Source organism: Parvibaculum sp. (genome assembly GCF_019635935.1).
Lineage (GTDB): Bacteria > Pseudomonadota > Alphaproteobacteria > Parvibaculales > Parvibaculaceae > Parvibaculum.
Genome location: NZ_JAHBYN010000001.1, coordinates 1,455,116 through 1,540,000, shown reverse-complemented (window position 1 = coordinate 1,540,000; position 84,885 = coordinate 1,455,116). Strand labels below are relative to the sequence as shown.

Genomic DNA, 84,885 nt, shown 5'->3' with positions numbered 1-84,885 from the left:
ATCCGCCGAGGCGGCCGTCAGCCGGTTCAGCAGAGGCCGATATTTTTCGAACTCCGCTCTTACCGGCATGAAGTCGAACTCCCGCTCCGATTTTCGTTCCGTGCGCACCCGCGGCCGGATCAGTTCGTCTGCGCGCTCCAGTAGGAGACGCAGGGAATTCTCGCCGTGTCGCAACGATGGGCGTATTTCCGGGCGATCTCGGTCACCTCTTCCATCAGCCCCTCCGCGAGGGTGATGGGGTTGAGGCCGAGGCCGAGGAAGCGGTCGTTGGCGACATGCAGGTCGTTCTCCGCCGCTTCGTTTCGCGGGTTCTCGACAAAGGCGATTTCGGCGCCGGTCATCTGGGCGATCATCTGGGCCAGGTCGCGAACACGATGGGTCTCGGTCATCTGGTTCAGGATGCTGACGCGCTCACCGTTCTGCGGCGGGTTCTCGATCGCCAGTTCGATGCACTTGCAGGTGTCCTTGATGTGGATGAAGGCGCGCGTCTGCCCGCCCGTTCCGTGCACGGTCAATGGATAGTTGACCGCGGCCTGCATCAGGAAGCGGTTGAGCACCGTGCCGTAGTCGCCGTCGTAGTCGAAGCGGTTGATGAGACGCTCGTCCATCGACGTCTCCTCGGTCTGCGTTCCCCAGACGATCCCCTGATGAAGGTCGGTAATCCGCACACCGTCGTTCTTGTTGTAGAAATGGAAGAAGAGCTGATCCTGCGTCTTCGTCATGTGGTAGATCGAGCCCGGATTGGCCGGATAGAGAATTTCCTGTTCGTGGTCGCCGTTCTCGGTCTCGATCTTTACCTTGAGGTAGCCTTCGGGAATCTTCATGCCCGCGGTGCCGTAGCCATAGACGCCCATGGTGCCGAGATGCACCAGATGAACGTTGACGCCGGACTCGACGATCGCCGCCAGAACATCGTTCGTGGAATTCAGATTGTTGTTGACCGTGTAGCGCTTGTGCCGCGACGATTTCATCGAATAGGGCGCGGCGCGCTGTTCGGCGAAGTGAATGATCGCGTCGGGCTGTTCTTCGCGGATCAATGTCAGCAGGCGATGGTAGTTCTCGCCAACGGTAAAATTCAGAAACTGAATATCCTTGCCGGTCAATTCCTTCCATGCCGCGAGCCGGACGCCCAGCGGGCGAATTGGCGTCAATGAATCGACCTCGAGCTCGACGTCGATATTTCTGCGCGACAGGTTGTCGACGATAATCACGTCGTGACCACGTTGGGACAAATGCAGGCTAACGGGCCAACCGCAAAATCCATCGCCCCCCAACACAACGATTTTCATTACAAATTCCTCTTCACTGAAAACACCCGGCTACCACACCCCTGTGGTTCGATTTGCGATCCGGTCCGGCATCCCGCAGGCGCGCCCGGCTCAGCGGGCGTTGAACCATGCCCATGTGCGCTCCAGCCCGTCGCTCAGCGACGTTGCCGGATCGAAGCCGAAGGCCGCGCGTGCCCTCGAAATTTCGCACCATGTTCTGTGTATTTCGCCGGCACGAAATCCTTCGAATTTGATCGGAAGGTCTGTCCGGCCCACCACGCTGCCCATGACACCCAGCAGCTCGTTAACCGTCGTCGGATAACCGCTGCCGAGTTGATAAACCCCCACCGCGGTACTTTCCATTGCCCGGCGTACCCCGTCAACCAAATCTTCTATATACAAAAAGTCGCGGGCCTGTGACCCGTCTCCATAAACAATCAGTTCTTTTCCGGCCAGTATTTGCTTGAAAAAATGCGCGACGACGCTGCCCTTGTGAAAAGACCGAGGGCCATAAATATTGGAGAAGCGCAGCGCGCAACATCCGATACCGTAAGCGCCGGTATAGGCCGACATATAGCCTTCCATGGCGAGCTTTGACGCGCCGTAGGGCGCGAGCGGTCTTGCGACCATGTCTTCATGGACTGGCGGCTCGGCCTCGCCGATGATGGCGCCGCCGGTCGATGCCGCGATCATGCGCGGCGTGTTCCGCTTGCGGCAGGCTTCGAGCACCTTCAGGCTGCCGACGGCGTTGACCTCGAAATTGAAAACAGGATTGTCGATCGAATCCATGACGCGCGTATCGGCGGCCAGATGGACGACGACCTCCTGACCGTCCAGCGCCGCCGCGAGCGCGGCATCGTCGCAGATGTCGCCGTGAATGAAGCGTACGCCGAAGGGTTCGAGATGCCGCCGGTCGCCCATGCTCTCATTGTCGAGAACCGTAATGGCGTAGCCGCCATGCGCGGCGAGATGCGCGGTGAGATTGACACCGATAAATCCCGCGCCGCCCGTGATCAACACATTCTTCATTCTCAATTCGCCTTTCGCTCGGATTTTCCAAGATCTCGAACCCGATCGATCGCCATCGGTTCAATGGCGCGGATGATCGATTGCCGGTTTCTGCTTTCAGTAACGAGAGAATCGTCCCGGCGTCTCTTGAAAATGATCGTGTCGTGCGCGGTTACGTGCTTCCACCCGGCAGCCATGGTCTCGATATTCCACTGCCAGTCCTGAAACGAAAGGCCGTTGGGAATGTCGCGGTGAATGTATGGAATTTCCAGGTGCGCCTCCTTCGGCGCCATGCAAAGCGAGTCGTAGTAGTTGCTGCGGTAGAAGAAATAGGGGGTGAAAATCGGATCGTCCTGATCCGGCTTGACGAAAATCGAATGTCCCCTGTCGAATATCCAGTTGAACTCCGGATGGACAATAATGCGTTCTCCGCGGGCTTCCGCCCCGGCCAGCCGTCTTGCGCCTTCGATCAGCCAGTTTTCGCTGAAAAGATCGTCGGCATCGAGAAAGGCAATCCACCGTCCCTTTACCGTCGACATGATGGCGTTTCGGGTCCGTCCGAGGTCGCGCTGGTCGAGCGACACCTTCGTCCAGTTGTCGAAGGCGGGCTGGGTGAAAAATTCGCGGCAGGCATCCGTTGCGGCGTCGAGCGCAATCAGACGTTCGACGCCGAAGCCGCCGGCTTCCGCGGCGCGGCAGGCCGCTTCGGCGCTCAATACGGTCGGGCCGGCAACGATGGTCTCGTTGTGCGCGGTGACGACTACGGAGATGTCAACGTCCGACATTGTCATTCATGCTTTTCGAGATTGCGGAAATCGTGTTTTCGAGCGTCGAGATTTTGTGAACCTGGCCGGGTGGAACGCTGTACCTCGAAACCAGCTCGTCGATCAGGGCGTCATCTTCGGCGACGACGCCGGCGAGAATATCGAAAGTCCGATAGAATCTTTCGAGCGCAAAACCCCGCCACAGACCTTGCGCGTCCTGCTCGTTGTGGAAAAGACAACCATATAGCCGGATGCTCGACGCGAGCGCCTTGCCATAGGTGCGCATCGAATTCCAGAAGAGCCGGCTTTCCAGATTGAATGCCATATCGGCGCGCAACGATCGCAGGAACTCGACAAAAACGCGTTCACGCGTTCCGGACGGCAGTCCGTTCACGACGGAGGCGAAGCCGATTTGCCGGCAACCGGCGGGCAGGCCGTTCAGTGTGTCCCGGTCTGCAGCGTCGGTGCACAGCACGACAAGTTCTTCTGGCCCATAGATGCCGGCAAGCGCGTTTGCGAGACGGCGGGCCGCCGCGACGGCTTGCGGCCGGTCGCCGCGCGGCAGGACGATCGCGGCGCGCGCCCTGCGGAATTGCGCCGCCTCGTGCAGCCGATGCATCGCAACGATCTGCGGCACCGCCGGGTTCGCGTAAAAAGGAGGCAGATTGACCGCAAGCGTATTTTGCTGTGCATGGGAGATGAGCGGTTCGAAAGCCGCAGCCTTGGCCACCATCTCGCCCAGAACACCGGTCTCGAATCTCTCGCGTATACTGCGGCGGCGTTCGTTCAGCAGGTTTTGCGTGTCCGAGGGAAGCATGCCAAGCATGCCGCTGAGGGCCTCGAAGTCGGGCGACGATTTCGGGCTCCGCCCTTCCCGCGCACCGTATTGCACGTAGTGACGCAACGGGTTCATGCCCGATGCGGCAACGTCCGGGTTTGCGGTGATATACCATTTTGCGTCGAAACGGCCCGGCCGCTTCATCGATATCATTCCGCCCAGCACACGCAGCGGCGTGGGAAGAAACGAGCGACGCCGCCGCTTCCTTCCGCCGCCAATGCCGTGTTCGCCCACACCGGCATTGGGCGCCCGGCCTTCGGCGAAGCCGTATCTGACGTAGTGACGCAGCGGGTCCATGCCGGAAGCGCCGACGTCGCTGTATTTGCTTTTGTACCAGTCGGCATCGAAAATTCCGGCGCGGCGAATTCGGGCCATCTGACGCCATGTCCGCAACACGGGCGGCAGCAGCGACAACGCCGGCGCATCGAGCAAGGCCTCGGCAATGCCGCGACTGCGCGCGGCAGCTTCCTTTTCGCGCGTCAACCGGATCAGGTTCGCGACCTCTCCGTTGCGCTCTTTCAGCCGCGCTTGCAGGCGTTCCCGTTCGGCTTTTTCCCTCGCCGCGTTGTCGCGCGCCTTCTTCAATGCCGCTTTACGTTGTGCCTGCTCTTCTTCAAGCTGCGCGATCTTCCGTTCCCGGGCGGTCGCCGACGCCGTGCGTTTGACAAAGGCGAATGCCGGGGCCGCTTCGTCGAATGCCGCCCTGATCCGGTCGAGCGTTACAAAATCCTCCGGATTCTCGCCTTCGGCCGCCCAGCGGTCGAAAATCGCGAAGGTGTCGCGCAGCCAGCCCGACAGCGACTTGTCTTCGATGACGCGCCGCGGTTCCTCGCGATGATGGCGCAGCTCGCCGCTCAGAAAGGCGTCGATTTCCGGACGGGCGCTTTCGTCCGGCTCCGGGCAGGAAAGCTTCAGCACATCCGCCGCCCGCGCGACAAGTTGCGGCCAGCCGGTCAACAGTTCGTCGTAGCTGCAATGAAAGCGCGGCAGGCCGCGCGACGCCGATTCCGCCTCCAGCACATGACGCAGCCAGAGGAGGCAGCCGAATTCCGGCGCCAGATTGTCGCGTTTCTCGAGCGAGGCCGCCACTTCGAGCGGATTGCGCAAGGGAAGGACGATCAGCGGCCTTACGCCAACCCGGCCGAACACGTCGAGCCAGAACGGCGCGAGGCGGCAAATGCGCGGATCCTTCAGCACAAACAGCGATGCGTTGCCAAACTCCGCGTTCAAGGCTTCGAGCGCGCGCGCCCTGAATTCGGCGGCGGCGGGCGAGGAGTGCCAGTCGGGATCGAAGGCCTGCCAGTCGTCCCAGGACGAGCCGGCAGCGCCCAGAATCGCCTGATTCAAGCGGACAATCGTCTCCGGCTCCCAGAATCCCGCCGGATTGCTTGCCGCCGCCTCCACCAGATTTTCCGGGAGGCCGACGCCCAACATGCTTAATACGCGCGCCAGCGCGCTGGTGCCCGAACGGTGCATGCCCAGAACAAGGACACAGCGGCGTTCGGGAGACACGGCACTATCCGGGCGTACCTGATTTTCGGGGAGATTTTCACTTCCCGTTGGCGTGTCCAGATTGTCCGTCATGGCGTCCCGGTATTTTCATCGAGGTACGTAAATAGAGCCTTCGAGCAGGCCGGGCAAGCATATCGTACCCTGGCGGAAAATCCGGTGCCGGCGGAAGGGCAGCCAAACGACGCGCAGGCTGCCCGATGCTGTGTTGCGATCCGGTGAACGGCGGACTAGCCTCCGAACTCTTCCCCCAACAGGATCAGGGAGCGGAGATGGAAGCCCGGTTGCCGGCCGCTGAAATATGCAAGATCGTCCATATTTCGGCGCGGAAAAAGCTGCTCTACGTGGCTGTACCGAAAGTTGCCTGCACGTCCATCAAGATCGCGCTTTCGCGCGCCGAGAGAGACAACCCGGATTTCAACCCGGAGAAGCCGCACAACCGGAAAGAGAATCTGCTGCAATCGGTATCCTGCAAGGGCGGTTACGAGGCCGCCATAGAGAGGATCAATGCACCGGCGTTCTTCCGATTTACCTTCGTTCGCAATCCGTTCGTCCGTGTGTTGTCGGCCTATCTGGACAAGTTCGCCGAGCGGCAAGGCCCAATCAGGCGTGCCCGCGTCAACCGGCGCGCAAAGCTAGGCTTCGACGCCAGCACGCCGGTATCGTTTACGATGTTTGTCGATGCCCTTGCACAACAAAGAGCGGCCGATATGGACGTGCACTGGAGGGTGCAGACGGAGCAGACGTTGTTCGGTGATATTCGCTATGATCTTGTCGGCAGGATGGAGAGTTTTTCCAGCGACATGGCGCGTCTGGCCGAAAGTACAGGGGTCGACCTTCGCGCCTTGATGCCGCCGCCGCACAATCGTACCGATGCAAAATGCCGCCTGACGGATTTTTACACGCCCGGTATTGTCGACATCGTCCGGCGGGTTTACGCGCCGGACTTCGATGCGTTCGGTTATACCGACACACTTCCCGACCAAACGGTCTGAATGTTCGAGGTTGCGGCACGCCACCGCGAATGTCCGGCGGTCAGATATATTGTCCGCCCGTTGCGGTCGCGCCGGCGCTGTCGCCGGGGAAATAGGTGGCGCCTCCGGCGACCGTGTTGATGACGCCGTTCTGCGCGGTGTGGTATCGCTGGCCCGTGGCGGCGCCGGCATAGGTATTGCCGCCAATCGTCATCGTGCCGCAGGTGCGCGCGTAGGCGAAGGCCGTGCCAAAGGCCGGTGTGCCGGTCAGCGTTATCGTTCGCGATTGCACGAGCACGCCGCCGCCATTGGCCACCCAGTAGTGACGTCCGCCGCCGCCGGAGATCGTGTAGTTGCCGGTTGCCTCGATGGTGCCACCCAATGCCAGTATGTGAGGCGCGGCGCTTCCGATCGTGCCGAAGTCGACATTTCTGAAGCGAAGTGCCGTGCCGTGTCCGGCGATCATCGCAGCGACGTCGTACTGGCCGCTGCCGGTGGTCTGCAAGCGGACGCCGGCGATCGTCCAGGCGCTGCCGATGGCCAGCGATCCGTCGATCGCGCGCGCCGCGCTTCCGGCGATGACAACATTGGAGGGTGTGGCCTCGTCGCCGACGATCTCGACGAAACCGCCGGCCACGGGCTTCAGGACGGCGGCTGCGTGGGTGCCCGCGCCGAGCTGGATGGTGACGGTGAAGCCGCCGAGATCCAGCTCTCCGGCGACGATATCGACGGCGTGCTGGAGCGTCAGGAAGGCGCCGGCGGATGTATCGGAGAGCCCGTCATTGCCGTCGTCGCCGTCGGTGCGGACGTGGAAGGTGCGTGGCGCCGCCAGACGTTCGCGGTAGACCGAGCCTGCGGGAAAGGCGACGCGGGCCGTCGCGCGGTCGATGACGATGGCGTTTTTCCAGACGGTTCCGTCGGCGCTGACCTTGAAGGTCAGATCGTTGCTGCCGGTCAGGCCAAACTCGGCGCGGCCGGACCAGTCGTCCTGGAACAGGAAAGAAGCCGTTCGCTCGGCCGCCGCCTTGTTGACGACAAGGCGCATGTCGCCGGTGCCCGGCATCACGTCGTCGTGAGAGAAGAGCGCGGCGTCGGATTTGACGGCAAGGCGGTTCGTTTCGTCGGCATCGGTGTTGACGCCGAGCATGCTGCCGCCGGTTGCGGCGGCGGCAGCGGGCGCGAAATCGATCCAGCCGGCGGTGGCAAATACGAGCAATGTTTCCTCTGCCTCGACCCAGGCAAGCCAGCCGGTGTTGGGCGCGAGAAAGTGCCAGTGGCCGTCGAGCCAGGCGGCGACCTGTCCGTCCTTGCCGGTCCATGCGCCGGTGGCGTCTGCGGCGACGATGTGGCGCTGGCCCGGCGCGGGTTCGGCGGGTGGTGCGGCGAGATCGCGGCTTTTCACGGCAAGCTGGACAAGCGCATCCAATGTGCGGATCGCTTCATTGTGAGAGACATGCTTTTGCGCCTGGCTCGGCACAATGTAGGGCAGGCCCAGAAGTTCGGTCGTTTCGGCAGACATGATCGTCCCCTTTGCTTCCTCGGATGCGGGGATCGTAGGGTTGGGGGAATGGGGCGGGGATAAGTTTGCCGAACTTCGCAGTAATTGTAGCGCCGCCGTGCCGTCCGGTTGCGCGATCTCCGGCGATGGCTTATCGAGTTTTGGCGCTTTGCGTCCCGATCCGGGGCCGGGCGACGGGAGAACAACGGGCGTGGGAAGCGGCTTCATGGGCCTTGCGACCGGATGGCGTTTCGGCCGGAGAACGTCCCTGTACGCGGCGGCGGGCGAGGGGCCGGATGGGCGTGCATCTGTCCGCCTGACGGCCGCGCATGGCGGACCGCTGGCGGCCGGGCGCTATCTTCTGGACGTGGAGACGCGCGCGCAGGACGTCCCTGTGCTGACGATCGATGTCGACACCGCGCGCGAGGAGGTCGTTCACGCGGTCGATCTCGACTTCGGAAATGCGGACCGCGGCGGGAGAGTGAAAGCCCTTGCGCCCATTGTGCTGACGCAGGACGCGCCGTCGCTGATCGTTTCGCCGGCCCGGCATGGCGACGCTCTTTCAGACGCGCAGTGGCGCCTTCGGGAACGCAGCTATGCGACCTTCTATGGCGGCCTGTCGTTGAGGTTCGCGTGGCGCCTCCTTGCCGGGCGGGCGAGCTATCCGATGTTGCGCGAGGCGATCCGCCGAAACGGGGTCAAGGGCTTCGGCGGCGCGGTGCGCGGCGATTGGGAAGCGGCGCTGGCATTGCCCCGCTCGCGCTTCAGCAAGCGCATGCTCGAATATCCGGAGCGGGTGGGCACAATGGCGCGGGCGGCGGCGATTGCTCCATCATTGCGCGTAATCGGCGACTTGTCGCGCGGTGCAGCGGTGCCGGAAATCGATGCGGCGCTGGTGGCGCGGGCGCGGCTGGCTGGCTTGTCGGCGATATGCCTGCCATGTGCGTGGAGCGACGGGAAACTCCGGCTTGACGATGCCGTGCGGCGCTTTCTCGACAATGCGAATGTAGACGCGGACTTTCCCTTCTTTCTTCGCCGGATCGACGCGCCGCGCGCGGAACGGTTCGACAGAGACAGCGAGATTGCTTTCGTCGAGGCGATTGCGCCTTTTCTGCGTGACCGGCGGGCCTTACGTGTCGATACGAAGCTTGCGCTGGGCACGCCGCCGCTCGCGCAGACGCCGGACGCCGAGGAATGCGCTGCATTGTGGCGCGGTGCCGCGCGCGCGGCCGGCCTTGACGAGATTTTTGTTGTTGGCGCAGATGTGCGCGATGCGGCGGTTCCCGCGTGGGTTCGAGAAGACGAAACAGCGCGCCTGCCGGACACGCCCCCGTCGTGTTTCGGCCGCGCCGTTCATGCGGCGATGGAAGCAGCAAGCCGCGATGCGCGCGACGGGGAACCGGCGCCTTTCGTCGTCGACCTTGCCGCCGGCCCGGACGGAGGTGGATTGCGCCTCGAAGACGACAGCCGCTACGGATATGCCTGGATCGAAGCGCTGCGGGTGGCGCAGGCGCGCTGCGCGGTGGCTACACCCGCGCCGCGCCCGCTCAGCGCCGCGCTTGTCGTTCATGCGTATTATCCCGACGTTCTCGAGGAAATTCTCGCGACACTGCGCAACACGGCGACGCCACACAGGCTGTACGTCACCACGACGACGGAACGCCGGGCCGATATCGAACGGCTGCTTGTGGCGTCGGGACGGGATTATGCGCTGCGCGTGTTCGACAATCGCGGGCGCGACGTTCTGCCGTTCCTCAAGCTTTTTGACGAACTGCGCGGCGAGGGGCTCGACCTTGTCGCAAAAATCCACACCAAGCGGTCGCTGCATCGAAAGGACGGCGCGAAATGGCGGCGTGCGCTGGTCGAACCCCTGTTCGGGCGCGACAACTTCGAGCGGATCGTCACCGCATTCGAGCAGGACGTTGCGCTCGGCATGATCGGGCCGGACGAACATCTGACCGGGTTGCGAAACAACATCCTTGCAAACGAGGCGCGGGTATTCGGGCTTGCGCGCCGTCTGGGGCTGACGTCGCGCGATGTAACGCAGGGGAGCTTCCTCGAGGGCTCGATGTTCGTCGTGCGGGTGCAGGCGCTCGCGCCGCTGATGAGCCTCGCGATCGGCGAGGACGATTTCGAACCCGAGGCCGGTCAACTCGACGGCACGCTTGCCCATGCGATCGAACGCGGACTGGCGCTCAGTGTCGTTGCCAGCGGGATGCGCGTGGCGGGCGTCGAGGATGTGCTGCGGCGGCGGTCTGTCCTCTGGAACATGTCGGGCTGATGCCGTCCGCCGCTCACGCCTTTTTCAGCATGCCCCGACGTTCATCCGGCAAGGCGCCGCGGATGTTTTCGATGTAAGCCATCATGCGCGAAAAGCCGTCCTCCGTCAGTTCGACGAAAACGCGGCGTCCGTCGTTTTCGTCGCGGATGCGCGTGACCAGCCCCTCGTTCACGAGATCGCCGATCCGCCGCAGGGCGGTGGTGGCGGGTACGCGCGCGGCGATGCAGAGGCTCGACACCGAGATGCGCTTTTCCGAAAGGCGGGCATGGGTCAGGTCGAGCAGCATGTCCCAGGCCGGGTCCGAGAAAAGTCCGTCGGGAAAGAAATGCTGGCGCGCCGAACAGAGGCCGATCAGGCTGCGGGTCCAGTGGCGGCCGCTGTCGTCGGGCGAGAGGCCGTGGAGCGGCGCGGCGTGGCCGGCCGTCGAGGGGCTTGCCTCGATGCGGCGGGCTTGCGGTGTGCCATCGCTCTCGGTCATGCGGTCGGCAAGGCGAACGAGATTGCCGAGTGCCGCCGGCACTTCGCAGTCGCGCAGTGCGCCGACGATGTTGCGGGTTCGGGTCAGGATGTCCTCGGCCTCGGCGCGGATTGCGGCGGAGAGCATCGCGAGGCGGTGCTGCTCGGCGGATCTGGCGGTGGCTTCCCGCAGTGCTTCGCGAATTTCGCCGGCGTCGCAGGGTGTGGTGAGAACCGACCAGGATTTGAACTGGCGGAGCTGGCGCAGCAACTCCGGGGTGACGCTTGCGGTCAGCGCGATGAAATGCAGCCAGGGGCGCTCGGCGAACTGGGCCGTGTTGCGGGAGAGGTCGCGCAGCAGGGGGTCGGTCTCGGTGTCGGCATCGACGATGACAATGCGGATCGCGGCGTCGCGCAGCAGGCGGTCGCGCACCGCGCCGCGCGAGCTGGCGATCTGCCAGGCGATGTCGGTGCCGAGTTCTGAGGGCTGGACACCCATGGCGCGCAGGCGCTCGGCGCCCTCCGGGTCGACAAGGGCGGCAACGGGCTGGGCCGCGGAAGGTTGTTTCTCATTCGGCTGCGAAATCGGGCGCATGATGTAAACCTTTTTGATTAGTCGAATCGGATTGTACTCAACCACAATGACACACATAAAAAGGTTTATGCAACTTTAAATATGGGCACCCTTGCCGTCCCGTGTACTGGTCCGTTTCGCGATCCAAAATGAACGGAAGGCTGCCCGCGAGGCGGGAGGCGGGCCGTTGCGCCGATGGGTTCCATCGTCATGCGAATGCACTATGGTGGCGCCGATTTTCCACGTCTCCGGAGACCGCGCCGCCGATGTCCGCCACGAAACAGAGTTTTGACGAAGCCGCGCAGGGCGTCGTCGCCATGGCGCGATTTGCCGGGGCGCGCGGCTGGGTGCCGGCGACCAGCGGCAATTTTTCGGTGCGGATCGACGCGGCGCGTGCTGCGCTGACGGCGACGGGCGGCGACAAGGCGGCGCTCGACGCGAGCGGCGTGATCGAGGTCGAGATCGCGGGACCGCCGCATCCGCGCGCCTCGGCCGAAGGGCCGCTGCATCTGGTGCGCTATGCGGCGGCGCCCGAAATCGGCGCCATCGCGCATGTGCATGGCGTTGCGGCGACGGTGCTGTCGCGGCGGCACGCGCGCGCGGGTGTGCTCCGTCTCGAAGGGTGGGAATTGCTGAAGGCTTTTTCCGGCGTGACGACGCATGACGTGGCGCTCGACATTCCGATCGTCGCCAACGACCAGGATACGGTGCGGCTGGCGGCGCTGGTCGAGACGCGGCTGCAAGACAGCGCGGCGCCAGGCTACCTTATCGCCGGGCACGGCCTATATGTTTGGGGTGCGACGGTGACGGAAACGATCCGTCACATGGAAGCTTTCGATTTTCTGCTCACCGCCCAGATGCATGAGGAGGGCGCAAGATGACACAGCTCACGGTCTATCCGGATACGAACCCCGGCGAAGTGTTGCTCGACACGCACGATGCGGCGGAGATCGCGGCGGCGCTTGGCGGCATCGGCGTGACGTTCGAGCGATGGGACGCACCGCACAAGTTGCCGGACGAGGCCGACCAAGCGGCCGTGCTCGACGCCTATGGGCCGCAGGTGAAGCGGCTGATGGATGAGGGCGGATACAAAAGCGCCGACGTGGTGCGCGTCAAACCGGACAATCCCGATCGCGAAGCGCTGCGCCAGAAATTTCTCGCCGAGCACACGCATGACGACGACGAGGTGCGGTTTTTCGTCGAAGGCGCGGGCGCGTTCTATCTGCGCAAGGGCGGCCGCGTCTATCGCGTCGTCTGCGAGCGCGACGATCTGATTTCGGTTCCGGCGGGTACGACGCACTGGTTCGATACCGGTCCCGCCCCGCATTTCTGCGCCATTCGCATTTTCACGTCGCCCGAAGGCTGGGTCGGTCGCTTCACCGGCGACGACATCGCGACGCGCTTTCCGAAGTTCGAAGGCACGGCAGCGTGAGCCGCATTCGCGCGGTCGTTACCGACATCGAAGGCACGACGACGCCGATCTCCTTTGTGCATGAGGTGCTGTTTCCTTACGCGCGGGCGCGGCTGGCGGAATTCGTGGCCAAGCGTGGCGACGACGCCGAGGTCGCGGCGGCGCTGGCCGAGGCGCGGGCGCTGGGCGGCGTGCCCGATGCGTCGCGCGACGAAACGGTGGCGCTGCTTCTTTCATGGATCGACGAAGACCGGAAAGCGGGACCGCTGAAATTCCTGCAAGGGTTGATCTGGCGGCAGGGCTACGAGGACGGCGTGCTAAACGGGCCTGTATATGCCGATGCCGCGGCGATGCTGAAGCGCTGGCGCGACAGGGGATTGCGTTTGTTCGTTTATTCGTCGGGTTCGGAGGAAGCGCAGCGGCTGATTTTCGGCTATTCCGATCAAGGCGATCTGACGCCGCTGTTCGAGAATTATTTCGACACGCGGACTGGCGGCAAGCTCGATGCGGCTTCCTATGAGGCGATTGCGCGGGCGGCAAAGCTCGCAGCGGGCGAGATGCTCTTTCTGTCGGACCACGCCGGCGAGATCGAGGCGGCGCTCAAGGCGGGGATGCATTGTGTACGGATCGACCGCGAACTCAGCCTCAACGTGTGGCACGCAGAGGGCGCCGCGCCGGTCGCGGGTTCGTTCGACGCGGTCGAGGAACAGCTTGCGCCCGGCGCATGAAAAAAGCCCGGCGAATGCTTTCCGCCGGGCTCTTCGATCTGAATTGGACGATATGCGTCAGCACTTCTCGTCCTTCTTGCAGCCGGAATAAGCACCCGCCGCCGCACCGACCGCGCCGCCGACGATCATGCCGGCGGCAATGCTCGATCCGGCGATTGCGGTTGCCGCGGCACCGACACCGGCGCCGATGGCGCCGCCCGAAAGCGCGCCCTGTTCGGTTTTGCTCAGGTTGGTGCAGCCTGTCGTCAACAGAAAGGCAGCCATGACCAGAATTGCCGGGGTCTTCTTCATCTCCGCCTCCATCATCAATGAATCGACGGCAAGCAGGTTCGATCCGGACGGAGGCCAAAGCAGGGCAGGAATGAGGCAATTCGTGGCCGATTGCTTGACGGCGGGCCTTGTGTGAACACGCTTACTTGCGGATGATCGCCGGCGATGACACAGGACATCAGACCCGAAGGACCAAGCGGCGACAGGCTGCGCGAGGAGGCGGCCGAGCGCCGGAAGGAGGCCGCGCGGCGCATTGCCGGACAGGGGGGGCTTGCCGTTGCGCGCGCCGTGCTGATCGTGTTTTTCCTGCCTGCGTTTGTCATTCTTCTCTATGCGGTGGTGCCGCCGCCAGCGACGCCGCTGATGATTATTCGCGCGGCGGACGGACACGGGATTTCGAAAGACTGGGTGCCGCTGACACAGATTTCGCCGCATCTGCAACGCGCGGTCATTGCGGCGGAAGATGCGAAATTCTGTCTGCATGGCGGCTTCGACTGGGCGGCGGTCGACAGTGCGCTGACGCGGCGTCGCGAGGGCGGGCGGCTTGTCGGCGCGTCGACGATCAGTATGCAGACGGCCAAGAATCTCTTTCTGTGGCCGGCCCGCACCTACTTTCGCAAAAGCGGCGAGGCGTACATAACCGTCTGGCTGGAAACGATTTTGAGCAAGCGGCGCATCCTCGAACTCTATCTCAACATCGTCGAACTCGGCCCCGGCATTTACGGCGCGGAGGCGGCGGCGCGGCATTATTTCAACGTCAGCGCGGCCGATCTTTCACCGTCGCAGGCAGCGCAGCTTGTGGCCGTGCTGCCGAGCCCGTTGCGCTGGACGCCGACGCCGGGCGCGCGGTCGCGGACCATCGAGGTGCGGGCGCGGTCGGTGACGCTCGGGCAAAACGGACCCTGCGCGGGCTGACTGTCACCGATCTGTCAAAAAACTGTCACGAAGATGCGGGGCGCGACTTATCCCGCAACTTGTCCCGCAACTTGTGCCCGGGTTTGTCCCCGCTTTGCGGGACAAGTCAGACGGGGTGCTCTTGCGCGCGCACGACCAGCGCGGCGAGCGCGCAGAGGTCGGCTTCGGTTTCGGAGAGATGCCATTTCTCGATCGCAACCATGCGGTCGCCGAGATAGTCGGCGCGGACGGACGCGGCGAGGGCGCGGCGCGCCAGCTCCGGCGAGGCGGCGGGCGACCAGCCATGCGCGCGAAGGCGGCGGGCGAGGCGCGTTTCGTAGACGGCGCGGGTGAGGCCGGGCTTGCTTTCGGCGAAGCGGATTTCGCCGAGCTTCGCGGCGGCGGCCGGATCGGCCAGCAGGCGCATGAAGACATCGGTGTCGAGGGCGAGACCCTTCGGCTTGCGGTGGAAGAGGGCGGCCGGCACGGCGGCGGCGACAAGCGCAGTGCCGCCGAGAATAACGACGTTGCGCCTCGAGACCGGCGGATGCTCCGTGTGCTCCATATCCTTTTCCATCAGGCGAAGGCCCCTTCCTCGAAACGGGATTTCAGATGGTCGGTGAGGCGCAGCGCCAATGCGACCAGCGTCAGTGTCGGGTTGACGGTGCCGCCGGTCGGGTAGAGCGAGGAGCCGGCGATGTAGAGGTTCGACATGCCGTGGACGCGGCAATCGGCATCGGTGACGCCTTTTTTCGGATCGGATGCCATGCGCGTCGTGCCCATGTGATGGTTGCCCCAGCCTTCGGCGACCGTCCATTCGTCGCGTTCGGGGAAGAGCACGCGGACGCGGCCCTCGCCCCAGGCGCCGAAGGCGCGGGCCAGCGCTTCGAGATTGCCGCGCAGGCTCGCGGCATCGGATTTGCGCAAGCGCCAGGCGAGGCGCGTGCGGGCGAGGCCGAGGGCATCTTTTTCGTTCGACAGCGTGATGCGGCTTGCCGGGTTCGGCTCCTGTTCGCTCGCGCAGCCGACACCGATGCGCCAGCCATATTCCGTATTCGGCGCGGCGGCCGAGGTTGTGTCGCGGGCGAGCTTCAGCACCAAAGGCTGGATCCAGGCGGCGGGGTCGCGGTTGTCCGGCTCGGTGCCGGTCGTTTCCGTCACGGCGTAGCTCATGCCGAAGGTCAGCACGGTGCCCATGCGGCGCGTGCGGCGCAGATATTCCGGCGAGAAGAGGAAGCAGCCGCGCACCACCGAATTCTGGAGCTTCGTGTAGGTGCGGTAGAAGCGCGCCACATGATCCGGATCGGTGACGAGGAAGGTCGCGGGCGAGGGGATGTGCGGATGCTCCATGAAGAAGCGGCCGACAAGCCCGTTGCGGTTGCCGAGGCCGTCGCGCTCGACGCTGTTGGACAAGAGCAGGATGCGCGCGTTTTCGATGGCGCCGGCGGCGAGGATGCAGACTTTCGGTTTCACCTCGAAGCGGACGCCGGACAATGTGCCGATGCGCAAGGTTTCGACGCGGGCGCCGTTTTCCGTGGGCACGATCTCCATGACATTGCTGTTGAGATAGCAGGTGACGTTTTTCGCAGCTTCGATGTCGGGCCGGTATTTCTTTCCGAAGCGCGTCGGCGGGCTGTAGATGAAAAAGCGCGTCATCACCTCGTCGCCGGCGAGGGGCAGCGGCTCGCCGCCCTCGGCCCAGGCCGACGCGTCGTCGAAGGCGGTGGAGCGGAGCTGGCAGAGATCGGCGGCGCGCTCGTAATACGGGTCAAGGATGGCGCGGGTGATCGGCCAGCCGGAATGGGGCACCCAGTCGCGCTCCTCGAAGTCGATGGGTTCGAGCGGCCGCGTCCAGCCGCCCCAGTGATTGGTGGTGCCGCCGAAATAGCGCAGGCGCGAACTTGTGAGCGGATATTCGACGCCCGCCATCTCGCCTTCATAGAGGTCTTGCGTGTCGGCATCGAATTCGAAGCCGCCGCTTTCGATCAGCGCCACCGAAATGCCGGAACCGGCGAGCTCGCGGGCAATCGAAATGCCCGCCGCGCCGGCGCCGACAATCGCGAGGTCGGTTTCTATCGTGGCGCCGTCGGGGACGTTGCGTCCGTCAATGAACATGATGGTTTGCCGGTCCTCTTGTTTCGTCGGCACGAGGAAGGCCCATTGCGGCCTGCCGCGCCCTTGTCGCCCCGGATCGTGACCGAATCGCGGCGATGCCGGGCCCTGATCATATGCCGGCCGCGAATTTACGCGCCGTTGCGGTGGATTTCGAGGGTGTTTTCGCGGGCGCGGTCCCGGCGACCATGTGCGGACGATCGCCGGGGACGGCGTCATTCGATCGTGTAGCTGCCCGTCTCGCAGAGGTCCGTCGTGTCTTCCAGCACGTCGCCATCGGCAAAGACCATGCGAAGGTCGTAGGTACATTGTTCGCGACCATCCGCGATGATGACGCGCAGGGCATCGCCACTGCGCAGAATGTCCTGCCCCAGAATGTCCTCCTCCCAGTCGTTGATATCGACGGGCGAGGCATAGAACTCGACCAGATCGTAGCCGCTTTCGTTCGCCAGCATGAAGGCAAGGTCCTGGGCGGCGGCGGGCGCGGCAAAGCCGATGGTGGCGACCGCGGCGATGGCGGCGAGCCTGTGTATTTTCATGATCTCCCCCCTTGAGAAAGTGCCGTTTGGGCATGGTCCATCGAGGCTACAGGCCGGCCGCGCCGCGTCCAGCGCAATTTCGCGCCGCGGCGGCGCGGCAGCGGATGCCTGCCGCACGATCCGGCGGAAAAGGAGGGTGTTTTTGGCTGGACCGGGCAAGGGTGCCCATGCGAGGTTTCATGCCAACAGGAATCCCCTCTCCGGCACCGGGGCGGCGCCCGAAAAAGGCCCGGCCCGGACCCCGAAAAAGCCCCGACCGCCCGCAAAAGACGGGCGGGGGCGGGCCGGCCGAGGGACGGCATCAAACAAGGAGGACTGCCCCCATGAAGGACTATCTGAAATTCTATATCGACGGCCAGTGGGTCGACCCGGCGGCGCCGAAGACGCTCGACGTCATCAACCCGGCCACCGAGGAGCCTTTCGCCCGCATCAGCATGGGTTCGGCCAAGGATGTCGACAAGGCGGTGGCCGCCGCGAAGGCCGCCTTCCCGAAATTCTCGACGACGACGAAACAGGAGCGCATCGACCTCCTGCAGTCGATCATGGCGGTCTATCAGAAGCGCTATGCCGAAATCGCCGCCGCGATCACCGAGGAGATGGGCGCGCCGCAGAAGCTGTCGCAGAACGCGCAGGCCGCCATGGGCATCGCGCATCTGAACACCAATCTCGAAATCCTGAAGAAGTACGAATTCGAGGAAGACAAAGGCCCGACGCGGATCGTGCGCGAGCCTGTGGGCGTGTGCGCCTTCATCACGCCGTGGAACTGGCCGATCAACCAGATCGCCTGCAAGGTGGCGCCGGCGCTGGCCGTTGGTTGCACCATGGTGCTGAAGCCTTCGGAAGTGGCGCCGATCAACGCCTATATCTTCGCCGAAGTGCTGCATGAGGCGGGCGTGCCGAAAGGCGTGTTCAACCTCGTCAACGGCGACGGGCCGGGCGTCGGCGCGCCGCTGTCGGCGCATCCGGATGTCGACATGGTGTCGTTCACCGGCTCGACGCGGGCCGGCATTCTCGTTTCGAAGGCGGCCGCCGACACGGTCAAGCGCGTCGCGCTCGAACTCGGCGGCAAGTCGGCCAACATCGTGCTCGACGACGCCGACTTCAAGAAGGCGGTGACGGGATCGGTGTTCGGCATGATGTCGAACTCGGGCCAGAGCTGCAACGCGCCGTCGCGCATGCTGGTGCCGGCCGCGCGCCAGGACGAGGTGATCCAGATCGCGAAGGCCGCCGCCGAGCAGGTGAAGGCCGGTGATCCGAACGCCGAAGGCACGGTGATCGGGCCGGTGGTTTCGGAAGTGCAGTTCAACAAGATCCAGGGCCTGATCCAGAAGGGCATCGAGGAGGGCGCAACGCTCGTCACCGGCGGTCCGGGACGGCCGGAAGGCGTCAACAAGGGCTACTACGTGCGCCCGACCGTCTTTGCGAACGTCACCAACGACATGACCATCGCGCGCGAGGAAATCTTCGGGCCGGTGATGGCGATCCTTCCCTACAAGGACGAGGAAGACGCGGTTTCGATCGCCAACGACACGGTCTACGGGTTGTCGGGCTATGTGCAGGGCGAGCCGGAACATGCGCGGAAAGTCGCGGCGCGTCTGCGCACCGGCAATGTGCATCTCAACCTCGCCGGGCCCGACCTCAACGCGCCCTTCGGCGGCTACAAGCAGTCGGGCAACGGCCGCGAATGGGGCGAGTTCGGCTTCGAGGAGTTCCTCGAAGTGAAGGCGGTGCTGGGGTATAACGCCGCTTGATGCGAATTCCGGATTGATCCGGGCAAGGAAGAAGCCGGTCCCGAAAGGGGCCGGCTTTTTTTGTTTGGGGGAATTACTGCTCTTGTCCCTTGCGAGGTGATGCTAGTCTTCGGGGGTCGCTGCCCTCCAGCCAACGTTCGTTTTCACCAGCACGACCGTATCAGAAGTGTCCTGCGCCGTCGAAGATTGAGGAAGCACAATGCTGCGGTCATGAGCAGCCAATCGCCGCCCGGCCTCAGGGAACGCATTGATCACTTCTAATGTGGTCGCCCATTCCGGTATATCAACTAGACGATACTGATAGCGGACTTGCGTGACCGTTTTCCCCCTTATCTGCGATGGGGCGGTGTATTCATCAATGCTTGCGAGTTCGCGCCGTCCGACACATATAGCACCCCTCATTCTTTGCCATGTTGGCTGTTGTACATCAGGGAAGTAGTAGCGCTGACCAAATTCCGTGAGATTTCCCACTTGGCTTGACGGAAGAATACCCATGCGCTCCTCAGAAAAAGTAGCAATTCCAGATTTCTCAAGTACTTCAACTTTTTCACGTGGCATAAAATAGCCGAATGAGCGCCTTAGCGGCCCGTAGACCAAGCATTCCCCAGGACCCGTGCGTAAATGATCTTCTAGGCCTCTACGTATTTGGTTCTCTTCGTTGTCGAAGAACGAATACACGTACTCAATTATCCCATCTAACGCCGAGGCATTGGCGGGCGTAGTCAAGCCAATCGAAGCAATTGTCCAGAGTACAAATGCAGCGACAATGCAAACGCATTGAGTGGGCAATGTCCTTTCGGTTTTCGGTTTCGTCATGTGTTACGCTCCTTCATAGTGTATGGTTTGTACACAGACCATCGTAGCTTCAAGTCTAGAAGAATACGTGACAGTACAACAGCGCGATGTCCCTGCGAAGAAAATCATCAAACTTAATCCTGTTTGATGGTCCGAGATCCCCACAAAGGCTAATGGTAGTTGTTCGAGGTGAGTACCATGGCTGCGGCGGTCGAGCGGCGGGGGTGACGGCAAGACAGACCAAGTTTTTCCGGATCGTTCCGAGTACGAAAGAAAACAGGCTCCGCGTGGAGTTGGCTTAGAATCCCAAGGATGCCGTCGTAATTGACGGGTCTGATTAGGCTGTCTTGCTCACGACGTTTCTGAGCGGCCCCCGGGTTTCTTGCGAAGAGAGGCTCCTTGGGGGGGCTACTGGATGCCCGGATCAAGTCCGGCAAAGACGATGTGGGGAGGCGAGGAAGCGCGGCATTGATTGCTGCGGCAAGAGGTGCTGCGACCTGCCTTCGCAACGCTGGCGCGGCGCTACGGCGGGCAGGGTGGGCCCCGGCTTTCGCCGGGGGGACACCTTTGGGTAGGGTTGACGTTTCAACCCAAGTTGTCTTGCCCGGGCTTGACCCGGGCATCCAGGTGCCGCTGCAAGCGGCGTCTCTCTTCGCAAGAATCCGATGCTGAAACGGCGGTCGATGCTCAAGGCACATTTTTGTGAAGAGGGACGGCGCGCATTGCGCGCGCCTTCTGAATTGCCGGATCAAGTCCGGCAATGACGAGTGTGGGGGTGAGGAATTGCCAAACCCATGGGTGTCATCCCGGGGCTTGTCCCCGGGACCCATTCGCCGTTCGGCTTGCCGCAGCGGTTGTTAGAGGGTGCGGTGTTTCGGCGCCGGTCGCGGCGCGCAATCGCTCTTGCTGAGGGAACCAATGGGCCCCGGCTTTCGCCGGGGTGACATTTGTGGGTGGGGTTGATGCCGTGTGTCGGCGTTCGCCGTCAGTTCACGGCGCAGCAGCGGTGCGTGCGGCGCCGCAGGTGCTCTGCAGTTGCTCGGCGTAGAAGCCGTGGATGTCGCGGGCATCGCGGGCGGCGCGCGATTTGAGCACTTCATGCGCGGTGCGGCATTTGGCGGCGGCGTCGGCGACAAGGTCGGGCGGCAGCGCGCCGGCGGTCGCGGCATTGGCGAAATTGATGTAGCGGAGCGCACTTGCCTTCAGCGATGCCGCGCCCGGCTCGCTGGAAAGGATGCTGGCGGCCAGCGCCTGGCAGAGTTCGCCGTCGCGCTCGCAGATGCGGTCATAGGCAATGGCGTTCCAGTAGAGCGCTTCGCTGTAGAGCGGTGCGGCCGGCCTTTCGGCGGCTTCGGGCGCGCGGGCGATGACGCCGAAGACCGAGCCGGCGAAGACGGGTTCCTTGTCGAGCCAGCGGCGGCCGAGCGCCATTCCCTCTTCCAGCGCGGCGACGGTGGCGGCGCCGGCGATCAGGTCTTTCTGCAGCATGTTGAAGCGATAGAGGTCGCCGGTGCCGACCTTGCGGTAGGCGGCCGTGGTGCGTTCGGCGATCAGTTTGTCGGCCGATGCCGTGCCGAAGAAGGACGCCGCCTGCGCGGGCGGGAGCGCCGGGAGGACAAACAGCGTGGCGAGAATGGCGGCGGCGAAAGGACGAAACATGCGAAGAGCCCCGGCGGGTGCGCGGTTTGCGCGTCAGCCGGAGTATGGCGGGGGAATGCTAATGAAAGCTTGTTGCGGGGGAAGGGGGGAAGGGAAGGGGTTTCGCGCGGAGACGCGGAGGTGCGGAGAAGAGAAGAAGATAGGCTTTGCACGCGAAGACGCGAAGACGCGAAGTAAGCACTTACGCAGAGGCGCAGAGACGCAGAGGGGCTGCGGGTGAGGGCGTTTGCTTGCGGTCGATTGCCCGCCGCTGGCGCGTCGGGCGGAACAGGAAGAAGGCGCGCTAGAGGGACTTCCGCCGTTTGCGCGGTTCGTCGACGAGGAAGAACATCGTCAGGACGGCGGCGGTGAGGACGGCGATCGAGAGGGCGAAGAGGGCGTCGAAGGAAATCGCATAGGCGACGACGCCGCCGAGCAAGGGGCCGGCCGCATGCATCAGCGAGGTCGCGGTGTTCAGGACCGCGATGCGCATGGGCAGGTCGTCGCGGGCGCCGAATTCGACGATGATGTTCTGGTTGGAATTCTGGAAGCCGCCCTGGCCTGCGCCGAGGCCGGCAAAGGCGATGGCAAGCGGCCAGAGCGTGTCGACGGCGAGCAGCAGCACGGTGGCCGCGCCCCATGTGCCGACCGAGAGGATGAAGACCAGGCGGTTGCCGAAGCGGTCGGCGAGCCAGCCCCAGAAAAGATTGGTCGTGGTCTGGCTGAGCAGGAAGGCGGTGGAGAGGATGCCGATGGTGGCGCCCGAGAGGCCGATGCGCTCGCCCGCATAGAGAATGTAGAAGGGGACCGCCATGGTGCCGAGCGCGGCGAGGCCGGCGGCGACATAGAAGCGGCCGAGCGCGGGGTCGGCCTTGAGCATCATCGGGATGTCGCGCAAGCGGCCGCCCAGCGTGGCGCGGGCGCGAATGGTCGGCGGCTCGGGCTCGCGCACCAGCATCAAGAGCGACAGGCCGATGGAAGTCAGGATGAAGGCCATCAGGAAGGTCGAGGCATAGCCGTTGCCGAAGAGATTGCCCTCGACGAAATAATGGCCGCCCATCCAGGAGACGCCGGCGGCGGTGAGGCCGGCGGCGAAATTGCGGAAGCCGGTGAGGCGGCCGCGCAGGCGCAGCGGGATCACCTTGGCCATCAGCGTGTTGAAGATCACCGCCTGCATGCCGTTGAACAGGCCGAAGAGGCAGAGAAAGCCGATGGCGGTGACGAGCGCCCAGCGGTCGGGCAGGAAGAAGCCGCCAAGCGCGAGGCCCAGCACGCCGGCGCGCATGCCCCAGCCGATCAGCAGGCCCATCGGCAGCACGCGCTTGCGGTGTTCGATCAGCGTTGCGCCGAAGATCGAGGAGGCCGACGCGCCGAGCCATTGCGCGGCGAGCGCGAGGCCGACCAGAAATTCCGAGCCCGAGAGCAGGTAGATATAGGCGGGCACGAATGTCGGCGCGTTGACGAGGCGGAAGCCGGTTTGCCCGAGCAGGCCGTGGGCGAGATTGGCCGCGTAGTTGCGGCGGAGATTGCCCTCGATCTCGGCCTCATAGGCGGTTTCGGCCGCGGCGAGGCGCGCCGCGCGTTCGTCTTCGTCTGTCGGGGGGCCTTCCCGGTCCACGCGGCTTGTCCTTGTTGCTTTTCTGACTGTTTGTCAGCTGTGGCGCCGGCGCCTTTATAGACTGGAAAGCGCGTTCCGGTCATTCGATTCGTTGGGGGCGATTCGTTTCGGCGTCAGGGCCGCAGCCATTCCTCGCGGGCGCGGGCGCCGGGGGCTTGCGCCAGCGTTCGGGCCAGCCAGTCGAGCAGGTCGCGCGCGGTGCCGGCGAGTGTCCAGGGCGGGTTGACGACGACGAGGCCGCAGCCGGTCATGCGGGCGGGATCGGCGGCCATGACGTGGAGTTCGAGGCAGAGCGATTTCGGCGGGCCGTCCTCGGCGAGGCGTTCGAGAAAGGCGCCGGAGACCGACGGGTCCTTGACCGGGTACCACATGATGTAAGTGCCGGTGGCGAAGCGGGCGGTCGCATCCGTCAGCGCATCGAAGAGGCGGGCGAATTCATCGCGGGATTCAAACGGCGGGTCGATCAGCACCACGCCGCGGCGCTCCTTCGGCGGCAGCATGGATTTCAGCGCCGCGTAACCGTCCATCGCATGGGTCTTGACGCGGGCGTCACGGGCGAAGTTTTGCTTCAGCGCCGCGGCGTCGTCGGGGTGCAGTTCGCAAAAGGCGAGGCGGTCGGTCTCGCGCATCAGCCGCGCGGCGATCAGCGGCGAGCCCGGATATTGCATCAGCGGTTCGTCGCCGAGCGCGGCGATCCAGGGCGCAAGCGCGGGGTGCGGATCTTCTTCGGCGAGCACGCGGGCGATGCCGTTGCGGAATTCGCCGGTCTTCTGCGCCTCGACGCCCGAGAGATCGGTTTCGCCGGTGCCGGCATGGGTGTCGAGCAGGAAGAAGGGTTTGTCCTTCAGCTTCATGTGCTCGACGACGAGGGCGAGGATGCTGTGTTTCATCACATCGGCGAAATTGCCGGCGTGATAGGCGTGGCGGTAGTTCATGGTGCGATGACGCCGGATTTCAGTTGCGCCGGATCGAAGGCGAAGACGATCTTGCGATCGGGCACGGCGATTTTGGCGTTCTTGCCGCGATAGTCGACGCGCGACAGCAGATCGCGGATGACATTGAGGCGTGCGGCGCGCTTGTCGTCGGCACGGACGATGTTCCACGGCGCCGAGAGCGTGTGGGTGCGGGCCAGCATTTCGTCGCGGGCGCGGCTGTAGTCGTGCCAGTGCTTCAGCGCCACATGGTCGATCGGCGAAATCTTCCACTGCTTCAGCGGATCCTTCGCGCGGGCGGCAAGGCGCTCTTTCTGCTCGGGCTTCGTGATGTCGAGATAATATTTCACCAGCTGGATGCCCGATCCCGTCAGCATGTTTTCGTAGAGCGGCACGGAGGCCATGAAGCGTTCGTATTCCTCGCCCGTGCAGAAACCCATCACGCGCTCGACGCCGGCGCGGTTGTACCAGCTGCGGTTGAAGAGCACGAGTTCCTGGGCGGCCGGCAGATGTTCGGTGAAGCGCTGGAAATACCACTGGCTGCGTTCGCGGTCCGACGGCTTGCCGAGCGCGACGGTGCGGGTTTCGCGCGGGCTCAGATGCTGGACGATGCGTTTGATGACGCCGTCCTTGCCGGCGGCGTCGCGGCCCTCGAAGATCACCAGCAGGCGGCGGTTGTTGGCGATGATGTCGCGCTGCAGCTTCACCAGCTCGACCTGAAGATCGTAGAGCGCCTTGCGATAGGGCCCGTCGCCGGACGATTTCGTGGGCTTTGCCTTCGTTGCCTTTGCCTTCGTTGGCTTGGCCTTCGTTGCCTTTGCCGCCTTTGCCATTGCCGCTCCTTCCGCCCGGGCGCTCTGTCGCCCGCCGCCAGCCTAGCTCCATGGCGGGCGGGGCGGAATGGCGGCGGCGATTTTGACGCAGCCCACCGTTTCGGGGGGTTGACCGCCAAGGCCGCTGGCTTTACAGGAATTGATACATTATAACATCACATGTCCGGGTTGTTCAGCTTAAGGGGGCTTTCCATGAAACATCTGTCTTCGCCGCTCTATGCGGCGGTTTCCGTCATCGCGCTCACCGCCGCCTTGCCGGCTTTGGCCGATGAGGCTGTGGCGCCGCCGCTGTTCATCACCGCCTCGCCGCTCGCCTCATCGCTCGACGAACTGGCGGCGCCGGTGACTGTCGTCGAACGGGACGAAATTCTCGGCTCGTCGGCTGCCAGCATCGGCGCGCTGCTCGGCAACAAGCCCGGCATCGCCGAAAGCTCCTTCGCTGCGGGCGCCAGCCGGCCGATCATTCGCGGCCTCGACAACACGCGGGTGCGGGTGCAGGAAAACGGCATCGGCGCCGGCGACGTCTCGACGGTCAGCGAGGATCACGGGGTGCCGATCGACCCCCTGTCGGCAAAGCGCGTCGAGGTTGTGCGCGGGCCGGCGGTGCTGCGTTACGGCAGCGAGGCGATCGGCGGCGTCGTCAACATCATCAACAACCGCATTCCGACCGCGCGACCGAAGGGCGGCTTCGAGGGCGAAGTTTCGACCGCCTACGACCATGTCAATTACGGCCGGCAGGGTTATGCCGATCTCAATGTCGCGACCGGGAACGTGGTCTGGCATGTCGACACATTTGCGCGCAAAACCGGCAGCTACGAGATTCCCAATCAGCCGACCAAGCGGCAGCACCACACATGGACCGAGAGCGCGGGCGTTGCCGGCGGCGCCTCGGTGTTGCTGGAGAACGGTTATATCGGCGGTTCGATCAGCCATTACGACAGCCAGTACGGGATTCCGGCGCCCGACGATCCCACCGATCCGCTGCGCATCGAACTCTGGCAGACGCGGCTTCAGGGTGCGGCCGAGTTCGAATTCTCCGGTGGCCCGTTCAGCGGGTTCAAGGTGGATGCGGGCTACAGCGAGTATTCGCATGGCGAACTCGATGCGGGCGACAGCACGGAATCGCGCTTCGACAATCGCGAGGGTGAAATCAGGGCGGAGCTGCTGCATCGCGCCGTCGGGCCTTTCACCGGCGCCGTGGGCGTTCATTTCCGCAAGCGCGAGGTCAAGGCCGCGGGCGAGGGCGGCGAACTTCTGGCGCCGGCGCATAGCGAGGCGCTGGCCGGTTTCATCTTCGAGGAAATGCCAGTCACCGACAGTCTCAAGCTGCAGCTCGGCGGTCGCATCGAACGCGTCGAGGTCAAGGGTACGGCGCTCGACATCACCAATCCGCTCAACCCCTTCGACTTCGCCGTGTCGCGCAGCTTCACGCCGGTCAGCGGCTCGCTGGGTCTCGTCCAGAGCCTCGGCGGCGGCTGGGTTGTCGGTGCGACGGCGCAGCATACCGAGCGGGCGCCCGACCTGCAGGAACTCTTTTCCAAAGGCCCGCACGAGGCGACCGAGACGTTCGAAATCGGCGATCCAACCTTCGGCAAGGAGAAGGCGCGGTCGTTCGAGATCAATGCCCGGCGCGAGGGCGAGGACTTCTCGTTCGAGGCCGCTGTCTTCCACACGTCGTTCGACGACTTCATCTACAAGCATCTGACCGGCGAAGAATGCGACGATGACGGTTTCGACACCTGTACGCCGCACGGTGCCGGCGACGAGCTCGACCAGGTGTTCTTCCGGCAGCAGGACGCGACCTTCCGCGGTTTCGAGACGGCGGCCAGCGCGACGGTGCTGCGCTGGGCGACGGGACGCGCAGGCGTCACCGGTCAATTCGACATGGTGCGCGCGAAACTAGACGCGGGCGGCAATGTGCCCCGTATTCCGCCGATGCGGGCCGGCGCCGGTGTGTTCTTCGAGGAGGACCGGATTTCGGGACGGCTCGGCTTTCTGCATGCCTTCAAGCAGGACCGGATCGAGGCGAACGAAACGGAGACCGGCAGCTACACCAATGTGAGGGCGGAACTGCGCTACAAGATCGTGCCGCCCAACGATTTCAACCACAATGTCGGTATCGAGCTCGCGGTCGTCGGCGAAAATCTGCTTAATGAGGAAATACGCAATCACAGCTCGTTCAAGAAGAACGACGTGCTGCAACCGGGGCGGAATGTGCGCCTCGCGGTGACGGCGCGGTTCTGAACGCCGACCGATCGTCCGGCCTGTAGGAGGCCCCTCCCCCCGTCTTCTACAGGCCGATGAAGGGCTGGATCGCCCTCGCAATCCAGCTTTCGAAGCGGATCGGTCCTTCGGTGAGGGCGAGGCAGATACATTCCTCGCCCTCATCGATATCGAGGGCATGCATGCGGGCGCCGTCGCTTTCCTCGACATCGCCGGGGCGGAAGCCGCCATGCGGATCGCTGAAGCTGCCTTTCAGCACCAGCACAAGCTCGGTGCCGCGATGGCCGTGTTTGGGGATCTTGACGCCGGGCTGCGCGCGCAGCATCCACAGACGCTGATCGTTCGGGCCGCCGCGCCAGAGCTTGACCTTCTTCATGCCGGGGCCGAGGAAACCCCATTTCAATTCATCGACGCCGCGCCCCAGCCAGTCGCGCAAGGGAACGGGGAGAGGATCTTCGCCTGTGGCGGGCCGGGCGGCAGACGCCACCGCCGGTTCCGCCATATCGAGCCGCGCCAGCGTTTGCGCGAGCGCGTCGGGCGCCATCAGGTCGGGCGCGAGGTCGTCGATCAGCGCGCCGCCGGCCGCTTCGGCGGTGGCGAGCCGCGCCGGCGCATCGCCGAGGAAACTCAGATGCGAGGCGACAAGCAGCGACTGGCCTTCCGACAGGGCGCCCGCCGCATAGGCCATCAGCCATTCGTCGCCGAGACGGTGGGTAACGGGCGCGGAATTGTTCAGGGCGACACTCATTGCAGGTCCTCCAGCACCGCCCGCAGGCGGCCGAACGCAAGTCTCAGTCTCGATTTGACGGTGCCGAGCGGAATGTCGAGCCGTTCGGCGATGGCGGAATGCGGCAATCCTTCGAGGAAGGAGAGCGCGACGACTTCGGCCTGATCGGGCGGCAGGGCCGACATGGCCTGATGGACGCGCGCGCCGATCTGACCGGCGGCCATGCTGTCGTCGGCGGGGCGCGGCGCTTCGGGCAGCAGCATCGGCTCGTCGGGATCGAGGGCCGGCCGGCGCTCGCGGCGCACCGTGTCGATGAAGCGGTTGCGCGCGATGGTGAAAATCCAGGTGCCGGCCGAGGCCTTGGCCGGATCGAACTGACCGGCCTTGCGCCAGACGGTCAGCATCACGTCCTGCGCGATGTCCTCGGCCTGACGTTCCTCGACATGCAGGCGGCGCAGATAGGACTTCACGCGCGGCGCATAGTGACCGAAGAGGCGGGCAAAGGCCGTGCGGTCGCCATCGCGCGCGATCGCGGCCAGCAGCGCCGCCATTTCTTCCGCCAGTTCCGCCGACGCCGCCGCGGACGTCTTGTCCCGATCCATCAAGCCCAGCTTTCTCAGATTCGGCCGCCAATATGTGCGGCCGGCGCGGGCCGGGACGATCTGCGATATGCCGGTTGCGGTCATATGGCGGATACGCGCCCGGACGGCCCGCGGATCACCCCGCGCACCGATACGCGTGGTCGAGTCTAGGGAAAGCCGCGGCGCGGCGAAAGGCGGGTGATCCGGCGGCCATGGCGGCGCGTAGGGAAGATTGTGATTTCTCCCTCAGAGACCCCGGCAAAGGCAACAAATGACACCCTTCGACGACCGCGCGCTTCCGTTCCCCGGCCGGCGCGACCCGGCTTCGCCGCGGCTCCGAATCGCCGTTGTCGGGACCGGCATATCCGGATTGTCCGCGGCCTGGCTGCTGTCGCGCGGCCACGATGTGACGGTTTACGAAAAGGCGCCGCGCATCGGCGGCCATTCGAACACGGTGACGGTGGCGCTGCCGGAGGGGCCGGTGCCGGTCGATACCGGTTTCATCGTCTATAACGAGCGCAACTATCCGAACCTGACGGCTATGTTCGATGTGCTCGGCGTCAAGACCAGCGCCAGCAACATGTCGTTTGCCGCCTCGCTCGAAACGGGCGGCGGCCGGCGCTTTGAATATTCGGGATCGGGGCTCAACGGCATTTTCGCCGACCGGCGCAATATCCTCAGTCCGCGGCTCTGGCGGATGCTTGGCGATATCGCGCGGCTCTACCGGACGGCACCGGGGCTTGTCGGGCAGGCGGGGCTCGATGCCAAGCCGCTCGGCGATTTCCTGCGCGAGCAGGGCTATTCGGCGTCGCTGCGCGAGGATCATCTGCTGCCGATGTGCGCGGCGATCTGGTCGCTGCCGATCGAGCGCGTCGAGCAGTTTCCGGCGCTCGCTTTCCTGCGCTTTTTCGACAATCACGGATTGATGCGGCTGAGCGGACGCCCGGCATGGCGCACCGTGACCGGCGGCTCGCGCGAATATGTGAAGACGCTGGCCGCGCCGCTCGGGCCGTGCATCCGGATGGGCACCGGCGTTGCGGAAATCCAGCGCGATGCGGCGGGTGTCACGCTTCGCGACATGGGCGGCGGCGTCGCGCGCTACGATCATGTCGTCGTGGCGGCGCATAGCGACGAGGCGCTGGCGATGCTCGGCGACGCGGACGGGCGCGAACGGGCGCTGCTCGGCGCGATATCCTATCAGCGCAATGTCGCCTGGCTGCATGCCGATCCGGCCTTCATGCCGCGCAACCGGCGCGTCTGGTCGAGCTGGAACTATATGGGCGGCGGCGCGGGCTCGCCGGTCTGTGTCAGTTACTGGATGAACAAACTGCAGCCGCTGCCCACCGCGCGCGATCTCTTCGTGACGCTCAACCCGTCGCACGACCCGGCGCCCGAAAGCGTGTTTGCGCGCATCGAATACGATCATCCGGTGTTCGATGCCGGCGCCTTTGCCGCGCAACGCCAGCTCTGGGATTTGCAGGGTGTCCGGCGGACATGGTTTTGCGGCGCCTATTTCGGCTCGGGGTTCCACGAAGACGGGTTGCAGGCCGGACTTGCAGTCGCCGAGCAACTGGGCGGGATCGCCCGGCCGTGGAGTGTCGCCGATCCGTCGGGCCGCATATCGCTGACTGCGGATCGCGCCGCAATGGCGGAGGTTGCGTGAGCGGCGCCCTGCAATCGCGGCTCTACACCGGCACGGTGTTTCACCGGCGGTTGCGGCCGCGCGTTCATGCGCTTTCCTACGGCGTCTTCTATATGCTGCTCGATCTCGACGAGGTGCCGGCGCTGGCGCGAGGCTCGCGGCTCTTCGCGCATAACCGCCTTTCGCTTTTCAGCTTCTACGACAGCGATCATGGCGACGGATCGGGGCGGCCGCTTCGAGGCTGGGTCGAGGCGCAGCTGGCGCGAGCCGGTATCGAAACGGGGGGCGGGCGCATCGAGGCGCTGTGTTTTCCGCGTGTGCTCGGCCATGTGTTCAATCCGCTGACGGTCTATTTCTGCCACCGCGCCGATGGCGGGCTCGCGGCGATGCTTTATGAGGTCAACAACACATTCGGCGATCGGCACAGCTATCTCGTGCCGGTGGCGGCGCCGCATGCCGCGACGGTGGCGCAGACCTGCGACAAGGCCTTTTATGTGTCACCGTTCCTGCCGGTTGCCGGCCGTTATCACTTCAAGGTGTTGCGGCCCGGCGCGCGCCTGACCTTGACCATCCGCGAAAGCGACGGCGCGGGCGCGCTGCTGACGGCCTCGTTCGCGGGCGCGGCGCGGGCCTTCACCGACGGGCAGCTTGCGGCCGCCTTTCTGCGCTACCCGCTGCTGACGCTGAAAGTCGTCGGCGGCATTCATTGGGAGGCGCTCAGGCTGTGGCTTAAAGGCATCAGGCCGGCCGCGCGTCCGGCGGCGCCGTCGAGCCCGGTGACGATTGTTCCGTTTCAGGACGGTCGTCCATCCGGAATGCCTGGCGCGTAACGCAATCTTAGTTCCCCGACACCTATAAATGCTTGAGTTTCCCGACAAATCCGGCGCGTGCCGGGTTTCGAAGCGAGGACCCAGGTGTCGGTCGAGTGTGAAGGCGAAGCGCCGGAGGCCCGAGACGCGCCGTCCGGCAAGGACGGTGCGCCGGCGCGTGCGCGCGCCTTCGTGGCGGAACTGCGCCGCGGCGTCGCGACGCATTTCACCTCATTGCGATCCAAGGTTGTCGGCCTGCTGACGTCGATCGGCGTCGTTCTGGTGGCGATGAGCGGCATTTATGTCTTCACGACGTTCAACCAGAACCTCGCACATGAAGCGAATCTGCGCGCAGGCGCGGCAAGAGATGTGCTGATCCATGCCGCGGCGCGCGTGCAGGCGTCCGGCGAACTGGAGCCGATCCTGTCGGCGATCGGCAATGCGCCTTACATCGCCGAAGCCGCGATCGCCGGACGCGACGGCCGGATCGTTGCGTCGTCGCATGCGGCATGGAATGGACGGAGCATTGCGCCGGTCGCTTCGGCGTTTGCGGACATGGACGCCGATACGCGCCGTCCGATCGCCATCGACACGCAGCGGCAGCTGACGGGCGCCGGCGCTTACGGAGGCGACTATGCGATTTGGCTCGACCTGCCGCAGGCCGGCGAGCAGGCCGTCGCCATCATTCGCGTCGACATGGAACGGCTGGCCGCGCGACTGACCACCAAGGCGTGGAACACCATGACCTGGCTGACGATCACCGCGATCCTCGCCATTCTGACGATTTCGATGCTGGTGCACCGCATCGTCGTCGCGCCGATCGAGGCGCTGCGCGATTTTGCGCGGGACTACCGGCGCGGCGCGGCGGAAACGGCGCAGCATGGCGACGAAATCGGCATTGTCGCGCAGGCGTTGGCCGCCTCGGTCCAGGCGGCGGCGGACAGCGAGGCGCGGCTCACCAATATCGCCTCGACAGACGGGCTGACGGGGCTCGGCAATCGCAGTTCCTTCAAGGTGCAGTTTGCCGGCGCGCTGGCCGAAGCCGAACGGCGCGGCGGGCTTGTCGGCATGATGATCCTCAATCTCGGCGGCTTCAAGGACGTCAACGATACGCTGGGCCACGATGCGGGCGATCTCGTGCTGCAGCGGACGGCCGATATTCTGATGGGCTGCCGGCGCGAGGGCGACATCGTGGCGCGCATTGGCGGCGACGAATTCGGCGTCGTGTTCAACGGCATCAAGAGCGCCGACGAGGCACTCGAAATGGCGAGCCGTCTTGTGCGCGCGGTGGGGGCGCCGTTCCGTCTCGGCGCGCAGGAGCTGCAACAGGCGTCTTGCGTCGGCATGACGCTGTTTCCGCAGGACGGCCGCGACGCCGACGTGCTGATCAAGAATGCCGACCTGGCGCTGTCGCGCGCCAAGCAGGAAGGCGCCGGCGCTTGCGTGCTCTATCGCCACGAGCTGCATCTGCGCGCCATCGAACGCAACCAGATCGAACGCGACCTGCGCGCCGCCGTGGCGCGGCAGGAGCTGAAGCTCTATTACCAGCCGAAAGTCGATGTCGCGACCGGGAAGATCACCGGCGCGGAGGCGCTGATCCGCTGGCCGCATGAGGAGCGCGGTTTCATTCCGCCTTCGGTCTTCATTCCGGTGGCCGAGCGCAGCGGTCTTGTCGTCGATCTGACCCGATGGGTGCTCGACGAAGCCTGCCGGCAGAACCGCCAATGGCAGGACGACGGATTGCCGCGCATCACGGTTGCCGTCAACGTGTCGGCGATCGACCTCCGGCGCGCCGACCTTACCGATACGATCGCCAATACGCTGATCGCGCGCGGGCTGTCGCCGCAATATCTCGAACTTGAAGTTACCGAAAGCATGGTGATGGAGGATGTCGACACGGTGATCGGGACGCTTCGGCGGCTGCGGAGCCTCGGCATCGGCATCGGCATCGACGATTTCGGCACCGGCTATTCGTCGCTGGCCTATCTGAAACGTTTCCCGGTCAAGCGGCTGAAGATCGACCGCAGCTTCGTCAGCGACATTGCCGACGGGCGCGAGGGGCACATCATTCCGAAGGTCATCATCGACCTGGCGCATGCGCTGGGCGTGTCGGTGGTGGCGGAGGGCGTCGAAAGCGCCGACCAGTTCGACAAGCTGCGCGAGCTCGGCTGCGACGAGGTGCAGGGCTATTTCATGGGCCGGCCGATGCCGCCCGCCGAGTTCGAGGTCTTCCTGCGCAATTCGCCGGCCGGCGCGCGGCGCATCGCCGCTTCCGGCACCGCCGCCTGAATCACGCCTCCCGTTCCCGTTGACGCAGCGGGCGCCTTGCGCAAGCCGGCGGCGCTTTACGCGCGCGCGCCGCGCGCTACACTCCCGCGTCGCACCACCAACAATGAGCGCCGGCGCCCGAAGGGCCGCAGGCGCCGCGCCGGGAGACGTCTTTCATGGATCTCGCCTATGGGCCCGAATACGAAGCCTTTCGCGCGGAGGTTCGCGCCTTCATCGCCAAGCATGGCGCAAAGGCGCCGCGCCGCTTCGGCGTGTCGCGTCCTTCCGAGGAAACGCAGAACTGGCAGCGCCTGCTGATCGAGCACGGCCTCACCGCGCGGACGATCCCGAAGGAATATGGCGGCTATGGCGCCGAGCCCGACATTCTGAAGTCGCGGATCATCGCCGAAGAGTTCACCGCAGCCGGCCTGCCGATGGGGATTGCCAATCAGGGTATCTCGATGCTGGTGCCGACGCTGCTGGAACTCGGTACCGAAGAGCAGAAGAAGAAATGGATTGCGCCGACGCTCCGCGGCGAGGTCGTCTGGTGTCAGGGTTATTCGGAGCCGGGCTCGGGCTCCGATCTCGCTTCGCTGCAAACGAAGGCGGTGGAAGACGGGGACGATTTCATCATCAACGGACAGAAGATCTGGACCTCGACCGCGCATGCAGCCGACATGATTTTCTGCCTCGTGCGGACGGAGCCCGAGGCGAAGAAGCATGAAGGCATTTCCTACCTGATCTTCTCGATGCAGACGCCGGGCATCGAAGTGCGTCCGCTGAAGACGATGACAGGACATGCCGAATTCAACGAGGTGTTCTTCACCGATGTGCGGGTGCCCAAGAAGGACATCGTGGCGGGGCGCGGCCAGGGCTGGTTCGTCGCCAACGCGACGCTGAAACACGAGCGCGGCATGCTCGGCGATCCGAACCAGGCAGGGACGCGGCTGAAGGAAATCACCGACCTGATGCACAAGGAGACGATGGACGGGACGCGGCTGATCGACCATCCGGTCTATCGCGACCGTCTCGTTGCGTTGCAGGCCCGGGTTTTCGCGATGCAGTTTCACGGGCTCCGGCTGCTGACGGCGGCGGCAAAGGGCGAGGATCCCGGCATTGCGCGGCTCATCGTGAAGCTGCAGGGTTGCGAACTCAACCACCAGCTTGCGGCGCTCGCCATCGACGCGCTGGGCGAGATCGGCGTGCTTTACGAGGACAGTCCGCATTTGCGCGCGCAAGGCGCGTGGCAGCACCGCTACATGTTCGATCTCGGGTTGATCATCGGCGGCGGCACGGCGCAGATCCAGAAGAACATCATTTCGGAACGCGGGCTCGGGATGCCGCGCGAACCGAAACCGGCGAAAGCGTGAGGAGCGGAACATGGAATTCGGATTGTCGGAAGACCAGAAGCTGCTCCAGGAAAGCATCGGACGGACGCTCGAAAAGGTGTCGCCGCTGGAGCGCGTGCGCCAGGCGGCCGAGGAACACGCGGCCTATGCCGGCGATGTGTGGCAGGCGCTTGCCGGGCTTGGCGTCGCGGGCATGCTGATCGCCGAGGAACATGGCGGCATGGGGATGGGGCTGCTCGATGCGGCGCTGGCGTCGGAGATGCTTGGCCGGCATGTCGCGCCGGCGCCTTTCGTTGCGACCGCCGTCATGGCGCCGCTCGCGCTTGCCGGTGCAGGCTCGAAGGCGCAGCAGGCGGCATGGCTGCCGAAGCTCGCAAGCGGCGAGGCGATTGCCGGTGTCGCGGTGTCGGAGCGCGCGGCGGGCGCGCGCGAGGGCGCGGGCGTTGCGGCGTCCAGCGACAGGCTCACCGGCACGGCGCTGTTTGCGCTCGATGCGGCGGGCGCCGATGTTTTCATCGTCGCCGACAAGACGGGCGGGCTCCATCTCGTGAAAGGCGATGCGAAGGGGCTGACGCGGATTGCGCTCACCAGCATCGATCTCACACGGCCGCTCGGCGAATTGCGCTTCGACAATGTCGAGGCGGAGCCGCTGAGCGCGGGCGATGCGGGCGCGGCGCTGAAACGCATGGTCGATGCCGGCCGCGTGATGCTCGCCGCCGACACGCTGGGCGCGGGTTGGGCGATGATCGAGAAGGCCGTGGCTTACGCGGGCGAGCGCAAGCAGTTCGGCCGCGTCATCGGCTCGTTCCAGGCGGTGAAGCATATGTGCGCCGAGATGGCGGCCGAGCTCGAGCCCTGCCGGTCGCTGGTCTGGTATGCCGCGCATGCCTTCGACACGATGCCGGACGAGGCGAGCCTGATGGCGGCGCATGCCAAGGCGCTGACGTCGGAAACCGGGCGCTTCGTCGCGCGCACCGCGACGGAGGTTCACGGCGGCATGGGCTTTACTGATCTCGTCGGGCTGCACTACTGGTTCAAGCGCATCGGCCTCAACCGGCAATTGCTGGGTTCGCCGGAACGGGTGCGCCACGAGGCCGCGGTCCTGCAGGGCTGGGCGGCGGATTGAGGGCACTTGCCTTCCCGCACGCGCGGGCGTCATATGCGGCGCGTCCACAACCTTTTTGTCCGGTGCCTCATGGGTGAACTCGGCTATATCGCGGCCTTCCTGACCACGCTCGCCTTCGTGCCGCAGGCGGTGAAGACGATCCGCAGCCGCGATACGTCGGGCCTTTCGCTCGGCATGTACGGGCTGCTGACCGTCGGCATCTTTCTGTGGCTGCTGCATGGCATCAACCGGCAGGATTATGCGCTGATCGGCGCCAATGGCGTGACGCTGATGCTGGCGCTGCCGATTTTCCTGATCATTCTCGGCAATGAACGGGCAGCGCGGCGGGCCGCTTCAAGGAAATAGACCAAGGTCTATTTTAGGGCTTGCCTCGGCCGTTGCCGCCTGCTTGCATGTCGCCAACAAGAAATCAGACCGGGAGGAACACCCATGCGCGCGGCCGTTTTCCGCAATGGCGATCTCGTCGCCGACACGATCCCCGAACCGACACCGCAAGCGGGCCAGGTGCTGGTCAAGACGCTGGCCTGCGGCATTTGCGGCTCGGACCTGCATGCGTTTCACCATGCCGACAAGATGGTCGAGACGGCGCAGCGTTCGGGCTCGAGCTTCACGATGGACCTCAAGCGCGACATCGTGTTCGGACATGAGTTCTGCGCCGAGATTCTCGATCACGGACCGGGCACCGAGAAGAAGCTGAAGCCGGGCACGCGCGTCTGCTCGATGCCGATCGCGATCACGATGAACGGCGAGAAAGCCAAGATCGATCCGGTCGGTTATTCCAACAACATGCCCGGCGGCTTTGCCGAGCAGATGGTGCTGAACGAGCTGATGCTGCTCGAAGTGCCGAACGGGTTGCCGACCGAACAGGCGGCGCTGACCGAGCCGATGGCGGTCGGCTGGCATGCGGTCGAGAAAGCCAATCTGACCGAGGACGACATTCCGCTCGTCATCGGCTGCGGGCCTGTCGGCCTTGCGGTCATTGCCGGTCTCAAGATCAGGGGCGTGCATCCGATCATCGCGGCCGATTTCAGCCCGGCGCGGCGCAAGCTTGCCGAGAAGATGGGCGCCGACATCGTGCTCGATCCGAAAGTCGAGGCGCCTTATGCGCGCTGGACGAAGGAGGCGACACCGGAAGGCTACAACCCCGAGAACATCATGACGCTGCTCGGCATGGGGCCGAAGCTCCGGCCGGGCGTCATCTTCGAATGCGTCGGCGTGCCGGGCGTCATCCAGCAGATATTCGAGGGCGCGCCGCGTTTTGCCCGCGTGGTCGTGGTCGGCGTCTGCATGGAGCAGGACCGCTTCGAGCCGTTCTTCGGCATCAACAAGGAACTCAACGTGCAATTCGTGCTCGGCTACACGCCGGAGGAATTCGCGCTGACGCTCAATCATCTCGCCGAAGGCAAGATCGACGGTTCGCCGCTGGTGACGGCCAAGGTCGGTGTCGAGGGTGTGAAAGAGGCGTTCAGCGAACTCGGCAATCCCGAGAAGCACGCCAAGATTCTGGTTGAGCCCTGGCGGTAGGCGTTCAGGCGGGCGGCGCGGTTTCGGCGAAAGAAGGACGCTTCGCCATGTCGCGCCACCAGCCGGCGAGTTCGGGCGCCTGCGTCTGCCAGTTCATGGCGGCGTGGCGGAAGTCGAGATAGCCAAGCGCCGCGCCCGTCGCGATGCCGCCAATGTCGAGCGGTGCGTCGAGAAGGCTCACTTCCTGTTCCAAAAGATCGAGGCTGCGCGCAACGGCGCGGCGCCAGCGGGCCATCCACATTTCCGAACGTTCGGCTTCCGGCCGGTTCGTCTCGAAGACCAGCGACACGGCGGCGTCCATGATGCCGTCGGCCAGCGCCTGAAAGCGCAAGGCGCGCCAGCGCTCCGCGCCCGCCGCCGGAAAGAGCGCGGGGCCGTCGAGCGTCGCGTCCAGATATTCGCAGATCAAAGGACTGTCGAAGAAAGACGTGCCGTCCTTCAGGGCGAGCGCCGGTACCTTGCCGAGTGGGTTGGCCGCGATCAGCGATTGCGGGTCGCTCATTGCCGAAGCCGTCTCCTCGGTCACCTGCGCCAGCGCGCCCTTCTCGCGGATCAGCACGCGGACCTTGCGCGCGAAAGGCGAGGTCGGGGAGTGATAGAGCTTCATCGAAATTCCTTGCCGGGAAATGTCAGAGACAGGCGGTGCCGCTGGTGTGGCCGTTCATGGCGCGGATGGTGCGCCATTCGACGAATTCGCGGCAGGTGCGGCCGCGCTCGTCGGTGAATTCGCGGGTCGGCGTGATCTTGCCGCTCGCCTTGTCCTGCGCGGTGAACCAGGTGACGGGTTCGCGCAGCGGTACGGTCATCATTTTGGCGATGGCTTCTTCCCTTGCGCGGGCGGGCATGCCCGTCAGTTTCGGCCCTTCGGAACCGCCGACCATATAGCCCGCCGCGACGCCGGCGGCGACTGCCCATTCGGTGCCGCTGCCCGAGCCGATTGCCATGCCGAGCAGCGCGCCGCCGGCCGGGCCGACGAGGCCGGTGCCGCGGTCATCGACGGGAACGCCGCCGACCGGCGCTTCGGGTTTTCTCATCGTCACCTCGGGCTGCGGCAACTGCGTCTGCGCACAGGCGGAGACGGCAAGGGCCGCAAGCACGGCCAATGCGACACTCCATCTGGCGCCGGAATGCAACATGTTCATTCCTTTCGCAGATAGGGCATCAGGAAACGGCGCAGCACCGGGCTCATCGCGGCGAGTGCGCCGACGATAATTGTGATGAGCGGCAGGCTGCCGGTCGATCCCTTGACGATGCCGAGAAGACCGAGGCTGAGCTCGTTGAGCGTGCGTTCGATCGTGTCGAAGTCGCGCTTCACTTCGGCGCGCGCCTGCAGAATGGTGGCGTTGGCGAGCTCCATTTCGAGGCGGTCGGCGCGGCCGGGCTTTTTGGCAGCGGAGACGAGCGCGATGAATGCCAGTGCCGCCAGCACGCCGCCGGTGATGAGCGCGCCAAGCGGATAGCCGTAGATTTCGGAGAGCGCCAGGAAGCCGGCGATCACCAGCATGGTCAGCGCGAAAAGCGCGATGAAAACCGCGATGCCGACCAGCGAGAGTTTGCGCGCAAGACGGCGCGCTTCGAGCTCGGCACGGAAAAGTTCGGCTTCGGCGAGTTTGCGGATTTGCGGCGTCGGATCGATCATGTCCGTTTCCTATCTCGCCAGCAGGCGGCCGATGAGGAAACCCAGGCCGAAGGCCAGCAAGGCGCTCGGCACCGGATGTGCGTCGATCTGTTTCTGGATGTCGCCGAGACCTTCCTGCAAACGCTCGCCGATTGCCTCGGCATCGTCGATGCCGAAGGGCGTCTCGCCGCGCGCTTCCTCCAGGGCTTTCTTCAGCGCCTCGACTTCAGCCTGAAGCTCCTCGACGGTCGGTTTCGGGTCCGGTTTCTTGTCGGTCATTGGCGTCGCCTTCCGGTTCTGGCCGGTTATCCCCCGCCCGATCAGCATAGCCCCCTTGCGGGCACATTCAAGGCGGCGCGGGCTGCTGCCCGATGCCGCAGCACGCTCAGAGATAGGGCGAGGCGAGGCGGAAAAAGGCGTCGCGGATGCGCCCCGGGTAGGAACGGGCGGCAAGTTCCTCGAGCGAGACCGGATGGGCGTCGGAGATTTTCCGCTCGACGATGTCGTCGAGCGTGCGGGCGAAGCTTGCGCCGTAGCATTCGAGGTTGAACTCGAAATTGAGGCGCAGACTGCGATCGTCCCAGTTGGCCGAGCCGATCATCGACCACATGCCATCCACCGTCATGATCTTGGTGTGGTCGAAGGGGCCGGCGGTTTTCCAGATGCGGCAGCCGGCGCGGGCCAGCCATTCGAGTTGCGGCGTCGTCGCCCAGTCGACGAAGGGCAGGTTGCTGGCGCGCGGCAGGACGATGTCGACGATGACGCCGCGCATGGCGGCAACCGAGATCGCGGTCCGGAGCGTTGCGTCGGGCAGGAAGTAAGGCGTGACGACGCGAATGCTGTGGCGCGCTTCGGCAAGCGCGCCGAGCAGCGTCCAGCGGATCGGATTGAGGCCCATGTCGGGACCGGCCGGCAGGCCGCGCGCCACGATGTCGCCGGTTTCATCGAGCGGCGGAAACCAGTCCGGCCCGTCCAGCAGTTCGCCGGTGGTGAAATTCCACTCATAGGCGAAAGTGTGCATCAGATGCGCGACCACCGGGCCCCCGAGGCGAAAATGATGGTCGAGGATCGGCTTGCGCGGCCGGGCGGCGAGCACGTTGCCTTCGGCGATGTTCATGCCGCCGGTGAAACCGTGGCGGCCGTCGACGACCATGATCTTCTGGTGGTTGCGCATGTTGAGATAGGGCATGCGCCACGGCATGAACGAATGCAGGAAACGGGCATAGTCGAGGCCGTGCTCTTCCAGCAGCGGCACGAGAGAGGGGCGCGAATACCACGAGCCGACGCCGTCGATCAGCAGGCGGACGCGGACGCCGCGCCGGCTTGCCGCCGAGAGGGCTTCGACGAAGCGGCGGCCGGCCGGATCGTTGTTGAAGATGTAGGTCGACAGCGCGATCGAGCGTTCGGCGCTTTCGATGGCGGCGATCATCGCGGGATAGGCTTCGTCGCCATTTCGCAGCACGCCCAGCGAATTGCCGGGCTCGAAACTCTCGGGCAGCACTTTCTGGCCGAAGCGGGCGAGGCTTTCCAGCGCCTTGAGCCGCGGCCCCTCGTCGGCCGTCACGCGACCGCCGCTGCGGGCCGGCAAGGGCGCCAGCAGCAGCGTTTCGTTCTTCTGGCCGCGCAGTTCGCGGGCGCGGCGCTGGATGCGGTTGACGCCGAAAAGCAGGTAAACGATCCAGCCGACAAAGGGCACCAGCACGATGAAGCCGACCCAGCCGGCGGCCGCGCGCTCGTCGCTCTTGATCAGCATGGCGTGGATCGCGGCGCCGATCGCGCCGCCAAACTGGATGACGGCCAGAAGGATCGGCCAGAGATCTGAGAATCCGGTCTGCATGGCCGTCCAGACTAGAGCAAGCGGCCTGTCCGGTCGCGCCTCATCTCGCGGCCGGCGGCATCAGAAGCGCACCGTGCCGCCAAGGATCAGGCCACGGTCCTCGCCGGGGAAATAGCGTTCGGTGCCGAAGCCGAAATCCGCACGGTCGGCGTAGCGCCGGTCCAGAATGTTGGTGAGCTTGCCGAAAAGCGCAAGATTTTCCGTCGCCTGATAGTCGAGACGCAGGTTGAATATGTCATGGCCGTCATATTTGACCGTATTGGCCGCGTCCATCCAGTACGACCCCATATGAACCCATTCAAGCTCGGCGCGGGCCGCGCCTTCGTGAAAATTGTAACCTAGGCGCAGGCCGGCGATGGTGCGCGGCGCGGTGTCCACATCGTCGCCGTCGCGGATGGTTTCGGTGGCGTTGATGCCGGGGCCGATGATGTTGTCGAAGGCATAGGTGTGGCGCGCCCATGTCGCGGCGCCGGCGATGTCGAAGCCGGCACCGAGCGGCGCGGAGAATTCGCCCTCGACGCCGAAATGATTTGTCTTGCCGTTCGAGACGTTGAAGCCGTTGGCGTCGCGGAAGTAGAAATTCTTCTTCTTCATGTAATAGACATTCGTCTCGTAGCGCAGGACGCCGACCTGCCCACGCGCGCCGATTTCGATGCTGTCGAGCACTTCGGATTTCGCTTCGCCGGGCACCTGCAGCGATTGCAGGCGGTAGAGATCGGTCGTCTGCGGTGCGCGGCTGCCGCGCGCGACATTGACGTAACCGGTCAGGCTGTCGTTGAAGATGTGCAACAGGCCGAGTTTCGGCGTTGCGTCGGTGAATTCGTCGACCGTGTCGGGGATGCGCAGGAAGCGGCCGGTGATGCCGTTGGCGGTCCGGTTCGCGTAGTCGTAGCGCGTATATTCGAGGCGCAGGCCGGCGCTCAGCAGCGTGGCGGGCGAAAGTTTCCATTCGCTGTGAATATAAGGCGCCAGCACCAGCGCCTTCACCGTGTAGTCGTAATGCGTGCCCTGCGGCATGGTGCCGACGGTCGGCAGGTCCTGAATTTCCTTCAGGTAGCCGTCGCTGTATTCGGTGTCGAAACCGAGGATCAGGCGGTGTCCGCCATCGAGATCGGCGACGAGGCTGGCGAGAAGGCCGCCGCTCCAATGGCCGTTTTCCTCGCGCGGTTTCCCCGGCGGCAGGAAGTGCATCAGGAAATCCATGTCGTTCTTGCGCGCATAGGGCGTCAGCACCAGCATGCGTCCGTCGGCAATGTCATGTTCGAGGCGCAGCGCGGCGCGCACCGCCCAGGCGTCGCGATAGGCTTCCGGGTTCGGGTTGGTGCGGTAGAGCGCGGGGTCCTTGTAGGCCTTCGGGCCGACGACGAAGCCAGCGGTCTCCTGATTGACGTTGACGGCGGTCAGCGTGGCGACGGCGCGTGTGCCGGGCGTCGCGAAATCGTAGCGCAGGCGCGCCTTCTGCTGGTCGAGGCCGGAGGCGTCGCGGAAGCCGCCATCGCTATAGGCCGAGAAGCTGCCGCGAAATCCGTGCGTCGTCAGGCCGTCGCCGCGCAGCGTGCGGCTTGCGGTGCCGATCGTCTTCCAGCGGTCATAGGGGCCGGCCCATGCGGTCAGTTCGGCGTCGGCGTCGGGCGCGGGCGGGCGGCTCAGGAAGTTGATCAGCCCGTGTTCGGCGTTGGAGCCGTAGCGCGCGCTGCCCGGACCGCGCACCACCTCGATGCCGCCCGAGACCTCGTCCATCGCCTCCATCAGCGCGTTGACATTGGCAAAGCCCGCCGCGCGCATCGGCACGCCGTCTTCGAGATAGAGGAAGGAGCCGGCGCCGGCGCCGGCCGTCAGCACCGGCGAGCGGATGGCCGTCAGGTGTTCGGCGCCGCTGCCCTGCTGGATGCCGAGGCCGGGCAGGCGGTTCAGCGCCTCGGCCGGCTGGAGCGGCAGAACGAAATCGGCCTCGTCGCCGCCGATCCTCGATATGTTGCCGATATGGGTCGCGCGCGGGGTGCCGAAGCCGGTGGTCGTGACGATCAGATCGTCCAGTACCGGCGGCTCATCTTGGGCAGCCGCGCCGGCCGCCAGCGCCATCGACAATGCGAGCGCCGCGGCGCCCCCCTTCAACGCAACCCGAAATTCCGGCACCTGCACCCCCGTTTCGCTCCCCCTTCCGGCTCTGGCGGCCGGTTTCACGCCCATTGTTACCATGCCGGGCCCGCAGGTCCATTCCCCGGCGCGGCCATCTGCCGCGTCATCCGCGCGGCCGCTATTTCTTGCCCGGGCAGGGTGCCGGAATTAGGGTGTGTCCCATGAAAATATTCGGACAAAACCTGCCGCCGCTGGCGCTTTCCGGGGCCATTCTTGCCGTGATGACGACGGCGGTCGTCTATTCGCCGACGCTTTACGAAATGTTCTGCGCGGCAACGGGCTATGGCGGGACCGTCAACACCACCCGTCCGCTCAGCGCCGATCTCAACGAGGCGGGGCCGCCCGTCACCGTGCGCTTCGACGCCAATGTCTCGCCGGGGCTCCCTTGGGACTTCCGGCCCGCCCAGCGCGAGGTCCAGACGCGGATCGGGTTGCCGACGACGGTATATTACCACGCGACCAACATGAGCGACGAGACGCTGGTCGGCCGCGCGACCTTCAACGTGACGCCCGAGGCGACCGGCTATTTCTTCAGCAAAACCGAATGTTTCTGCTTCGTCGAGCAGAAGCTCGCGCCCGGCGAGAGCGCCGAAATGCCGATCGTCTTCTTTGTCGACCCGGAGATGCTCGACGATATCGAGACGCGCAACGTGCGGACGATCACGCTTTCCTACACCTTCTTCCGCCAGGCCTCCGACGAGGCGGCCGTTGCCTCGGCGCGGTCGCTGCGCGAGGGGTCGGAGCGGCAAAAGCAGGATCTCGCCACGGCCGAAAGCGCCGATTTTTCGGTCCGTGCCCCGCATGTTCGCTAGAGCGCTTCTCGGAAAAGTGGAATCCGGTTTTCCGAAAAGAAGCGCGACCAAGCAACAACCTAGAGTCTTTCAGTGTTTCTACGAAACACTGAAAGACTCTAGGCGGCGCGGCGAAACCCTGTAGGCTCGGGCGACCGATCGCCACCAGCCGGACAGAACCATGTTCCCCATTTCCGACGACAATGCCGAGCCGGGTACACCCATTGTGACCTGGGCGCTGATCGCGGCCTGCGTCGCGGTCTTTTTCTGGCAGGCGTCGCTGCCACCGGGCGCGGACGAGCTTGCCTTCTATCAATTCGGCCTGATACCGGGGGTGTTGTTCGGGTCGGTCACGGTCGCCGATGCGCCGCTGCCGGCCTGGGGCACAATCATCAGTTCGATGTTCATGCATGGCGGCTTCGCGCATCTCGCCGGCAACATGCTCTATCTCTGGATCTTCGGCGACAATGTCGAACTGGCGATGGGGCGCGTGCGCTTCCTCGTCTTCTACATTGTCTGCGGCATTGCGGCGACGCTGACGCATGCGTTCCTCGTTCCGGGCTCGACCATTCCGCTGGTCGGCGCCAGCGGCGCGATTTCGGGCGTGCTCGGCGCCTATCTGCTGCTTTACCCCCGTGCGCGGGTGCGCGTGCTCTTCATTCCGTTTCCGTTGATCCTGCTTCGCACCTTCTACATCCCGGCGCTGATCGTGCTCGGGCTGTGGTTCGTCATTCAGGTGCTGAGCGGGCTCGGCAGCGATATCGAGGAAGCGGGCGTCGCCTTCTGGGCGCATGTCGGCGGGTTTGTCGCCGGCGGTTTGCTGATCGGCTTTTTCAAGCGTCCCGATGTGCCGTTCTTCCACAAGCCGGCGCCGCGCGTTTTCGACGGGCGTAGCGAGCGGGGGCCCTGGCGCTGATCCTCAGCGCGGCTCGACGGCGAAGCGGCAGGTCAGTTGCATCGTTTCGCCGGGCGCCAACGCAACGAGGCCGGTGACGCTTTCGGGCTCCGGCCGGTTGACGGCATCGGGCGCATGGCTCACCGGCTCGGCGCAGAAAAAATCCTCGCCCGGCGGCGCGAAGACGATGGCGTGGGGCGCGCCCGCCGCCTCGATCCGCAGCGCGAAGGGCCGGTCTTCCCAGTCGATGCGGAAATTTCCATCGCTACCCGAAAAACAATGATCGACCTCGACATCGCGCATGGCGCGGGGTTCGTCGAAACGCCATTTCTCGGGTGTCGCGGCGATGCCGGTCGGGATTTCGTCGGGCCCGCTTTCCCAGACGCGCGGCAGGTGCGCCTTGAGGCGGGCGGTTGCGCGGCCTTCGAAAAACGGGTGGAGGCCGAGGCCTCCCGGCATCGCTTCGGTGGCGCAGTTGGTCAGGCGCATCGTCACCGTGAGGCCCGCCTCGTCGAGCGCGAAATGCTGTTCGGCGTCGAAGCTCCAGGGCCATGTCCAGCGCCGGTCGCCGCCGTCATGGCGGTAGCGCAGCCGCGCCGCGCCGCTATCGGCGTCGATCACCTCCCATGACGATTGCCAGCCGCGGCCGTGGATCGCATGCGGCGGGCAGATGTCGTCGGGCGGCAATTGCACCGTGCGGCCGGCAAAGGCGAAGCGGCCGTTGGTGATGCGGCCCGAAAAGGGCACCAGCGGATAGCAGGCCATGTCGAGTGGGCCCGGCGCGGCGATGCCGGCGGGCAGGGGCCGCAGCATCTGCTGAACGCCGCCATCATGCGCGGCAGCGAAGCGGGCAATGCAGCCGCCCGCCTCGGGCATCAACGCCACTTCGAGATTTCCCCGCGCCAGTACCGGCATCCTCGTCCCTTCCCGCCATTTGGCGCGTCGTGCTCAAACTTGAGGCAGGCCGCATCGCGGTCTGCATGATTTCTGAGCCTGCACCGGCGCTCCGCCGCCGCCAAGTCCCTTGAAGCGCCAATTCGCGGTGCATTCGCGTCTGGCACGGCGCTTGCGATACCGATAGCGGCAGCGGCTAGGGTTCCGGCTTCGTGCGTGGCGTTTCGCGAAGTGCTGGTCCGAGAGCCGCAACCTGCCCGGTGAACAGCGGGCAGGTACACGGCGGGACAAAAGCCCGGGAGACGGATGTAATGCGAGGATTGGCATTGCAAGACCGCCGTGACGCCGATCCTCCGCTTTTGAAACGCGATCACTCGTTCCGGAGGACTGGATTATGACTTCATTCAAACTCTCTTCGATACGCGCCATGGCGGCAGCGCTTGCCGTGCTGGCGCTGGTGTTCGCCCCGCTCTCGCAAGCCGAGGCGCAGGCGAAAAAGGAATTCAAGGTGGCGTGGTCGATCTATGTCGGCTGGATGCCCTGGGGCTATGCGGCTGATAACGGCATCGTCAAGAAATGGGCCGACAAATACGGCATCGAGATCGAGATGGTGCAGTTCAACGACTACATCGAATCGATCAACCAGTACACGGCGGGCGCCTTCGACGGCGTGATGTCGACCAACATGGATGCGCTGGCCATTCCGTCGGCCGGCGGCGTCGACTCGACCATTGTGGTGATCTGCGATTATTCCAACGGCAACGACGTCATCATCCTGAAGGACAAGACCGAACTTGCCGACATCAAGGGCCAGAACGTCAACCTGGTCGAGCTGTCGGTGTCGCACTACACGCTTGCCCGTGCGCTCGAGACCGTCGGCATGACCGAGAAGGACGTGACGGTGGTCAATACGTCGGATGCCGACATGATTGCCGCCTACAAGACGCGCGACATCACGGCGGTCGTCACCTGGAATCCGATGGCGGCCGAAATTCTCGGCGGCCCCAATGCCAACAACGTGTTCGACTCGTCGAGCATTCCCGGCGAGATCCAGGATTCGCTGGTCATCAACACGGCGACGCTGAAGGCCAACCCGGCGCTCGGCAAGGCGCTTACCGGCGCCTGGTACGAGACCATGGCCATCATGTCGGCCGACACGCCCGAAGGCGCCGCGGCGCGCGAGGCTATGGGCGTTGCGTCCGGCACCGACCTTGCGGGCTATGAGGCGCAGCTCGCGGCGACGGCGATGTTCTACACGCCGGCCGACTATATCGGTTTCGGCGAGGCAGAGCTCGCGGCGGCAACCGAGAAGGTCACGGCCTTCCTGTTCGAGCACGGGCTTCTCGGCGATGAGGCGACGTCGCCCGGCTATATCGGCATCGAGATGCCGGACGGTTCGGTTGTCGGCGATGCGGACAATGTGTTGCTCCGCTTCACGACCGAATACGCACAGATGCTCGAAGCCGGCATGCTCTGACCGCCGGCCCGGAACCCGCCATGCGCAGACTGATCAACCGGAAGCCCGATGGCGTGGCGCGGCTCGCGCTGATGCTCCTGCCGTTCCTCCTCGTGCTTCTCGCCTATATGGCCGCCTCCGAGGCGCGGCTTGCCGTCAATCCCAACGACAAGCTGCTTCCCGGCTGGGCGTCCATATCGGCGGCGGTCGAGCGCATGGCGTTTCTGCCGGACAGCCGGACCGGCAACTACCTGATGCTCAACGACACGCTGGCGAGCCTGACACGGCTCGGCATGGGCGTCGTCATTGCCACCGCGATCGGCGGCGTCTTCGGCATCCTGCAAGGGCTGATCCCCTATTTCCGCGCGACCTTCAATTCCTTCACCAATGTGTTGTCGATGATCCCGCCTTTGTCGGTATTGCCGATCCTCTTCATCATGTTCGGGCTCGGCGAGCCGGCCAAGGTGCTGCTGATCGTTGTCGGCATTACGCCTTTCATCATTCGCGATCTGGCGCTCAGGACATCCGAGATTCCGCATGAGGAAATCATCAAGGCGCAGACGCTGGGCGCCTCGACCTGGCAGATCATCCTGCGCGTCGTCGTACCGCAAATGTTGCCGCGCCTGATCGACGCGGTGCGCCTGTCGCTCGGCGCGGCGTGGCTCTTTCTGATCGCGGCGGAGGCCATCGCCTCCAATGCCGGCCTCGGCTATCGCATTTTCCTGATGCGGCGCTATCTCGCGATGGATGTGATCCTGCCTTATGTCGCCTGGATCACGCTGCTCGCCTTCGCGCTCGACCTGGCGTTGCGTCTCGTCCAGCGCGCGGCGTTCCGCTGGATGTATCGGGGGAACGGCAATTGACGCAGGTGACCGTCGAGAAATTGTGGAAGGTCTATGGCGACCAGACGGTGCTGGAAAACATTTCCTTCGATGTCGCGCCGCGCTCCTTCGTTGCGCTGGTGGGTCCTTCGGGCTGCGGCAAGTCGACCTTTCTGCGCATGATGCTGGGCGACGAGGCGCCGACCAAGGGCCGCATTCTTGTCGACGGCGTCCCGCTCGAAGCCGAGCCGTCGCCGGACCGCGGCGTCGTCTTTCAGAAATATTCGGTGTTTCCGCATCTGACGGCGCTGCAAAACGTGATGCTCGGGCTCGAATTTGCCGGCAGTCCCTTTGCGGCGCGGCTCTTCGGGCGGGCGCGGCGCGAGGCGCGAAACTGTGCGCTCGACATGCTGAAATGCGTCGGCCTCGAACAGGCGGTGCGCAAATACCCGTCCGAGCTTTCCGGCGGCATGCAACAGCGGCTCGCCATTGCGCAGGCGCTGGTCAAGAAGCCGAAAATCCTGCTGCTCGACGAACCCTTCGGGGCGCTCGATCCGGGCATCCGCGCCGAAGTGCATGAAATCCTGCTCAGCCTGTGGCGCGAAGAGGGCATGACCGTCTTCATGGTGACGCATGATCTTTCGGAGGCTTTCAAGCTTGCGACGCGCGTTATCGCTTTCGACCGCCGCCGCACGCGCCCTGAGGAGCTCAAGGCTTATGGCGCCACCGTGACCTTCGACATCAAGGTCGACGGCAAGACGGTGCCGCCGACGAACTCCGTGCCGGCGCCCGCGCTGGCGGCGCAGTGATTTTCCGGGCGGGACGACCCGCCCGGCTTCGACGATCCGCCTGGACGGCCAGGCTTCGGCCCGGAGCGAGGCTCCGGCGCGCAAGAGGAGACGCGCGATGGCGGAAGCATCCCGCAGCGAAAAATATTCAGGCCCCTATGCCGCGCAGAAAGAGCGCTACGACCGGCTCTTCAGCGGCGCGAAGACGAAGAGCCGCGATTTCAGCGAGGCGACGGGCAATCCGGCGACGATAGCCGGCGATCTGGTGCGATTGACGGAGACGGTGCCCGGCGGCTGGGGCTGGTCGGGCAATGTCGCGCGCGGCGACACGCTGCGCATCGTCAATCGGGGTGCGACGCCGGGCGTCTCGGTGCTGCTTTACAACGCGGCCGACCCGACGGAGCGCTTCAACGCCGGCGATACGATGAAGGTGCAGTGGAATGCGCGGCTTGGCCGCGGGCGCGTGCTGCTGTCCGATATGGGACGCGTGCTCGCCTCGATCACCGACGACACCCATGGCCGCAACGACGCGCTGGCCGGCGGATCGACGGCGGCGACCAATGCCGAAAAATACGGCGCGGGCGCGCTGCGCAACACGCGCGACAATTTCATCCTGCTGGCGGCAAAGCACGGGCTGACCAGCCGCGACATCCCGCCCTGCCTGACATTGTTTGCGCCGGTCGGCGTGGACGGCGAAGGCAGGCTGCGATGGGAGGGCGGCGGCGCCCCCGCCGGTGCCTATGCCGATCTGCGCGCCGAGCTCGACCTTCTGGTCTTCGTCTCCAACTGCCCGCATCCGCTGTCGCCCGGCGCTTATGCGCCGCGAGATGTCGACCTCATCGTCTGGGCGTCGCCACCTCCGGCTGCCGACGATTTCTGCCGGACGGCCACCGAGGAGGCGAAGCGCGGCTTCGAAAACAATGCGCGCTATCTCGGCCAGCAGGGGAGGGTTGCGTGATGAGCATTTCCAATCGCCACGAAGAACATGCGTTCTACGATTTCACCGTGCCGGCGCTTCGTCCCTGGTCGCAGCGGATCGCGACAGGTCAGGTGCTGCGCATTGTCGATCTTGAGGGCCAGCAGGCCGTCGACACGCTGTTCTACAACGCCGTCGATCCGGCCGAGCGCTACAGCGCGCAGGACACGGTGCGCGCGCAAGGCTCGCCTTACGTGACGGCGGGCACGAAGCTGATGTCGAATGAAGGTCGTGTCATGGCGGTCGTCGTTGCCGACACGGCCGGCGGCCACGACACGTCGGCGGGCGCCTGTTCGGCCGAAGCCAACACGGTGCGCTTCGGCCACGAGACGAAATACATGCATAGCTGCCGCGACAATTTCATCATGGAGCTGTCGCGCCACGGGCTCGGAAAGCGCGACATCGTGTCGAACATCAACTTCTTCATGAATGTGCCGGTCGAGGCGGACGGCACGCTTGCGATCGTCGATGGCATGTCGAAGCCGGGCGACTATGTGGAAATCCGGGCGGAGATGGACCTCATCTGCGTCATCTCCAATTGTCCGCAGGTCAACAATCCCTGCAACGGCTTCAACCCGACGCCGGTTCGCACCCTGATCTGGGACGCTTGAGGCCATGTTTGCGAAAGTCCTGATTGCCAATCGCGGCGAGATCGCGCTGCGCATCATCCGCACCTTGAAGCAGATGGGCGTGGCGTCGGTCGCCGTCTGGTCGGATGCCGACCGTTTCGCGCCGCATGTCCGCGCCGCCGACGAGGCGGTGCGCATCGGTCCGGCCGCCGTCGCCGAAAGCTATCTCGATGCCGATGCGATCATCGAGGCGGTGCGGGCGACGGGCGCAGACGCCGTGCATCCGGGTTACGGATTTCTGAGCGAGAATCCCGGCTTTGCCGAAGCGCTGCGGCGCGAGGGTGTCGCCTTTATCGGGCCCGGACCGGAACATATGCGCGCCTTCGCGCTGAAGCACACGGCGCGCGACCTTGCCGAAAAGAGCGGCGTACCGCTGTTGCCCGGTTCGCCGCTGATCGTCGATCTCGAGGATGCGCTGATGCGCGCCGAGGCGATTTTCTATCCGGTGATGCTGAAGAGCACGGCGGGCGGCGGCGGCATCGGATTGCAGCTTTGCCGCTCGGCCGACGAGCTGCCGCGTCTTTACGAAACGGTCCGGCGGCTGGCGCTTGCCAATTTTCGCGATAGCGGGCTCTTTCTCGAAAAATATGTCGCGGCCGCGCGTCATATCGAGGTGCAGATTTTCGGCGACGGCAAGGGCGGCGTCATCGCGCTTGGCGAGCGCGACTGCTCGGCGCAGCGCCGCAACCAGAAAGTGATCGAGGAGACGCCGGCGCCCAACCTGCCCGACGATGCGCGTGCCGAACTTCACGCGGCGGCGATCCGGCTCGGCGAAAGCGTCAACTATGCGTCGGCCGGCACCGTCGAGTTCATCTATGACGAGGCGGAGAAGAAATTCTATTTCCTTGAAGTCAATACGCGCCTGCAGGTCGAGCATCCGGTAACGGAGGAAGTAACCGGCCTCGATCTCGTCGAGATGATGGTCCGGCAGGCTGCGGGCGAGCTTGGCGATCTCGCGCAATATGCGCGGCGCCCGCGCGGCCATGCCATGGAGGCGCGGCTTTATGCCGAGGATCCGGGGCGCAATTTCCAACCCTCGTCGGGGCTGCTGACCGAGGTTTCGTTTCCGGCGGATGCGCGCATCGACGGCTGGATCGCGACCGGCACCGAGGTAACGCCCTTTTACGATCCGATGCTGGCCAAGATCATCGTCCATGGCGAGACGCGCGACGAGGCGGCCGCGAAACTTGCCGCCGCGCTCGATGCGTCGTCGGTTCACGGCGTCGAGACCAATCTCGCATATTTGCGGGCGCTTGCCCGCGCGCCGGAATTTCTCGAAGGCCGGATGCTGACCTCGACGCTGGCGGGCTTTACGCCCGAAAGCCTTGCTGTCGATGTCATCGCGCCCGGCGCGCAATCGAGCCTGCAGGACTGGCCGGGCCGTGTCGGCTACTGGAATGTCGGCGTGCCGCCCTCGGGGCCGATGGACCCGTTGTCGCATCGCCTCGCCAACCGCCTTGTCGGCAATCCGGGCGATGCGGCGACGCTCGAAATGACCTTGAACGGGCCGACGCTGCGCTTCCGCAGCGACACCGTCATTGCGCTTGGCGGCGCGGAGATGCCGGCGACGCTTGACGATGTGCCGGTGCCGTTCTGGCGGGCGGTTGCGGTTGCGGCCGGGCAGGTGCTGACGCTCGGCGCGGTTTCGGACGCCGGTCAGCGCGCCTATCTCGCCGTGCGCCACGGTTTCGATGCGCCGCTCTATCTCGGCTCGCGCGCCGCCTTCACGCTGGGGCGCTTCGGCGGTCATGCGCCCGGCGCCCTGAAGACGGGCGATGTGCTGCGGCTCAACCGCGAAGGCGCCATCGACGCTCCGCATCCCGAACCGCTCGCCGCATCCGTGCGCCCGGCTCTCTCGCGCGAATGGGAGATCGCGGCGCTTTACGGGCCGCATGGCGCGCCGGACTTCTTCGCCGATGACGACATCGATACGCTTTTTTCTGCGACTTACGAGGTTCACTACAATTCGGCGCGCAGCGGCGTGCGCCTTGTCGGGCCGAAGCCGCAATGGGCGCGGGCCGATGGCGGCGAGGCGGGGCTTCATCCCTCCAACATCCACGACAATGCCTATGCGGTCGGGACGATCGACTTCACCGGCGACATGCCGATCATCCTCGGGCCCGACGGGCCGAGCCTTGGCGGCTTCGTCTGCCCGGCGACGCTGGCCCAGGCCGAGCTCTGGAAAATCGGTCAGTTGAAGCCGGGCGACAGGTTGCGCTTCCGCCGCATCGGCGAGGACGAAGCCGAGGCGCTGCGCCGCGCGCAGGAGGCATGGATCGAAACGCTGTCGCGGCCTGCCGCGCCCGCCGTCGTCGCCGCGCCGGCCGAAGATGCCGTGCTGGGGCGGATTTCCGATCTCGAAACGGAAGTTGTTTATCGCCGCGCCGGCGACGATTATCTGCTGGTCGAGTATGGCGATCCGGTGCTCGATTTCGCCCTGCGTTTCCGCGCCCATGCGGCGATGACGGCGCTCGAGGCGCGCGCGCTTCCCGGCATCGTCGAAATGACGCCGGGCATCCGCTCGCTGCAAATCCATTTCGATCCGGACCGTCTGCCGCTGCGCAAGCTCATAGCGGCGCTGGAGGAAACGGAGCGCGCGCTGCCGGCCAGCGCCGACATCGAGGTACAAAGCCGCATCGTCTATCTGCCGCTGTCGTGGGACGACGAGGCGGCGCGCGAAGCGGTGCGCAAATACCAGACGCTTGTCCGGCCCGATGCGCCCTGGGCGCCGTCCAATATCGAGTTCATTCGCCGTATCAACGGTCTCGATCATATCGACGATGTCAGGCGCATCGTCTTCGACGCCGACTACATGGTGTTCGGTCTTGGCGACGTCTATCTCGGCGCGCCGGTCGCCACGCCGCTCGATCCGCGGCACAGGCTTGTCACCACCAAATACAATCCGGCCCGCACATGGACGCCGGAAAACGCGGTCGGCATCGGCGGCGCCTATCTTTGCGTCTACGGCATGGAAGGCCCGGGCGGTTACCAGCTTGTCGGCCGAACGGTGCAGATGTGGAACGGCTGGCGGCAAACAGCCGATTTCAAGAAGCCGTGGCTGTTGCGCTTTTTCGACCGGCTGCGTTTCTTTCCCGTTTCGGCGGCGGAGCTGGCGGAAGCGCGCGAGGCTTTTCCGCATGGCGACTATCGGCTGCGCATCGAGGACGACACGTTTCGCCTGAGCGACCATCTCTCCTTTCTCGATGCCAATGCCGATGGCATCGCGCTTTTCCGTGCGAGGCAACGCCGCGCCTTCGAGGAAGAGCGGCAGCGCTGGGAAGCGCAAGGCATCGCGATGGCGGCGATGGAGCCCGAGGCGCCGCCGGTGGAGGAGGTGGCGGCGCTGCCGCCGGGCGGGCGGCTGGTCGAGGCGGGCGTCCCCGGCAATGTCTGGTCGGTCGGCGTCGCGCCGGGCGACGAGGTCGCCGAAGGTCATGCGCTGGTCGTTCTGGAATCGATGAAAATGGAAATCGAGGTCAGGGCGCCCGTCGCCGCGCGTGTCCACGAAGTGCATTGCGTGCCCGGCCGCATGGTTCAGGCGGGTCAGGCGCTCGTCACGCTGGTGCCGATCGGGGAAGCGTCGCTTCCCAAGCTGGAGGTTGCATCGTGAATGTCCTGCCGTTTTCGTTTACTGCGTTGCGCGAGGCGCGCGCGCGCGGTGTTCGCGCCGAGGACATCGCTGCCGAGGCGCTGCGGCGCATTGCAGCGCATGGCGATCCCGCCGTCTGGATCGCACGGTTTCCGGACGAGGATGTTCTCGCCCGCGCGCGCGCGCTCGACGCCTTGCCGCGCGAGGAACGCGCGCGTCTGCCGCTTTTCGGTCTGCCTTTCGCAGTGAAAGACAATATCGACGTTGCGGGCCTGCCGACCAGTGCCGGCTGCCCGGCCTATGCCCATATGCCGAAGGAAAGCGCGCCGGTCGTCGCGCGGCTCGTCGCGGCGGGTGCGATCCCCGTCGGCAAGACCAATCTCGACCAGTTCGCGACCGGTCTCGTCGGCACGCGCTCGCCGCATGGTGCCCCGCGTTCGGTATTCAATTCCGAATACATTTCGGGCGGCTCGTCTTCCGGCTCGGCGGTGGCGGTGGCGGCGGGGCTCGTTTCCTTCGCGCTCGGCACCGACACGGCGGGTTCGGGCCGTGTGCCGGCCGCCTTCAACAACATTGTCGGGTTGAAGCCGTCGCGCGGTCTTCTTTCGACGCGCGGCGTCGTGCCGGCCTGCCGCTCGCTCGATTGCGTGTCGATCTTCGCGTTGACAGCCGAAGATGCGGCGGAAGTCTTCGACGTCGCGGCGGCTTTCGATGCCGCCGACCCTTACGCGCGGGCGCGGATGCCCGAAACGCCGGCCGCGCCCGGCGCCGGCTTCACCTTTGCCGTGCCGCGCGCCGCCGACCTGACATTTTTCGGCGACGACGAGGCGGCGCGGCTTTTCGCTGCGGCGGTCGCGCGTCTCGAAGCGATGGGCGGGCAGACGCGGCGCATCGACTTCGCGTTGTTCGCCGAAACCGCGGCGCTGCTTTACGAGGGCCCCTGGGTCGCCGAACGCATGGCGGCGGTCGGCGGTTTCATCGAAGCGCATCCGTCGGACGCCGATCTGGTCGTGCGGGAAATCGTGCTCGGCGGAAAGAAGAAGACAGCGGTCGAGACTTTCGAGGCGCTTTACCGGCTCGAAGCGCTGAAGCGCCGCGTCGCCGCGCTTTTCGCCGATGTCGACATGCTGGCCGTGCCGACCGCGCCGACGATCTACCGCGTCGATCAGGTGGTGGCGGAACCCGTCAAGCTCAACAGCCGCCTCGGCACCTATACCAATTTCATGAACCTGCTCGACATGGCCGGCATCGCCGTGCCGGCGGGCATTGGCGGCAAGGGACTTCCCTTCGGCATCACGCTTTGCGCCCCGGCGTTTTCGGAAGCGCGGCTCGTTGCGCTCGCGTCGCGCTTTGCCGCCGCACAAGGGCTCGTACCCGGCGCACCATTATTGACGCAACCGGAGGATGAAGGTTTCATCGAGCTCGCGGTTGTCGGCGCGCATATGTCCGGCCTGCCGCTCAATCACGAACTCACGTCGCGCGGCGCGATGTTCGTCGAGCGCACAAAGACCGCGCCCTGCTACCGCTTTCATGCGCTGGCGGGCGGGCCGCCCTTCCGGCCCGGCATGGTGCGCGTTCCGCGAGATGGCGCGGCGATCGAACTCGAAGTCTGGCGGCTGCCGCGCGCCGCCTTCGGTTCCTTCATCGCCGGTGTGCCGCAGCCCTTGTGCATCGGCACGCTCGAACTTTCCGGCGGGCGCAAGGTGAAGGGATTTCTCTGCGAGGAAAGCGGCCTCGATGGCGCCGAAGACATCACCGCGCTTGGCGGTTGGCGCGCCTATGTCGCACGAAAAACGCAGAAAGCGGGCTAAAACGCCTCATTGAGCACTGCCTGCGCGTCCGTCAGACGGTCGGCGGCGATGACTTCGAAGGTGTTGTCGCGGAGCGCCATCGCCGCCTCACGCTCTTGCGCGCCGTAGCCGGTTGCGACGGTCACCGCGCCCTTGAGCCCTGCGCGTTTTGCCGCTTCGATGTCGCTTGCCTTGTCGCCGATGAGCCAGCTTGCGGCGAGATCGAGGTCCATCCGCAGCGCCGCTTCCTCGATCATGCGAGGGCCGGGCTTGCGCCAGACATCCTCGGCGGCGCCGTAGCCGGGCGTGAAATCGGGATGGAAGGGGCAGGCGACGACGAGGTCGAGCGCCACGCCGGCCGCTGCAAGCTGGCGGGCGATTTCGGCCTCCACTGCCTCGAAATCGGCCCAGCTCACAATGCCCCGCGCGATGCCCGACTGATTGGTGATCGCGGCAACGCCGAAATCCCGCGCTCGCGCCCAGCGGATAATCCCGGCGGCGCCGGCCTCAAGAGCCACATCTTCCTTGCTTTTCAGATAGTTAACCTCCCTGATCAAAACTCCGTCGCGGTCGAGGAACAGTCCCGGCCGGCCTTCGCGGCGCGGCGGCGTTTCGGTCGAGAGCCAGATGCCTTGGTCGGTCAGCATGGGGAGCCTTGGGCGGTCGGGAACGGGCCGGGGCGGGGAAGCGAAAACTCTGAGGCTTTTTACGCTATCTTGAGCGCCATTTCGCCACTATCCCGAAAGGGAAATTTCCGAAGGCTTCGCGATGACTGGCCCGCAGACCGAAAATACCGAGACTCTCCAGACGCTGGCCGCCCGGCTTGCCGGCGTGCGCGTGCTGGTTGTGGGCGACGCGATGCTCGACCGCTTCGTCTATGGCCGGGTCGAGCGCATCTCGCCGGAGGCGCCGATCCCGGTTCTCAGCGTCGAGGCCGAGCGCGCCATGCCGGGCGGCGCGGGCAATGTGGCGCGCAATCTGGCGGCGCTCGGCGCCGGGGTCGTCTTTCTATCGGTCGTTGGCGACGACGAGGCGGGCGCGGCGCTCGCCCGCGCCTTCGACGAACATCCGGGCATCGAGGCGCGGCTGGCGCGCGCGGCAAACCGCATCACCACGGTCAAGACGCGTTTCGTCGCGATGAGCCAGCAGGTGCTGCGCGCCGATAGCGAAACGACGGCGGTGCTCGACGCGGCCGAGGGCGCGGCGCTCGTTGCGTCGCTCGGGGCGGCGCTCAAGTCGTGCGACGTGCTGGTGCTGTCCGACTACGGCAAGGGCGTGCTAACGCCGGCCGTGACCGCTGCCGCCATCGCGGCGGCGCGGGATGCGAAAATTCCCGTCATTGTGGATCCCAAGGGCCTCGACTATGCGCGTTATGCCGGGGCTTCCGTCGTCACGCCCAACCGCAAGGAACTGGCCGAGGCAAGCGGAACGCCTGCCTCGAACGACAGCGAAATCGTTGCCGCCGCGCGCGGTCTTGTCGCGGCGCACGGGCTCGGCGCCGTTGTCGTCACGCGGGCGCAGGACGGGATGAGCGTCATCACGAAAGACGACGTGCATCACCTCGCGGCCGAGGCGCGCGAGGTGTTCGACGTATCGGGCGCCGGCGACACGGTTGTTGCGACGCTTGCCTGTGCGCTCGGCGCGGGGGCATCGCTTGCCGATGCCGCACGGCTGGCGAACTCGGCGGCCGGCATCGTCGTCGGCAAGGTCGGTACCGCCGTCGTGCATCGCGACGAACTCGCATCGGCGTTGCGCGAACATGAATTGTCGGCAATCGAGGCGAAACTGGCGGGGCGCGAACGCGCCGCCGAAATCGTCGATATCTGGCGGGCGCGCGGGCTCAAGGTCGGGTTCACCAACGGGTGTTTCGATCTGTTGCATCCGGGCCATGTCGCGCTTCTTGCGCGCGCACGCGCGCTTTGCGACCGGCTGGTCGTCGGTCTCAACGGGGATGCGTCGGTGCGCCGCCTCAAGGGCGAGGGCCGTCCCGTGCAACCCGACATCGCGCGCGCCACCGTGCTCGCCGCGCTCGGCACCGTCGATCTCGTGACGATTTTCGAGGAAGACACGCCGCAAGCGCTGATCGAGGCGCTGAAGCCCGATCTGCTGGTCAAGGGCGGCGACTACAAGGTTGCCGACATTGTCGGTGCGGATTTCGTGCAGGCCCATGGCGGTCGCGTCGAGATTGTCGACATCGTTCCGGGTTTCAGCACGACGGGCACGATCGCGAAGCTCGGGCCGAAAGCCGCTCAGACGTAGCCGAGATGCTTCTCGATGCCGGCGCAGAGCATGTGACCGATGACGATGTGCATTTCCTGAATGCGTGCGGTCGTTTTCGACGGCACACAGATCAGGTGATCGGCGACATCCTTCATCGCGTTCGGTTCGGCGCCGGTGAGGGCGGCGGTGACGAGGCCCTGTTTTCGCGCGGCCGCCAGCGCCAGCACCACGTTGGGGCTTTTGCCGGATGTTGAAATGCCGATGGCAAGGTCGCCGCGCCGCCCGAGCGCTTCCACCTGCCGCTCGAACACATGCGCGTAGCCCATGTCGTTGGCGGCCGCCGTCAGCACCGAGGTGTCGGTGGTTAGGGCCAAAGCGGCGATTGCCGGGCGGTCCTTGACGAAACGCACCGAAAGTTCGGCGGCGATGTGCTGGGCATCGGCGGCGCTGCCGCCATTGCCGAAGAAAATCAGCTTGCCGCCGCCCGCCACGGCTTCGGCGCATGCGGCGGCGAGGCTGGAAAAATCCTTCTCCAGCAGCTTTGCCGTTTCATGCGCGACTTTCAGGTGTTCGTCGAAAGTGGCGTGAAAAATCTCGCTCGTACCCAAGGCATTTCCTCGTTGCCGGGGCCGTGGCCGGCCCCTCTCGATCCGGATTACTTATAGGCCTTTGCCCGCGATCCCGCCAGCGCGCGGACCCAGCTCTTCCTTCAGCCGGATCAGCCGCATGATGTCGCGCAGGGCGACGATGCCGGCGAGTTTACCGTCCCGCAGGACCAGCAGCCGCGCATTTCCGCTTTCGCGCATCAGCTTGAGTGCCGCCTCGCCGCTTTCGGTTGTGTGGATGCTGTTGAGGGATGAGACCGGGTGCATGACCTCGCGCACCTGCAGGCGCTCCCAATTGTCGCGCGCGATGTCGCGCAAGTCGGCGACGCCGATCGAACCGACCAGCCTGTCGCCCTCCATCACGGGGAATGTCTCGTGGAATGAGCCGTAGATGTGATCGTCGACGAGTTTTCGCAGCGTGATGCCGGCCGGAACGGTCAGCGGGTTTGCCGTCATGAAGCGCGACACGGGCTCGGCCTTCAGCAGTTGATGGGTCTGCAACTGCGTATAGGAGGCGCGCGAGGCGGTGTTAAGAAAAAGACCGATCAGTCCCCACCAGATGCCGGCGATCAGGTTGCCCGAAAAGAGGCTGAAAACGCCAAGCGCGATCAGGCCGAGGCCGAAGGCCTGGCCGACGCGCGAGGCGCGCCGCGTCGCCTCGTTCATGTCGCCGGTGCGGCCCCAGAGCCAGGCGCGATAGACGCGGCCGCCGTCGAGCGGAAAGGCCGGCACCATGTTGAAGGTCGCGAGGATCAGGTTGATCAGGGCCAGATAGCGCGCGACACCGGAAACGGTTTCAGGCAGACCGGCGGCGAGCGCCGCCGCACCGATGAGATAAAAGCCGCCGGCCAGCACATAGCTCGCAATCGGTCCGGCGATCGCCATCATGAATTCGGCGCGCGGCGTCGGCGGTTCCTTTTCGAGTTGCGCGACGCCGCCGAAAATGAAGAGCGTGATGCCCGAGATCGGAATGTCGAAGCGCCGGGCGACGATGGAATGCGACAGCTCGTGCAGGACGATCGAGAGAAAAAGCCCCATCGCGCCGACAATGCCCATCGACCAGTAGGTCGCGGCATCGAGGTCCGGATAGAAGGTGGGGAAATAGCCGGTCGCCAGCGTCCACGAGATCAGCAAGGCGATGAATATCCAGCTCACATCGAGATTCACATTGAATCCCGCAAGGCGGAAAAGCCTGATCTGCGCTCCGAACATCCTGTTTCCCTCACGATTGCGGTTTTAAATCATTCTATACCGAAAGCCCGCGCCGCCGGGGCGGCAAACGGTCGCCGTCCCGGCTCTTGTCCGGTGGGTCTGCTGGTCCATACTGGTCCCGCCGGACAAGCCGGGGAGGATATCATGGCGCTCTGGACTAGATGGCTGATCACGCTCGGCGCGATGCTGCTGGCGAGCATTCTTGCCGGTCTTTTGTGGAACTGGCTGTTCAATGCCGACATCCCGTCCTATGTCAGCGGCCTTGTCGGCGGTGCGGCGGCGGTGCCAGTTTGGGAAATGCTGCGGCGGATCGGCGGCACGCCCACGCCATGAGCCGTTGGTCGGGATCGGAAGGCGGATGACCGGACGCTCGATCGACAGGGTTTTGCCACACCCCGGCCGGCACCGGCAGGCCCGTGCCGTCGTCGTTGCGCTTGCGACCGCGCTGGCCGCGTCAGCGGCGCAGGCCGAAGAGACGGGCTGGCGTTTCAGCGGCGACATCCGCGCCGGCTATTTCGACAGTGAACGCAAGGCCCGCAACGGTACGCAGAGCGACAGCCGCGCGCTGCGCGGGCGGTTGCGTCTGGCTGCCGAGCGCGATCTCGGCGACCATCTGCATTTCCGTACGCGTTTCGCCGGTCGCTACGGGCAGCACCAGACCGGGCACGGATTCCAGTTGCATGGCTATGCCACGACCTCGACCGGCATGGAACTGGGTGAGAGCACGCTCGACGAATTCTATCTCGACTATGCCGACAAGGCGCGGCCCTGGTCGCTGCGGCTTGGCCGCTTCCAGACGCAGTTCGCGCTTCAGGGCGTCGCCTCCAAGGGGCTCGACCGCAACGACAGCCCCAATATCGACATCACCTGGACCGACGGGCTGCATTACCGCCACCAGCTGCCCGGCTGGCGTGCTCATCTGGTGCTCGAACACAATCATCGCGAGGGGCCGGGCTCGGCGGTGCGCACGCCGCTCGATTTTTCCGAAGATGCCAGCCGCGTCACGATCTTTGCCGGACTTGAGGCGACCGAACCACTCGGACCCGTCGTGCAGCGCATGATCGGCGTCACCTGGATGCCGGCGGCGCTGGCGTCGGACGGCACGGCGTTTTCGCGGCGTGAGGACTACATCACGCTGGTCGGCCGCATGGCCGCGAGCTGGCGCCTCACCGAGGCGGGGTTGCGGCTGGTGCCCGGCTTCGAGATCGGCTATGCGCCCAACACGCCGCGCGCCACCGTCACCGGTTCGGGCAATACGGGCGATGCCGGCGGGCTGGCCTGGCAGGCGGCGCTCAGCCTTTACGACATCGCGCCGGGCCACAATCTCGGCCTTGTCCATGCGCGCATCGATGCCGGCTGGCTGCTCTCGGGCGATTTTCGCGGTAATGACGCCTTGTCGGAGATACGCTACCAGTGGCGTTTCACGCCGCAATGGTCGATGGAAGCGCGCTATCGGCTGCGCGAGGAGATCGACATTCCGGCCGGCGTGCTGCGGCCGCGCGAGGATCGCGACTTCTATATCCGGATCTCCGGCCGGTTCTGAACGTGACGGATCGGTTTGCGCGGCCGCCCGCTTACGCCGCTCAGAAATAGCGGGCGATGCGCAGTTGCAGGAAGCTGTCGTCGCTATAGGAGAAGAGCGGGTCGGTGCGCGGCACGTTGGCGAAGAAGCGGCCTTCGAGCGACACGAAAAAGTCGTCGCCGAAGCGGCGTTCCGCCTCGATGGAAAAGCCGAGCGCCTGCGTGTCGAGATCGACCGTCGTTCCCGCCAGCACCGCTGTCGAGGCCGCGTCGTTGGGCGTCCAGCGCAGCGCCAGAAAGGCGTCGTTGGCGAAAGGGTTCTGCGGATTGGCGCCGCGATCGTCCCAGACATATTCGGCGACGAGGCCGACATCGGAGGGCGTGTCGAAAATCCCGTAGAACGTATATTCGATGCCGCCGGTCGCCTGCAGGTGCTGCGCGTTCAACTGCTCCTGCCAGAAGCCCTCGAATTTGTAGAGCCAGGCGCCCGACGTCGCCTGCACATCGGTCGAAACGCGCCTGGCCTGTGCGTAGAAGGGCACCAGCACCGGATTGCCGCCCCCATCGAGGCCCGGCAGCAGCAGCGGGTTGCGGTTGGTGCCCTGGAAGTAGCCCACGCCGACATCCCAGATGTCGAACGTGTTGGCGTAGCGCAGCGCGAAGTCGACATGGCGCTCCTCGGCGCCGCTCTCATACAGCGTCTGCTTGTCGTCGACGGGTATGTCGAAGGCGGGACGGCCCTTCCGGCCCGGAAAGGTGCGTTCGCGAAAGAACGGCAACAGATAGCCGGTCAAGGTACCGAATTCCTGCACGGTCGAAACCATCACCATCGGCTGGCCGAGCTTTTCCTCGCCGTCGATGCTCTCCACGAAATCGGACTGGTTGATGATATCGACGAGATGCACCGCCTCCGTCACGCCCCAGAACACCTTGTCGATGCCGATGCGGAATTCCCAATTGTCGATGGCGCGGGCATATTTCGCCTCGCGCATGTCGGCATGGCTGCGGTTGCCGTCGCGCAGGTCGAGCCGCGCGAAGGGTTTGACGACGATCCACTGGTTCGAATTGTCCCAGAAACTCTCGAAGCTGACTTCCGTCGCGACGGAGGCGTTCCAGCGCCGCTGTCCCGAGACGTTGCCGCTTTCGATGAAGGCCTGCAGCTCCGGTTCCACATAGCCGCGGACCCTTATATCGAGCGGATCGGCCGCCGCCGCGGTCGCCAGCGCCGCAAAAGCGGCGGCGCCGGCCAGCATGTGTGTCGAACGCATATCGAACCCCCCGGAAATCTCTGCCGCGTCAGCGCGCGCGTTGCAGCGCGTTGGTGCTGAAATCGTTCTGCGTCAGCCCGGTGCCGAACTCGAAGCTTTCCCAGGTCAGGCGCGTCGATTTGCCGGTGACGACGTTCTGCATGTAGAGGTCGTGCGCCCGCCAGAACTTTCCCTGATGGAGATTGTAGTCGGTCATCGACAGCGTTTTCAGCAGCTCGTCCTTGCGGTCGTAATATTCGATCTTGCGCGGCTGATAGTCGGTCGTGTCGGTCCAGGCGATCTGGCGCGTATAGCCCGAATGTTCATACAGCGGCGTGCGTTCGGTCACATGGCAGGTGCGGTCGGCCACCGGCTCCGGGCAGGCTTCGTCGCGCAGCCATTTGTAGCCGTATTTGTCGATTTCGGTGGAGGAGAAATCCTCGAAGGCGAATTCGCTGCCCATGAAGGGGCCCGACTTGTTGACCGAGGAAATGCGCTTCACGCGCTTCACCGCCGGCAGATACATCCACTGGTCGTCCGGGTCGAGAATGCGCGCATGAGTCAAGAGCGCCGTGCCGTCGACATCGCGGGGCTTGTCGAAGACGTTCAGCGTCCAGTCACCTTCGTTCGGGTTCGGCTTTTCCAGCGTCATCGAGCGCAGCTCGCGCGTACTGGTTTCGCCATAGGCATTTTCGAGGATCATGTGCATCGAGGCGCGGCTGTCGCCGAAGCCCTTGTTGCGGCGGTCCGTTTCCTCGGCGATGGCGCGGCCCTTGGCCTCGGGGTCGTCGGGCAGCGACACGGGCTCGGCGCTTAAGGGGAGCGCCAGCATCGCGGCGAGCGCGAAGCCCACACTGCCTGAAAGAATCCGGATCGGCATGACTTACCTCCATGTTGTCGTCGTCGGACCGGCGAAAAATGCCGCCGGCTTTCGTTCGGTCCGCGGTCAGTCCGCGGTTGCCGCCGCGGGGGCGGGCGCCGCGCGCTTGCGCCGGTCGATCGCGATCAGCAGCGCCGGCAGCAGCAGGAAGTCGATAACGAGCGCCACCGCGACCGTCAATGCCACCATGATGCCCAGCATCGCGTTAACCTTGAAGGGCGAGAGCGCCAGGATCGCAAAGCCGATCACCAGCACGAAGGTCGAGACCCAGAGCGCGGTGCCCACCGTCGAGAAGGCGTAGCGCACGCTGTCCTCCGGCGATTTGCCCTGTTCGATGCTGGCGCGGCGGTATTTCGACAGGAAATGCACCGTCGCGTCGACAATCAGCCCCAGCGCCGTCGCGATCACGAAGGTCGACCAGAAGCCGACCTCGGTGGTGAAGAGCGCCAGAATGCCGAAGGCGGCGATCGGCGGCGTCAGGTTCGGGATCAGGCTGACGATGCCGAGGCGGAGATTGCGGAGCGCCAGCATCAGACAGGCCGAGATCAGCACCAGCGCGATCGCCGTGCCGGTCGTCATCGCGTTGAAGTTGTTGCGGCCGATAAAGGCAAACATCACCGCCTGTCCCGCCGGATAGGAATACATATGTTCCGGCGCGTTCGTCCTCAGCCAGTCGTCGGCGCGGTTGATCAGCCCCTGCATCTCGACGGTCGAAATGTCGGTCAGCGTCAGCGTCAGCTTGGTCGCCGACTTGTCGACATTGATCTGGTCATTGAGATCGAGGCCGTAGGGCAGCGACATTTCGTAGAGCAGCAGGAATTGCGCCGCCATGTCGCGGTCGTCGGGCACGCGGTAATAGCTTTCGTTGTCGCCATGCATGCTCTTGTTGATGCGCTTCATCACGTCGGAGAAGGTCGAGACGTGGACGACTTCCGGCTGGGTGCGGAACCAGTTGGCGAAGTCCTCGAGCTTTTCCACATATTCGGGGTTCGACACGCCGCCCGTCTCGCCCGATCCCAGCGAATAGCTGATCTGGTAGATGCCGGTCAGGTTGTCGGCCGCCCAGTCGGAGGCGACGCGAAACTCCATGCGTTCGTCGAAATAGGTGACGAAGCGGTCGTTGAAGGTGAAGCGCGGCAGGAGCGTCGCAAGGCCGGCGATCACCACCACCATGCCGACCAGCAGCACGCGGCGATTGGCGATCACCACTTCGGCGATGCGGCCCATGAATTCGCTCTGCCGGACCAGCGTGTCCTTGGCCTTCATCGGCAGGATGGCGGCAAGCGCCGGCAGGAGCGTCACCGACAGGAACCAGGCGATCAGCGCGCCGACGGCGGCCGTGTTGCCGAGGTCGCGGAAGGGCGGCGCGTCGGAGAAGTTGAGGCTCGCAAAACCGATGGCGGTGGTCACGCTGGTCAGGAACACCGGCCCCCAGTTGACGCGCAGGCTCTCGACAATGGCGTCGTGTTTGCTCAAGCCGCGCCGCATCTCGATCAGCATGGTGACCAGAATATGGATCGAATCGGCGACCGCGATGGTCAGGATGATGGTCGGGGCGCCCGACGAAGGCGGCGTCAGCTTGACGCCGAACCAGCCCATCACGAGGCCCATGGCGGCGGCCGCCGACAGCGTGACGACCAGGATCGTCGCGATGGTGCCGGGGATCGAGCGCGTCAGGAAGAAGACCGTCAGCGCCAGCACCAGATACATCGCCGGCGTCAGCGTCGAGAGGTCGCGCTGGGCGGCTTCGGCAAATGAATTGCCGAGCGCCACCGAGCCCGTCAGCTCGAAGCGGATGTCGGGATGTTTGGCGCGCATGTCGGCCAGCAGCGCGCGGGCGGACGCCATCGCTTCCGCCGTCGCCTGCTGGTCGTCGCGCGGCATACGCAATGTGGCGACGATGGCGGTCGTCGTTTCGTCCTCGGAGATCAGGCGGTTGGCGATCACCGGTTCGCCGAGCGCGATGGCGCCCACCGCTGCCGCACCGGCGGCGTCGAGGCTTGCCGGGTCTTCCACAAGGTCGCGCACCGTCAGGTCGTCGTTCTCGGCTTTCGTGTGCTGGTAGTTGGTCAGGCTGTCGATGCGGGTCGAGAAGGGCGTCTGCCAGGCGCGTTCGGTGATTTCCTTGATGATGGCCAGCCGTTCCGGCGTCGTCACCTTGCCTTCATGGGGCTTCAGCACCCAGAGCAGCGTGTCGGGGCTCGTATAGGTCCGCTCCAGCCGCTCGAAGGCCTGAAGGTTCGGGTTCTGGTCGGTGAAGAAATAGCGGTAGTCGTTCGAGAACTCGATGAAGCGCCCGCCGCTTGCCAGATAAAGCACGCCCGCGACCGACATCAGCACCACCAGCCAGCGGAACTTCACAATCGCCCTGCCATAGGCGACGACCCAATCGTTCATGGTCCCTCACTTGCCCCGCCGGCCGGTCTACGGCCTGAGGCTTTCCAGATAGCCGAAAAATGCCGTTGCGGCCGCATGACCCACATCGAGGTCCTGCGTCGCCTTGATCATGCTGACGACGCCCTGATGGCTGGCGACGATCAGCGTCGCCACGCATTGGGGGTCGATGTCGCGGCGCACCGCGCCCGCCGTCTGGCCTCGCGTCAGCGCGTCCGCCACGGCGTCGCGCCAGCGTTCGAAAAGGCCGGTGAAAATTTCCTGGAAGCCGGCATCGATGCCGGAAAGCTCCTGGCTGAGATTCTGGTAGGGGCAGCCGAAGCGCGGGTCGACGCCGACGCCGCCCTCGGCATGGCGCTCGATGATGGCGCGGATCGCGGCCAGCGGGTCGGCGGCTTTGCCGAGCGGCTCAATCCAGACCTCTCTTATATATGTGCCGATGAACTCCGCCGCTGCCGCGATGCCCAGCGCATGTTTGTCGGGGAAGTGGTGATAGAGCGAGCCCTTGGTGCAGCCGGCCCGGGCGACGATCTCGTTGAGGCGCGCCGACCGGAAGCCCTGTTCGTAGATTTCCGAGAAGGCCGCTTCGAGCAAGGCCTGCCGCGTCCGGTCGCCGCGGACATGGCGTCCGTCGGTTTCGGCCTGCGCTTCGGCCTTCGGGGCCTCGGTGCTGAGAACGTCGCTTGTCATGATTTTTAAACAAACCGACCGGTTGGTATGTTTGAAACATGCCCGCCCCGGCCGCGGCTGTCAACAGGGGTCGTGCGCCGGACCGAAGGCATATCGGGGCGCATGTCCATCGGCTCAATGACGGATGACGGCACGATTTCGTGACAGGTTCGACCGTTGGATGAAATGATGAACTCGGTTTTCCCGAGCTGAACGCCTCTCCGGAATTTTGCCAGCCACGAAAAGCGTCGGTGGTTTTCGAATCCGACTTGCCATTGTGGCAAAGGACGCATTCCGCCAACGCAGCAGCGTGCGGAACCGGTCGAGGCCGCGGTCGCTTCCGAAATGCGTGTGACAGATTTTTGACAGATCGATGACAGTTGTCGATGCGACGGGTGAGGGCCGGGCGCTATTGCACTGCCCGGGCGGGAAGATTCGCCGCCGGCGGTGGTTTGTGACAGCCGGGTGACAGGCGGGTCCGGGCCGGGCTGTCAGACGACGCCGATTTTCAGGAAGTCGTGGATATGGACGACGCCGACGGGCTTGCCGTTCTCGACCACGAAGAGATTGGTTTTCTTCTTTTCATTCAATATCTTGACCGCCTCGGAGGCGAGCATTTCCGGGCCGACCGTGATCGGTTTCGCGGTCATGATCTCGGCCGTGCGGCGCTGCAGGAAGCCGTCGCCCGCGTGGCGGCGGATGTCGCCGTCGGTGATCATGCCGAGCAGGCGCCCCGCCTCGTCGATAACGCCAACGCAGCCAAGGCTTTTTTGCGACATCACCAGCAGCGCCTCCGACATCGGCATGTCGGGGTCGGCCAGCGGCAGTTCGTCGCCGCTATGCATGATCTCGCCGACATGGGTCAGCATGGCGCCGAGCTTGCCGCCGGGGTGGAAGACCTTGAAATCCTTGGCAGAAAAGCCCTTGCGCTCGATCAGCGCCATGGCGATCGCGTCGCCCAGCGCGAGCTGCATGGTGGTCGAAGTGGTCGGCGCCAGCTTGTTGGGGCAGGCCTCCTCGGCCTTGGGCAGCAGAAGCGCGATGTCGGCGGCGCGGCCGAGTGCGCTGGTCCGCTCCTGGGTGATCGCGATGAGGGGGATCGCGAACCGTTTCGCATGCGATATGATGCTGTAAAGCTCTGAAACTTCACCGGATTTCGAGATCGCAAGGATCGCGTCGCCATTGACGATCATGCCGAGATCGCCATGGCTCGCCTCGCCGGGATGGACGAACTGAGCCGGGGTGCCGGTGGAGGCGAGGGTGGCGGCGATCTTGCGCGCGACATGGCCGGACTTGCCCATGCCGGTGACGATGACGCGGCCGGCGACCGTGCCGAGCGCTTCGACCGCCTCGGTGAAGGGGCCGTCGAGCGAGGCCATCAGGGCCTTAAGTCCTTCTATTTCAAGGGAAAGCGTGCGGCGCGCGGAGGCGAGGTGGTCGGGTTTGAGGTCTTGCGGCAAGGCGTCGTCTCCTGATTTCCGGCCCTCTATATATCATGGGCACCGGCGCGCCTATGCGGTGGAATGCGGGATCAGGCGGGATTATGCGGTATCTCGCGGGATTTCGGGTAGTGTCGGGCCGAATTGAAACGAGGTGACAGGTGCCGGGCGGGTTTTTCGATCGGTTGCGGGAGAGGTTCGGGGCGGCGCCGACGCGCGCGCCGCGGGCGCCCGACGGCATGCGGCTTTATGCGGTCGGCGACATTCACGGCCGCGACGACCTGCTGGAAGCCCTGATGGCGCTTGTCGAGGCCGATGCCGCCCGCGCGCCGGACCTGCACAAGGTATTGATTTTCCTCGGCGATTACGTCGATCGCGGGCTGCAATCCAAGGCCGTGCTCGACCGGCTGACCGGCGATTTCGCGCCCGGCTTCGAGCGCGTCTTCCTTAAGGGCAATCACGAGCTGGCGCTGCGGCAGTTCATGGAGGACGCCGCCTTCGGCCGCAGCTGGAAATATTATGGCGGGCTCGAGACGCTGCATTCCTATGGCATCACGGAGCTGACGCTTTCCGACGATCCGGCGGATTTCGAGCGCGCGCGGCAGCACTTCAACGAGACGATTCCCGACAAGCATCGGGAATTCCTCGACAATCTGCAGCTCACCGCCGAATTCGGCGACTATTTCTTCGTCCATGCCGGCGTGCGCCCCGGCATCGCGCTGCACCGCCAGATCGAGGAGGATCTGTTGTGGATCCGCGAGGAATTCCTCGATTCCTCAAGCACTTACGGCAAGGTCGTCGTGCATGGCCACACGCCGCGCGAGACGGTCGAGTTCCGCCCCAACCGCATCGGCCTCGACACCGGCGCCTACATGACCGGCGTGCTGACCGCGCTGGTGCTGGAGGGTGAGGAGCGGCGGCTGATTCAGACGGGCTGATCGGGCGGGCCGATCCAAGTGGAGGCCCGCGACAAATTAACCAGCGGCGCCGAAAAGCGCCCCATTTTGCGTCAACCAGACTCCCTTGCGGTCGGAATAATGCTAGAAACGCAGCACAGACTGGCTGGGAGACGACCGCATGGGTGGACCGACAAGGGCGCGACGCTGGGTGCTGGCAGCCGCCGCGCTGCTGGGCGCACTGGCGCTTTCCGCCTGTGCCGATGGCCCGCGCCCCAATATACAGGGGCCCGTGCCGAGTTCAGCTACAACATCTGGTGCCAATTTACCGACCGATGCCAACCTCGATTATCGCCTCGGCTCCGGCGACAAGCTCAGGGTCATCGTTTATGGCGAGCCGGATCTGTCCGGTGAGTTCGATGTATCGGGCACCGGCCGGGTTGCACTTCCGCTGATCGGGCAGATCAACGCCACCAGCTTGACGCTGCACGATTTCGAGCGGGCGGTGGAAGCCAAGCTTCGCGAGGGCTATCTGACCGATCCGCGGGTCAGCGCCGAGGTGCTCAACTACAGACCTTTCTACATCATGGGCGAAGTCATGAAGCCCGGTGAATATCCCTATACAAGCGGAATGACGGTGCTCAACGCCATCGCGGTCGCGGGCGGCTATACCTACCGGGCGGACAATTCTCGGGTTTTCGTCGCGCGTGAGCGAAGCCTGGGCGAACAACAGGTTCGTCAACTTGAGACGGCGCCGGTTCAGCCCGGGGATGTCATCCGAATTCCGGAACGGTTTTTCTGACCGGGCGTCGGAATTTCGCCGGTTGCCAGGGAAACGTGTGTGGGTGGCGCGGCAGGTGGTTGTTCGCGATACCGCGCGATCAGGGACAGCCGATGCGGTGCGGGCATGGTTAACGCGAATACCTGACGTTACCGCGAAGACACGCCGTGCTGCGATTCGTAGGGTGAAATGGTCGCAACGTCCGGTATTCTCTGCGTTTCGCCTTGGGACAAATTAGGCACCGTGGTAGGTTTCTCAAGTAATTACGGCGTTTGGACGCGCCTGTCGACATATGTGCGCGTCGCGCCAACCGGGAGTGGATCGACATGATCAGACAAATTTTTGCACCCGTTCTTGCGCCCGTCTTCGCCATTGCCCTTATGGTGTTTGCGCCGGTCGTTATGACCGCGACGCCCGTTATGGCGGACGTTGCGGAAGATATCGATGCCCTGTTGGCAGACACGACGATGACGGATGAAGAGTTCGCCGAGGCGATTGCCGCTATCGTTCTCGGCGCCGAGGATCCGGTCGCGGCCGCGCAGCTCATCGCCGACAAGATCGCGGCGCTGTCGCCTCCCCTGAGCGATGCGCGGCTGGCCGCGGTGGGTAAAGGGCTCGGCATGGCGGTCGCGGCGCTCAACGAAACCAATCCGACCGTGGCAAGCCAGATCGCAGCGATCGTGACGACGATGCCCGAGGCCGTCGAACTGGCTTTTGCCGACACCGTTGGTATGACCGCGTCGGTGATTGCCGCGCGTGACAACAATCTTTTTGAGGAAAGCACGGGCGACAAGAGCGCCAACTGACATTGAGGCAACTACTCGCGCCGCATTTCCTTGCCTGACGGCATGGATTTTCAATGCGGCCGTCGGATGCTTCATTGGTGGAGCGCGCGCCGTACCGGAGGGATCGCATCCGGTTGCGTGTCGTCGAATAACAGGGGGTTTGAAGTATGCCTATGAGGAAATCCAGTCCATTTTTTGTGGCCATGGCTCTCGGTGGGTCGATCGTGTCCGCCAGTGCGCAGGATGCAAGTCCGGCGGCAGGGTATGAGCCTCTGGGCGTCCGGGCCGGCAGTTTCATCGTTCTGCCGTCGCTGACCACGAGCGCCACATACAGCGACAACATCTATCGGACCCAGAACAACAAGGAAGACGACCTTATTCTGACGGTACAGCCGCAGGTGCTGGTCGAGTCAACATGGAGCCGCCATGCGCTGAACCTCCATGCAGGGGTGCAGAGCCGTTTTTACGACAGCAACAGCAGCGAAGACCATACAAATTGGCGGATCGGCGCCGACGGGCGGCTCGATATCACGCGCGATACGAATGTCGTCGCCGAGATCGAATATGCCGAATCGCATGAGGAGCGCGGCCAACCGCTGGCGCTCGCTCTGGCCGCCGAGCCGACGCCTTTTTCGATGCTGAGCGGTAAGGTCGAGCTCAACCAGCGTTTCAACCGGATGACCGGCACCTTGGGGGCGTCTTATCTGGATATCGACTTCGACAACGTGCCGGCGTTCGGCGGCGGAATAATCAATAGTGACGACCGCGACCGTGAGATATTCGGGCAGCGGTTGCGGCTCGGCTACGATGTCTCGCCGGACATGAATGTGTTTGTTGAGGGCCGTCTCAACCAGGTGCGTTACGATCTGCAGCCGCCCGCTGTTCCCAATAGCCGCGATTCCGAGGGTTATGCGGTTCAGGGCGGTGTGACTTTTGCGATCACCCGGCTCGTCAGCGGTGAGGTTGCCGTTGGCTATCTCGAGCAGGAATACGACTCGCCCGCATTTCCGGATGTGAGCGGGCTTGCCTACAATGCCGATATTTCCTGGTCGATGACTCCGTTGACGACGGTCACCTTCGGCGCCGGGTCGAGCGTCGATGAATCGACCTCCGTCGGTGTCGGCGGCCGTCTCAGCCAATATGCCAGGGTCGGCATCGATCACGAGTTGATGCGCAATGTACAGCTTGGCGGCGCTCTCCGGTTCCAGAACGACGATTTCGAAGGCTCGCCGCAGAACGAAGATTACTTCGATGCCGGTATCGGCGTGCGTTATTTGATGAACCGAAACGTTTCGCTCCGGCTTGGATACGACTACGGCGCCCGCGACTCGAATGTGGCCGGCCGGGACTACACCGAGAACAGGGTCGGACTTTCCCTCACCCTGCAGCGCTGATTGCGGGAACATGGCGGCGTGGCCATGATGAAGCCAAGCAAGAAGGCCGCGCGACCGGGAGCCGGTTTCGCGGCCTTTGATTTTCCTTCGATGACCGGCGCGCGCCGCGCCGGTCCGGATGCGGTCAGATGAATATTATGAATTCGGGAGAAAAGCCGCGCGAGAGCGAGGCCATGCGCGGGTATGGCGCGGCACCGTTCGATGCGTCTGAAGGTGCGGTACTCGATATTCACAAGTTGCTGGCCATTGTACGCCGCCGGATTTGGCTGGTGCTGGTCATTGCCGCGGCGCTGATGGGCGTTGCGACTGCCGTCATCTGGCAAATCACGCCGCGATACACCGCGACGACCACCGTGATGATCGATACGCGCCGTACGCAGGTGATCGACATGCCGGCGGTGCTGTCGGACCTTTCGCCCAATGCGGTCGCGCTCAATGCCCAGGCCGAGATCATCCGTTCACGGGCCGTGACAGGCCGTGTGATCGAGAAGCTCGATCTGGGTTCCGACCCCGAATTCAACCCAATGATGGATGCCTCAGGACCGAGGCTACTGAGCCCACGGTCGTGGCTGCCGGTCTTTATTGGTCGCGGCAAAGCCGAAGTGTTGCCACCCGCAGAACGGGCGCGTGTTGAGGCGGAGGCGGTTTTCGATACGGTTCGTGGGGCGCTGGAGATCGTTCCCAAGGCGCAGGTTGCTTCTATCGACATCGGTTTTACGTCGCCGGACCGGGAAAAGGCGGCGCTGATTGCCAATGCCGTGGCCGACGCCTATGTCGTCGATCAACTCGAGGCCAAGTTTCAGGCGACCCGGCAGGCGACAGAATGGCTGAATGCGCGGTTGGGCGAAATGCGTGTTCAGCTCGATGAATCCGAGCGGGCCGTCGAAATATTCCGAGCCGAGAACGACCTGTTGAGCGCCAGCACCGAGGGCGGGACGCTCAACGAACAACAACTTTCGGAGCTCAACAGCCAGCTCATTACGGCCCGTGCGGACCTTGCCGCCAAGCAGGTGCGCTACCAGCGCCTTCAGCAGCTGGTACGACAGGGCGGCTCGATCGAGACCGCCGGCGAGGTGATGAGTTCGGGCGTGATCGGGGGGCTCAGGCAGCAGCAGGCCGAGCTGGCGCGGCGACAGGCCGAACTTTCCTCACGCTATGGACCGCGGCACCCCGAAATATTGAAGGTGCAAGCCGAGCAGCGGGATCTCGCCCGGGAAATCGCCAATGAAACGGGGCGTATTCTGGAGAATGTTCGCAACGAAGTCGATATTGCCGCGACGCGAGTTCAGTCGCTCGAAGGCAGTCTGGACGGGTTGCGCCAGCGCGCCTCCGGCGACAATCAGGCGTTTGTCCAGTTGCGGGCTCTCGAACGTGAGGCGGCTGCGACGCGAACGCTTTATGAATCTTTCCTGACGCGGTTTCGGCAGACCACCGAACAGGAAGACCTGCAAACGCCGGATGCGCGCGTTATATCGGAGGCGCGGGTGCCGACGGTGCCGAGTTATCCCAAAACGCGGGTTTTGCTCGCTGCCGCGCTGATGCTGTCGTTCGGCGCCGGTCTTGCCTGCGCGCTGGCGCTCGAACTGCTCGATGACAGCATCCATACGACCGCGCAGGCGGAGGAGATGCTCGGTGTGGTGAGTCTCGGTGTAATCCCACTTGTCGGCTCGAAGGAGGCCGGCGGCCGGGAAGGTCCGCATGGCTACCTGTTGAGGAAACCTCTTTCGTCGTATTCCGAAGCCTTCCGCAGCCTCAGAACAGCTTTAACACTTTCGAATGTCGATCACCCGCCCCGGGTGGTGCTTTTTACCTCGGCCCTGCCGGGCGAAGGCAAGACAACCGCAGCCGTCAGCTTTGCCATATCGGGTGCGCGCGCCGGCTTGCGGACTGTGGTTGTCGATTGCGATCTCAGGCGGCCGAAGGTGGCGGCGGCGCTTGGTTTGCCCAAGCCGACGGTTGGACTTGTCGAGCATCTGGCGCGCCAAGCCTCGCTTGAGGAGGTCATGCTGCATCATGAGGCGTCCGGGGTCGATTGCATTCCGATCGCCGCCGGGACTTCCAATCCTGCAGAGCTGCTCAGCTCGCAGCATATGCGCGAACTGATGGAGCAGCTCAAGCGGCAATATGACCTTGTGGTGGTCGACTCGGCGCCCGTTCTGCCCGTTTCGGACACGCTGACACTGGCGAAACTCGTCGATACGACGCTTTTCATGGTGCGCTGGAACGAGACGCCCAAGGCCGCGGCGCGCAACGCCTTGCGCGAATTCATCAATTTCGGGCTGCCGCTTGCCGGTGTCGTTCTGGCCCAGGTCGACATGAGCCAGCAACGCAAATATGGCTATGGCGACGGCAGCTACTACTACGGCAATTACAGTGGCTATCATTCGAACTGAGGTGGCGGACGCAAGACGCCGGCGGGCGTCGGCTGGCGGACGCTTCTGGCCGATGGTCCCGATTTTTGCCGCTGCGTTGCTGCTTCTACTGGCCGGCCCCCGCTTCTGGGCCTATTCGGCCGCGCTGCCCGAGGACGGCCAGTACTGGCGGATGGGGCAGGGCGAAGCGCTGTCCGCAGCCGAACTTGCCGAACTCGCCGAAGCCTACCGGGTGGCCACCCACCGCCATGCATCTTCGCCCGAACTTCGGAACAGACTGGGCGTGGTCGAGGTTGCGCTCGGGCTCAGACTGCTTGACGCCGCCCATGTGCGCGAGGGCCGCGACCAGCTGGTTGCCGCCGCCGCGCTGGCGCCGCTCAGGACCGACTCGTGGTCGCGGCTGGCCCATGCCGAGTTCTCGACAAATGGTATCAATCCGCTCGTTCTCGACGCCCTCAAACTCTCATGGCTGACCGGGCGTCTCGAGATTCCGGATGCCATGCGCCGGCTTCAGATTTATTTGGCGGGCTGGGAGGACTTGCCGCCCGAGGCACGGGAGGATGCCCGGATGCAGGTGACGCTGCTGTGGCGGGGGCATCACCACGTGCGCATCGCCGGGCTCTACCGCACGCTTGATCCGCGCGCGCAGGCGGTCTTGCGGTCCTTGCTGCCGGACCCGGAGGCCGACGGGCGGCTGCTCGATTATCGCGTCAAACGGCTTCCTGACCGACATCAGTAGCGAGGCCGGAATCGGTTGTGTCATCGGCGCGAAACGCATGTGCGGCGCCGATCCCCATGATGAAGGCATAGGTCGCCGCAACGGCCGGGATTTCGAGACTGAAATCCACCAGCGCGTGAAGACCGACAAGGACGGTGGCGGCGACGGCAAGCGTGGGGAAGACGCGGCTTTTCCGCCGCGAAGGGATCACCCGGAGGGCGCGAGCCGCAACCAGAAAAATCGCGAGATTCAGGGAAATCGCAGCCGGGACGCCGAGGCCCAGCATGTTTTCCAGATAGGTGTTGTGCGCCTTTTTCCAGCTCGAAGGGCTCGACACGGACAGATCGCGATAGCTGGCGAAGGTTTCGTGGAACGCGCCATAGCCCGTTCCGAGCCAGGGCGCATCTTCGACCGCACTCAGGGAAAGCGCGAAGGCAGGCAGGCGGTCGGTTGCCAGCGGATCCTTTTCGAACCGTTCCATCAGTGGATTACCGGCAAAAAGAAGGATGGCGAGAAGGGTCGCGAGCACCGGCAGAGCGACGATGATGTGCCGCAGTCGGCTGCCGCGGCCGCCAAGCATGGCGAGTGCCGGCAGGGCCAGCAGCGCGGCTGCGGTGGCCGCGACGCCGGCCCGCGAACCGGTGAGCACAAGGGCGGTGCCTATGATCAAAGCGGCGACAAGCAGCGGCGCCAAGTGGAGAAGGGCAGGGCTGTTCAGGCGGCTCGCAAGCGGGCGGCCGACGCCCCCGCGCGGCGCCAGGTTTCGCGCCTTGTCGAGCAGCAGGCCGACGGCGCAGAGCAGGCCGAGGCCGGCATAGGTGGCGTAGGAGTTGCGGTTGACGAATGTCGAGGTCAGGGCATCGAAATAATCCCATTTCCGCATGAAGAGGATCGTTTCGTTGCCGGCGAAGAAGACGGCCAGGCCATAGGCCGCATAGGCGGCCGCGATGCCGACAAAGACGGTGAGCGCCAGCGTGGCGCGGCGGCGGCTCTGCGCCGTTTCAAGCGTGACCCAGAAGACGGCCAGATAGCCCATCAGATTCATCAACGCGGACAGGGTGGCGTCCGGATTGACTGTGATGCGGCCCTTCACCGGCATGTCGAGCGCGGTGGCGGCCTGTTGCCAGACGGGGTGATGCCATATTTCGGGTGTCCATGTGGACCACTGGACGATCGCCCATGCAATGGCGACGCCCGCAAGCCCGAGGGGCAGGCGCAGGCGGCGCCAATCGACGGCCGGCCGGCTGCCGGCGCGGAAATTTCCGGCGGCGAGACCGATCAAAAGCAGCCCCGCAAGGCCCGCCAGCAACGCCGCGCTCCACGGACGGTTGCTGCCCAGCGGCATCGGGGCCCAAGCGATGAGCAGCATCAGGCCCCAGAAGGCGCGACGGAGATGGATCGATTTGGGGGCTGGCGTCATCGCTCCTCGGCTTCTCGCACATTCGGGCTCGGACATGGTTTGTACCAGCGTTTTTCGCCGTTTAGCGAGGTGTTCCGCCTGTTTCCGGGTGAATTTATGGCCGATACTGGCTTAGATTTATCGCCAAGAGCCGCCGCCCGTGCGGCCGCGCCAGCCCGGACCCGCCCCGATGCGCCACTCCGAAAAGCTTTCCGCCTTCATTCGCCGTTTTGGGCAACGGCCTGTGCGGGCGGGTCGGCACCCGGCGCTTGCCGGCACGGCCACGCTGGCCGCCTGGGCCTATACCGGACTGGTTGTTTTGTGGCTCGGGTTCTGGATTGCGACCGGCGAAGCGCTGCTGCCTGTGCGGCTGACGATTGCCTTCGTCTACTGGATTGCGCTGGGACTGACCGTTGTAGCAGCGCTTGCGCTGTGGCAACGGCGCTGGCGCCTCGCCGCGCTGTCGGTTCCGCTGGCGCTGCTGCTCGGCGTGCCCTATCTGCCACAATATCTGCCGCGCTTCGGCGCGCCGCCTGCGACGGGCGAAACATTTACAGTAATGAGCTACAACGTCATGGGGCGGAACAGGGATGTAGATGCCATCGCCGCTGTCATTCTGACGGAGCGGCCGGACATATTGTTCCTTCAAGAGTTCCACCTGATGGACGCGCTTCGCGGGCGCATCGGTTCTCTCTATGGTGGCGATCCGGTTCACGAGGCGCTGGAGCCGCATCTGGGGCTTGCCGTTTTGAGCCGATTTCCGCTAGCGCCGCTTCCGCCTTTGCGCCGTATACAGAAGGCCGTCGCTCATCTGCCTTGCGGCGACATTCATTTGTGGAACCTGCGTGCACCCAAGACGTTCGACGGGCCCGCAGCCCAGCACCGGTTTGTCATCATGCTTGCCGAAGACATGCGAACGGAGGAAGGCCCGGCGATGGCGGCCGGCGACTTCAATCTGACCGAGCGCAGCGCACCTTATTCCTATCTGCGCGGCTTTCTCCGCAACGCGCATGAAGATGCGGGGTTCGGGCTAGGCGCGACCTTTCCAGCACCAGGGAGAAACCTCGGGCGAATTCTACCCGCGATGATCCGCATCGATCATATGTTTTACAGCTCCGGCCTGACGCCGCTCCACGCGGAAGTTCTGAGCGAGGCAGGAAAATCCGATCACTATCCATTGAAAGCACAATTCATTTGCTAGGTGGAGAAATGAACGGAAGGTTCTAGATTCGAGTGCATAGCGCATGCGATTGACTATCTGAGATGTGGTCAAGTCGCGAAGTCATTCATGATGAATTTTTCCATCTAGTGACAGGGCACGCAGGTGCTGTGCGTTAGTTTGCTGATGGAATTTCTCTCCTTGGGGACTTGAGTTGTGGTCTGACGGGTGGACGGCCTCCTCCCGCGGCGTCTGTGTGCCGGAGTGTGGCTGTTTTGGTCACACGAGGACCCCGCTCACCCCATCAGGTCAAACCTTCAATAACACTCAGACAAACAACAGCAAATCTCAATTAACGCTTTTCGGCCACATACTCACTTTCCAAATTAAGTAGAAATCGGCTCCTATCTTTGACGCGCCTAGCGGGGTTCCCAACATAAATTCCAAACGCATCGCACGTTGTATTGACGAGACTCAGCGCGCCAATAGCGACGCCATCTTCTAATATACACCCCGGCAATATCACAGTTCCGCTTCCAACAATTACGTGCTTGCCTAGAAAAACGTCTTTGCTGACAACGCCGGTGTACTTTGATGGCACGGTTGGGCCGGTTAACGCCTTTCCGGAGAAGTCATCAGTGCTCGAATAAATCGACACGCGCGACGCGATGCCGCTGAAATCAGAAAGTGTTATCCTGCAGGCCCCCACGATTAGAACGTGCGTAGAGATATGAACGTTGCTGCCAATGTGAATACCACCGTTTCCGGCGGATAGGACTGTAAAATCATCAATTCGAACATCGTCCGAGATTGTAATTCTCGACGCGCCATAGAAAGTAGCGCGCTCGGATATTAACGCGTTCTTTCCTACCGCGCCGAAGCCAAACTGCCGAAGTGTTTTCTTGCTCATGAAAGCCATCTTGAATCTTCACCTCGACAAAATATGGCGCAGCGGCGCCCTCCCACAGATCGCATTCTGTATTCGACGTTCACCGGTGGCCGGTGTGGGAGCCTAATGCTGGGCGATTTCGGCTTCCGCTGCAAGATTCACAGCCGGCCGCGATGCAAAGGATGCTAGGTATGAGCCCAGACGCCCAGCGGCAAGCCCGAGATTGTTGATCTGGTGGCGATCAAGACACACCTCTCCCGTGGTTCTTGCTGGAGCTCATGACGCCCGGACGCGTCACGCCGGCGCTGGATTGGGCGGCGGCCGAAGTTCGGCGATCAGTCGCAGGGTCTTGGCCAACAGACACCTTGGCACCGCCGCCTCCGCCATCTGGAACGTGATGTGCCGGCCGTGGCTGGCCAGATACTGACACGTTCGGCCGGGCCGGCCGGGGTGGCCCCCTTGCTCTGAATCAGGTGGCGACGGTCGCGGCTTCTCACGCCCGACCCTCTTGGGCTCGTACGGTTCGGAGGCTTGGGCGGGAGATCAGATTGTGCTGGGATGTTGAGCGTGTTGTAGACGGGCCATGGCTGGCTAGGAACTGTTCGGCTGAGCCCTACGACTTGAACTTTTGCTGCTTTCGCTCTCGTCGCCAAATGGCTAGGTGAGAGGTTTCATCTCGGATGTTCTGACGCATTCCGTCTGGCCGATGCCGGCCGGTAAGGCCAAGGATCCTGCCTGCGGACCGGCATGATGCGAGTTTGTCTGTGGTGATCGACTCCGGGTGGATGCCCTGATTGCGAACGAGCTTCAGCGCTACATCCTTGTTGCTGTGTTTCTGGACTAGGACACCCAGCACCTCGCCTCGTTGTCGACCGCGCGCCATAGATACATCCGCTTGCCGCCGGTTTTGGCCACCATCTCATCCAGACGCATGCGGCCGGTAGGCAGACCACGGCGCTGACGCAAGTTGGCCGCTATGAGCAGACCAAACTTGTTGGCCCAGCACCAAACAGCCTCGCGGTTGATCTCGACGCCATGTTGTGCCGGCAGTTTTCCCACGTCGCGGAAACTCAGTGTGAACCGGAAATATAGTCCGACCGCCTGCGGGACCACGTCCGGAGAGAACACCTGTGACGATTGAACGAGGTTGACCGTATGGCGGCCCTCCCCGGTTGATCGCGCCCTATGGCCCGAAACCGGAGACAGGTTAACGTTAGCCTGCCAGCATCCCTGGGTTCGCGCGGCAACAAGGTCATGCGGTCATTTGATCTTCAACTCGAGGGCATTTATTCTTGGATACGGTGGCAATGGGCGACCATTTTTATAGTGAAATGTGAGACGCTGAAATCCGGCGGAATGTTCCCGGCGGCTTGATTGATGTGGAGTGGAAATTGCTTAATAACTGGCCGCGATGAAAAAGATAGAAACAGCAGGCGATCTCGCCATCAATGGCGCGCCGCCGGCGTTGGCCGAACCGCTTCATGTCGGCCGCCCGAACATCGCCGGGCGAGAGGTCTTCATGCGGCTGGCCGAGGAGATATTTGACAGGCGCTGGCTGACCAATGACGGTCCGCTTGTGCACGCCTTCGAGCAGCAGGTGGCCGACTATCTTGGCGTCGGCCACTGCGTCGCGATGTGCAACGGAACGATCGCGCTGGAGATCGCCATTCGTGCGCTTGAGTTGGAGGGCGAGGTGATCGTACCCTCGTATACGTTTATAGCGACGGCTCATGCGCTCTACTGGCAGGGCATCACGCCGGTATTTGCCGATATCGATCCTGCGACACACAATCTCGATCCACAGGCGGTGCGGCGCATGATCACGCCGCGCACGACTGGCATCATCGGTGTCCATCTCTGGGGGCGTCCGGCGCCGGTCGTGGCGCTTGGCGAGATTGCTGGGGAGCATGGCCTGACGCTGATTTTCGATGCCGCGCATGCCTTTGGGTGCGATCACAATGGCCGCAAGATCGGAGGATTCGGGCATGCAGAAGTGCTCAGCTTCCACGCCACAAAGTTCTTCAACACATTCGAGGGTGGAGCTGTTGTGACCAATGACGATGCGCTGGCGGCAAAGATGCGGCTGATGCGCAATTTCGGTTTCAGCGGTCTCGACAATGTCATTCATCCCGGCACCAACGGGAAGATGACCGAAATCTGCGCCGCTATGGGCATCGCCAATTTCGATCACATCGAAACGGTGGTTGACGCCAACCGTCGCAACTATCGAGCCTACCAGGAAGCCTTGGTTGACATTCCGGGGGTTTCGCTGCTGGAGCAGGATGGGGTCGGGGGAAACTGCCAGTATGTGGTGGTCGAAGTGGGTCCGGATTGTAGGGCCACGCGTGATGAAATTGTTGCTACTCTGCATGCGGAGAATGTGCTGGCACGGCGCTATTTCTGGCCGGGGTGCCACCGGATGCAGCCTTATCGAGATATCTTTCCGCATGCGGGGCTTGTCCTGCCGCATACCGAGGCGGTCGCCGACAGGGTGATCGTTCTGCCGACCGGTACGGCAGTAAGCGTATCAGACGTGGCGATGGTGGGGGCTGTAGTTCGCCAGTACGTCCAGATTGGTTGAGCTTAAATTCGAGTTGGTGCTATGCTTTCGGGGGCTCGATCTATCGACAGACGGCGACTAGATGACGGAGCGACTCGATGCGAGTAGTTTTGATCAGCGGCGGTGGGCATGCCAGTGACATATTGGGTGTGTTTGAAGACATATGGAAATTTGACTGCACTTCGGTGTTGTCGGTCGTTGGTATTGTCGCTGACGAAGATGCTGAGGATCGGTGATTTCGTCATAGAAGGATTGGGTAAATCGATTCGATCGATGCAATCTCGTCGATTGATGCCAGTCACCAGATAGCTGCCATTGGGTAACTACGGGATGATCAGGCTGGTTGCGAGCGGGTGCGCAATTTCGGGATTCAGCAGGGAACGATTGTTCATCCAAAGGTGTGCATGCCGTCGGGTGTCCTGGTTGTCGAGGGCGTACTGATTCTTGCGGGTGTTTGTGTGCCGCCGATGGCATTGAGGACCATGTGAGCGTCATGCCTAGCGCATCGGTAAGTAGAGACACAATAACTTGGAAGTGCGGCATTAAGTCGGCGCCAATGCGACAATCATTCAAGAATGCGCGATAGGACAACGTACGACGGTTGGGGCAAGTTCCGTGGTGGTCAGGGATGTGGGCCGGCTGGAGTGACGGCGGGTGGCGTTCCAGCAAAATGGAATTAGAAGGCAGCCTACGGAATGAAATGGGCGTATGCATGTTGGCTGGGTTGTTTGTATATGTCTTGGGAGCATTCATTTCTTGATTGGCTTGTGAATGTGATGTCTAGATGAGCTTCATACATACCGCGCTAAGAGCCATACGGTGGAGCGCTGTAGACATCGTTTTTCAACAGATTTTGCGTCTTGCAATCTCGATTGCGCTGGCGCGGATGCTCAGTCCCGAGGAATTCGGTACGATTGCGTTGCTCTATCTCTTCGTTGGTATAGCGAGTGCATTTGCGGACAGTGGTTTCTCATCGGCGTTGATCCAGAAACAGGATGCCGGACATGTCGACGAGTCGACTGTCTTCTGGCTGAACGTTGCTCTCGGAGCGGCAATGGCTCTGGTTCTCGCTCTGCTTGCGCCGGCGATAGCTGCTTTCTTTGGTATCGACATGCTGGTTCCACTTATGCTGGTTCTGGCGCTTAACCTGTTCGTCGCAGCGCTGGGTTCGATCCATCGAACATTGCTGACCAAGAAGCTCGATTTCAAGACCCAGATGGTGGTTGGCCTTGCAGCCACGTTCGGCTCAGGCGCGCTGGCGATCTGGATGGCTTGGAATGGCTACGGCATCTGGGCGCTGGCGGCGCAGACACTTGTGGCGGGAGTGTTCACAACCGTGTTGTTGTGGGTGTTCAATCCATGGCGGCCACTGCTGGTATTCAGTGTGGCGTCCGCCCGGCGTCTCTTCCGCTTTGGCGGATTTATGTTGGTTTCCGGGTTGCTGAATGTTGCTTATGAGAGATCCTATGCACTCGTCTTGGGTAGACTCTTCGGTGTAGCCGAACTGGCATTCTACAATCGTGCGGACGGAACCAAGCAAGTGCCAGCAGGCGTTCTGAGCGGGATACTTTCTCGCGTCGCCTTTCCGGTATTTTCGTCTGCCGCTAACGATCCCGAGCGACTTCGGCGCGGCGTTCGCATGGCGCTTCGTAGCATCATGCTGATTAATGTTCCTTCGATGATCGGCTTGGCGGCATTGGCTGGTCCGGTCATCGATTTGTTGTTCGGTGATGCCTGGTTGCCGGCTGCCCCCATTCTGACCGTGCTTTGCCTTGCCGGGATTCTGTGGCCGTTGCATGTTATCAACCTGAATGTCCTGATGGCTCAGGGTCACTCTCGACTTTTTTTCAGACTCGAAGTTGTAAAAACGGCGATCGGCGCAGTTGCTATGATAGGCGGCGCAGCATTTGGACCGCTCGGCGTCGCTTGGGCCGTTGTCCTGTCTTCAATTCTGGCATTTCTGATCAATGCCCATTATACTAATAAGCTGCTCGGCTACGGTGCGCGAGCTCAGGTTGCTGATTTTGCGTCGGTTCTTCTGCTTGCTTTGCCGATGGGTCTTGCTGTGGCATGTGCAAGCGAAGTTTGGGATGCGCCGCCATTCATACAGGTCCCCGCTCTCGTCCTTGCCGGAGCGCTGATGTTCGGCACCTTGGTCGCACTGTTCAATGTTGGCCCCTATCGAGACGCAATTGGCTTGATCCGGTGGAGCACATGAAAGACCGGAAGTGTCGTAGCGCTGATAATAAAGGCGCGTCGCTGTGATCGAATATTTGGATCAGGATCGGTCGCTATCTCGGCTTTTGCAACAGCCGACCTCCCCATTCATCGCTTGACGGGAAAAGCCCCAGATCAGGCCCACTTCAACCAGCCGATGCCCGAAGCGGTGGCGACGTAGCCGAGGCGGAAAACCACTTAGAAAACGCCCGGAAACTGTTCAGACAAACCGAACCGTCTCCGTGGAGGGCAGGTTCAAATGTTCAAAGGGATCTCCATTTAAGAGAGATTGCAGAGAAAAAATCAACAAGTCTGAAGTCTGTCCCGACGGGGAAGCGTGAAATGGCCGGTTTGAACTTAAGTGCTGATAAATTTGATGAGGAGTTGCGGGCGGTTCCTTTGCGTGAAAGGCAGTTCGATAATGATGAAGAAGTCATCGTGTCGATTTGTACAATAACGTACAACCATGCCGCTTATCTTCGTCAGTGTTTGGAAGGCTTTCTCGATCAGGTTTGCTCCTTCCGAGTCGAGATAATCATTTACGATGATGCGTCTACGGACGGTACAAGTGACATTGTTAGAGAATACGCATCTCGATATCCGTCGGTGGTCAACGCGTGCGTGGCGGAGAGCAATTCATATTCGCTCGGAGTCAATCCGTATTATGCGTTTGCTTTCCCGAAGGCGAAGGGCAGGTACGTCGCAATTTGCGACGGTGACGATTTCTGGAACGATTTGATGAAGCTTGCCGTGCAGGTCGATTTCTTGGAGCGGAATCCGGATACCGTAATTACATACGGTCCGGCCTGTGTCGAAATTGATGGTGTCATTCAGAAGGAGATGTCACTAGGATCCCATCGGGATCTGACGGCAAGCGAGTTGAGAGCGGGGGCGTCAATCAATACGTTGACGGCTTGTTTCCGGAATCCTCGGTTGCAAACTCCCCCACCTTTTCTGAGAATATCGCCGATAGGGGATGTGACCGTTTGGGCCCTGCTGGGCTATAGGGGATCGGGAAAGTTTCTGCTGAACCTTGAGCCTGCAGTGTATCGAATTCATGGAGGGGGTGTCTTTTCGGGAAGGCCTTCAAACACAAAATACTATATGTCCCTTCTAGCTCATATCAGCATTGCGGCCTATCACAGCGAGCATGCTGACCTCCAATCGGAAAGAGCGCGTTTAGATAGGGCATTGAGCATGATCGTCGGGAGAATGGGGGCTGGGAGAGTTCTCTTTAACGTGCTCAAAGAGCTCCCCAACTTTGCAATGAAGAGACTTCGCGTATTCGTCATGCGGATCGCCAAGTCGGATTGGTAGCAGCGTTTCCGAACATAGAGCCATTTCGATGTAATCTCAATTTGGCCTATCCCCGGTTTTGAAGACACCGAGATAGATGTCTTTGTGAAGCCGGAGGCGGATCATGGGACGATGGAAGTTCATGCGAGAGTTCAAGTTTGGGGTGATCAGACTAATCGAGGGGCGGGGCGCAACTTATGTGTAAGCCTCGCTTGATCCTGGTGTGCACCAAACGGTACTGCGTAGTTGGGTGAGGGAGCCGTCGACCCGGTACAGATCTTTCCTGGCAACGGTCAGCAACACCGGCCAGCCTGTCGTCAGATGAAGCCGGAATTTACCAGCCCAGTCGGTCCAAGGTTGGGGGCAAGTTCAAGGAGGCTTTGATATGAGAGAGATTTCCAGTTTGTTCAAACCACCCGCTTTCATCATCAACTTTCATGGCATCGGAGAGGCGCAACGGGCAGTTGACGTGAGCGAGCGCCCCTACTGGGTGAGCGTTGACCAGTTCAAAGAGGTCATCGACTTCCTGACGGAAATTCGGGAGCATGCAGGTATTGCGATCACGTTCGATGATGGCAATGTTTCGGATTTGGAGGTTGCGGCGCCAATTCTCACGTTGGCGGGTTGGCCGTTCATGAGTTTCGTTCTGGCGGGAAGGGTTGGACAGAAAGGCTACCTTGACTACGCGCGAATGCGTGAACTGCAGAATATGAATTGCAACATTGGCCTTCATGGTATGCAACATCGCGACTGGACGCTGCTGAACGATGAGGAGATGCACGAAGAAACATCTGTGGCCAGGAAGCTGCTCGAAGATTCGTTGGGCCGGAGGATCAATTCGGTCGCTGTGCCGTTCGGGAAGTACAATAGACGGGTTTTGCGCATACTGGCGCACTCAGGATTTGAGAGAATTTTCACAAGCGATCGCGGTGTCCGACTATTCGATGGGGTCGTTCAGCCAAGGTATTCGGTAACCAATCAGTCGTCGCCGAGATCGATTGGCGTCTACATTGAGGCGTCGCGCCGGCTTCGTGCCCGTTTGGTTTCGGAGGCAAGATTTTGGAGCAAA

At 63.8% G+C, this 84,885-nt stretch carries 74 protein-coding genes and 1 riboswitch (3 of these 75 cut by a window edge); of the genes, 39 read left to right on the top strand and 35 right to left on the bottom strand.

Annotated features, from left to right (window positions below):
• The 5 genes from KF719_RS07720 to KF719_RS07700 form a co-directional block, all read right to left on the bottom strand.
• A protein-coding gene (locus KF719_RS07720) for a class I SAM-dependent methyltransferase (RefSeq protein ID WP_293508141.1) crosses the window boundary here: on the bottom strand, window positions 1-69 show its 5' end (the start). 1,074 nt of this gene lie to the left of the window's left edge; the window shows 69 of its 1,143 coding nt (coding positions 1-69); its start codon is at window positions 67-69; the stop codon falls past the left edge of the window.
• A 50-nt stretch (window positions 70-119) separates the two neighbouring features.
• On the bottom strand, window positions 120-1,289 hold the full coding sequence (locus KF719_RS07715; RefSeq protein WP_293508140.1) for an NAD-dependent epimerase/dehydratase family protein: 1,170 nt from the start codon (window positions 1,287-1,289) through the stop codon (window positions 120-122).
• A gap of 90 nt (window positions 1,290-1,379) precedes the next feature.
• Window positions 1,380-2,297: an NAD-dependent epimerase/dehydratase family protein gene (locus KF719_RS07710; RefSeq protein ID WP_293508139.1), complete on the bottom strand. Its 918-nt coding sequence runs from the start codon at window positions 2,295-2,297 to the stop codon at window positions 1,380-1,382.
• A gap of 2 nt (window positions 2,298-2,299) precedes the next feature.
• Window positions 2,300-3,061 carry a glycosyltransferase family 2 protein gene (locus KF719_RS07705; protein WP_293508138.1) on the bottom strand — a complete coding sequence of 254 codons (762 nt, stop codon included), beginning with the start codon at window positions 3,059-3,061 and terminating at the stop codon, window positions 2,300-2,302.
• Complete coding sequence (locus tag KF719_RS07700) at window positions 3,048-5,390, bottom strand: hypothetical protein (protein WP_293508137.1); 2,343 nt, start codon at window positions 5,388-5,390, stop codon at window positions 3,048-3,050. Before KF719_RS07700 ends, KF719_RS07705 begins: the two co-directional genes overlap by 14 nt.
• A gap of 269 nt (window positions 5,391-5,659) precedes the next feature.
• Between KF719_RS07700 and KF719_RS07695 the strand changes: the two genes are divergently transcribed.
• Window positions 5,660-6,382, top strand: coding sequence for a sulfotransferase family protein (locus tag KF719_RS07695; RefSeq protein ID WP_293508136.1), 723 nt, complete (start codon window positions 5,660-5,662; stop codon window positions 6,380-6,382).
• Window positions 6,383-6,422: 40 nt separating this feature from the next.
• Here KF719_RS07695 and KF719_RS07690 read toward each other — a convergent pair whose 3' ends face one another.
• Window positions 6,423-7,880 carry a DUF2793 domain-containing protein gene (locus tag KF719_RS07690; RefSeq protein WP_293508135.1) on the bottom strand — a complete coding sequence of 486 codons (1,458 nt, stop codon included), beginning with the start codon at window positions 7,878-7,880 and terminating at the stop codon, window positions 6,423-6,425.
• Window positions 7,881-8,085: 205 nt separating this feature from the next.
• Here KF719_RS07690 and KF719_RS07685 point away from each other — a divergent pair, with 205 nt between their 5' ends.
• Window positions 8,086-10,140, top strand: a complete 2,055-nt coding sequence (locus KF719_RS07685) for a rhamnan synthesis F family protein (protein ID WP_293508134.1) — start codon at window positions 8,086-8,088, stop codon at window positions 10,138-10,140.
• Window positions 10,141-10,153: 13 nt separating this feature from the next.
• On the opposite strand, the gene KF719_RS07680 is transcribed toward KF719_RS07685, so the two are convergent.
• Window positions 10,154-11,191 carry a winged helix DNA-binding protein gene (locus KF719_RS07680; RefSeq protein WP_293508133.1) on the bottom strand — a complete coding sequence of 346 codons (1,038 nt, stop codon included), beginning with the start codon at window positions 11,189-11,191 and terminating at the stop codon, window positions 10,154-10,156.
• 245 nt (window positions 11,192-11,436) lie between these two features.
• Between KF719_RS07680 and mtnB the strand changes: the two genes are divergently transcribed.
• The 3 genes from mtnB to mtnC are packed head-to-tail and all read left to right on the top strand — an operon-like array spanning window position 11,437 to window position 13,309.
• Complete coding sequence (gene mtnB / locus KF719_RS07675; protein ID WP_293508132.1) at window positions 11,437-12,051, top strand: methylthioribulose 1-phosphate dehydratase; 615 nt, start codon at window positions 11,437-11,439, stop codon at window positions 12,049-12,051.
• Complete coding sequence (locus tag KF719_RS07670; RefSeq protein WP_293508131.1) at window positions 12,048-12,602, top strand: cupin domain-containing protein; 555 nt, start codon at window positions 12,048-12,050, stop codon at window positions 12,600-12,602. Before mtnB ends, KF719_RS07670 begins: the two co-directional genes overlap by 4 nt.
• Window positions 12,599-13,309 (top strand): acireductone synthase, encoded by a 711-nt coding sequence (mtnC, locus tag KF719_RS07665; RefSeq protein WP_293508130.1) that lies wholly within the window; start codon window positions 12,599-12,601, stop codon window positions 13,307-13,309. The genes KF719_RS07670 and mtnC overlap by 4 nt, the downstream gene beginning before the upstream one ends.
• 57 nt (window positions 13,310-13,366) lie before the next feature.
• Here mtnC and KF719_RS07660 read toward each other — a convergent pair whose 3' ends face one another.
• Complete coding sequence (locus KF719_RS07660; RefSeq protein WP_293508129.1) at window positions 13,367-13,600, bottom strand: hypothetical protein; 234 nt, start codon at window positions 13,598-13,600, stop codon at window positions 13,367-13,369.
• Window positions 13,601-13,744: 144 nt separating this feature from the next.
• Here KF719_RS07660 and mtgA point away from each other — a divergent pair, with 144 nt between their 5' ends.
• Window positions 13,745-14,494, top strand: a complete 750-nt coding sequence (mtgA, locus tag KF719_RS07655) for a monofunctional biosynthetic peptidoglycan transglycosylase (protein WP_293508128.1) — start codon at window positions 13,745-13,747, stop codon at window positions 14,492-14,494.
• Between the two features lie 106 nt (window positions 14,495-14,600).
• On the opposite strand, the gene KF719_RS07650 is transcribed toward mtgA, so the two are convergent.
• From KF719_RS07650 to KF719_RS07640, 3 genes are all read right to left on the bottom strand, one after another.
• Window positions 14,601-15,050 (bottom strand): hypothetical protein, encoded by a 450-nt coding sequence (locus KF719_RS07650; RefSeq protein WP_293508127.1) that lies wholly within the window; start codon window positions 15,048-15,050, stop codon window positions 14,601-14,603.
• Window positions 15,050-16,588: a GMC family oxidoreductase gene (locus KF719_RS07645; RefSeq protein ID WP_293508126.1), complete on the bottom strand. Its 1,539-nt coding sequence runs from the start codon at window positions 16,586-16,588 to the stop codon at window positions 15,050-15,052. The genes KF719_RS07650 and KF719_RS07645 overlap by 1 nt, the downstream gene beginning before the upstream one ends.
• Before the next feature lie 212 nt (window positions 16,589-16,800).
• Window positions 16,801-17,124, bottom strand: a complete 324-nt coding sequence (locus tag KF719_RS07640) for a hypothetical protein (RefSeq protein ID WP_293508125.1) — start codon at window positions 17,122-17,124, stop codon at window positions 16,801-16,803.
• 323 nt (window positions 17,125-17,447) lie between these two features.
• On the opposite strand from KF719_RS07640, the gene KF719_RS07635 reads away from it, so the two are divergent.
• Complete coding sequence (locus KF719_RS07635) at window positions 17,448-18,875, top strand: aldehyde dehydrogenase family protein (protein WP_293508124.1); 1,428 nt, start codon at window positions 17,448-17,450, stop codon at window positions 18,873-18,875.
• 102 nt (window positions 18,876-18,977) lie between these two features.
• On the opposite strand, the gene KF719_RS07630 is transcribed toward KF719_RS07635, so the two are convergent.
• From KF719_RS07630 to ppk2, 5 genes are all read right to left on the bottom strand, one after another.
• Window positions 18,978-19,691, bottom strand: a complete 714-nt coding sequence (locus KF719_RS07630) for a hypothetical protein (protein WP_293508123.1) — start codon at window positions 19,689-19,691, stop codon at window positions 18,978-18,980.
• A gap of 969 nt (window positions 19,692-20,660) precedes the next feature.
• Window positions 20,661-21,329: a hypothetical protein gene (locus tag KF719_RS07625; RefSeq protein ID WP_293508122.1), complete on the bottom strand. Its 669-nt coding sequence runs from the start codon at window positions 21,327-21,329 to the stop codon at window positions 20,661-20,663.
• 283 nt (window positions 21,330-21,612) lie between these two features.
• Window positions 21,613-22,926 carry an MFS transporter gene (locus KF719_RS07620; RefSeq protein ID WP_293508121.1) on the bottom strand — a complete coding sequence of 438 codons (1,314 nt, stop codon included), beginning with the start codon at window positions 22,924-22,926 and terminating at the stop codon, window positions 21,613-21,615.
• Window positions 22,927-23,039: 113 nt separating this feature from the next.
• Window positions 23,040-23,861, bottom strand: a complete 822-nt coding sequence (gene rlmJ, locus KF719_RS07615) for a 23S rRNA (adenine(2030)-N(6))-methyltransferase RlmJ (RefSeq protein WP_293508120.1) — start codon at window positions 23,859-23,861, stop codon at window positions 23,040-23,042.
• Window positions 23,858-24,691: a polyphosphate kinase 2 gene (gene ppk2 / locus KF719_RS07610; protein WP_293508119.1), complete on the bottom strand. Its 834-nt coding sequence runs from the start codon at window positions 24,689-24,691 to the stop codon at window positions 23,858-23,860. The genes rlmJ and ppk2 overlap by 4 nt, the downstream gene beginning before the upstream one ends.
• 192 nt (window positions 24,692-24,883) lie before the next feature.
• Here ppk2 and KF719_RS07605 point away from each other — a divergent pair, with 192 nt between their 5' ends.
• Window positions 24,884-26,935, top strand: a complete 2,052-nt coding sequence (locus KF719_RS07605) for a TonB-dependent receptor (RefSeq protein ID WP_293508118.1) — start codon at window positions 24,884-24,886, stop codon at window positions 26,933-26,935.
• 46 nt (window positions 26,936-26,981) lie between these two features.
• Here the strand turns inward: KF719_RS07605 and KF719_RS07600 are convergent, their stop codons facing one another.
• Together KF719_RS07600 and KF719_RS07595 are read right to left on the bottom strand one after the other, a co-directional pair.
• Complete coding sequence (locus KF719_RS07600; RefSeq protein WP_293508117.1) at window positions 26,982-27,662, bottom strand: ChrR family anti-sigma-E factor; 681 nt, start codon at window positions 27,660-27,662, stop codon at window positions 26,982-26,984.
• The gene (locus KF719_RS07595; protein WP_293508116.1) at window positions 27,659-28,243 is read right to left on the bottom strand and encodes a sigma-70 family RNA polymerase sigma factor; all 585 of its coding nucleotides are present in this window, start codon (window positions 28,241-28,243) and stop codon (window positions 27,659-27,661) included. The genes KF719_RS07600 and KF719_RS07595 overlap by 4 nt, the downstream gene beginning before the upstream one ends.
• Window positions 28,244-28,493: 250 nt before the next feature.
• Here KF719_RS07595 and KF719_RS07590 point away from each other — a divergent pair, with 250 nt between their 5' ends.
• From KF719_RS07590 to KF719_RS07560, 7 genes are all read left to right on the top strand, one after another.
• Window positions 28,494-29,885: an FAD-dependent oxidoreductase gene (locus tag KF719_RS07590; protein WP_293508115.1), complete on the top strand. Its 1,392-nt coding sequence runs from the start codon at window positions 28,494-28,496 to the stop codon at window positions 29,883-29,885.
• Window positions 29,882-30,694, top strand: coding sequence for a DUF1365 family protein (locus tag KF719_RS07585; RefSeq protein WP_293508114.1), 813 nt, complete (start codon window positions 29,882-29,884; stop codon window positions 30,692-30,694). Before KF719_RS07590 ends, KF719_RS07585 begins: the two co-directional genes overlap by 4 nt.
• Before the next feature lie 84 nt (window positions 30,695-30,778).
• Window positions 30,779-32,962 (top strand): bifunctional diguanylate cyclase/phosphodiesterase, encoded by a 2,184-nt coding sequence (locus tag KF719_RS07580; protein WP_293508113.1) that lies wholly within the window; start codon window positions 30,779-30,781, stop codon window positions 32,960-32,962.
• 155 nt (window positions 32,963-33,117) lie between these two features.
• Window positions 33,118-34,311, top strand: coding sequence for an acyl-CoA dehydrogenase family protein (locus KF719_RS07575; RefSeq protein ID WP_293508112.1), 1,194 nt, complete (start codon window positions 33,118-33,120; stop codon window positions 34,309-34,311).
• A 10-nt stretch (window positions 34,312-34,321) separates the two neighbouring features.
• Complete coding sequence (locus tag KF719_RS07570) at window positions 34,322-35,416, top strand: acyl-CoA dehydrogenase family protein (RefSeq protein ID WP_293508111.1); 1,095 nt, start codon at window positions 34,322-34,324, stop codon at window positions 35,414-35,416.
• A 69-nt stretch (window positions 35,417-35,485) separates the two neighbouring features.
• Entirely contained in the window at window positions 35,486-35,761 is a 276-nt protein-coding gene (locus tag KF719_RS07565) for a SemiSWEET transporter (RefSeq protein WP_293508110.1), read from the top strand.
• 84 nt (window positions 35,762-35,845) lie between these two features.
• Window positions 35,846-36,940, top strand: a complete 1,095-nt coding sequence (locus KF719_RS07560; protein ID WP_293508109.1) for a zinc-binding dehydrogenase — start codon at window positions 35,846-35,848, stop codon at window positions 36,938-36,940.
• Window positions 36,941-36,944: 4 nt separating this feature from the next.
• Here KF719_RS07560 and KF719_RS07555 read toward each other — a convergent pair whose 3' ends face one another.
• From KF719_RS07555 to KF719_RS07530, 6 genes are all read right to left on the bottom strand, one after another.
• A complete protein-coding gene (locus KF719_RS07555) occupies window positions 36,945-37,547 on the bottom strand; it encodes a glutathione S-transferase N-terminal domain-containing protein (protein ID WP_293508108.1) in 603 nt (200 codons plus the stop codon).
• A 22-nt stretch (window positions 37,548-37,569) separates the two neighbouring features.
• Window positions 37,570-38,076 (bottom strand): hypothetical protein, encoded by a 507-nt coding sequence (locus tag KF719_RS07550; protein WP_293508107.1) that lies wholly within the window; start codon window positions 38,074-38,076, stop codon window positions 37,570-37,572.
• Window positions 38,077-38,078: 2 nt separating this feature from the next.
• Window positions 38,079-38,579 (bottom strand): phage holin family protein, encoded by a 501-nt coding sequence (locus tag KF719_RS07545; RefSeq protein ID WP_293508106.1) that lies wholly within the window; start codon window positions 38,577-38,579, stop codon window positions 38,079-38,081.
• Between the two features lie 9 nt (window positions 38,580-38,588).
• The gene (locus tag KF719_RS07540) at window positions 38,589-38,837 is read right to left on the bottom strand and encodes a hypothetical protein (protein ID WP_293508105.1); all 249 of its coding nucleotides are present in this window, start codon (window positions 38,835-38,837) and stop codon (window positions 38,589-38,591) included.
• 106 nt (window positions 38,838-38,943) lie between these two features.
• Window positions 38,944-40,395 carry a phospholipase D-like domain-containing protein gene (locus KF719_RS07535; protein ID WP_293508104.1) on the bottom strand — a complete coding sequence of 484 codons (1,452 nt, stop codon included), beginning with the start codon at window positions 40,393-40,395 and terminating at the stop codon, window positions 38,944-38,946.
• A gap of 60 nt (window positions 40,396-40,455) precedes the next feature.
• Window positions 40,456-42,531 carry a TonB-dependent receptor gene (locus KF719_RS07530; protein WP_293508103.1) on the bottom strand — a complete coding sequence of 692 codons (2,076 nt, stop codon included), beginning with the start codon at window positions 42,529-42,531 and terminating at the stop codon, window positions 40,456-40,458.
• A gap of 164 nt (window positions 42,532-42,695) precedes the next feature.
• Between KF719_RS07530 and KF719_RS07525 the strand changes: the two genes are divergently transcribed.
• A complete protein-coding gene (locus KF719_RS07525; protein ID WP_293508102.1) occupies window positions 42,696-43,346 on the top strand; it encodes a cytochrome c oxidase assembly protein in 651 nt (216 codons plus the stop codon).
• A 160-nt stretch (window positions 43,347-43,506) separates the two neighbouring features.
• Window positions 43,507-44,241 carry a rhomboid family intramembrane serine protease gene (locus KF719_RS07520; RefSeq protein WP_293508101.1) on the top strand — a complete coding sequence of 245 codons (735 nt, stop codon included), beginning with the start codon at window positions 43,507-43,509 and terminating at the stop codon, window positions 44,239-44,241.
• 3 nt (window positions 44,242-44,244) lie between these two features.
• Here the strand turns inward: KF719_RS07520 and KF719_RS07515 are convergent, their stop codons facing one another.
• On the bottom strand, window positions 44,245-45,135 hold the full coding sequence (locus tag KF719_RS07515) for an aldose 1-epimerase (RefSeq protein ID WP_293508100.1): 891 nt from the start codon (window positions 45,133-45,135) through the stop codon (window positions 44,245-44,247).
• Window positions 45,136-45,299: 164 nt separating this feature from the next.
• A riboswitch (guanidine-I (ykkC/yxkD leader) is annotated at window positions 45,300-45,418 on the top strand.
• An 87-nt stretch (window positions 45,419-45,505) separates the two neighbouring features.
• On the opposite strand from KF719_RS07515, the gene KF719_RS07510 reads away from it, so the two are divergent.
• The 7 genes from KF719_RS07510 to atzF all read left to right on the top strand — a co-directional run bounded on the left by KF719_RS07510 (window position 45,506) and on the right by atzF (window position 55,184).
• Window positions 45,506-46,591 carry a putative urea ABC transporter substrate-binding protein gene (locus KF719_RS07510; protein ID WP_293510608.1) on the top strand — a complete coding sequence of 362 codons (1,086 nt, stop codon included), beginning with the start codon at window positions 45,506-45,508 and terminating at the stop codon, window positions 46,589-46,591.
• Between the two features lie 20 nt (window positions 46,592-46,611).
• A complete protein-coding gene (locus KF719_RS07505; protein WP_293508099.1) occupies window positions 46,612-47,433 on the top strand; it encodes an ABC transporter permease subunit in 822 nt (273 codons plus the stop codon).
• Window positions 47,430-48,200 (top strand): ABC transporter ATP-binding protein, encoded by a 771-nt coding sequence (locus KF719_RS07500; protein WP_293508098.1) that lies wholly within the window; start codon window positions 47,430-47,432, stop codon window positions 48,198-48,200. The genes KF719_RS07505 and KF719_RS07500 overlap by 4 nt, the downstream gene beginning before the upstream one ends.
• A gap of 97 nt (window positions 48,201-48,297) precedes the next feature.
• Window positions 48,298-49,137 (top strand): urea amidolyase associated protein UAAP1, encoded by an 840-nt coding sequence (locus KF719_RS07495; RefSeq protein WP_293508097.1) that lies wholly within the window; start codon window positions 48,298-48,300, stop codon window positions 49,135-49,137.
• Complete coding sequence (locus KF719_RS07490; protein WP_293508096.1) at window positions 49,137-49,766, top strand: urea amidolyase associated protein UAAP2; 630 nt, start codon at window positions 49,137-49,139, stop codon at window positions 49,764-49,766. Before KF719_RS07495 ends, KF719_RS07490 begins: the two co-directional genes overlap by 1 nt.
• A gap of 4 nt (window positions 49,767-49,770) precedes the next feature.
• On the top strand, window positions 49,771-53,394 hold the full coding sequence (gene uca, locus KF719_RS07485) for an urea carboxylase (protein WP_293508095.1): 3,624 nt from the start codon (window positions 49,771-49,773) through the stop codon (window positions 53,392-53,394).
• Window positions 53,391-55,184: an allophanate hydrolase gene (gene atzF, locus KF719_RS07480; RefSeq protein WP_293508094.1), complete on the top strand. Its 1,794-nt coding sequence runs from the start codon at window positions 53,391-53,393 to the stop codon at window positions 55,182-55,184. The genes uca and atzF overlap by 4 nt, the downstream gene beginning before the upstream one ends.
• Here atzF and KF719_RS07475 read toward each other — a convergent pair.
• The gene (locus KF719_RS07475; RefSeq protein ID WP_293508093.1) at window positions 55,181-55,810 is read right to left on the bottom strand and encodes an HAD-IIIA family hydrolase; all 630 of its coding nucleotides are present in this window, start codon (window positions 55,808-55,810) and stop codon (window positions 55,181-55,183) included. The genes atzF and KF719_RS07475 overlap by 4 nt on opposite strands.
• Window positions 55,811-55,931: 121 nt before the next feature.
• Between KF719_RS07475 and rfaE1 the strand changes: the two genes are divergently transcribed.
• On the top strand, window positions 55,932-57,422 hold the full coding sequence (rfaE1, locus tag KF719_RS07470; protein WP_293508092.1) for a D-glycero-beta-D-manno-heptose-7-phosphate kinase: 1,491 nt from the start codon (window positions 55,932-55,934) through the stop codon (window positions 57,420-57,422).
• Here rfaE1 and KF719_RS07465 read toward each other — a convergent pair.
• Together KF719_RS07465 and KF719_RS07460 are read right to left on the bottom strand one after the other, a co-directional pair.
• Complete coding sequence (locus KF719_RS07465; protein WP_293508091.1) at window positions 57,413-57,991, bottom strand: D-sedoheptulose 7-phosphate isomerase; 579 nt, start codon at window positions 57,989-57,991, stop codon at window positions 57,413-57,415. The two genes, rfaE1 and KF719_RS07465, sit on opposite strands and share 10 nt — an antisense overlap.
• Window positions 57,992-58,042: 51 nt before the next feature.
• On the bottom strand, window positions 58,043-59,200 hold the full coding sequence (locus tag KF719_RS07460) for a site-2 protease family protein (RefSeq protein WP_293508090.1): 1,158 nt from the start codon (window positions 59,198-59,200) through the stop codon (window positions 58,043-58,045).
• Window positions 59,201-59,344: 144 nt separating this feature from the next.
• Between KF719_RS07460 and KF719_RS07455 the strand changes: the two genes are divergently transcribed.
• On the top strand, window positions 59,345-59,533 hold the full coding sequence (locus tag KF719_RS07455) for a hypothetical protein (protein WP_293508089.1): 189 nt from the start codon (window positions 59,345-59,347) through the stop codon (window positions 59,531-59,533).
• A gap of 25 nt (window positions 59,534-59,558) precedes the next feature.
• A complete protein-coding gene (locus KF719_RS07450; RefSeq protein ID WP_293508088.1) occupies window positions 59,559-60,743 on the top strand; it encodes a hypothetical protein in 1,185 nt (394 codons plus the stop codon).
• 40 nt (window positions 60,744-60,783) lie between these two features.
• Here KF719_RS07450 and KF719_RS07445 read toward each other — a convergent pair whose 3' ends face one another.
• The 5 genes from KF719_RS07445 to KF719_RS07425 form a co-directional block, all read right to left on the bottom strand.
• Window positions 60,784-61,989 (bottom strand): hypothetical protein, encoded by a 1,206-nt coding sequence (locus KF719_RS07445; RefSeq protein WP_293508087.1) that lies wholly within the window; start codon window positions 61,987-61,989, stop codon window positions 60,784-60,786.
• A gap of 28 nt (window positions 61,990-62,017) precedes the next feature.
• A complete protein-coding gene (locus KF719_RS07440; RefSeq protein WP_293508086.1) occupies window positions 62,018-62,848 on the bottom strand; it encodes an outer membrane lipoprotein-sorting protein in 831 nt (276 codons plus the stop codon).
• A 66-nt stretch (window positions 62,849-62,914) separates the two neighbouring features.
• Window positions 62,915-65,245, bottom strand: coding sequence for an MMPL family transporter (locus KF719_RS07435; protein WP_293508085.1), 2,331 nt, complete (start codon window positions 65,243-65,245; stop codon window positions 62,915-62,917).
• A gap of 27 nt (window positions 65,246-65,272) precedes the next feature.
• On the bottom strand, window positions 65,273-65,932 hold the full coding sequence (locus KF719_RS07430) for a TetR/AcrR family transcriptional regulator (RefSeq protein ID WP_293508084.1): 660 nt from the start codon (window positions 65,930-65,932) through the stop codon (window positions 65,273-65,275).
• 470 nt (window positions 65,933-66,402) lie between these two features.
• A complete protein-coding gene (locus tag KF719_RS07425; protein ID WP_293508083.1) occupies window positions 66,403-67,371 on the bottom strand; it encodes a KpsF/GutQ family sugar-phosphate isomerase in 969 nt (322 codons plus the stop codon).
• 218 nt (window positions 67,372-67,589) lie between these two features.
• Between KF719_RS07425 and KF719_RS07420 the strand changes: the two genes are divergently transcribed.
• The 6 genes from KF719_RS07420 (at window position 67,590) to KF719_RS07395 (ending at window position 74,317) form a co-directional block, all read left to right on the top strand.
• Window positions 67,590-68,288 carry a metallophosphoesterase family protein gene (locus KF719_RS07420; protein ID WP_293508082.1) on the top strand — a complete coding sequence of 233 codons (699 nt, stop codon included), beginning with the start codon at window positions 67,590-67,592 and terminating at the stop codon, window positions 68,286-68,288.
• Between the two features lie 139 nt (window positions 68,289-68,427).
• Window positions 68,428-69,048: a polysaccharide biosynthesis/export family protein gene (locus tag KF719_RS07415; RefSeq protein WP_293508081.1), complete on the top strand. Its 621-nt coding sequence runs from the start codon at window positions 68,428-68,430 to the stop codon at window positions 69,046-69,048.
• A gap of 305 nt (window positions 69,049-69,353) precedes the next feature.
• Window positions 69,354-69,833 carry a hypothetical protein gene (locus KF719_RS07410; RefSeq protein ID WP_293508080.1) on the top strand — a complete coding sequence of 160 codons (480 nt, stop codon included), beginning with the start codon at window positions 69,354-69,356 and terminating at the stop codon, window positions 69,831-69,833.
• Window positions 69,834-70,036: 203 nt separating this feature from the next.
• Window positions 70,037-71,206 (top strand): outer membrane beta-barrel protein, encoded by a 1,170-nt coding sequence (locus tag KF719_RS07405; protein ID WP_293508079.1) that lies wholly within the window; start codon window positions 70,037-70,039, stop codon window positions 71,204-71,206.
• 128 nt (window positions 71,207-71,334) lie between these two features.
• Window positions 71,335-73,599 carry a polysaccharide biosynthesis tyrosine autokinase gene (locus KF719_RS07400; RefSeq protein WP_293508078.1) on the top strand — a complete coding sequence of 755 codons (2,265 nt, stop codon included), beginning with the start codon at window positions 71,335-71,337 and terminating at the stop codon, window positions 73,597-73,599.
• Complete coding sequence (locus KF719_RS07395; protein WP_293508077.1) at window positions 73,580-74,317, top strand: hypothetical protein; 738 nt, start codon at window positions 73,580-73,582, stop codon at window positions 74,315-74,317. The genes KF719_RS07400 and KF719_RS07395 overlap by 20 nt, the downstream gene beginning before the upstream one ends.
• Here KF719_RS07395 and KF719_RS07390 read toward each other — a convergent pair.
• Window positions 74,289-75,716: an O-antigen ligase family protein gene (locus KF719_RS07390; protein ID WP_293508076.1), complete on the bottom strand. Its 1,428-nt coding sequence runs from the start codon at window positions 75,714-75,716 to the stop codon at window positions 74,289-74,291. The genes KF719_RS07395 and KF719_RS07390 overlap by 29 nt on opposite strands.
• Window positions 75,717-75,885: 169 nt before the next feature.
• On the opposite strand from KF719_RS07390, the gene KF719_RS07385 reads away from it, so the two are divergent.
• Window positions 75,886-76,896, top strand: coding sequence for an endonuclease/exonuclease/phosphatase family protein (locus KF719_RS07385; RefSeq protein WP_293508075.1), 1,011 nt, complete (start codon window positions 75,886-75,888; stop codon window positions 76,894-76,896).
• A 310-nt stretch (window positions 76,897-77,206) separates the two neighbouring features.
• Here KF719_RS07385 and KF719_RS07380 read toward each other — a convergent pair whose 3' ends face one another.
• Complete coding sequence (locus KF719_RS07380; RefSeq protein ID WP_293508074.1) at window positions 77,207-77,764, bottom strand: acyltransferase; 558 nt, start codon at window positions 77,762-77,764, stop codon at window positions 77,207-77,209.
• A gap of 1,390 nt (window positions 77,765-79,154) precedes the next feature.
• On the opposite strand from KF719_RS07380, the gene KF719_RS07375 reads away from it, so the two are divergent.
• The gene (locus KF719_RS07375; protein ID WP_293508073.1) at window positions 79,155-80,324 is read left to right on the top strand and encodes a DegT/DnrJ/EryC1/StrS family aminotransferase; all 1,170 of its coding nucleotides are present in this window, start codon (window positions 79,155-79,157) and stop codon (window positions 80,322-80,324) included.
• Window positions 80,325-81,087: 763 nt separating this feature from the next.
• On the top strand, window positions 81,088-82,521 hold the full coding sequence (locus tag KF719_RS07370; protein ID WP_293508072.1) for a lipopolysaccharide biosynthesis protein: 1,434 nt from the start codon (window positions 81,088-81,090) through the stop codon (window positions 82,519-82,521).
• 341 nt (window positions 82,522-82,862) lie between these two features.
• Window positions 82,863-83,837: a glycosyltransferase gene (locus KF719_RS07365; RefSeq protein ID WP_293508071.1), complete on the top strand. Its 975-nt coding sequence runs from the start codon at window positions 82,863-82,865 to the stop codon at window positions 83,835-83,837.
• A 364-nt stretch (window positions 83,838-84,201) separates the two neighbouring features.
• Window positions 84,202-84,885: the 5' portion of a polysaccharide deacetylase family protein gene (locus KF719_RS07360; RefSeq protein WP_293508070.1), read on the top strand. It continues 12 nt past the right edge of the window; 684 of the gene's 696 nt are visible here — the first part of the coding sequence; it begins with the start codon at window positions 84,202-84,204; the stop codon falls past the right edge of the window.
• Window positions 84,876-84,885, top strand: the start of a protein-coding gene (locus tag KF719_RS07355) for a peptidoglycan bridge formation glycyltransferase FemA/FemB family protein (protein WP_293508069.1). The gene runs 1,091 nt beyond the window's last position; 10 of the gene's 1,101 nt are visible here — the first part of the coding sequence; it begins with the start codon at window positions 84,876-84,878; the stop codon falls past the right edge of the window. Before KF719_RS07360 ends, KF719_RS07355 begins: the two co-directional genes overlap by 22 nt.

Bases quoted from the DNA above. Each gene is read 5' to 3' on its own strand.
- KF719_RS07715 (WP_293508140.1), bottom strand. From the start codon at position 1,289: ATGAAAATCGTTGTGTTGGGGGGCGATGGATTTTGCGGTTGGCCCGTT.
- KF719_RS07710 (WP_293508139.1), bottom strand. From the start codon at position 2,297: ATGAAGAATGTGTTGATCACGGGCGGCGCGGGATTTATCGGTGTCAAT.
- KF719_RS07705 (WP_293508138.1), bottom strand. From the start codon at position 3,061: ATGTCGGACGTTGACATCTCCGTAGTCGTCACCGCGCACAACGAGACC.
- KF719_RS07695 (WP_293508136.1), top strand. From the start codon at position 5,660: ATGGAAGCCCGGTTGCCGGCCGCTGAAATATGCAAGATCGTCCATATT.
- KF719_RS07690 (WP_293508135.1), bottom strand. From the start codon at position 7,880: ATGTCTGCCGAAACGACCGAACTTCTGGGCCTGCCCTACATTGTGCCG.
- KF719_RS07685 (WP_293508134.1), top strand. From the start codon at position 8,086: ATGGGCCTTGCGACCGGATGGCGTTTCGGCCGGAGAACGTCCCTGTAC.
- KF719_RS07680 (WP_293508133.1), bottom strand. From the start codon at position 11,191: ATGCGCCCGATTTCGCAGCCGAATGAGAAACAACCTTCCGCGGCCCAG.
- mtnB (WP_293508132.1), top strand. From the start codon at position 11,437: ATGTCCGCCACGAAACAGAGTTTTGACGAAGCCGCGCAGGGCGTCGTC.
- KF719_RS07670 (WP_293508131.1), top strand. From the start codon at position 12,048: ATGACACAGCTCACGGTCTATCCGGATACGAACCCCGGCGAAGTGTTG.
- KF719_RS07660 (WP_293508129.1), bottom strand. From the start codon at position 13,600: ATGAAGAAGACCCCGGCAATTCTGGTCATGGCTGCCTTTCTGTTGACG.
- mtgA (WP_293508128.1), top strand. From the start codon at position 13,745: ATGACACAGGACATCAGACCCGAAGGACCAAGCGGCGACAGGCTGCGC.
- KF719_RS07650 (WP_293508127.1), bottom strand. From the start codon at position 15,050: ATGGAAAAGGATATGGAGCACACGGAGCATCCGCCGGTCTCGAGGCGC.
- KF719_RS07645 (WP_293508126.1), bottom strand. From the start codon at position 16,588: ATGTTCATTGACGGACGCAACGTCCCCGACGGCGCCACGATAGAAACC.
- KF719_RS07640 (WP_293508125.1), bottom strand. From the start codon at position 17,124: ATGAAAATACACAGGCTCGCCGCCATCGCCGCGGTCGCCACCATCGGC.
- KF719_RS07635 (WP_293508124.1), top strand. From the start codon at position 17,448: ATGAAGGACTATCTGAAATTCTATATCGACGGCCAGTGGGTCGACCCG.
- KF719_RS07630 (WP_293508123.1), bottom strand. From the start codon at position 19,691: ATGACGAAACCGAAAACCGAAAGGACATTGCCCACTCAATGCGTTTGC.
- KF719_RS07625 (WP_293508122.1), bottom strand. From the start codon at position 21,329: ATGTTTCGTCCTTTCGCCGCCGCCATTCTCGCCACGCTGTTTGTCCTC.
- rlmJ (WP_293508120.1), bottom strand. From the start codon at position 23,861: ATGAACTACCGCCACGCCTATCACGCCGGCAATTTCGCCGATGTGATG.
- ppk2 (WP_293508119.1), bottom strand. From the start codon at position 24,691: ATGGCAAAGGCGGCAAAGGCAACGAAGGCCAAGCCAACGAAGGCAAAG.
- KF719_RS07605 (WP_293508118.1), top strand. From the start codon at position 24,884: ATGAAACATCTGTCTTCGCCGCTCTATGCGGCGGTTTCCGTCATCGCG.
- KF719_RS07600 (WP_293508117.1), bottom strand. From the start codon at position 27,662: ATGAGTGTCGCCCTGAACAATTCCGCGCCCGTTACCCACCGTCTCGGC.
- KF719_RS07595 (WP_293508116.1), bottom strand. From the start codon at position 28,243: ATGGATCGGGACAAGACGTCCGCGGCGGCGTCGGCGGAACTGGCGGAA.
- KF719_RS07590 (WP_293508115.1), top strand. From the start codon at position 28,494: ATGACACCCTTCGACGACCGCGCGCTTCCGTTCCCCGGCCGGCGCGAC.
- KF719_RS07575 (WP_293508112.1), top strand. From the start codon at position 33,118: ATGGATCTCGCCTATGGGCCCGAATACGAAGCCTTTCGCGCGGAGGTT.
- KF719_RS07570 (WP_293508111.1), top strand. From the start codon at position 34,322: ATGGAATTCGGATTGTCGGAAGACCAGAAGCTGCTCCAGGAAAGCATC.
- KF719_RS07565 (WP_293508110.1), top strand. From the start codon at position 35,486: ATGGGTGAACTCGGCTATATCGCGGCCTTCCTGACCACGCTCGCCTTC.
- KF719_RS07560 (WP_293508109.1), top strand. From the start codon at position 35,846: ATGCGCGCGGCCGTTTTCCGCAATGGCGATCTCGTCGCCGACACGATC.
- KF719_RS07555 (WP_293508108.1), bottom strand. From the start codon at position 37,547: ATGAAGCTCTATCACTCCCCGACCTCGCCTTTCGCGCGCAAGGTCCGC.
- KF719_RS07550 (WP_293508107.1), bottom strand. From the start codon at position 38,076: ATGTTGCATTCCGGCGCCAGATGGAGTGTCGCATTGGCCGTGCTTGCG.
- KF719_RS07545 (WP_293508106.1), bottom strand. From the start codon at position 38,579: ATGATCGATCCGACGCCGCAAATCCGCAAACTCGCCGAAGCCGAACTT.
- KF719_RS07540 (WP_293508105.1), bottom strand. From the start codon at position 38,837: ATGACCGACAAGAAACCGGACCCGAAACCGACCGTCGAGGAGCTTCAG.
- KF719_RS07535 (WP_293508104.1), bottom strand. From the start codon at position 40,395: ATGCAGACCGGATTCTCAGATCTCTGGCCGATCCTTCTGGCCGTCATC.
- KF719_RS07525 (WP_293508102.1), top strand. From the start codon at position 42,696: ATGAAAATATTCGGACAAAACCTGCCGCCGCTGGCGCTTTCCGGGGCC.
- KF719_RS07520 (WP_293508101.1), top strand. From the start codon at position 43,507: ATGTTCCCCATTTCCGACGACAATGCCGAGCCGGGTACACCCATTGTG.
- KF719_RS07515 (WP_293508100.1), bottom strand. From the start codon at position 45,135: ATGCCGGTACTGGCGCGGGGAAATCTCGAAGTGGCGTTGATGCCCGAG.
- KF719_RS07505 (WP_293508099.1), top strand. From the start codon at position 46,612: ATGCGCAGACTGATCAACCGGAAGCCCGATGGCGTGGCGCGGCTCGCG.
- KF719_RS07495 (WP_293508097.1), top strand. From the start codon at position 48,298: ATGGCGGAAGCATCCCGCAGCGAAAAATATTCAGGCCCCTATGCCGCG.
- KF719_RS07490 (WP_293508096.1), top strand. From the start codon at position 49,137: ATGAGCATTTCCAATCGCCACGAAGAACATGCGTTCTACGATTTCACC.
- uca (WP_293508095.1), top strand. From the start codon at position 49,771: ATGTTTGCGAAAGTCCTGATTGCCAATCGCGGCGAGATCGCGCTGCGC.
- KF719_RS07475 (WP_293508093.1), bottom strand. From the start codon at position 55,810: ATGCTGACCGACCAAGGCATCTGGCTCTCGACCGAAACGCCGCCGCGC.
- rfaE1 (WP_293508092.1), top strand. From the start codon at position 55,932: ATGACTGGCCCGCAGACCGAAAATACCGAGACTCTCCAGACGCTGGCC.
- KF719_RS07460 (WP_293508090.1), bottom strand. From the start codon at position 59,200: ATGTTCGGAGCGCAGATCAGGCTTTTCCGCCTTGCGGGATTCAATGTG.
- KF719_RS07455 (WP_293508089.1), top strand. From the start codon at position 59,345: ATGGCGCTCTGGACTAGATGGCTGATCACGCTCGGCGCGATGCTGCTG.
- KF719_RS07450 (WP_293508088.1), top strand. From the start codon at position 59,559: ATGACCGGACGCTCGATCGACAGGGTTTTGCCACACCCCGGCCGGCAC.
- KF719_RS07445 (WP_293508087.1), bottom strand. From the start codon at position 61,989: ATGCGTTCGACACACATGCTGGCCGGCGCCGCCGCTTTTGCGGCGCTG.
- KF719_RS07440 (WP_293508086.1), bottom strand. From the start codon at position 62,848: ATGCCGATCCGGATTCTTTCAGGCAGTGTGGGCTTCGCGCTCGCCGCG.
- KF719_RS07435 (WP_293508085.1), bottom strand. From the start codon at position 65,245: ATGAACGATTGGGTCGTCGCCTATGGCAGGGCGATTGTGAAGTTCCGC.
- KF719_RS07430 (WP_293508084.1), bottom strand. From the start codon at position 65,932: ATGACAAGCGACGTTCTCAGCACCGAGGCCCCGAAGGCCGAAGCGCAG.
- KF719_RS07420 (WP_293508082.1), top strand. From the start codon at position 67,590: ATGCGGCTTTATGCGGTCGGCGACATTCACGGCCGCGACGACCTGCTG.
- KF719_RS07415 (WP_293508081.1), top strand. From the start codon at position 68,428: ATGGGTGGACCGACAAGGGCGCGACGCTGGGTGCTGGCAGCCGCCGCG.
- KF719_RS07410 (WP_293508080.1), top strand. From the start codon at position 69,354: ATGATCAGACAAATTTTTGCACCCGTTCTTGCGCCCGTCTTCGCCATT.
- KF719_RS07400 (WP_293508078.1), top strand. From the start codon at position 71,335: ATGAATATTATGAATTCGGGAGAAAAGCCGCGCGAGAGCGAGGCCATG.
- KF719_RS07390 (WP_293508076.1), bottom strand. From the start codon at position 75,716: ATGACGCCAGCCCCCAAATCGATCCATCTCCGTCGCGCCTTCTGGGGC.
- KF719_RS07385 (WP_293508075.1), top strand. From the start codon at position 75,886: ATGCGCCACTCCGAAAAGCTTTCCGCCTTCATTCGCCGTTTTGGGCAA.
- KF719_RS07380 (WP_293508074.1), bottom strand. From the start codon at position 77,764: ATGAGCAAGAAAACACTTCGGCAGTTTGGCTTCGGCGCGGTAGGAAAG.
- KF719_RS07375 (WP_293508073.1), top strand. From the start codon at position 79,155: ATGAAAAAGATAGAAACAGCAGGCGATCTCGCCATCAATGGCGCGCCG.
- KF719_RS07370 (WP_293508072.1), top strand. From the start codon at position 81,088: ATGAGCTTCATACATACCGCGCTAAGAGCCATACGGTGGAGCGCTGTA.
- KF719_RS07365 (WP_293508071.1), top strand. From the start codon at position 82,863: ATGGCCGGTTTGAACTTAAGTGCTGATAAATTTGATGAGGAGTTGCGG.